Source organism: Clavibacter nebraskensis NCPPB 2581, from assembly GCF_000355695.1.
Lineage (GTDB): Bacteria > Actinomycetota > Actinomycetes > Actinomycetales > Microbacteriaceae > Clavibacter > Clavibacter nebraskensis.
Map to the genome: position 1 here is coordinate 2606345 of NC_020891.1, position 114827 is coordinate 2721171.

The following is a 114827-nucleotide window of genomic DNA, read 5'->3' on the forward strand; positions in this document are numbered from 1 at the left end:
GTACTGCGTGAGCCTGTCCAGGACGGTACCTGTCGGCGCGACCGGCGAGTCGAAGCTCGCCGCTCGTGCGTCGACCGTCGAAGGTGACACGTACACCGGAGGACGGTCACCGCTGTGAACGACACCGATGACGGCGACGACCGACATGACAGACAGGGCGACCCCAGCCATGTTCATGGGAATTACAGACATGGGGAATCTCTTTTGCAAGCGAACCTCCTGGAGACACACCCATCGAGGCGCGACGCCGAGAATCCGCGTCGCGCATCCGATGATATGAAGAGATGCTCTACCTCGCGACGAGTTGCGTGCTCGTTCCGAAGACGCTAGGAGCCCGTCGCGCGGATCCCCCAGCTCAGCGTCCACTCCTCGCCGGGCGCCAGGCGGCGGACGCCCACGCCCGAGTTGAAGGCGTCCGCGGGCGCGGTCATCGGCTCGATCGCGACGGCCTGGCCGCCGTGGGTCGGGAACTCGCGCGGCGTGTAGACCTGCAGGAACCGGAAGGACCCGTCCGCCCACAGCTCGACGCCGCGGCCGTCCGGCGCGGTGAGGCCGTGGCGGCTCGTGCCGCCCTCCACGTGCACATCGCCGTATCCCGTGTTGAGGTCGAGCTCGCCGACGACGCGGCCCTGGCGGAGGTCCTCGTCGGCGCCGTCGACGGGGTGGTCGGCGATCGGGATGAGCGCATCGTCGACCTCGGACCAGGTGTCCGCCCGGACCGTGAGGGTGAGCTCCGACGAGGGCACGCCGCCGATCGCGAGATACGGGTGGGCGCCGACCGCGACGGGCGCCGCGCGGTCCGCGTCGTTGCGGATGCGGTGCGTGACGACGAGGCCGTCGTCCGTGAGCCGGTAGGTGACCGAGGTGTCGAGGAGGAACGGGTAGCCGTGCTGCGGGAAGACGGTCGCGGAGAGGGTCACGCGGTCGTCGGCGCGGTCGGAGGCCGTGTAGCCGGTGTTGCGGAGGAGGCCGTGGGACGCGTTGCCGAGCGAGGGCTCGGAGACGTCGAGCGCCTGGGACTTCCCGTCGAGCTCGTAGCGGGCGCCGCGGATCCGGTTCGGCCAGGGCACGAGGACCATGCCGGCGCCCATCGGCGCCACGACGTCGTCGCCGTAGGGCTCGACGAGGTCGACGCCGTCGAGGGTCAGGCCGCGGATCGCGGCCGCGAGCTGCACGACGGTGGCGCGGAGCTCGCCCGTCGGGCCGGCGTGGACGAGGTGGTGCTGCTCTCCGGTGACGGGTCTCATGGGATCCACGTTACGGCCGCCCGGCGCCGGGCGGCCCTCCCGCCGCGACGACGCGCAGGCCGGCGTCGCGCAGGCGGCCCACCTCGTGCGGGTCGGCGCCGGGGTCGGTGAGCAGCGTGTCGACCAGGTCGAGCGGCGCGACGGATCCGAGGTGGGTGCGGCCGAGCTTCGCGCCGTCCGCGACGACCACCGTGCGGGCGCTCGCGGCGACCATCCGCCGCTTCACCTCGGCCTCGGGAAGGTTCACGTTGGTGATCCCCCGCTCCACGTCGACGCCGTTGCAGCCGATGATCGCGAGGTCCGGGTGCAGGCGGTCGAGCACGACGGTGGCGAGCGGATCCACCAGGCTGTGCTGCAGCGCCCGGAGCGTGCCTCCCGTGACGACCACGGTGAAGCGCGGCATGGCCCGCTCGAGCTCGAGCGCCAGCGTGAGCCCGTTCGTGATGACCGTGACGTCGACGAGGTCCTCGCGCGCGACCAGCGCCCGCGCCACCTGGAGCGTCGTGCTGCCCACGTCGAGCAGCACGCTCTGCCCGCTCTCCACGAGGTCGGCGGCGGCGCGGCCGATGGCGCGCTTGGCGTCGGCGGCCGACTCGAGCGTCACCTCGAGGCTCTGCTCGCGCGCGGCGAGGCCGGAGCGGAGGACCGCGCCGCCGTGCACGCGCTGGACGGCGGCGGAGTCGGCGAGCGCGTCGAGGTCGGCGCGGATGGTGACGGCGGAGACGCCCGCGTCGGCCGCCAGCTCGGCGACGGTCGCGAAGCCGCGGTCGCCGAGCCGTTCGAGGATGCGCGACCGGCGGGTCGCCGCGGGGACGGATGCGCAGTCGTCGGCCATGCGGCGAGCCTCCCGCACGCGGTTGCCGGAACGCAAGCCGGCGCTTTCGCGAGCGCAGATCCGGTGCCCGGGAGCCCGTAGGATCGGGGCATCATGCATGCCGACCAGACCGTCACGACGTCGCCGTCCGGGATCACGCAGCGCCGCACGCGGCTGTCCGACGGCCGCGAGCTCGTCTACTTCGACGACGCCGACACGACCCTCCCGCCCGAGCGCGCCGCCGATGCGCGCCCCGCCGCGCCCCGCCCGCCCACCGCGACGATGCGGCAGGACGTGCTCACGGGCGAGTGGGTCTCCATCGCGGCCGCGCGCCAGAACCGGGCGCACCTCCCCCCGGCGGAGCTGGATCCCCTCGCCCCCGCGAGCCCGACCAACCCGTCCGAGATCCCGAGCATGTACGACGTCGCGGTCTTCGAGAACAAGTCGCCGTCCTTCGGCCCCGCGCTCGCCGACGCGGACGGCGTGGACGCGCCCGCCGACGACGACGACCTCACCTCCATCGGCCTGGAGCGCACCCGCACCTCGGTCGGCCGCTGCGAGGTCGTCTGCTTCAGCCCCGCGCACACCGGCTCGTTCAGCGGCCTCACGCCGTCGCGCGCCCGCACGGTCGTCGAGGCGTGGGCCGAGCGCACGCGCGCGCTCTCGGCGATGCCCGGGATCCGCCAGGTGTTCCCGTTCGAGAACCGCGGCGAGGCCATCGGCGTGACGCTGCACCACCCGCACGGGCAGATCTACTCGTACCCCTACGTCACGCCGCGCACGCGCCGCCTCGTCGAGTCGATCGAGCGGTTCGGGCCGGGCCTGTTCCAGCGGATCCTGGAGACCGAGCAGGCGTCCGAGCGCGTCGTGCTCCGCGGCGAGCACTTCACCGCGTTCGTGCCGTTCGCGGCCCGCTGGCCCGTGGAGATCCACCTGCTCCCCCACCGCCACGTGCCCGACCTCGGGGAGACGACCGAGGCCGAGCGCGACGAGCTGGCGACGATGTACCTGCGGCTCCTCAAGGGGATGGACCGGCTGTACGACACCCCGACGCCGTACATCGCCGCCTGGCACCAGGCGCCCGTGGACGCGCACCGCGACGAGATCCGGCTGATGCTGCAGATCACGTCGCCGCGCCGCGCGGCCGACAAGCTCAAGTTCCTGGCCGGATCCGAGGCGGCCATGGGCGCCTGGATCGGCGACGTGCCGCCGGAGAAGGCGGCCGAGATGATCCGGAAGGCAGTGGAGGACGCATGACCGACATCCGAGACGACGTGCGCGAGGGATTCCGCGCCCGATTCGGCCGCGAGCCGCACGGCGTGTGGTCGTCGCCCGGGCGTGTGAACCTCATCGGCGAGCACACCGACTACAACGAGGGCTTCGTGTTCCCGTTCGCGATCGACCGCCGCACGGTCATCGCGCTCGCGCCGCGGGACGACGATCGGATCCGCCTCACCAGCTCCTTCTCCGAGGAGGTCGTGGAGGCGCGCCTCGCCGACCTCACCGGCGAGCGCATCGAGGGCTGGCAGGCCTACCCGCTGGGTGTCGCGTGGGCGCTCGGCCAGCGCGGCGCCGACCTCGCCGCCGTCCCCGGCTTCGACGTGTTCATCGACAGCGACGTACCCGTGGGCGCGGGGCTGTCCTCGTCGGCCGCGCTCGAGGGATCCGTCGCCCTCGCGCTCGACGACATCTGGCGCCTGGGCCTCGACCGGCCGACGCTCGCCGCCGTCGGCCAGCTCGCCGAGAACGAGATCGTGGGCGCGCCGACCGGGATCATGGACCAGTCCGCGAGCCTCCTCGGGCAGGCCGACGCGGGCGTGTTCCTCGACTGCCGCTCGCTCGACGCGGAGGTCATCCCGCTCGGGCTCGAGGCGGCCGGCCTCACCATCGCCGTGATCGACACCCACGTCGCGCACGCGCACGCCGACGGCGGCTACCGCGCGCGCCGCGAGTCGTGCGAGACCGGCGCCCGCCTCATGGGCGTGTCGTCGCTGCGCGAGCTGACGGTCGACGACCTGGTCCGCGCCCGCGAGGTGCTCGACGACGAGACGTTCCGCCGCGTGCGCCACATCGTCACGGAGAACCAGCGCGTGCTCGACACCGTGCGCGCGCTCCGCGAGGAGGGCCCGCGCGCCATCGGCGAGCTGCTGGACGCGAGCCACCGCTCGATGCGCGACGACTTCGAGATCAGCGTCCCGGAGCTCGACCTCGCGGTCGAGGTCGCGCAGAACGAGGGCGCGATCGGCGCGCGCATGACGGGCGGCGGGTTCGGCGGATCGGCCATCGCGCTCATCGACGTCGACTCCCTGTCGCGGCTGCAGGTCGCGATCGACGGCGCGTTCGCGGAGCACGGGTACACCGGGCCGACGGTCTTCACCGTCACGCCGTCGGACGGGGCGAAGGCCGAGCGGTAGGGTGCGGCCTACCCTGGCGGCATGACCGTCGATCCCCAGGCCACCGTCCGCGCGCTCCCCGGATCGCCCGCGCCCGACATCGCGCCCGACGCCCTGGTGGCGGCGGGTGCGCGCGTCGTCGGGCGGGTGACGCTCGCCGCGGGATCCAGCGTGTGGTTCAACGCCGTGCTGCGCGCCGAGGCCGCGGACATCGCGATCGGCGCGCGCTCCAACCTGCAGGACAACGTGAGCTGCCACGTCGACGCGGGCTTCCCGCTCACCGTCGGCACCGGCGTGAGCGTCGGCCACAACGCGGTGCTGCACGGCTGCACGATCGAGGACGACTGCATCGTGGGCATGTCCGCCACCGTGATGAACGGCGCGCACGTCGGCCGCGAGTCGCTCCTCGCGGGCGGCACCGTCGTGCTCGAGGGGCAGGTGATCCCGCCCCGCTCGCTCGTCGCCGGGGTGCCCGGCAAGGTGCGGCGCGAGCTCACGGACGAGGAGGTCGCGGGCCTCCGCGCCAACGCGGACCACTACGTGGAGAACGCGCGCCTGCACGCGGGCGCGATCCCGACGCCGGCCGTCCTGCTGAGCGCGGACCCCGGACGGGAGGAGGGGACGGCCTGACCGGCCGCCCCCTCGTGCACCCTGATCTCCTTGCACGCCAGTAGACACTTCGCTCGGGCTCCGGCGCGAGTGTCCGCGTGAACTAGTCGATCGGAACGGTAGTGCGGGTGAACGTGCTCGACACGCCAGCCGCTGCGAAGGCGACCGCGGCTGCGGCGATGAGGGTGGCAGCGATCACCGCGATGGCACTCCAGAGAACCACCGCCTCCCGCCGAGGGGGCCGTCGTGCAAGCCGGTTCACCGCGATCGCGACCACCACCACCTGCACAGCCAGCGACCATGCGGTCCCGAGTAGGAGCACGGACGAGACGACTGCCGCCAACAGCAGCCACCAGTGCGTTGAGCTCGTTCGCGGACGATCTGTCATGGTCGTCATGGTGCTATACGTTCCTGATCGAACCGGTCCCACGGGTCGGGTCCCCCACGACCGTGCTGACGGTGTGCAGCTTCGTGAACGACAAAGGCGCTCCCGTGAATGCGTAGCTCATGGTGTGGCGCGCGCTGCACGTCCCACGACCTTTGCTGACGTAGTCCGACGAGCTGGTGGATCCCGCCAAACCGAAACCGCTGAATGATCCGACGCACTCCAGATTGCGCTTCACGGCCCCAGCCGTCGCCTCGAACGTGTAGCTCGATGTGAAGTTGCCCACTTCGACGCCGAAGACGCGGACCGCCTGCTTGTCCACGACTTGCCGGGTCCTCACAGCCGCTGCCATCGTGGAGAAGTGCGGCGTCGTCGACGGGGTGGAGGTCGCGACCACGACAGGTCCGAACGTGAAGAGCGAGTTCGGGTCCGCGAGGTAGGAGTCCTGGACATCGTCCGGCAACTCGGCGAACTTCGCCTCGAGAGCCGATGCCGTTCCCGGTGAGACGCCGAAGTCGGAGATGAATTCGGAGAAAGTCACGACGTTGTCCGAAGCGGATGCCGCTGCCTGGGCCTGGTCAGGCAGCCCGACAGCGAAGAGGGACGCCACCGCGATTCCTGCAGCGAGAATCGAGATTCGAACAGATTCCACGAGATGCCCTTTCGTGGCACGAGATCACACGCGCAGCCGGCGCAACGTGCGTTAGCGCCGAGACTAGGGGGAAGTCCGTCTGCGAACCAGCATGTGCGTCATTCCAGATGAGCCTTGCTTCAGCCTCACACACGCGATATCTTCGGCTTATATTTCTAGACCAAAGAAATAGCCTCTCATGGCCGCCATCTCGTAGGGCCTCGTGGCCGTCGGTCACGTTCGCTCACGAAAATCCCTCCCGCCCGGAAACGAGCGAAGAGGCGCCTCCGCTCAGCTGACCCACGGAGGCGAGCGCCGTCAGCCGCGCAGCTCGGCGGCCAGGCGCGCGTCGCGCTCGGCGGCCAGCACCACGTTCACCAGCAGCATCGCCCGGGTCATCGGCCCGACGCCGCGCGGGTTCGGGGACAGGTGCCCGGCGACCTCCGCGACGGCCGGGTCGACGTCGCCCGTGAGCCGCGCCTTGCCGGTCTCGGGATCCACGACGCGCGTGATCCCGACGTCGAGCACCGCCGCGCCCGGCTTCACCCATTCCGGCTGGATGAGGTGCGCGACGCCGACGGCCGCGACCACGACGTCCGCCCGGCGGACCTCCTGCTCGAGGTCGCGCGTGCGCGAGTGCGTGAGCGTGACGGTGGCGTCGAGGCCCTTGCGCGTGAGCAGCAGGCCGAGCGGCCGGCCCACCGTGAGGCCGCGGCCGACGACGACCACGTGCTGGCCGGCGATCGGCACCTCGTAGCGCTCGAGCATCTCGACGATGCCCGCGGGCGTGCACGGCAGCGGCGAGGTGAGCTCGCCCTGCACGCCGAGCACGAGGCGACCGAGGTTGGTCGGGTGCAGGCCGTCCGCGTCCTTCGACGGGTCGATGAGCTCGAGCATCGCGTTCTCGTCGATGCCCGCGGGGAGCGGCAGCTGCACGATGTAGCCCGTGACGGCCGGATCCGAGTTGAGGCGCTCGATCGCGGTGCGCACGTCGGCCTCGGTGGCGTCGGCCGGGAGGTCGACGCGGATGGACTCGATGCCCACCTCGGCGCAGTCGCGGTGCTTGCCGGCGACGTACGAGCGGGAACCCGGGTCGTCGCCCACGAGGAGCGTGCCCAGGCCGGGGACGAGACCCTGCTCGCGGAGGGCGCGGATCCGCACGGCGAGCTCGGACTTGACGGCCGACGCGGTCGCGACGCCGTCGAGCACGACCGCGGTCACTGGGCGAGGCCCTCGTAGAGCGGGAAGCCGTCGGTGAGCGTGAGCACGCGCGCACGCAGGGCGGCGAGGTCGCTGCCCGGCTTCAGGGTCTCGGCGATGATGTCCGCCACCTCGGTGAACTCGGCCTCGCCGAAGCCGCGGGTCGCGAGCGCCGACGTGCCGATGCGGACGCCGGAGGTGACCATCGGCGGGCGCGGGTCGAACGGCACCGAGTTGCGGTTGACCGTGATGCCGACCTCGTGCAGCGCATCCTCCGCCTGCTTGCCGTCGATCTCGGAGTGGCGGAGGTCGGCGAGCACGAGGTGCACGTCGGTGCCGCCCGTGAGCACCGAGACGCCGGCCTCAGTGGAGTCGGCCGCGACGAGGCGCTCGGCGAGGATCTGCGCACCCTGGATGGTGCGGCGCTGCCGGTCGGCGAACTCCTCGGTGGCCGCGATCTTGAACGCCGTGGCCTTGGCCGCGATGACGTGCATGAGCGGCCCGCCCTGCTGGCCCGGGAACACGGCCGAGTTGAGCTTCTTGGCGAGCGCGGTGTCGCGGCTGAGGATCACGCCGGACCGGGGGCCCGCGAGGGTCTTGTGCACGGTGGAGGAGACGACGTCCGCGTACGGCACGGGCGAGGGGTGGACGCCCGCGGCGACGAGGCCCGCGAAGTGCGCCATGTCGACCCAGAGCTTGGCGCCGACCTCGTCGGCGATGGCGCGGAACGCGGCGAAGTCGAGGTGGCGGGGGTACGCCGACCAGCCAGCGATGATGACCTGCGGGCGGTGCTCGAGCGCCTTCTCGCGCACGACGTCCATGTCGATGAGGAAGGTGTCGGGATCCACGCCGTACGCGGCCGCGTCGTAGAGCTTGCCGGAGAAGTTGAGCTTCATGCCGTGCGTGAGGTGGCCGCCGTGCGCGAGCTCGAGGCCGAGGATCGTGTCGCCCGGCTGCGCGATGGCGGCGAGGACGGCGGCGTTCGCGGTGGCGCCCGAGTGCGGCTGGACGTTGGCGAACTCGGCGCCGAAGAGGCTCTTCGCGCGGTCGATGGCGAGCTGCTCGGCGACGTCGACGAACTCGCAGCCGCCGTAGTAGCGGCGGCCCGGGTAGCCCTCGGCGTACTTGTTGGTGAGCACGGATCCCTGCGACTGCAGCACGGCGCGCGGCACGAAGTTCTCGCTGGCGATCATCTCGAGGGTGCCTCGCTGGCGGCCGAGCTCCTGCTCGAGGACGGCCGCGATCTCCGGATCGACCTCGGAGAGGGGGGCGTTGAAGGACTGGTCGACGGGCATGGGACTCCTTGTGCACGGTGGACGAGCGGATGCGTCGTGGCCCAGGCGTACGGCCACCAACCGTGTGAGTCGCTCCCCGATGGTGACCCATCCGAACGCCAGTCGCGACGGGTCCGATCCTACCCGGGCGGGCGCGCGCCCGCGAGGCGCGCAGCCGCGCATGACGCACGGGCGCCTGGCCGTCGAGCGAGGTGATACAAAGTGCACGAAGGGTTCGTGGCGTCTCGCGCCCCGCCGTAGGATCAGGGGGTCGGGCGACGTTGCCCGCCGGATGCGGAGGAAGGACCGAGCATGGGGAGCGCAGCGCTCACGACCGATCCCGCGGCAGGCGGACACGACCGCGACGGCGCGCGCGCCGACGACCGGGCCGCCCGCGACGACCGCGCCCCCGCCGACGCACCCGCCGCGCCCCCGATCGACCGCGACGCGCTCGCCGCCGACCTCCGCCCGCTCGTGGGCGACGACGCCGACGACCTCGCCGACGCGCTGGCCGCGGACCTCCGCGACGTGCGCGCCCGCCGCGCCCCGGCCGCCGCATCCCCCGCCGACCTCCACCTCGACCTCCGCACGGGCGGCGTCTGCTACGTCGACCGCTACGCCGACGACCTCCGGGGCCTGGCCGCGCGGATCCCCGCCCTCCGCGACCTCGGGCTCACGCACCTGCAGATCACGCCCGTCGCCGAGCCCGCGGACGGGGACGCCGACGACGCCGCGCTCCTCGCGCCGGGCGTGCGCGTGCGCGCCGGCCTCGGATCCGCGGCCGACCTCGGCGCCCTCGTCGACGCCCTCCACGACGCGGGCCTCACGCTCGCGGTCGACCTCTCCGCCGCGGACGCCGACGCGCCCCTCGCCGACCGGATCCGCGGCGCCGCCCGCGAGGCCGTCGCCCTCGCCGCCGCGGGGGTCGACGTGGTGCGCGTGGATCCCGCCGCCGCCATCGCCGAGCGGCCCGCCCTCCTCCGCGCGATCGCCGCCCTCGGCCGCCGCGTCTCCCCCGCGCTCGCGCTGGCCGTCGCCGCCGACGCCGATCCCCGCGGATCCGCCGAACTCCTCGACGGCGACGCCGTGCGCCTCGCCGACGACCCCGCGCTCTCCGCGCTCGTCTGGGAGGCGCTCGCCACCCGGTCCGCCGCCCTCCTCTCCCGCGCCCTCGAGCGCCGCGGCGACGCGCCCGCCGGCTCGATGCGCACCGCGCGCGTCCGCAGCCACGACGCCCTCCGCTTCCCCTTCGAGGACGACGACGCGCGCGCCCTCGGCATCGACCCCGACGAGCACCGCCGCTTCCTCGCCGAGTACCACGCGGGCGGCTTCCCCGGCAGCCACGCGCGCGGCATCCGGCACCGGGACGGCGCGGTCGCCGGCACCACAGCGTCCCTCGCGGGCCTCGAGCAGGACGACCCGGGCGCGGTCGAGCGGATCCTCCTCGCCCACTCCATCGCCCTCAGCACGGGCGGCCTGCCGCTGATCGTGCTCGGCGACGAGGTCGGCCAGCTCAACGACTACGGCTACGACGACGTCCCGGCCCACGCCGACGACAGCAGGTGGGTGAACCGCCCGCTCTACCCGTTCGACCGCTACGACCAGCGCGACGACCGCACCACGAGCACGGGCGTCGTCCACGCCGGGATCCGCCGGCTCATCGCGGTCCGCCGGGCCACGCCCGCGCTCGGCGGCACGCGCGTCGTCGGCTTCGACGCGAACGACCCGCACGTGCTCGGCTACCAGCGCCCGCACGCGGACGGCACGGTCCTCGTGCTCGCGAACCTCGGCGACGAGCCCGCGACCGTGTCCGCGGAGACCCTCGGCGGCGTCGCGGAGCACGCCGTGGACCTCGTGCGCGACGAGCGCCTCCGCCTCACGAAGGGCATCGTGCTCAGCCCGCGCACGTTCGTCTGGCTCCAGGCGGCTCACGACCTCGCGTGACACACTCTCAGTCACGGGCGGGTCGGCACGGAGGAACGGCATGAGCGACGAGGGACGCGAGACGGACGAGCCCCGGGAGGGGGCGGGCGCCGCATCCGGGTTCGCCTGGCCCATGTGGGTCAACATCGGCTGGATCGCGCTCGGCGCCTGGCACGTGCTCGCGCCGGTCAACGACGCGTCCGGCTGGCTGGGCCTCTTCCAGATCGGCGTGGGCGCGTTCGGCATCCTCGCCTCGCGCCGCCGCGCCCGCCGTCTCGCCGAGGCGGAGGCCGCCGCCCTGCCGCTCGCCGAGGCCACTCGGATCCCCGCCGACGTCGATGAGGAGCGCGCCCGGCTCGACGAGGCCGCCGCGGCCCACGCGGAGATGGACGCCCGTCTTCGCGCGCTCGCGATGCAGCTCGAGCAGCCGGGCGACCCGTCCGCGGATCCCGACAAGCCGGAACCGCCGCACCAGCCCACCGGCCGGGGCCGCGGCCGGAAGGGTCGTGCCCGCGAGGTCTGGCCCGACGACGACATGCCGCCCGTCGCCCGCTGGTAGCGCGCCCGCCCCTCAGCTCGCCCGCGTCACCCCGCGCGACATGATCGCCGAGCTCAGCGCCTCGATGGACGCGCGCGGCCCGGCCGGGTTGTCCATCAGCACGTAGTCCACCTCGTCGAGCTCGGGCAGGCCGAGGCGCGAGGTCACCTTCACGAGGTCCGTCGGGATCAGCGCCTGCGGCAGCACCGCGACGCCCATGCCCGCGCGCACGGCCGCGAGCACGCCGTTCACGTCGCGCGTGCTGCACGTGATCCGCCAGGTGCGACCCTCCCGCTCGAGCGCGTCCATGGCCATCTGCCTGCTGATGCTCGGGGCGCGGTACGCGATGAGCGGCACGGTCGCGCCGGGCTCCACGAGCGTGCGCTCGAGGCCCACCCACACCATGCGGTCGCGGCCCACGAGGCGCGCGCCCGGCTGCTCGTCGACCGTGGTCTTGGTGAGGATCAGGTCGAGCTGGCCCGCCAGCAGCCGCCGGTGCAGCGGCCCGCTCTGCGTCACCGTGAGCTCCAGCTCGATCTGCGGGTGCAGCTGCCGGAAGTGGCGGAGGATCCGCGGGAGCTGCGTGATCGCGAGGTCGTCCGCGGTGCCGAACCGCAGGCGGCCGCTCACCTCGGATCCGCCGAAGTAGCTCTCCGCCGCCCGGTGCGCCGCGAGGATCGTGCGCGCGAAGCCGGCCATGGCGTCGCCCGCGTCGGTGAGGCGCATCGCCCGGGTGTCGCGCGCGATGAGCGTGCGGTCGACCGCGCGCTCGAGCCGGCGCACCTGCTGGCTCACGGTCGGCTGGCTGATCCCGAGCCGCGCGGCCGCCTGCGTGAAGCTGCGGGTGTCGGCGACGGCGAGGAAGGTCGCGAGCAGGGTCGGGTCGAGCACGGGGCCTCCCGGCCATTCGAGGATGTGATGCCACTCATCATGTCGAGACGGGATCCGAATGGGAAGCCCGCGGGTAGCGTCGGACGCGGCTCGACGCCGAGCCGCATCCATGCAGAACCGACGCCACCCATACGCAACCGCCACCGCAGGAACACCGTGACCCCGCCGAACGCCTTCCCCCCGACCGCCCCGCTCCCGATCCAGACCCAGCGCCCGCCGTGGCGCCACACGCTCATCGCCCTGAGCGTGCCGAACTTCCGTCGGTTCACGGCCTCCAACGTCATCGCCATGACCTCGGGCTGGATGCAGCGCATCGCCCAGGACTGGCTCGTGCTCGAGCTCACCGGCAGCGTCACGGCGGTCGGCATCACGGTCGCGATGCAGTTCGCGCCCATGCTGCTCTTCGGCCTGCTCGGCGGCGTCATCGTCGACCGGTGCTCGAAGCGCATGCTCATGATGATCACGCAGGGCACCTACGCGCTCCTCAGCGCGCTGCTCGCCGTGCTCACGCTCTCGGGCCAGGTCGAGGCGTGGCACATCTTCGCGATCGCCTTCGCGACCGGGCTCGTGACGGTGATCGACAACCCGGCGCGCCAGGTGTTCGTCACCGAGATCGTGGGGCAGGAGCACCTGAGGAACGCCATCAGCGTCAACTCGTCGGTGTTCCAGCTCGGCGGCATGGTGGGCCCCGCGCTCAGCGGGATCCTGCTGCTCGCGGTCGGCGCCGGCTGGTCGTTCGCGATCAACGCGCTCGCGTGCGTCGTCGTGGTGCTCACGCTGTGGAGCCTGAAGACGCGCGACCTGATCCGCATCCCACCCGCTCCGCGCCGCCGCGGCCAGCTCGCGGAGGGCCTCCGGTACGCGCGCTCCAAGCCGACCATCCTGTGGCCCGTCGTGCTCGTGGCGGTGTTCAGCGTCTTCGGCCTGACGATGCCCGTGCTCCTCGCCGCGTTCGCGAGCCAGGTCTACGCCGTGGGCGCGGGCGGCTACGGCTTCTTCAACTCGATGGTCGCGATCGGCGCGCTCACGGGCGCGCTGCTCTCGACCCGCCGTGCGACCGTCCGACTGCGGACCATCGTGGTCGGCGTCGGGATCACCGGCCTGCTGCAGGCGGCCGCGGGGCTCATGCCGGGCATCGCGCCGTTCGCGGTGCTGCTCGTGACCGTCGGCATGGCGTCGCTGCTGTTCCAGACCGCGGCGAACTCGCTCGTGCAGCTGTCCAGCAACGTGGCCATCCGCGGCCGCGTGACGAGCGTCTACGTGCTCGTGCTGCTCGGCGGCCAGGCCGTCGGCGGGCCGCTCATGGGCGGGATCGTCGAGGCGTGGGGCGTGCACGTCGGCATGGTCGTCTCGGGCGGAGTGCCCGCGCTGGCGGCCGCGGTCGTCGCCGTGGTGCTCGCGCGGCGCGGCCAGCTGACCCTCGAGGTCGTGGTGCGCCGGCACGTGCCGCGGGTGCGGATCACGCCCCGGGCGCCGGGTGCCGGCCGCCCCCGCGTCGCCGGAGCGGACGAGGCGACGGCCGGCGGCGGGCTCAGCCGCGCACGTCGATCGCGCGGTGGCGCTGCTGCACGCCGGCCGGGCCGTACGGGTAGTCGGAGACCACGGGCGCGCTCACCGCGCTGAGCGACGCGATCTCGTCGGCCGTGAGTTCGAGGTCGGCCGAGGCCATGTTGTCCTCGAGCTGCTCCACGGTGCGGGCGCCGAGGATCACGCTGGTCACCGCCGGCTGCGCCTCGAGCCACGCGAGCGAGACGCGGGCGGAGCTGGATCCGTGCGCGTCGGCGACGCGGCGCACCTCGTCGAGGATCGCCCACGTGCGCTCCTGGCCGTTCCGGGGCGTGAACGCCTCCATCCCGCGCTCCGGGTCCTCGCCGAGGCGGGTGGCGCCCGTGGGCGTCTCGTCGCGCCGGTACTTGCCGGTGAGCCAACCGCCCGCGAGCGGCGACCACGGCAGCAGCCCGATTCCGGCGTCCAGCGACGCGGGCACGATCTCCGACTCGATTTCGCGCACGAGCAGCGAGTACTGCGGCTGCAGCGTCACGGGCGGCGTGCACCCGAGGGCCTTCGCGAGCCCGACCGCCTTCGTCAGCTGCCAGCCGAGGTAGTTCGAGAAGCCGTAGTACGAGATCTTGCCGGCGCGCACGGCATCGTCGAGGAAGCGCAGGGTCTCCTCGAGCGGCGTCACGGCGTCCCACGCGTGCATCTGGTACAGGTCGATCGTGTCGACGCCGAGGCGGCGCAGCGAGTCGTCGAGCGCGCGGGCGAGGTGGCGGCGCGAGGTGCCGACGTCGTTGTTCCCCTCCCCCATCGGGAAGCGGCCCTTCGTGGCGACGACGAGCTGGTCGGCCTCGGTCGGGTGCGCCGCGAGCCAGCGGCCGACGATCTCCTCCGAGACGCCCGACGTGTAGACGTCGGCCGTGTCGATGAACGTGCCGCCGCCCGCGACGTAGGCCTCGAGGATGCGTCCCGAGGTCTCCTCGTCCGCCTCCGCGCCGAAGGTCATGGTGCCGAGCGCGTAGGTCGAGACGACCGCGCCGCTGTTCCCGAGATTGCGGTAGTGCATGTGGTTCCTCCATCGGATCCGCCGCGGGCGTCCCTGCCCACGGTCCGCTCCAGCTTGCACCGCTCGGGCGGCCGGGGACCGGGCGGGGCTGCTCGGTACCATGGGCGCATGTCCGTCGACGAGCTCTCCAGCGCCGCGCAGGACTACCTCAAGCTCATCTGGACCGCCACCGAGTGGACCGACCAGCCCATGACCGTCAGCCGCCTGGCCGAGCGGCTCGGGATCCGGCCCGCCACCGCCTCCGACGGGATCCGCCGCCTCACCGCGCAGGGCCTCGTGGAGCACCGGCCGTACGGCAGCATCGAGCTCACGGACGACGGGCGGCGTCACGCGATCCAGATGGTGCGCCGCCACCGCCTGCTCGAGACGTTCCTCGTGGAGGTGCTCGGCTACGGCTGGGACGAGGTGCACGACGAGGCCGAGGTGCTCGAGCACGCGGTCTCCGACGACTTCGTGGCGCGCATCGACGCGCACCTCGGGCACCCGTCCCGGGATCCGCACGGCGACCCCATCCCCTCGGCCAACGGCGAGCCGCACCTGCCGGACGCGACGCAGCTCGCGGACGCCGTCGCCGACCGGCCCATGCGCGTGCGGCGCATCTCCGACGAGGACCCGCGCCTGCTGCGCGAGCTCGCCGAGCACGGCATCGGGCTCGACGCGACGCTCGTGCGCGCGGCCGCGGCGGGCGACGCGTCCGGCGGGGGCGCCGCCGCCGTGGTCGTGACGGTCGACGGATCCGCGCGCCGCCCGCTCACGGCCGCCGCGGCGTCCGCGGTCTGGGTCTCCGACGCCGGCTGAGCGCGCGCGTCCCGGCCGGCGCCCGGCTCAGCCCGTGACGGTCAGCACCACGAGCGCGACGTTGAGCACCACCACGAGCGACACCGCGACCCACGCCGCGACGCGCGTGAGCGGCCGGTCGACGTGGGCCCCCATCACGCGACGGTCTCCCGTGAGCCGGATGAGCGGGACGAGCGCGAACGGGATCCCGAGGCTCAGCACCACCTGGCTGACCACGAGCGCGGTCGTCGGGTCGACGCCGACCGCGAGGATCGCGAGCGCGGGGATGAGCGTCACCACGCGCCGCGCGAGCAGCGGCACCTTCACGTGCAGCAGCCCACCCATGATGGCCGCACCGGCGTAGGCGCCCACGGACGTCGACGCGAGCCCCGACGCGAGCAGCCCGACCGCGAACACCACGCCGACGACCGGCCCGAGCGACGCCGTGATGGCCGCGTGCGCGCCCTCGATCGAGTCGGTGCCGGGCACGCCGCCGAGGCTCGCGGCCGCGATGAGGAGCATGGAGATGTTGACGGCGCCGGCCACGGCGAGCGCGGTGATCACGTCCCAGCGCGTCGCGCGGAGGAGCCGCCGGAGCACGCCGTCCTCGGTCTGGACGCCGTGCCGGTCGCGGCTGAGCGACGAGTGCAGGTAGACCGCGTGCGGCATGACGGTCGCGCCGAGCATGCTCGCGGCGAGCAGCACGCTGTCCGGCCCGTCGAAGCGCGGCACGAGGCCGCCCGCGATGCCGGACGCCGAGAGCGGGCTCACGACGAGGCCCATCAGGAAGCCGACGGTGATCACGAGGAGGAGCGCGCCGATCACCAGCTCGAACGGCCGCTGCCCGTGGCGCGACTGCACGGCGAGGAGGCCGATGGAGACGAGGCCGACGATCACGCCGCCCGCGACGAGCGGGATCCCGAACAGCAGGTGCAGCGCGATCGCCCCGCCGATGACCTCCGCGAGGTCGGTGGCCGCGGCGATGAGCTCGGCCTGCACCCAGAACGCGCGGCGCCGCGTGGTCGGGAGCCGCTGACCGAGGAGCTCCGGCAGGCTGCGGCCCGTGACGAGCCCGAGCTTCGCCGACTGGTACTGCACGAGCACGGCGATGAGGTTGGCGGCGACGAGCACCCACACCAGCAGGTAGCCGTAGCGCGCTCCCGCGGTGAGGTTGGCGGCGACGTTGCCGGGATCCACGTACGCGATGGCCGCGACGAACGCCGGGCCGAGCAGGAGCACGAGCCGCGGGCCCGAGACGGGCCGACGCGCGCGCGGGCGCTCGGGGGCGGTGCGGGTCATGGCGGCCTCTCCGTCGAAGTGTTAGCCGAGGCTAACATCCGTTCGCGCACACGCGGAAGGGCCCGTCCGGATGCGGACGGGCCCTTCGGTCTCCGGCGAGCGCGGCGGGCGGCCGCGCGCGGATCGGCTCGGATCGACGGAGCGCGGCTCAGCTCGCGGCGCGCCCCGGCGCGAGGAACGCGGAGTCGTCCTCCGCCTCGCCGCGCACGATGCGCACCCACTGCGCGAGCAGCGCGGCGCCCGCCTCGTCGTGGATGAGGTCACCGGCCGTCAGCACGGGATACGGCGTCGCGGGGATCCCGTCGGCCGGCCGCACGTCGACGTGCGCGACCTCGTGGCCGTTCTCGTGCAGCCACGTCGCCATGGCGTAGTCGGTGCGCGAGTCGCCGACCGTGCGCCAGCGCAGCGGGAGCGGCCCGCTGTCGGCGAGGAGCTCCAGGGCGCGCGCGGCGCCCAGGTCCTTGCCGAGGCGGATCGACTCGACGTCGGTCGAGATGATCGTGGGATCCACGCGCACCTGCACGCGCCCCTCCGCGTCGGGCACCTCCACGCCCTCGAGCACCGAGCCGAGGCCGTGCGCGGTGAGCATCTCGACCGCGCGCGCGTCGAGGTCGGGCTGCACCCGGAGGTAGTCGGCGGAGGACACGCTCGTGAGCTGCTCGAGCGAGACCATCGCGTGCTTGGTGGTGTCGAAGAACATCCAGTCGGCGAAGCGCTCGGCGACGAGCCGCTCCATGTCGCGCATGTACGCCTCCGGCAGCGCGAGCGACCGGTCGACGTGCACCTCCCCCGCACCGTCGGGCGTGATGGAGAACCAGGAGGCGCCCTTCTCGCACACGGCGTGCACGCGCGCGCCCGCCGGGAGCCCCGCGTCGAGCAGAGGGCCGACGACCTGGTCCCGGATGAAGGCGTCCGAGCGCCCGGTGTTGAAGACGACGGGGACCCCGGCGGCCGCGAGCTCCACGAGGTCGGCGGCGATGCTCGGGATGGCGAGGGTGCGGGTGATCGGGCTGGCGATGGGGCCGTCGACGTCGAGGAGGAGGCCGAGGGGCGCGGGGGTCGTGGTCACGGCTCCCATCCTCCCGTAGGCCGGAGGGCCCCCGGTGCGACTGGGGACACCGACACCGCGGGCCTCAGCCGGCGGTGCGCGCCGCAGCCGCGCGACCCCGGGCGGCGCGGCCCGCGGATCCCACGACGAGCACGACCGACACGGCCATGACCGCGAGGAACGCCCCCGGCAGGGCGGCGATGCCGAACCCGTCGAGCAGCGCGCCGCCCACGAGCGCGCCGCCACCGATGCCGACGTTGAACGCGGTCGTGTAGAAGGAGCTGGCCGTGTCGCGGAACGACGGGTGCGCGGCGTGCAGCATGCGCGTCTGGAGCAGGGTCGGGATCGCGCCGAACGCGAGGCCCCACAGGAGGAAGCCGGGGATCGCGACGACCCAGAGGCCGGGCGCGAACGCGAGCGCGCTGACGCCCAGCGCCGCCGCCGCGAGCCCCGCGAGCACGCCCAGCTGCGGGCGGCTCGCGAACACGGTGCCCGCGACGAGCAGCCCGACCGCGCCGGCGATCCCGTAGCCGAAGAGCATGGCGCTGAGCTGCTGCTCGGGGATCCGCATGACGCGCGTGACGAACGGGTCGACGTACGTGTACAGGCCGTAGTGGCCGATCATGATGACCATCGCCGTGAGGCACACGAGCAGCACGCCGCCGAGGCCCTGCCCGGCCATGCGCTGCCGCAGGCCGACGCGACCCCCCGCGGGCACGCCGTCGGGCGCCGCCCGCTCGGGCCGCCCGACCGCGGGCAGGAACCGCCACACGAGCAGGATCCCCAGGAGCGTGAGCACGCCGATCCCCGCGAACGCCGCCCGCCAGCCGAACGCCTGCCCGGCCGCGGTGCCGACCGGCACGCCGAGCACGAACGCGAGGCTGCCGCCGCCGACCGTGAGCGCGACCGCCCGCCCGATGAGCGCGGGCGGCACGAGGTGCGCGGAGTACGCGCCGACGACCGCCCAGAACAGGCCGTGCGCGAGGCCGCCGAGCACGCGCGTCGCGGTGACGAGCTCGAAGGTGGGCGCGATCGCCGTGAGGAGGTTGCTCGTCGCGAAGACGGCCAGCACCGCGAGCAGCAGCGCGTGCCGCGGGACCCGGCGGGTGAGGGCCGCGAGCGGCGCGCTGGAGACGACCACCGCGACCGCGAACACCGAGACGAGGAGGCCGACGCGCGACTCCTCGACGCCGAGGTCGCCGCTCATCCCGCTGAGGAGGCCCGTGGGCAGCATCTCGCTCGTGACGCTGAGGAACACGCACGCGGCGAGCGTGAGGATCCCGACCCAGGGGAAGCGGAACGACGGGTCGACGCCCGGTCGCGGGCGGCGGCGGCCGGAGCGCTCGGCGCGCTCGAGGTCGGGCAGGAATATGGGGGAGGTGTTCGTCATGGAGACCCACAGGACGTCGACGGCGGGAGTGCTCCCGGTGCCGGCGGGACCCGCGCAGCCAGTCGATAGCCTAGACGGATGACCGACCAGGCCACCCCCGCGCGTCCGCCGCACCGCGTCCTCGTCTTCTCCTGCGACGACCGCCCGGGCATCGTGCACGCCATCGCGGGCGCGATCGTCGAGGCCGGCGGCGACATCACCGAGTCGCAGCAGTTCTCGAGCGCCGACACGGGCCGGTTCTTCATGCGGCTGCAGATCCAGAGCGCCGCCGACGACGACCGGCTGGCCGACGCGCTCGCCGCGGTCGTCGAGCGCTACGACGCGACGTGGCACCTCGACGAGGTGGGCCGGCCGCTGCGCACGCTCGTCCTGGGATCCACCGCCGAGCACTGCGTGAACGACCTCCTGTTCCGGCAGCGCGCGGGCCAGCTGCCCGTCGACATCCCGCTCGTGCTCAGCAACCACGGCAAGCTGGCGGACCTCGCGGGCTTCTACGGCGTGCCGTTCGAGCACGTGCCCGTCACGGACGACGCGTCCAAGCGGGCGTTCGAGGAGCGCGTGATCCGCGCGGTCGAGGAGCACGACATCGAGCTGGTGGTGCTCGCGCGCTACATGCAGATCCTCTCCCCCGAGCTCTGCGCGCGGCACAGCGGCCGGATCATCAACATCCACCACTCCTTCCTGCCCGGCTTCAAGGGCGCGAACCCCTACAAGCAGGCGCACGCGCGCGGCGTGAAGCTCATCGGCGCGACCGCCCACTTCGTCACCAGCGATCTCGACGAGGGCCCGATCGTGGAGCAGAACGTCGTGCGCGTCGACCACTCGCGCAGCGCCCGCGAGCTCATGGCGATCGGCCAGGACGAGGAGTCGCGCACCCTCACGCAGGCCGTGCGCTGGTTCGCGGAGCACCGCGTGCTGCTCGACGGCGCGCGCACGATCATCTTCCGCTGACGCGCGCGCCGGGACGCCCGGCGCCGGCGCGCGACCGCCGACCGCGCCGGGCACGGACGCCGAGAGGGGCGGGTGCCTGCCGGCACCCGCCCCTCCGCGGTCGTCCGGTACGTCAACCGGATCAGCGGCTCACGTAGAGGTACTTCGGCGCGCTGGTCTTGGCTGCGTTCGCCGTGTCGCCCGCGTACGTCGCGGTGACCGCGTAGCGGCCCTTCGCGTACGCCGGCAGCTCGACGCGTCCGGTGCCGGACGCATCCAGCGTGACCTCGAACGAGTCGGCGCCGACCTTGACGGTGACGGTGCCCGTGGGCGCCGCCTTCGCCGCGCTGTCGACCTTCACCGTGACGACGGCCTTCTGCGCGCTGGTCAGCACGGCGGGCTTCACGCTCACCGTGATCGTGCTGGCCAGCTTGATCACGACGGGCTCGCTCGTCGCGGTGCCCGTGGGGCCCTCGGTCGGCTTCGCCGTCACGACGACGGTGATCGCCTTGCCCGCGACCGACGGCGAGACCTTGTAGGTCGCGCGCGTCTGGCCGGGGAGCGCCTTGCCGTCCGCGAACCACTGGTAGGAGTACTTCAGGCCCTCCTGGTCCCACGTGCCGGGCGACGCCGTGAGCGTCTGGCCGGCCACGGGCGTCCCGGTGATCACGGGCGGCGCGGTGGCCGCGGGCGCCGGGATGGCGCCGGACTCGACGCGGACGTAGGTCGTGGACGCGGAACCCGAGTAGGCCACGCGGCCCAGGTACGCGGTCTCGGGCTCGAGGTCGCTCCACGAGGCGGTGTAGGTGGCCGGCCGGCTCTGCACCGCGTCGATCGGGTTCGGGGACACCGTGAAGGCGCCCTCGTCCGTCGTCGTGGACAGGTCGAAGTGCGTGACCGTGTACGCCGCCGTGGTCGCGCCCGCCGGGATCGAGAACACGTCGACCGTGACCACGTAGGCGCCGGGATCCGGCGTCTCGATGGTCACGGACTCGTCGGCCGACGCGGTGGCCGACGTGTACGTCGTCGTCCTCCCGTCGGCGACGTGCGTCACCGTGAGGTCGAGGTCGGCGGCGTCGTCCGCGGAGTCGAGGTCGATCCGCGTGGCCAGCTGCCCCTCCGGCACGGTGACCGTGTAGGTCGCCTTCGCCTTCGCGGGGCCGGAGCCGGTGTACGGCGACGAGGCGTCCTTCGGGTCCGGGATCACGACGCCGCGGGCGAGGCCCTCGGCGGTGAGCGCGATGGGCCCGGTGGTGCCGGGCGTCACCGTGACGTCCACGGATCCGTCGATCCCGGTGCCCTGCACCTCGGCCGGGGCCGCGATGGAGACGGGGTTGACGGCGACGGGGCTGCGCACGACGTGGTCGGCGCTCGTCCAGGTGAGCGAGCCCGTGGCGTACTCGTCGACGGTCGCCGTGGTGCGCGTGAACGCGACCTCGAACGACTTGGTCTGACCCGCCTCGGTGAACTCGAGCGTGGAGGGCGACACGTCCGCCCGCACTCCGGCCAGGCCCTGCACGCTGGCCGTGTAGGTGCCGGGGCCCGTGGAGGTGACCTCGCGCGTCACTGTCTCGGAGCCCGTGAGGGTGCCGATCGCGATGCTCGCCAGGTTCAGCTCGGAGGGGTCGACGGGGTCGACGCCCGTCGCGTAGCCGAGGGCCACGAGGTACGCGCCCCAGTCGCTGCGGTCGTTGAGGTAGAGCAGGCCGGGGTCGAGGTAGCGGCGCGGGTCGACGTGACCGGCGCCCTGGGTGAACGGATCCGTGACCTTCGCGCCGTCCGCGTCCACCGTGTCGTACGCGGTGGTCATGAGGGCCGACTTGATCTCGGCGGGCGTCGCCTTCGGCTTCTCGCCGAGGTACAGCAGCGCGAGGCCGGCCACGTGCGGGGCCGCCATCGAGGTGCCGGACAGGAGCGCGAAGGTCGGCTCGCCGCCCTCGGCGTTGTTCGTCGCCGCGATGATCGAGACGCCGGGCGCCGTGACGTCGGGCTTCAGGATGTCGCTGCCGTCCGCGAGCACCGGGCCGCGCGAGCTGAAGCCGGCGACCTGCGGGGTCGGGGCGGAGACGCCCGTCGTGTTGTCGGGCACCAGCGTGACGGTCGCGCCGGGCGTGGCCGCGTACGCGGAGACCGCGGCGTAGACGTCCGCGTCGAGGTGGACGGTCGGCACGGAGTGCGTGTCGGCGTCGATCGAGTTGGGCGTCGGGTTCACGAGGACCATGCCGATGCCGCCCGCGCGCTCGACCTCGGCCGACTTCGCGACCCGGTCGAACGTGCCGCGCTCGCACAGGACGATCTTCCCCGCGGTCTTCGCGGGATCCAGCACGCCGGGCCCGCAGAGGGCCGGCGTGACCGCACCGGCCACGGCGACGGAGGCCGCCGTGACGAACGCGCCCGAGACCGGCTCGGTGACGGTGATGGACGAGCCCGCGAACTGCTGCCCGTCGCCGAGCTTCGCGGTGGCCTCGAAGTTGCCGGCGACCGTGCTCGCGCCGACCGTGGTGATCCACGGCGACGCGTTGTCGAGCGTGGAGGCGCCGGGGCCGGAGTTGCCCGCGGAGGCGGAGACGAAGATGCCCGCGCTGGCGGCACCGAGGAACGCCGCGTCGGTCGCGGAGAACGTGGTCTCCGCGGATCCGCCGCCGATGGAGTAGTTGATGACGTCGACGCCGTCCTCGGTCGCCTGCTCGATGGCGGCGACGAGGTCGGCACCCGCGCAGCCGTCGTCGGTCTGCACGGAGCCGTCGGGGCCCGACCAGCAGACCTTGTACGCGGCGATCTTGGACGCGGGCGCGACGCCCGAGATCTCGCCGAGCGGGTTGCCGTCGATGGTGGCCTCCACGCCGGCCTCGCCCGCCGCGGTGGACGCGGTGTGCGAGCCGTGTCCGTCGCCGTCGCGCGGGGAGACGTACTCGCCCGTGCTCGCGTTCCCGATGTTCGCCTTGCCGAAGCCGTCCACGAAGTAGCGGGCGCCGACGATCTTGGTGCTGCAGTCGTCCGCGGTGAACTGCTCGCCGGTCTGGCAGACGCCGGTGAACTGCGTGCCGTCGCCCTTGTCGAAGCGGATCGTCGATCCGTCCCGGTAGGGCTCGTCGCCCGCCGCGGTCCCGAGCGGCTCGCCCGCGAAGGACGGGTTCTCGGGCGCGATGCCCGTGTCGATGACGCCGATGACGGCGCCCTCGCCCGCGTCCTCCTGGCCGCCCGTCTTCGCCCAGACGCCGTCCGGGCCGGTGAGCCCGAGGAAGTCGGCCGCGGGGGTGGAGGTGGGGTGGTAGATCCGGTCGGGCTCGACGCTCAGGACCTTCCGGTCGCTCGTGAGCGCCGACGCCTGCTCGGCGGTGAGGTCGGCCGAGAAGCCGTTGACCGTGAGGGAGTACGAGTAGTCGATGTCGGCGCCGACGCTGGCGGCGACATCCTCCTGCTGGCCCTCGAGGTAGTCCGTGTACTCCGAGACGGGAGCGGACCGCGCGTCGAGCTGCGTGCCCGGGCGGGCCTCGGTGGCGGGGAGTCCGGAGACCCCGCCCTGATAGGTCACTGCGGCCTCGTCGGCGAGGGTCACGATGTAGCGGCCGTCCTGCAGGTCGGACGCCGGCGTCGCGACGTGCGGGGCCGAGGCGGCGAAAGCGCCGCCCGCTCCGAACGTGACGAGGCCGGCGGCGACGAGGGCGGTGGCGGCGACGGAGGCCGTCGCCCTGCGCAGGGATGATGCGCGGTCGGACTCCGAGCGGAGCCGGGGGGAGCGTGGGATCACGAACACGTCCTTCGAGAGGGGATGAGTGGCCAGCGCGTACCCCGTGCGACACGCGCGAATCCTCAACATACCCCGGGTATTCACCCTGAGACCGGCCGGGTGTTACCGCCGTGTAACAGTTGCCCACCGCCCCAGAAGCCCGTCATGACGGCGCTCTCGCCCGATCGCGCGTCGCCGGAGCCGGATGGCGATCCCCTGCAGAGTGGCTGCCTTTCAGGAACCACCGTTCCCTCTCGTGTACGGGCGGGGTGCCGCGCGCACGACGGAGGGCGGGTGCCAGCCGGCACCCGCCCTCCGCTCGCCTCTCGCGACGATCAGCGCACGACGATCCTCTGCGCGCGGCTCGTGCCCCCGCCGACGAGGTGGTCGCCCGCGTAGGAGGCCTGCACCGTGCGCGTCCCCGGTGCGATGCCGGTGAGGTCCGTGCACCCGTTCCCGGAGCCGTCGAGGGGCACGTCGTGCTCCACGCCGTCGACGGTCACGCGCACCACGCCCGTGGCGGCCTGCTCCGCGGCCGAGGTCACCGACACCTGCACGTGCACGGTGCCGCTCGCCGCACCCCGCGGTTGCGTCGCCTGCAGGTGCACCGTCGCGACGTCCCGCGCGGTGATGGTCGGGCTCGTGGCGACCCCCGTCTGCCCGTCCGACGCGGTGGCCGTCACCTGGACGGCGAGCGCCGAGCCCGCGACCGCGGGGGTCACGCGGAACGTGGATCCCGTCGCCCCGGCGATCGGCGTGCCGTTCGACAGCCACTGCGTGACGAGCGTGACGCCCGCCGGGGTCCACGTGCCGGTCGACGCCGTCAGCGTCTGCCCGACGTCGGGCGTGCCGGCGATGGCGGGCGGCGCGCTCGCCACGGGTGCGGCCGCGGCGGCCAACGTCGTGACGTCGACCAGCGTGGTGGCGCCGGATCCGGAGTACGACACGAGCCCGAGGTATCGGGATCCCGCGGCGAGCCCGGACCACGACGCGGTGTACGTCGCCTTCCGGCCCTGGGCCACCGGGAGCTGCGCCGGGGTCACCGCGAAGGACCCCTGCCCGCCCGAGGCCCTGACGTCGAAGCGGGTCAGGTCGACGTCGGCCTTCGCGGCGGAGCCCGCGACCGTCTCGGCCTCCACCCCGATGACGTACGACCCGGCCGGGGGCGCCGTCACCACGACGCGCTCGGACGGCGAGGAGGTGACCTCCGTGTCCACCACCGTCCTCGTGCCGTCCGCCTCGACGCGCTCCAGCTGCATGGACAGGGCCGAGGCGCCGTCGCGCGGGATCGCGTCGAGCACCAGCGTCTTCTCGCCCGCGGCGACCGTCAGCGGGATCTCGAACTGCTCGCCCACCGCCAGGGACCCGCTCGGTCCCGTCGGCGATCCGGACGCGTCGTGGAGCACCTTCCCGGGTGCGAGCCCGGAGGCGGTGAGCCCGATCCGCCCGGTGACACCCGAGGTCACGGGCACGGCCACCTTGCCGGCGGTCCCGCTGCCCGTGACCGACGTCGGCGCGTCGAGCTCCTGCGGACGCACCGCGACGGGGCTGCGGACGGTGCCGCCCGGACCCGTCCACGTGAGCGACCCTGTCGTCCAGGCACCGGTGGCCGCTCCGGCCTTCGCCGTGATGCGCACCCGGAAGGACTTCGTCTGTCCCGGCGCCGTGAAGGTGAGCTTCGCCGGGCTGACCGTGACGTCGGCCCCGGCCACGCCCTGGACGGACGCGGTCCAGGTGCCCGCGGCCTGCGAGGTGACGCTGCGGGTGACGGTCGAGCTGCCGATGAGCTTCCCGACCGCGATGCTCGGCAGGTTCAGCTGCGACACCGGCACGGCCGCCGCGGGATGCGGCAGGTCGAGCCCGGTCTGGGCGGCGTACCCCGCCCAGTCCTTCGGGCCGCTCCGGTACACGAGGCCCGGGTGCAGGTAGCGCGCCGGCGCGATCTGCCCGGCTCCCTGGGCGAAGGGATCCGCGGTGGCCTTCCCCTGCGCGTCGAGGGTGTCCGTCGCGGTCGTCATCATCGCGGACTTGATCTCCGACGGCGTCGCCTTCGGGTTCACCCCGAGGTAGACGAGCGCGAAGCCGGCGATGTGCGGGGAGGACATCGAGGTCCCCGACTCGACGGCGAAGCCCGGCTTCCCGTCGATGTCCGCGTATGCGGCGGGGATGTCGACGCCCGGCGCCGTGAGGTCGGGCTTGATGATGTCGGCGCCGTCCGCGGTGTCGGGCCCGCGGGAGCTGAACCCCGCGACCTGGGGCGCCGGCGTGCGGACTCCGGTGGTGTTCCCCGGGGTCAGCGTCGCCGTGGCGCCGGCCTTGGCGGCGTACGCGACGATCGCTGGCCGGGCGTCCACGTCGACGTGCGCGGTCGGCACGGTGTGGGCGTCGAGGTCCTGCGAGTTCGCGTTCACGTTCGTGAGGACCATCCCGATCCCCCCGGCGCGCAGCACCTCGGCGCTCTTGTCGACGCGGGCCGAGACCCCGCGGTCGCACTGCACGATGCGGCCCTTCACCTTGGCCGGATCGAGCGTGCCCTTGCCGCACAGCTCGGGCTTGTCGGCACCCGCGACGCCGACGTCCGCGCCGCGGACCAGCGGGCCGGAGACGGGCGTGCGCACCGTGATCGACGCCGCCAGGAGCTTCTCGCCGGTGCCGAGCGTCAGCGTCGCCGAGTAGTTGTCGGGGACGCTGCTCGCGGCGACCGTGGTGACCCACGGCTCCAGGTTCGTCACGGAGCCCGCGCCGGGGCCGCTGTTCCCGGCGGACGCGGCGACGAAGATGCCCGCGGACGCCGCCCCGAGCAGAGCGCGCTGCTCCTCGTCGGCGGACTGTCCGGTCCCGCCCAGCGACATGTTGATGACGTCGACGCCGTCGGCCGTCGCCTGCTCGATCCCCGCGACGATGTCCGAGAGCTGGCAGCCGTCGTCCGTCTCGACGGTGGGATCGGGTCCCGACCAGCACACCTTGTAGGCGGCGATCCTGGCGGCGGGAGCCACGCCGGCGATGGCGTCCAGGGGGTGGCCCTGGATCTGCGCCGTCACGCCCGCGTCGCCCGCGGCCGTGCTGGCCGTGTGCGATCCGTGTCCCTCGGTGTCGAGGGGCGACCGCTTCTCCTGCGACCCCAGCGGGCTGCCCGCCGCGTCCCACCCGGCGATGAAGGAGCGTGCCCCGACGATCTTCGTCGAGCAGTCGGACGCGGCGAAGCCGTCCCCGGTCTCGCACTTCCCGTGGAAGACGCTCCCGTCGCCCTTGCGGAACGCGATGCCCGAGCCGTCGAGGTAGGGCTCGCTCCCGGGTGCGGACCCGAGCGGGGATCCCGCGAACGACGGGTTGTCCGGGGCGATGCCCGTGTCGAGGTCGGCGATGACCGTGCCCGCGCCCGCGTGGTCGGATCCGCCCACCGCGTCCCAGAGCCCCCCGCGCCCCTCGAGCCCGAGGAAGCGCGAGTCGGGGTTCGACTGCGTGTGCATGGTCTGGTCGGGCTCGACGCTCAGCACGTCGGCGTCGTGCGCGAGGGCCTTCACCTGGGCGGCGGTGAGCGAGGCCGAGAACCCGTTCGTCGTGAGGGAGTACTCGTGCGTGGGCGTCACGCCGATCGAGTCGGCGACGCTGTGCTGGGCCTTCGCGAGGTGGTCGGCGTAGCGCTGGACGGCGTCCGACTGCGCGTCGAGGCGCGCCCCGGCGTCGACCTTCGTGCGGGCGAGCCCATCGAGGGTCCCGTCGTAGGTCGCCGCGGGCTGGTCCCTGAGCGTGACGAGGTAGTGGCCGTCGGTGGCGTCGAGCGGCACGGCGGCCTGCGGGAGGACGGCGGCGCCGGCCGCGGTGCTCCCCGCGGCCACGAGCGCCAAAGCGACGACGCAGGCGGCGAGCGGACGGCCCGCGCGCAGGCGCCGCCTCCGATCGGGCCGGAGCGGGTCTCGGTGGATGGGCATGGCTGTTCCCTCCTGTCGCCGGCGTCGGCCGGCTCGTGGATCCGCGGAGCCCGACATGCGCAGGACGGCACGGGCCCCCGTCGCGGTGTCACGTCGTCGACGCGATGGCGAGAACCGTAGGGAGGAATCCACGGCCCCCGTTGACCCTCTGCACACGTGAGGTTCATGCGAGCATGCGAGAGGCCCCGCCCCTGGAACGGGTGCGGGGCCTCTCGGCGTGCGGCGGCGTCGGGTCGACGCCCGCGGGATCAGGCCAGGCGCGTCTGCAGGTTCTCCGCGAGCGACGCGAGGAACTCCTCGGTCGTCTGGTACGGCTGGTCCGGGCCGACGAGGAGCGCGAGGTCCTTCGTCATCTTGCCGCTCTCGACCGTCGTGATGACGACGTCCTCGAGGGTGTCCGCGAACGTCCTCAGCGCGTCGTTGCCGTCGAGCTTGGCGCGGTGCGCGAGACCCCGGGTCCAGGCGTAGATGGACGCGATGGGGTTCGTCGAGGTGGGCTTGCCCTGCTGGTGCTGGCGGTAGTGGCGCGTGACGGTGCCGTGCGCGGCCTCCGCCTCGACGACCTTGCCGTCGGGCGTGGTGAGCACGCTCGTCATGAGGCCGAGCGAGCCGAAGCCCTGCGCGACGGTGTCGGACTGCACGTCCCCGTCGTAGTTCTTGCACGCCCAGACGTAGCCGCCCTCCCACTTGAGCGAGGCGGCGACCATGTCGTCGATGAGCCGGTGCTCGTACGTGAGGCCGGCGGCGTCGAACTGCTCCTTGTACTCGGCCTCGAAGACCTCCTGGAACAGGTCCTTGAAACGGCCGTCGTAGGCCTTGAGGATCGTGTTCTTGGTGGAGAGGTAGACGGGGTAGTTGCGGGCGAGGCCGTACGAGAGCGACGCGCGCGCGAAGTCGCGGATCGAGTCGTCGAGGTTGTACATGCCCATCGCGACGCCGGATCCGGGGCTCTGGAACACCTCGAACTGCTGCGGCTCGGAGCCGTCCTTCGGCGTGAAGGTCATCGTGAGCGTGCCCTCGCCCTCGAAGCGGAAGTCGGTGGCGCGGTACTGGTCGCCGAACGCGTGGCGGCCGACGATGATCGGCTTGTTCCAGCCGGGCACGAGGCGCGGGATGTTGCTGATGATGATGGGCTCGCGGAAGATCGTGCCGCCCAGGATGTTGCGGATGGTGCCGTTCGGCGAGCGCCACATCCTCTTCAGGCCGAACTCCTCGACGCGCGCCTCGTCGGGCGTGATCGTCGCGCACTTGACGCCGACGCCGTGCTTCTTGATGGCGTTGGCCGCGTCGATCGTGATCTGGTCGTCGGTCTCGTCGCGCTTCTCGATGCCCAGGTCGTAGTACTCGAGGTCGATGTCGAGGTACGGGTGGATGAGCGTGTCCTTGATGGACTGCCAGATGATGCGCGTCATCTCGTCGCCGTCGAGCTCGACGACGGTCCCCTCTACCTTGATCTTCTCCACGAAGTCCTCCTCATGCTCGTCGGTCGCCTCCGTGCGCGTCTCCGTCGGCGCGCGCCGGGTCCGGCTCGTCGCCGGTGGATCCGTGGGCCAGCCTACCCGGCGGCCCCGCTCTCTCGACATCGAGACATCGGCGGGTCAGGGCCGGATCCGCGCCCGGGCGCCGCCTCCCGGCCCGGCATCCTGACCGGGCCTGCGGCACCTGGCCCGACGGAGGCCCGCCCGATACCCTGTGCCCATGAGCGACATGACCCTCGAAGAGCTGAGCGCCCGCACGATCGTGGCGGCCAACACGCTGACGCTCAAGCCGGGGCAGGAGAACTACGTCGCCCCCGTGTCGCACTCCATCGCCGAGGCCTACGTCAATCCCACCACCGCCTGGCCGCGCGTGGTCGTGGAGGACGGCGAGGTCGTCGGGTTCATCATGGGCAACTTCGACCCCGAGGCCCACGAGGAGATCTTCCGCAGCTGCATCTGGCGCATCAACGTCGACGCCGACGCGCAGGGCCACGGCGTGGGCCGGTTCGCGGTCCTCGCGCTCGCGGACGAGGCGCGCTCGCGCGGCTTCGACCGCCTCACGGTCGTGTGGGAGCCGGGCGAGGACGGCCCGGAGGAGTTCTTCACCCACGTCGGCTTCGAGGTCATCGGCGAGACCCAGTACGGCGAGGCCATCGGCGCCCTGGCGCTCTAGCGCGTGGCCGTCTTCGCCACCCCGGGCGAGTACACCGACCGGGTGCTCGAGGTCGTCGCCGAGATCCCCTCGGGTCGCGTCATGACCTACGGCGACGTCGCCGCCGTGTTCGGCCGCCGCGGCGCCCGGGCGGTGGGCATGGTGCTGCACTACCACGGCGCGGGGCTGCCCTGGTGGCGCGTGCTCCGGGCGGGCGGGCACCCGCCGACCGGGCTCGCCCGCGAGGCGCGCTCCCGCTACGAGGCCGAGGGCACGCCGCTCCTCGAGGCCCCGACGGACGCGGGCTACCGCGTCGACCTCACGGCGGCCCGCTGGTTCCCGTGATCCGCTGACGCACGACCACCGGCAGTCCGCCGACCGCCGTCCGCCTGGCGGCCGAGCACGGGTCATGCTCCGGGACCACGGTCGGGGCCTCGCGGCCGATGCGGGGAGCACGCCGCTCCGCTGGACTGGGAGCATGCCCCGCACCCGGTCCGTCCGCGCCCTCGCCGCCGCTCCCCTCGCGATCGCGATCGCGCTGCCCCTCGCCGGCTGCGGTGCGGCGAGCGCCGTCGGCGGGATGACCACGCCGGCGGACGCGCGCGTCTACGCCACCGCGGCCGACGCCGACGGCCGGATCCCGGCGTGGATCCCCGCGGACGCGACGGACGTCCGCATCAAGACGTCGCTCCGCGGCGAGGGCGCGATCCTCGAGTTCCGCTCCGCGACGCCGGCCGACCGGATGGGCTGCGCCGCCGCACCCGCCGACGCTCCCGCGCCGGCCGTGCAGGACACCTGGTGGCCGGATCCCTCCCCCGCCGCGGCCATGACGTGCGGCGACGGCTGGCTGGCCGCCGCGGACGGCGACGCCGTGCACGCGTGGCTCCCGAAGGGATCCCCCGCGCTCGACCTCTGATCGCGCGGGGCCCGGAGGCGACGCGGTCCGGGTGCCCCCCATGGGGACGCCCGGGCCGCGACCACGCGCCGGCGCTAGACCAGCGACTCCCGCCAGGCCGCGTGCAGCTGCGAGAAGCGGCCCGTGCCCTGGATGAGCGCGTCCGGCGTCCCGTCCTCGACGATGCGGCCCTGCTCCATGACGAGCACGCGGTCCGCGATCGCGACGGTCGAGAGCCGGTGGGCGATGATGATCGCCGTGCGGTCCGCGAGCAGCGTCGTGAGGCCCTGCTGCACGAGCCGCTCGCTCGGGATGTCGAGCGAGCTCGTCGCCTCGTCGAGGATCAGCACCGCCGGGTCCGCGAGGAACGCCCGCGCGAAGGAGATCAGCTGGCGCTGCCCCGCCGAGACCCGGCCGCCGCGCTTGTTCACGTCCGTGTCGTACCCGTCCGGCAGCGACTCGATGAACGTGTGCGCCCCCACGGCCTCGGCCGCCGCCTGGATCTCGCCCCGGGTCGCGTCGGGCTTGCCGATCGCGATGTTGTCGGCCACGGACCCGGAGAAGAGGTACGCCTCCTGCGTCACCATCACGATGGCGCGGCGCAGGTCCTTCGGATGCAGGTCGCGGAGGTCGATCCCGTCGAGCGCCACGCGCCCGTCGGACGGGTCGTAGAACCGCGAGATGAGCTTCGCGAGCGTGGTCTTGCCCGCGCCGGTGGATCCGACGAGCGCGATGGTCTGCCCCGCCGGCATGTCGAGGTCGAAGCGCGGCAGGATCGTCTTCCCCTTGCCGTAGCCGAACTCGACGCCCTCGAAGGAGACGTGGCCCGTGGACTCCCACAGGTCGACCGGCTGCACGGGATCTGGCACGCTCGGCTCCTCCTCGAGCACGCCCGAGACCTTCTCGAGCGCGGCCGACGCGGACTGGTAGCTGTTGTAGAACATCGCCATGTCCTGCGCCGGCCCGAAGAACTGGCGCGTGTAGAGCACGACCGCGAGCAGCGCGCCGATGCCGAGCTGCCCGTCCGCGACGCGCAGACCGCCGACCAGCAGCACCACGGCGACCGTGATGTTGCCGATGAGGATGAGGCCCGGGTCGAAGATGCCGAACACCTGGATCACGCGCATGTTGGTGTCGCGGTAGCCCTCCACGTGCTCGGAGAACTCCTCCGCGTTGCGCTTCTCCTTGCGGAAGGCCTTCACCGCGCGGATGCCCGTCATGGTCTCGACGAAGTGCACGATCAGCCGCGCGGACTTCACGCGCGTCTGGCGGAACAGCGCCTGCGACTTCACGGCGAACCAGAGGCTCAGGAAGAACAGCGGCACGAGCGCCGCGAGCAGCACGAGGCCCGACACCCAGTCGAAGGAGAACAGCGCGATCGCGGTGAACGCCATGTAGAGCGCGCCCTGCACGAGTTGGTTGATGCCGCCGTTCAGCAGCTCCCGGATCGAGTCGAGGTCGCTCGTCTGGCGGGAGATGATCCGGCCGGACGTGTACGTCTCGTGGAACTCCAGGCTCAGCTTCTGCGTGTGCAGGAACATGCGCTTGCGGAGGTCGATGAGGATCTCCTGCGCGATGCGGGCCGACATGACCTGGTACTTGGCCACCAGCACGGCGCCCGTGACCGCGACCAGGACGTACGCGCCGATGACGAGCGCGAGCAGCGTGGGATCGCCCGTGCGCACGAGCGACGGCAGCGCACGGTCGAGGCCGATGCCGATGAGGGCGGGGCCGGCGACGTTCGCGGCCGTGGCCACGAGGATCGTCGCGGCCGTGAGGATCAGCGTCCGCTTGACCGGCTGGACGGTGCTGACGAGCAGCCTGGTCGACCGACGGCGGATCTGCTTGCTCTCGGCGCGGGAGAAGTCGTCCCTCTCCTCGCCGGTGACTCCGGTGACGCTCATGCTGAGGCCTCGTCGCGCACGGTGTTCCCTTCCACGTCCAGGCTCGAGATGACGAACCGGTAGTGCTCGCTCGTGGCGAGCAGGTCGGAGTGCCGGCCGACCGCGGTGATGCGGCCGTCCTGCATGAGCGCCACCCGGTCCGCGAGCATCACGGTCGAGGGGCGGTGCGCCACGATCAGCGCGGTGGTGGAGGCCAGCACGCGGCGCAGCGCCGCCTCGACGAGCGCCTCCGTGTCGACGTCGAGCGCCGAGAGCGGGTCGTCGAGGACGAGCACGTCGGGTGCCGCCGCCACGGCCCGCGCGAGCGCGAGCCGCTGCCGCTGACCGCCGGAGAGGCTCAGCCCCTCCTCGCCCACGGTCGTCTCGACGCCGTCGGGCAGGTCGTGCACGAAGCCGGCCTGCGCGATGTCGAGCGCCTCCTGGAGCACGCGGTCCGCCTCGGGCCCGCCGTCCGCGAGGTCCGGCCGGCCGAGCAGCACGTTGTCGCGGACGCTCGAGGAGAACAGCGTCGCGTCCTCGAAGGCCATGGCGATGCGGCGGCGGAGCTCCTCGAGCCCGAGGTCGCGGATGTCCACGCCGTCGAGCTCGATGCTGCCGCCCGTCACGTCGTAGAGCCGGGTCGTGAGCGCCGTGAGCGTGGACTTGCCGCAGCCGGTGACGCCCACGAGCGCCATGGTCTCGCCCGGCTGGAGGTCGAGGTCGACCCCGTCGATCAGGTCGGGCTGGCCCGCGACGGCGTCCTGGTAGCGGAAGCGCGCGCCGCGGAAGACGAGGTGACCGCGGGGCTCCTGGATGCGCACGGGCGTCGCGAGATCCGTGATCACGTCGTCCTCGTCCATCACCTCGAAGTAGCGGTCGATGGCCGTGCGCGCGTCGAAGGTCATCGACAGGAGGAAGCCCACCGACTCGATCGGCCAGCGCAGCACCGCGGCGGTCGCGAAGAACGCCACCAGGTCGCCCACCGAGATCTGCCCGCCCGCCGCGAGCAGCACGCCGCCGAGCAACGCCAGCGCGAAGGTCAGGTCCGGCACCAGCAGCAGCCAGAGCCAGATGCCGGCGATGGCCTTCGCCTTCGTGATCTCCGTGCCGCGCAGCTCCTCCGCCTGCTCGGCGAACGCGTCGTGCATGTGCTTTCCGCGGCCGAACGCCTTGAGCACGCGGATCCCGTGGACGGACTGCTCGACGCTCGTGGCGAGGTCGCCGGACTGGTCCTGGCTGAGCCGCGCCACCGAGGAGTACTTCTGCTCGAAGAGGTAGCCGTAGACCCAGAGCGGGATGGAGCAGACGAGGAAGCCGAGGCCCAGTCGCCAGTCGATAGAGACCAGGAACCCGATGCCCACGAGGATCGTCAGGATGTTGACGATGAACAGCACCAGGCCGAACGCCATCCAGCGGCGGATGAGGTTGAGGTCGCTGACCATGCGCGACAGGAGCTGGCCGCTCTGCCACCGGTCGTGGAACGCGACCGGGAGCCGCTGCAGCTTCCGGTAGAAGGCGTTCCGCATGTCCGCCTCCATGAGCGTGCCGGGCTTCAGCACGAACCAGCGGCGGAGGGCGATCATGGCGGCCTCGAGGATCCCGAGCCCGAGGATCAGCAGCACCGCGGGCACCACGGCCGCGGAGTCGCCGTCGCCGAGCGGCCCGTCGACCAGCCCGCGGAGGACCTGCGGGATGACGAGCGACAGCAGCGAGCCGACGAGCGCCACCACCATGCCCGCGATGATGCTGGGCATGGCGGGCCGGGCGAACGGCAGCAGCCGCATCAGCACGGCGACGGTGCCGGGCCGGGGGCCGTGTCGCTCGGACGGCGCCTGGTCGTGCGATGCGGGCGGTGAGGTGGACACGTGTCATTCCTTCTAGTAGTCGTCCGAAGCGCGGCCGGACGTGGGGGAGGGCGCGCGCGTCAGGACGCGTGCGGCGGAGGATCGGAGGCGGGTGGATCTCGGGGAGCGAGCGGGGGTCCGCCGGGCGACCGGGGCGGGTTCGGTGGGGTGGACACGGGATCCGTGCAGCCGCGGCACGTGACCGCCGCCGCGCCGAGACGCCGACGCTACGGGAGGAGGGGCAGCGCGGCCGGCCCGACCGTGGAGATCGGCGGACGCGCACGCGACGCCGGGGCGTCGGGTGGGACCGGCAGCTAGCCGAGCGGGCCGCGGGACGCCGGGGCCACGGCAGCGGCCGGCGCGCCCATCGGGCTCGAGGTCGTGCGTGCGTCTGTCGTCGATGTCGTGGTCATGACACCCTCCCTGGCTGCGTATGCGATTCACGTGTGGGCCACACCGTCGGACCACGTGAGTGGCAGCTCCAGGCAGCCTTCCAGGATATGGACGGGGGGGACGCGCGCACAAGAGCCCGGCCCGCATCCGAGGATGCGGGCCGGGCTCAGATCGTGCGACGCGGACGTCGGGATATGCGGCCGACGGGCTATGCGGCCGCCCGGGCGATCGCGGTCAGCCGATGCGCACCGACAGGCAGGTGACGCAGCCCTCGAGCTTCTCGAACTCGCTGATGTCCACGGCGACGACCTCGTACCCCAGGTTGCGGAGCAGGTCGGCCGTGCGGGGTGCCGCGGCCGAGAGGAGGAGGGTGTCGTCGTCGAGTGCGACGACGGCCGTCCCCTCCGCCTCGGGCACGGGGAGGAACGACGGGAACAGACGCGTCTCGTCGACCAGCGGCTCGTACCCGATCACGGTGCCGTCCGGCAGCGCGGTGACCTGGGACTTGAGGTGGAGGGTCCTGGTGACCGGGACGCCCACCACGGCGTATCCGAGCGGCGCCGCGATCTCACGCAGGCGCTGGATCCCCGCGGCGTTGGTCCGGCTGCTCGCCCCGACGTAGAGCGTGCGCCCGACCTCGAGCACGTCTCCCCCGTCGATGGTCGCGGGCAGGTCGATCGACGTCACCTCGAGGTCCAGGTCCTCGAGCGCCCGCTCCACGCCGGTGCGCTCACCACGGCGCGAGTCGGCCCCGGAGGTGAGCAGCACGGCAGTGGTGCCGAGGACCAGCACCGCGTCCTCCACGAAGACCGAGTCGGGGTGGTCGTCGGCCGGCGGCACCTCGCGGGTGGACCACCCGCCCTCCTCGAGCGCGAGCACGTAGCGCTCCCACTGCTGGTCCGCGAGCTCCGAGTCGATGGGACGGCGGTCCAGGTGCGTCACCTCGCCCTCCGCGAGCCGCGAGGAGGGGATGCGCACGAGCGCGACGCCCTCCCGGGCGACCGCGTCACCCCCGGTTCCCCCGAGCCGGACCCACAGACGTCGACCCAGGAGGACGGACGCGAGCGAGACCCCGAGCACGAACATGAGGTTGAGGCCGAGGAGCGTCTCCAGCAGCGGGCCGACGATGTCGCCGGTGATGGTGGCGCCCTGGCCCATGGCGCCGACGAGGCTGCCGATCAGCGCGCCGGCGACCGCAGCGACGACGGAGCCGAGGATCGACGTCCACAGCCGGCGGTGCATCCCGACGCCCGCGAGGGCGGCGAGGAGCACGAACGCCACGAGCGTGTGGACGGTCCAGTAGTCGAGCAGGGTCACCAACACGGCGGCGCCCGGCTGGTTGGCGCTGAAGAGCGTCAGGACGCTGAAGAGGAGACCGAGGATCGCGGAGACGCCCGCGGAGACGAGGGCGGCGGACAACGCTCTGCCGAGCGGGACGCCGCCGCCCGCCCGCGCGGATCTCGCGTCGGGCTTCCGCGTGATCGCGGGAGTGCTGGAAGCGTCCCCCACCGCGGGGTCTCGGGGCTGGCCGGGCGTGCGGTCGTTCTCGCGGGATTCGGTCACGAACGACGACGATAACGGCACCTGTTATGACCGCCATGTGAGGGGCCTGACAGGTACAAAGCGATGGACGGCGGAACTGCACGGCGGTGAGCGCTGACCGCCGTGAGAGCGCCCGCCTTCCGGGGGCAGGAGCGAAGATGACGCGGAGATTCGCGTGCACAGAGCCAGCGAGCGTCGCGGGGCTGTCGTCGGCACGCCCGCCTCCGCTCGCACTGCCGCTCGCACTGCCCGTCGACGCGGAAATGCCCGCCGCACGATGTGCGACGGGCCTCCCCGATCATTCTCAAGTTAAGTCCGGCGGTGTCCTACTCTCCCACAGGGTCCCCCCTGCAGTACCATCGGCGCTGAGAGTCTTAGCTTCCGGGTTCGGAATGTGACCGGGCGTTTCCCTCTCGCTATGGCCGCCGAAACACCTCACACACACCCCGAAGGGGCATGAAATCTGTGATGAATCGACCAGTCAAGCTGGTTGTTCAATTAGTAGCCGACCGTATATCGGGAACCACATAGTGGACGCAAGCAAAGTGTTTTCAAAATATCGGCTTATTAGTACAGGTCAGCTCCACGAGTCTTTAGTCCTCGCTTCCACATCCTGCCTATCAACCCGGTAGTCTAGCCGGGAGCCTTCACCCTGAAAGGGATGGAAATCTCATCTCGAAGCCGGCTTCCCGCTTAGATGCTTTCAGCGGTTATCCGTTCCGAACGTAGCTAATCAGCGGTGCTCCTGGCGGAACAACTGACACACCAGAGGTTCGTCCATCCCGGTCCTCTCGTACTAGGGATAGATCTTCTCAAATTTCCTACGCGCGCAGCGGATAGGGACCGAACTGTCTCACGACGTTCTAAACCCAGCTCGCGTACCGCTTTAATGGGCGAACAGCCCAACCCTTGGGACCTACTCCAGCCCCAGGATGCGACGAGCCGACATCGAGGTGCCAAACCATGCCGTCGATATGGACTCTTGGGCAAGATCAGCCTGTTATCCCCGAGGTACCTTTTATCCGTTGAGCGACAGCGCTTCCACAAGCCACTGCCGGATCACTAGTCCCGACTTTCGTCCCTGCTCGACTTGTCAGTCTCACAGTCAAGCTCCCTTGTGCACTTACACTCGACACCTGATTACCAACCAGGTTGAGGGAACCTTTGGGCGCCTCCGTTACTCTTTAGGAGGCAACCGCCCCAGTTAAACTACCCACCAGGCACTGTCCCTGAACCGGATTACGGTTCGAAGTTAGATATCCAGAGTGACCAGAGTGGTATTTCAACAATGACTCCACCCGAACTAGCGTCCGAGCTTCACAGTCTCCCACCTATCCTACACAAGCCACACCGAACACCAATACCAAGCTGTAGTAAAGGTCACGGGGTCTTTCCGTCCTGCTGCGCGTAACGAGCATCTTTACTCGTAGTGCAATTTCGCCGAGTTCGCGGTTGAGACAGCTGGGAAGTCGTTACGCCATTCGTGCAGGTCGGAACTTACCCGACAAGGAATTTCGCTACCTTAGGATGGTTATAGTTACCACCGCCGTTTACTGGGGCTTAAATTCTCAGCTTCGCACTTACGTGCTAACCGTTCCTCTTAACCTTCCAGCACCGGGCAGGCGTCAGTCCGTATACATCGTCTTGCGACTTAGCACGGACCTGTGTTTTTAGTAAACAGTCGCTTCCCACTGGTCTCTGCGGCCTTCAAACGCTTCAGGAGTAAATCCCTACACGCCTCAGGCCCCCCTTCTCCCGAAGTTACGGGGGCATTTTGCCGAGTTCCTTAACCACGATTCTCTCGATCTCCTTAGTATTCTCTACCTGACCACCTGAGTCGGTTTGGGGTACGGGCGATTGGAACCTCGCGTCGATGCTTTTCTCGGCAGCATAGGATTACTGATTTCGTCCGTGAGGACTACCCATCGGGTCTCAGGCTACATAGAAGACGGATTTGCCTATCTTCTGCCCTACATCCTTAGACCGGGACAACCATCGCCCGGCTCAGCTACCTTCCTGCGTCACACCTGTTAATACGCTAAACGCCCCAGCGTAGGGTCGTGTGCTAGGCCAAGACCGTCACCCCGAAGGGATCGAATCAAGGATTCAGACACTTAGCATTACTGGCTTGTCTTGGGCGGTTCTTCATCGGTACGGGAATATCAACCCGTTGTCCATCGACTACGCCTGTCGGCCTCGCCTTAGGTCCCGACTTACCCAGGGCGGATTAGCCTGGCCCTGGAACCCTTGGTCTTTCGGAGGACGGGTTTCTCACCCGTCTTTCGCTACTCATGCCTGCATTCTCACTCGTGTGGCCTCCACGGCTGGTTCACACCGCCGCTTCGCTGGCCACACGACGCTCTCCTACCCATCCATACGGCTGGACCACGAAGGCCTGCCTATAATATAAATGCCACAACTTCGGTGGCGTGCTTGAGCCCCGTTACATTGTCGGCGCGGAATCACTTGACCAGTGAGCTATTACGCACTCTTTCAAGGGTGGCTGCTTCTAAGCCAACCTCCTGGTTGTCTATGCAACTCCACATCCTTTCCCACTTAGCACGCGCTTAGGGACCTTAGATGGTGGTCTGGGTTGTTTCCCTCTCGACGATGAAGCTTATCCCCCACCGTCTCACTGCTGCGCTCTCACTTACCGGCATTCGGAGTTTGGCTGAAGTCAGTAACCTTTTGGGGCCCATCGTCCATCCAGTAGCTCTACCTCCGGCAAGAAACACGCAACGCTGCACCTAAATGCATTTCGGAGAGAACCAGCTATCACGAAGTTTGATTGGCCTTTCACCCCTATCCACAGCTCATCCCCTCCATTTTCAACTGAAGTGGGTTCGGTCCTCCACGACGTCTTACCGTCGCTTCAACCTGGCCATGGATAGATCACTTCGCTTCGGGTCTAGAACATGCGACTCATACGCCCTATTAAGACTCGCTTTCGCTACGGCTGCCCCTCACGGGTTAACCTCGCCACATATCACTAACTCGCAGGCTCATTCTTCAAAAGGCACGCTGTCACACCAACAAGGGTGCTCCAACGGTTTGTAAGCAAACGGTTTCAGGTACTATTTCACTCCCCTCCCGGGGTACTTTTCACCTTTCCCTCACGGTACTTGTCCGCTATCGGTCATCTGGGAGTATTTAGGCTTATCAGGTGGTCCTGACAGATTCACACGGGATTTCTCGGGCCCCGTGCTACTTGGGATACTCTCCGGACAGGCGACGACATTTCGACTACGGGGTTCGCACCCTCTATGACTGGCCTTTCAAGACCATTCGCCTATATCGCGCTCATTGCCCTCACAGCTCGGTAGAACTGTACGGAAAGTCCCGCAACCCCGACCATGCAACTCCTACCGGATATCACACATGATCGGTTTGGCCTCTTCCGGTTTCGCTCGCCACTACTAACGGAATCGCTTTTGCTTTCTCTTCCTGTGGGTACTGAGATGTTTCACTTCCCCACGTTCCCTCTACCCACCCTATATATTCAGGCGGGAGTCACCAGGTCACCCAAAGGGCCTGGCGGGGTTTCCCCATTCGGAGATCCTCGGATCACAGCTCTATTATCAGCTCCCCGAGGCTTATCGCAGATTTATACGTCCTTCTTCGGCTCCAGATGCCAAGGCATCCACCGTTTGCTCTTAGAATCTTGAAATCACATGAGATTGAATCGTTTCGCCTCCCCTAGAGGAGACAGAATTGACCAATGATCTATAAATAGATCTTTGTGATCCACCGGAAAACCGGTGAATCTAAGATGCTCGCGTCCACTGTGTAGTTCTCAATATACGGGCGGTACCCCACCACCATCCACGAAAGGACGACGGAAAGGGTCCGACAAGAAACCAGACACACCCGAAGGTGCGGCCCGGTCCCTCAGGACCCAACAGCGTGCAACATGCCCTCGACACACCAGACCGCGTTCCCACCCCACAAGGAGGCGTACTAGCAGCCCGACACATCAGCCGGCATCAATGTCAATGTTCCACCCATGAGCGCCACCACCAGGACATACGCCTGACGCGTGACTTGGCACCGTGATCTCCCTGTATACAGAGGAGAGGTGCACATGCTCCTTAGAAAGGAGGTGATCCAGCCGCACCTTCCGGTACGGCTACCTTGTTACGACTTAGTCCTAATCACCGATCCCACCTTCGACAGCTCCTCCCTTGCGGTTAGGCCACTGGCTTCGGGTGTTACCGACTTTCATGACTTGACGGGCGGTGTGTACAAGGCCCGGGAACGTATTCACCGCAGCGTTGCTGATCTGCGATTACTAGCGACTCCGACTTCATGAGGTCGAGTTGCAGACCTCAATCCGAACTGAGACCGGCTTTTTGGGATTCGCTCCACCTTACGGTATCGCAGCCCTTTGTACCGGCCATTGTAGCATGCGTGAAGCCCAAGACATAAGGGGCATGATGATTTGACGTCATCCCCACCTTCCTCCGAGTTGACCCCGGCAGTCTCCTATGAGTTCCCACCATGACGTGCTGGCAACATAGAACGAGGGTTGCGCTCGTTGCGGGACTTAACCCAACATCTCACGACACGAGCTGACGACAACCATGCACCACCTGTATACCGACCTTGCGGGGCACACATCTCTGCATGTTTCCGGTATATGTCAAGCCTTGGTAAGGTTCTTCGCGTTGCATCGAATTAATCCGCATGCTCCGCCGCTTGTGCGGGCCCCCGTCAATTCCTTTGAGTTTTAGCCTTGCGGCCGTACTCCCCAGGCGGGGAACTTAATGCGTTAGCTGCGACACGGAGACCGTGGAATGGCCCCCACATCTAGTTCCCAACGTTTACGGCATGGACTACCAGGGTATCTAATCCTGTTCGCTCCCCATGCTTTCGCTCCTCAGCGTCAGTTACGGCCCAGAGATCTGCCTTCGCCATCGGTGTTCCTCCTGATATCTGCGCATTCCACCGCTACACCAGGAATTCCAATCTCCCCTACCGCACTCTAGTCTGCCCGTACCCACTGCAGACCCGAGGTTGAGCCTCGGGATTTCACAGCAGACGCGACAAACCGCCTACGAGCTCTTTACGCCCAATAATTCCGGACAACGCTTGCACCCTACGTATTACCGCGGCTGCTGGCACGTAGTTAGCCGGTGCTTTTTCTGCAGGTACCGTCACTTTCGCTTCTTCCCTACTAAAAGAGGTTTACAACCCGAAGGCCGTCATCCCTCACGCGGCGTTGCTGCATCAGGCTTGCGCCCATTGTGCAATATTCCCCACTGCTGCCTCCCGTAGGAGTCTGGGCCGTGTCTCAGTCCCAGTGTGGCCGGTCACCCTCTCAGGCCGGCTACCCGTCGTAGGCTTGGTGAGCCATTACCTCACCAACAACCTGATAGGCCGCGAGTCCATCCCCAACCGAAATTCTTTCCACGACCAGACCATGCGGCCAGTCGTCATATCCGGTATTAGCTACCATTTCTAGCAGTTATCCCAGAGTCGGGGGCAGGTTACTCACGTGTTACTCACCCGTTCGCCACTGATCCGCCAGAGCAAGCTCTGACATCACCGTTCGACTTGCATGTGTTAAGCACGCCGCCAGCGTTCGTCCTGAGCCAGGATCAAACTCTCCATAAATGCTTAAACGCACGACCACCCGAAAGCGATCGGCACATCTAAAGCCGGACGTGAACGGGAATCGAACACGAACCAGCAAGTTTGAAACCGACAGAACAAATCATTACTGACTTGCTTGTTTGTTTTAAATGTATTCCAAAGGAATCCGAAACGAGCATCCGAAGGACACCCGCAACGGGTATTTGGCATTTGACATTGTGCACGCTGTTGAGTTCTCAAGGAACGGACGCTCCCGACACCGACCATCACAGCCAGCCATCGGAGCTCACACTCCACCGCTCCCCGTGGGAGTGATCCAGACCAGAAGGCCCAGCACTCACGTCGGAAGCAGAATCAGACCCTAGCTCAGTTGATGGTAAACACGCAACCCTCAAGGCCACGGCAACTTCTGTTTCACCAGGATCATCACCCACCAGAACAGCTCCGGAAGCCTTCCAGCTCCCCGCCCGTTCCGGCGACAAGAGGAGACATTACGCGGACCACCCCACCCCCGCAAAACAACCCGCATCCCGGGCGTGTCGCAACCGCCTCCCGCGGGCGGCGCGGCGGCGGCCCCGTGGGACCGCCGCCCGCGGGCATCAGTGGAAGAAGTGCCGCTCGCCCGTGAAGTACATGGCGACGCCGGCGGCGCGGGCGGCCTCGACGACCTCCTCGTCGCGCACGGATCCCCCGGGCTGGACCACCGCGCGGACTCCGGCGTCGAGCAGTACCTGGAGACCGTCGGCGAACGGGAAGAACGCGTCGGACGCGGCCACCGATCCGGACGCCCGGTCTCCCGCGCGCTGTACGGCGAGCTGGCAGGAGTCGACCCGGTTGACCTGGCCCATGCCGACCCCCACGGACGCACCGTGGTGGGCGAGCAGGATCGCGTTCGACTTCACCGCGCGGCAGGCCTTCCACGCGAACTCCAGGTCCGCAAGCGTCTGCTCGTCGACGGCGTCCCCGGTGGCGAGGGTCCACGACGCCGACAGGCGCGTGCCGTCCACGGGGAACACGTCCCCGGACTGCACGAGGTGGCCGCCCGAGATCTGCCGGGCTTCGAGGTCCTCGCGGTGGTACCCCTCCGGGAGCTTGAGCAGGCGCAGGTTCTTCTTCGTCTTCAGCAGCGTGAGCGCGTCGTCGTCGAACCCGGGAGCGACGAGCACCTCGGTGAAGATCTCCTTCACCATCTCGGCCATGCCCAGGGTGACGGTGCGGTTGGCCGCGATCACTCCCCCGAACGCCGAGACGGGATCGCAGTCGTGCGCGCTGCGGTGCGCGGCGGCGATCGCGTCCACCGCGCGGGGCGCAGCGACGGCGATGCCGCACGGGTTCGCGTGCTTGATGATGGCGACCGCCGGCTCCGCGAAGTCGTAGGCGGCCCGGACGGCTGCATCCGCGTCGACGAAGTTGTTGTAGGACATCTCCTTGCCGTGGAGCTGCACCGCCTGGGCGATGCCGGCGCCGTCCGATCGTCGGTAGAGGGCCGCGTCCTGGTGGGAGTTCTCGCCGTACCGGAGCACCTGGGCGAGCTCGCCCCCGACATCCCAGCTCGCGGGCCACCCGGTGCCGGGCTCCCCCGACGCATCGGGGCCGACGACCGTCGACCGGAAGTAGTCCGCGACGGCGCGGTCGTAGTCGGCCGTGTGCGCGAAGGCCGCGGCCGCCAGGCGACGCCGCAGCTCGAGGGTGGTCCCCCCGGCGCGCACGGCCTGGATCACCTCGTCGTAGCTCGACGGGGACACGACGATCGCCACGTTCGCGTGGTTCTTGGCGGACGCGCGCACCATCGCCGGCCCGCCGATGTCGATCTGCTCGATCACGTCCGACGCGGGGGCGCCCGACGCGACCGTCTCGACGAACGGGTAGAGGTTCACGACCACGAGCTGGAACGGGGAGATGCCGAGCTCGGCGAGCTGCACCTCGTGCGACTCGAGCCGGAGGTCGGCGAGGAGGCCCGCGTGCACCGCGGGGTGCAGCGTCTTGACGCGGCCGTCGAGCGACTCCGGGAAGCCCGTCACGTCCTGCACCTGCGTGACCGGGAAGCCCGCCTCGGCGATGGTGCTGGCCGTCGATCCGGTGGAGACGATCTCGACCCCGGCCTCCGCGAGCACCCGGGCCAGCTCGAGCAGCCCGGTCTTGTCGCTGACGGAGACGAGGGCGCGAGCCACCTCGATGCCGTCTCGATCGCGGAACAGGGATGGGTCGTGACGGGGACCGCTCATGCCGGGGACAGCTCCTTGAGGTCGATGGTGCCGAGGGAGATCGCGCGCACCGTGTCGACGAGGAGCCTGCGCTCCACGACCTTGATGCGCTCGTGCAGGGTGTGCTCGGTGTCGTCCGGTCGCACCGGCACGCGCTCCTGCGCGAGCACCGGCCCGGTGTCGACCCCGGTGTCGACGACGATGATGGACGCTCCGGAGCTCGTGGCCCCGGCGGCGATGGCGTCCCGGACGGCGTGGGCCCCCGGGAACTCCGGCAGGTACGCCGGGTGCGTGTTGACGATTCGGGGCGCGAACGCCGCGACGGCGCGGGGCGGGAGGAGCCGCATGAAGCCGCTGAGGACGACGAGGTCGGGTTCCCAGCCCGCGATGGCCGCCGCGAGCTCGTCCCCCCATGCCGCGCGGTCGGGGAAGCTCGCGAACGGGACCGTGAAGGTGGGGATGCCGCGCTCCTCGGCGAAGAGGAGGCCGTCGGCGTCGCGATCGGCTCCGACCGCGATCACCCGAGCCGGGTAGTCCGCGTGGTCGGCCGCCTCGAGGAGGGCGTGGAGGTTGGTCCCGCTGCCGGAGATGAGGACGACCACGTTGAGCACGCGCACAGCCTATCCGCGTCCCTCGGGGTTGCGCCGGACGAGGGGGGCCATCAGGCCGGAGACGAACATGCCCGCCACGGACGCGACGCCGATCTCGAGGAACGCGACGAGGAGGATCCACCCGGCCCCCGGGCCCACGTCGGCCAGCCGCCCCGGCCCGGCGGCGCCGCCGGAGAGGATCGCGAGCAGGGCGAGCACGATGGCGCCGACGAGGCCCATGCCGAGACCCGCGACGAGGAACCACGGCCAGCGCCGCGCCTCGGGCTCGGGGATCCGCGCGACCCGCGGTGAGAGCGCGACCGCGGCGACGAAGGACACGACGACCGGGACGAGGATGCCGAGGTAACCCAGGTCGAAGGCCCCCTGCGGCAGGACCCCCAGGACCGGCACGGACGGGATCGGGCCGACGGTCGTGCCGAGCGGCGAGATGGACGACCCGGTGCCCAGGGCGAAGCCGGGGCCGATGAGCCAGGACGCCGCCCACATCACGAGGTTCGGCAGGAGCGCGATCTGCGCCAGCGTGAGCGCGACGCCGCCGACGATCCCCGTCTGCAGCGTCTCGTAGAGGGTGATGACGGTCGCGTACTGGAGGCCCAGCAGCACCGCGACGACCACGGCGGAGATCGCCACGACGCCGAACGCCGCGGCCGCTCCCCCGCGGACGGCCGTGGCGGCGACGGATGCCGCGCCCTCCGGCAGGCGGTCGAACGCGTCGCGGGCGCTCCGGATGGCGCCGGCCGCGCGGCCGGACGATAGGGACCCCCACCACCGGCGGGCCCTCGCCCGATCGGCGCGCGCGATCCCGCCGATGAGGAGACCGAGTGCGAGGACCAGCGTCGGCAGGATCGCCCCGCGCCCGACGGCCGGGGAGACGCCCTCGTGCTGCGCCGAGAGCGCGAGGCCGAGGGACAGCACGGCGGTGGTGGCCACCGCGGAGACGGCGCCGACGCCGGGGTGGTCGGTCTCGACGATGCGGCGGCCGGCGCGGATGCCGAGGAGGAGCGTGAGGAGCGCGAAGCCCAGGGGCGCGAGCGTGAGCGCGAACGGGGCGTCGACGCCCGGGAGGCCGAGGGACGAGGCGAGCGCCGGATCCAGCGACGCCGTGAGCGGCACTCCGTGCCCGAGGAGCCACAGGTCCACCGCGGTGCGCGCGAAGACGCCCCAGTCGATCTGCAGGTCGTACTGCCCGGCCCACAGAGCCGTGAGCGGCACGAGGGGCAGGGCGACGCCGACCCCCACCACCAGGAGCGCCTCGAGTGCCGCGAACAGGGCGGTTGCGTGTCGGTTCATGCCTCGACGACCCTACCGGCCGGGCCATGCGCGACCCGTCCGGCGACGGGCGCGCCGGAGCATCTGCAGGCCGATCCGCATGTGGAGGACCCGGGCAGCACGACGGCCCGCATCCACCGGGGATGCGGGCCGTCGTGGTGCGCTCGCGAGCGCATCGGCGCTACAGGGCCGCGAAGACCTCGCGGAGGAGGTTGGCCGTCTCGGTCGGCGTCTTGCCGACCTTGACGCCGGAGGCCTCGAGGGCCTCCTTCTTGCCCTGCGCCGTACCGCTGCCGCCGGAGACGATGGCGCCGGCGTGGCCCATGGTCTTGCCCTCGGGAGCCGTGAAGCCCGCGACGTACGCGACGACCGGCTTGGTGACGTGCGCCTTGATGTACTCGGCCGCGCGCTCCTCGGCGTCGCCGCCGATCTCGCCGATCATGACGATGGCGCGCGTCTCCGGGTCGGCCTCGAACGCCTCGAGGGCGTCGATGTGCGTGGTGCCGATGATCGGGTCGCCACCGATGCCGATGGCGGTCGAGATGCCGAGGTCGCGCAGCTCGAACATCATCTGGTACGTGAGCGTGCCCGACTTCGACACGAGGCCGATGGGGCCGGCTTCCGTGATGGTGGCGGGGATGATGCCGGCGTTCGACTTGCCGGGGCTGATGATTCCGGGGCAGTTCGGGCCGACGATGCGGGTCTTCCCGCCTGTGCTCTTGGCGTGCGACCAGAACTCCGCGGAGTCCTTGACCGGGATGCCCTCGGTGATGACGACCGCGAGCGGGATGGCGGCGTCGATCGCCTCCACCACGGCGCTCTTCGCGAAGGCCGGGGGGACGAAGATGACCGACACGTCGGCACCCGTCTCCGCCATGGCCTCGGCGACCGAGCCGAAGATCGGGAGCTCGACGCCCTCGATGGTGACCGTGCTGCCCGCCTTGCGCGGGTTGACGCCGCCGACGACCTTGCTGCCGGACGCGAGCATGCGGCCCGCGTGCTTGGTGCCCTCGGAGCCCGTGAGGCCCTGGACGATGATCCTGCTGTTCTCGTCGAGAAGAATCGACATCTATCTGTTCCTGTTCTCTCGGGAGTTAGGCGGCGGCCAGCTCGGCGGCCTTGTCGGCCGCCTCGTCCATGGTGCCGACGACGGTGACGAGGGGGTGGGCGCGCTCCTCGAGGATGCGGCGACCCTCCTCGACGTTGTTGCCGTCGAGGCGGACGACGAGCGGCTTGGTGGCGGCGTCGCCCAGCTTGTCGAGCGCGCCGACGATGCCGTTCGCGACCGCGTCGCACGACGTGATGCCGCCGAAGACGTTGACGAAGACGCTGGTGACCTGCTCGTCGCCGAGGATGACGTCGAGGCCTGCGGCCATGACCTCGGCCGACGCTCCGCCGCCGATGTCGAGGAAGTTCGCCGGGCGCACGCCGCCGTGCTTCTCGCCGGCGTAGCTGACGACGTCGAGCGTCGACATGACGAGACCCGCGCCATTGCCGATGATGCCGACCTGGCCGTCGAGCTTGACGTAGTTGAGGTCGGACTCCTTGGCCTTCGCCTCGAGCGGATCCGCGGCGGCCGCGTCCTCGAGGGCCGCGTGGCCCTCGTGGCGGAAGCCGGCGTTCTCGTCCAGCGTGACCTTGCCGTCGAGGGCGATGATGTCGCCCGACTCCGTGAGGACGAGCGGGTTGACCTCGACGAGCGTCGCGTCCTCGTCGCGGTACACCCACCAGAGGCGCTCGAAGACGGGCGCGACCTTGGCGATGAGCTCCTCCGGGAACGAGGCGGCGCGGGCGATCTCCTCGGCCTTGGCGGCGTCGATGCCGGCGACCGGGTCGATCTCGATGCGGGCGAGCGCCTCGGGGCGCGTGACCGCGAGCTCCTCGATCTCCATGCCGCCCTCGTAGCTGGCGAGGCACAGGTAGGAGCGCTCGGCGCGGTCGAGGAGGATCGAGAAGTAGAACTCCTGCGCGATGCGGGCTCCGGCCGCGACCATCACGCGGTGCACGGTGTGGCCCTTGATGTCGAGCCCGAGGATGGACTGCGCCGCCTCGTGGGCCGCGTCGGCGCTCTGGGCGACCTTGACGCCGCCGGCCTTGCCGCGGCCTCCGGTCTTCACCTGCGCCTTCACGACGACGGTGCCGCCCAGCTTCTCGGCCGCGGCGCGCACCTCCTCGGCGGTGTCGGCGACGATCCCCGGCAGGACCGGGACGCCGTAGGACTCGAAGAGGTCCCTGGCCTGGTATTCGAAAAGATCCACGCGTGTCATCCCATCCGCACCCGCGCTCGGCGGTTACGTGCGTCGTTCGAGGCTGCGGTGCCACGACCGTCTGGTGGCGGCACCCGGTGTGTTGCGGCTGGTCGACGCGTCCGCCGCCCACCTGCGTAGGCCGGACCGCCGCGTCGACGACCGTGGAGAGCCTATCGGGTCGCGGGTGGACCGGTCCGGGTGCGCCGGGACCGTTCGCCGACGCGCGATCGGCGGCCTGGGGAGGGACACTGGGCGGATGAGGCCGAGGACGCATCCCGCGCTCCTGCCTGACGGATCCATCCGGGACATCGCGGGCGAGGGGATCCTCCTGGCGGCGGGAGCGCGGGCGATCCTGCTCCAGGTCGCGGACCCGGCCGTGGCCCGGGGCGTGGCCGAGCACAGCGACTTCGCGTCGCGGCCGCTCGACCGGCTCGAGGGCACGCTCGGCTACATCTACGCCGTCGTGTTCGGATCCCCCGCCGAGGTCGCGCGCGCCCGGCGGATCGTCGGGCGGGCGCATGCACCGGTCCGGTCGACGGACGCGGCGGCGGACAGCTCGGCGCCGGCCTACTCCGCCTACGACCCGGAGCTGCAGCTCTGGGTGGCGGCGACGGTCTACCAGTCGGCCATCACGATGTTCGAGCTCTGCTTCGGGCCGCTGCCCGAGGAGGCCGCCGACAGGATCCACCGGCAGTACGCCGTCCTCGGCACGGCGCTGCAGGTGCCGGAGGGGATGTGGCCCGGGGACCGCCGGGCGTTCCGCGCCTACTGGGACGAGCGGATCGCGAGGCTCGAGCCGACGGCGGACGCCCGTCGCATCGCGCGGACGCTGCTCGACGGGCGGGCCGCGCCGCCGGCGGTCCGCGCGGTCATGCCCCTCGTGGCGCTCGTGACGGCGGGGCTCCTGCCGCCGCGGATCCGGGCGGGCTTCGGGATGCGGTGGGACGCGCGGCACGAGCGGCGCTGCGCCCGCCTCCTCGCGCCCGTCCTCGCCGTCTACCGGGTGCTGCCGCGTGTCGTCCGAGAGGCGCCGCGCTCGGTCATCACGCGCAGGTACCGCCGCCGCGCCGTCGGATAGGGCGCGTCCGGGCCGCTCCTGCACAGGCAGGTGGTCGCAGGAGCAGTCCCCGGCCCTCCGCACGGGCGACGCGACCGATGCACTCGAGCCGCACTGTGCGGCCATGACATGGAACCCCTCGACCACCCGCTCCTCCTCCCCTCGGCGCGACCGCCCGGCACGGCGGCCGCGCACCGCCCGGCTCGTGTCGGCGATCGTGGGCGTCGGCCTCGCGCTCGGGTCCGCGACGAGCGCCGTGCCTCCCGCGCTGGCGCTGGGCGCGGTCTCCCACGGCGTCGGCTACGCGGCGGGGTCGGACGGCCGCTGGTTGGGCTCGTACCGCATGGACGACGGCCGCCTCGGCTTCTGCATCGACGTCGGGCTCGCTGCGCCGCCCGGTCACGCGTACTCCCCGGTGGACGACGCGGGCGCGACGCCCGACGACCGCGCCCGGCTCGCCTACATATCGCGGCGCTGGGCGGGCTCCGCGGATCCCGAGACCGCGGCCGCGGGGCAGCTCGCGACGTGGAGCATCACCGGCCTCGGCGCGCACGACCTCTCCTGGTACGCGGCCCGCGCCGGCGATCACGCGGGGGCGGTCGAGTCCCGTGCGCGCGACATGCTCGCGGAGGCGGGATCCGGCGCATCGCGCTCGGTGACCGCCGCCGCGACCGTGGCGCTCGGGGACGACGGACGCGGGACCGTGCGCGTCGACCTGCGCGCCGACCTCGTCGCGACCGGGCCGTCGGACGTGCCGGCCGGCTCCCAGACGGGGACCGTCACGCTCGACGGCGCCGTGTTCGACGACGGGAGCACGACCGCGCAGGTGGCGAACGGCACCGCGGTGTCGCTCCGGGCGACGGGATCCTCTGCGACGCTCCACGTCACGGCGAGCGCCGCCTTCTCCTCCCTCCCCTACGGCGACGCCCTCGACGCGGTGGGCGACGGCGGTGCGTCGCAGCGGATGATCCTCGCCCGGCCCGCGGACGCCCGGGCCGAGGCGCACGCCGACGCGCAGTCGCCGAGCCCGCTCCCCTTCGCCCCGCGCGTCGTCACGCGGACGTCGCGCACCGTGGCGTCGATGGGCGACGAGCTCGCCGACGCGCTCCGGGTGTCCGCCGATCCCGCCACCCCCGCCGACCACGGGAGGCCGGCGACGTCCGACGGCTGGGGGCTGACCCGCCGGGGCGACGGGAGCCTGGCACCCGTGCCGGTCACCGTCCGGAGCAGGCTCCTCGGGCCGTTCCCGGAGCAGGTCGGGCCCGAGCGCGACGAAGCCCCTGCCGGCGCCCCGCAGGTGTGCGAGGTCGTGACGCGCATCGACCGCGGGCCGGGCGACTACGCCTCGCCCGCCTGCCGTCTCCCCGCCGGGGGCTTCTACACCTGGGTCGAGTCCATCTCGCCCGATGACACCGCCGTCGCGGACGGGCGCGCACGGGTGCTGCCCTGGCGGTCGACCTTCGGCGCCGCCACCGAGACGACGCAGGTGCCGCAGCCGCCGCGGATCACGACGACCATCGGATCCTCGGAGATTACGACGGGCGGATGCCAGACCGACACGCTGCACGTGACGTCGTTCGTCGGGGTCGGGTCCATCCCCGTGCACGTCCGTCTCGCGGGTCCCTTCGCGACCGCGCCCGCCGAGGGCGAGCAGGTGCTCGTCGGTGATGCCAGCGGCTCCGGCGGCCCCGCGGCCGACATCGCGCTCGACGACGACGGCGACGTGATCACGCCCTGCATTCGCGTCACCTCGCCCGGCTGGTACGTCGCCGTCCTCGACAGCCCGGGCCGCCCCGCGGGGGACGCGGACGGAGCCGCCATCGCGCCGTTCGCCGATCACGTGGCGCACGCGGGCGAGACCTTCCACGCGGGTCCGCCGCCCGCCGCCGAGGTCGCCGCACCGCCCGCCCACGCGCAGCTCGCGACGACGGGCGGAGCACCGGGGATCGACGTGCCGGGATCCGGTGGCACGCACCGGATGGGCGCGCAGCAGCTCGCGTGCGCAGCCACGGCCCTCGGCGCTCTCGGTGCCGTCGGCATCGGCGCGCGAAGAGCAGGCCGGCGCCGACCCCCGGCTAGAGCTTCTCGATGGGCGCGATCTTGATGAGCAGGCGCTTGCGGCCCGCCGGTCCGTCGAACTGCACCTCGGCGATGCGCTTGCGCCCCTCGCCCGTGATGCCCGTGACGCGGCCCTCGCCGAAGTCGGTGTGGCGGATGCGGTCGCCGAACGCGAGCTCGAGGTCGCCGTTGTCGCGCACCTGGCCGGTGACCGTGTTGGCCCACTGGGTCTTGGGGCGCGGAGGCGGCGGCAGGGCCGGATCCTCGAACCCGCTCGAGGACCGGGAGCGACCGCCGTACCCCCCTCCCTCGCGTCGGGCGTTGAGAGCGCGCGGTTGAGTGCCTCCGCGCGACGTGGCCATGCCGGGCGACTGCTTCCAGTCGATGAGCTCGGCCGGGATCTCCTGCAGGTACCGGCTGGGCATCGCGACGTTCACCTCGCCGAACTGGGCCCGGGTCATCGCCAGGGAGATGAACAGGCGCCGGCGGGCGCGCGTGATGCCGACGTAGAACAGGCGGCGCTCCTCCGCCGGGCCGCCGGGCTCGTTCGCCGACATGCGGTGGGGCAGCAGGTCCTCCTCCACGCCGGTGAGGAAGACCGAGTCGTACTCGAGCCCCTTCGCGGTGTGGAGGGTCATGAGGGACACGGTGCCGCTCGAGTCGTCGAGCTCGTCCGCCGCGGCGACGAGCGACACCTCCGTGAGGAAGTCGACCAGCTGGCCCTCGGGGTTGTTGCGCGAGAACTCCTTCGTGACGGCGACGAGCTCCTCGACGTTCTCGGCGCGTGCTTCGTCCTGCGCGTCCTTGCTCGCCCGCAGCGCCTGCACCAGGCCGCTCTTCTCGAGCAGCGTGGTCACCAGGTCGCCCACGGAGGTCCGCCCCTCCGGGCGGTCGGGGTCCAGCAGCAACGCCACCTCGTCGAGCATGCGCGAGAGCGTGAGGATCGCCTGCGTCACCTTGGGCCCGAGCCCCAGCTCGGACGCGCGGCGCATGGCCTCGCGGAAGGTCACGCCGTGCGACTCCGCGAAGTTGGCCAGAGCCGTCTCCGTGGCGGGGCCGATGCCCCGCTTCGGGGTGTTGAGGATGCGGCGCAGGGCCAGCACGTCCGCGGGGTTCGCCACGGCGACGAGGTACGCCATGGCGTCCTTGATCTCGGCCCGCTCGTAGAACTTCGTCCCGCCCATGATCCGGTAGGGAACGGCCGAGCGGATGAGGATCTCCTCGAGCGCGCGCGTCTGCGCGTTGGTGCGGTAGAAGACGGCGATCTCGGAGTAGGCGGTGCCCTCATCGTGGAGCTTCTGGATCTCGTCGGCGACGAACTGCGCCTCGTCGTGGCCCGAGTACCCGGTGAAGCCGATGATCTTGTCGCCGTCGCCGATGGACGTCCACAGCTTCTTGTCCTTGCGGTCGAAGTTGTTCGAGATGACGGCGTTGGCGGCGGTGAGGATGTTCTGGGTCGACCGGTAGTTCTGCTCGAGGAGCACGACCTTCGACTGCGGGAAGTCGCGCTCGAACTCGGTGATGTTGCGGATGTCAGCGCCGCGGAACGCGTAGATGGACTGGTCGCTGTCGCCCACCACGGTGAGCGACGCCCCGTCGATCCCGCCCATGCCGTTCGTGGACATGCGCGTGTCGACGGGCACGTCCTCCGGGGCGACCGCGCGCGTCAGCTCCCGGATGAGCGAGTACTGGGCGTGGTTCGTGTCCTGGTACTCGTCCACCAGCACGTGCCGGAAGCGCCGCTGGTAGAGCGCCGCGACCTTGGGGAACGCGCGGAAGAGGTAGACGGTCTGCCCGATGAGGTCGTCGAAGTCGAACGCGTTGGCGGAGGCGAGCGAGCGCGTGTACTGCCGGAAGATCTCCACGAACATGGCCTCGACCGGGTCGTTGAAGTTGGCCGTACGCGCGAACGTGTCCGCATCCGACAGTTCGTTCTTGAGCTTCGAGATGCGACCGGACACCGAGGAGACGGTGAAGCCGAGCGTGTCCGCGTCGAGCTGCTTGATGATCCGCTTGATGAGCACGCGGCTGTCCGCGGAGTCGTAGATGGTGAAGTTCTGCGTGAAGCCGAACGCCTCCGCCTCGCGTCGGAGGATGCGCACGCACGCGGAGTGGAACGTCGAGATCCACATACCCTCGGATGCCTGCCCGAGCAGCGACTCGACGCGCTCGCGCATCTCGGCGGCGGCCTTGTTCGTGAAGGTGATGGCGAGGATCTGGCTCGGCCACGCCTCCCGGGACTCGATGAGGCTCGCGATGCGGTGCGTCAGCACGCGCGTCTTACCGGATCCGGCGCCCGCGACGATGAGCAGGGCGGGACCCCGGTACACGACGGCCTCGCGCTGCTCCGGGTTGAGACCCTCGAGCAGCGGATCCTCCGGGGCTCCCGGCCCGCCGTCGGCGCCCGACCGGCCGTCGAGGATGATCGGCGTGCTGGAGGGGCGAAGGGCGGCGGGGTCGGCACTCATGTCGGCATCGATCCTAGGCGCTGCCCCCGACGCACGACCGGGCGCCCAGGCGAGGCAGGCCGGGCTGGATGGCCATCGGCCGCGCAGGCTGCGTGGGCCGCGCGTCCCGCGAGGCCCGCACCTCGCGCGCTACCGCCCCACCGCCGCCACCCGCTCCTCCACGAGCCGGACCGCGAGATCCGGGTGGTCGGCGAACACGCCGTCGACGCCCGCGTCGAGGAGCCGCCCCCAGTGCGTACGGAAGTCGCCGTGCGCGGACTTGGGACCGGGGCCGCGGAGGGGCCGGGGCAGGAACGCGTTCTCGGGACGGAGCGTCCAGGTGAAGACCGAGAGCCCGGCGTCGTGCGCGCGGCGGACCAGGTCGGAGACGGGAGCCGCCCCTCCATCGGAGCCAGACCCGGAGCCGGCGCCAGACCCGGCGCCGGAGCCGGAGCCGAAGCCCGCGACAGGGCAGATCCGCTCGAGGCCCACGCTGATGCCGTCCACCTCGGCGGCCAGCGCCGCGAGCCCCGCGTCGGTCAGCTGCTCGTCGAAGGTGATGGCCGAGTCGCCGTGACGCGCCACCTCGTCGATCGCCGCACCGCACCCCTCGAGGAGGTACACCAGCCGTGCCGCGACGCCGCGCGCCCGGACGGCCAGGAGCGCTGTCCGCTCGAAGGACTCGATCGTGAGGCGCGAGGCGTCGTCCCCCCAGCCGTGCTCCCGGAGGTCCCGGGCGAGCAGCTCGTCGAGCGGCATGCCGAGCGCGGCGAAGTGCGTGGCGTGCTTGATCTCCGCGACCATGCCGAGCGGGCGGCCGTGGCGTGCCGACTCCTGGTCGATGATCCGCAGCAGGTCGGGCAGGGAGAGCACGGTCTCCTGGTCGTCGTGGGTCGCGCTGTCGGGCCGGGCCGCGGGGATCCGCTCCCGGCAGCGCAGCGTGCGGATCTCGGCCCACGTCATGTCCTCCGTGAACCAGCCCGTGCGCTCGACGCCGTCGACGACGCGCGTGGCACGGCGGTCGGCGAACTCGGGCCGGTCGGCCACGTCGGTCGTGCCGGACAGCTCGTTCTCGTGCCGGATGACGAGCACCCCGTCGGACGAGGCGACGAGGTCGGGTTCGACGGCGTCCGCGCCCTGCGCGAAGCCCAGCCGCACGGCGGCGGCGGAGTGCTCGGGGCGGTAGCCGCTGGCTCCGCGATGGGCGATGACGAGGGGGCGAGGGCGAGGGGCGTGATCCACGCCGCGCACGCTACAGGCGCCGGGTGGACGGCGAGCGCGTACTCATCTGAGGAAATACACGGCCCACGCGAGTGGTCTCCCAGCCTGGCCAGCTAAATTGGTCGTCAATCACGTTCAACCACCATTGAGAGTAGAAGGACCATGGCCAACCCCACGTTCTCCAACAACCCGGTCTTCAACGGCCGGGGTGCGACGCCCACGAGGGATGTGACCCCGGAGAGCCTCGACGAGCTCTACAACCGCCCGTCGGCGACGCCGCTCGAGACCGACCGCATGTCCTTCGAGGACACGACCGTCAAGACGGTCAGCCTGCTCGCGATCGTCGTCGTCCTCGGCGCCGTCGCGTGGCTCTCGGGCCCGCTCGCCCTCCCCCTCGCGATGCTCGGCGCCATCGGCGGCCTCGTGCTCGGCCTCGTCAACTCCTTCAAGAAGGAGCCGTCCGTCCCGCTCATCGTCGCGTACGCCGCATTCGAGGGGCTGCTCGTCGGAGGTCTCTCGTACTTCATCGACGCCCAGTTCCCCGGCGTGGCCACGCAGGCAGTCCTCGGCACGGCGGCGGTCTTCGTCACCGTCCTGCTGCTGTTCCGCAGTGGCAAGATCCGCGCTTCCGCCAAGGCGACCAAGATCTTCCTGATCGCGATGGTCGGCTACGCGCTGTTCTCGGTCGCCAACTTCTTCATGATGATCTTCGGCGCCACGGACAACCCCTGGGGTATGCGCGGCTACGAGGTCTTCGGCATCCCGCTCGGCTTCCTGATGGGGATCCTCGCCGTCTTCCTCGCGTCGTACTCGCTGGTCCTCGACTTCGACTTCATCCAGCGCGGCGTCCGCGCCGGCGCTCCCCGCAAGTACGGCTGGACCGCGGCGTTCGGCCTCGTCGTCACCATCGTGTGGCTGTACGTCGAGCTGCTCCGCCTCTTCGCGATCCTGCGCGGCAACAACTAGCACCACAGCAGGTCCCTGGCCCAGCACCGCGGGCCGGCAGCACGACGAAGGCCGCTCCCCGAGGGGAGCGGCCTTCGTCATCGAGCACCGGCGTCAGGGCCGGCGCGGGAGGATCACTCCCACTCGATGGTTCCCGGCGGCTTCGACGTGACGTCGAGCACGACGCGGTTCACGCCGTCGACCTCGTTCGTGATGCGGTTCGAGATGCGCGCGAGCACGTCGTACGGGAGGCGGGTCCAGTCGGCGGTCATGGCGTCCTCGCTGGAGACGGGGCGCAGCACGATGGGGTGGCCGTAGGTGCGGCCGTCGCCCTGCACGCCGACCGAGCGGACGTCCGCGAGGAGCACGACCGGGCACTGCCAGATCTCGCCGTCGAGGCCCGCTGCGGTGAGCTCGGCGCGCGCGATGGCGTCGGCCTTGCGCAGCAGCTCGAGGCGCTCGGCCGTGACCTCGCCGACGATGCGGATCCCGAGGCCGGGGCCGGGGAACGGCTGGCGCCCCACGATGACCTCGGGCAGGCCGAGCTCGCGGCCGATGGCGCGCACCTCGTCCTTGAACAGCGTGCGGAGCGGCTCGACGAGCTCGAACTTCAGGTCCTCGGGGAGGCCGCCGACGTTGTGGTGGCTCTTGATGTTCGCGGTGCCCGTGCCACCGCCGGACTCGACCACGTCCGGGTAGAGCGTGCCCTGCACGAGGAAGCGGATCGGCTCGCCGTCGGCCTTCGCCTCCAGCACGAGCGCCTCGGCGGCGCCCTCGAACGACCGGATGAACTCGCGGCCGATGATCTTGCGCTTGGCCTCGGGATCCGTGACGCCCGCGAGGCCGTCGAGGAACTGCTCGGCCGCGTCGACCGTGACGAGGCGGACGCCCGTGGCGGCCACGTAGTCCTCCTCGACCTGACGGCGCTCGTCCTGGCGGAGGAGGCCGTGGTCGACGAAGACGCAGGTGAGCTGGTCGCCGACCGCGCGGTGCACGATGGCCGCGGCGACCGCGGAGTCGACGCCGCCGGAGAGGCCGCAGATGACGCGGGCGTCGCCGACCTGGGCGCGGATCCGCTCGACCTGCTCGGCGATGACGTTGCCGCTGTTCCAGTCGCCGGGGATGCCCGCGGCGCGGTGCAGGAAGTTCTCGAGCACGGCCTGCCCGTGGGCGGAGTGCTTGACCTCGGGGTGCCACTGCACGCCGTAGAGGCGGCGCTCGTCGCTCGCGAACGCGGCGACCGGCGTGGACGCGCTGGACGCGAGCACCTCGAAGCCCGCGGGAGCCTTCGACACGGAGTCGCCGTGGCTCATCCACACGGTCTGGTCGTCGGGCTGGCCGTCGAGCAGGGTGCTGCCGGGCGTGAGCGTGACCGCGGTCGATCCGTACTCGCGGGCTCCGGTGTGCGCGACCTCGCCGCCGAGCGCGCGAGCCATGACCTGGAAGCCGTAGCAGATGCCGAGCACGGGGACGCCCAGGTCGAGGATCCCCTCGTCGAGGCCGGGCGAGCCCTCCTCGTAGACGCTCGACGGGCCGCCGCTTAGGACGATGCCGGACGGGTCCTTCGCGCGGATCTCCTCGGCCGTGATCGTGGACGGCACGATCTCCGAGTAGACGTTGGCCTCGCGGACGCGGCGGGCGATCAGCTGCGCGTACTGGGCGCCGAAGTCGACGACGAGGACGGGGCGCTGGTTCGTGGGGTTGTCGACGCTCAAGTGGTGGCCTCCGTAGTGGTGGTCGGGTCGATGGGTCGGGGATCCGCGTCATCGCGGTCGTCGGCGGCGGGGGCCTTCCGGCGGGGCGCCTCGAGTTCCGCGATGGTCTCCCGTACCCGGCGGGCGATGCGCGCCTCGACGATGAAGGAGAGGAACGGCACGACGCCGCCCGCGGCGATGAGGATGAAGCGGGTGAACGACCAGCGCATCTTCTGCCAGAGCAGGAAGTCGCTGATGAGGTAGACCACGTAGATGTTGCCGTGGACGATCTGGATCAGGAGGCTCACGTTCGTGCCCGTGAGCGTGTCCGCGGGCGAGAGCGCGAGGAACCCGGACGGGCCGTTCAGCTCGAGCTCGTAGCCGGCGCCGGCGAGGTACTGCAGCGATCCGTCGACGAACTGGAAGCCGGGCAGGTACTTGATGCCCATCTCCACGACGAGGAGGAGCAGGAACGCGCCGGTGATGAACGCCATGACGCGGTAGAAGCCGAGGACCCTCCGGATCTGCGGGACGTCGGAGCGCTTGAGTCCGTAGGCCATGCGTGGATCCTACCGGTCGGCGTCTGCGCGGCTCCCGCGCCGGGGAGCGCCGACGGCCTCGTCGCGACCCCCGTCGGGGAGCGGGTCGTCACCGTCCTCGTCGCCGTCCTCGTCCTCGTCCTCGTCCTCGCGGTAGCCGGGCTGCTCGCGGGTCCAGGTGTCGCGGACGGTGCGGTACCAGATGACGATCGCGAAGACCGCGAAGACCGCCCACTCGGCCGCGTAGAAGATGTTGAGCCAGTTGAGCTGCACGGCCTCGCTCGGCGGAGGCGAGTCGATCGCCGTGAGGCCGGCGATCGGGGTCGACGCGACGATGAAGCCGTTGTAGACGTCGCCCGCGTCGCCCGGCCAGAGGTTGACGAGCGCCGCCGTGCTGAGCCGGGTCATGCGCTGGGGGTCCTGGCCCTCGCCCGGGGGCTCGGGCTGCTCGCTCGGGAGGAAGCGGCCGACGATCTCCTGGACCCCCGTCGGGGATCCGTCGCCCGCGTCCAGCTGCGTCGCGACGGCCGCCGCCTCGTCGTCGGTCGCGGTCCAGCCGAGCGCGACCGGCACGCTGGCGGGCAGCGCGTCGGGCGCCGGATCCGCGGAGCCGTCGTCCGTGATCGAGAGGTGGCCGACGACCCAGGCGCCGGTGCGGCCGGCGTTGAGGCGGTCGGAGACGACGACGAAGTCGCCGGGGACGAGCGAGCCCTGGACGGTGACCATGTGCCCGGCGGACGTGTCGGTGACGTAGCCCTGCGGCTGGGCGAGCGTGCCGAGCGGCAGCGCCGTCTCGGTGTCGCGCTCGATGACGACGCCCGACTCGACCGCGCGCGCGAGCTGCCACTGCCCGAGCGCGGCGAAGCCCGCGGCGATGACGAGCGCGAGCGCCAGCAGCGCGAGGGAGCGCGGGCGGCGGGCGACCTGGCCGACGGTGGGGCCGGCGGCGCCGGATCCGCCCGGACCGGATACCGCGGTCGCGGCGTCGGGACGCGGTGCGGCGTCGGAGCGGGGGTCGGGTGCGTGGGTCATCAGTAGTCGGGTTCCCGTTCGCGGGTGGGTGGGGTCCAGGTGTCGTGGTCGGACTGCTGGCCGGCCTGCTCGGCGCGGCGGTCGGGGGCGGGCCACGGGGCTCCCGCATCGTCGGTGGCATCCTCGTCGGCGCCCCTCCGAGCGGCGACGGCGCCCTCGGCCTCGGGGCCGGTGCCCGGCGTCGTGCCGCGCGCCGCGGTGCCCGGCCGCGGCGTCGCCACCGCGAGGCCGTCGCCGGGCACCTGCGCGCCGCGCTCCGCCGCCTCGAACAGGGCGAGCGCACCCGCCCGCTCCGCGTCGCGCTCGGCCTTCTCGGCGGCGCGCTTCGTGGCGGAGCGGTACCGCGTGGGCAGCACGGCCGTGCCGATGCGCACCGAGTTCGCGGCGAGGAGCGGCCCCATGATCGCCATCACCAGCACGTAGAGGCCCGCGAACGGCTGGATCCGCTCGTCGAGCCCCGCCGACAGCGAGAGAGTCGCGAGGATGAGCGCGAACTCGCCGCGGTTCTGCAGGATGAAGGCCGTGTTGATGCCGGCCTGCGCGCCGTGCCCGTTCAGCCACGCGACGAACTGCCCGGCGATGATGTTGAGCACGACCGTCATGAGCACGGCGAGGAGCACCGGGACGACGACGGTGGGGAACTCGCCGGGATCCAGCGCCAGGCCGAAGTTGAGGAAGAAGAACGCGCCGAAGACGTCGCGCAGCGGGATGGCGATCTGCTCGATGCGGTTGCGCACGCGCGTCGCGCCGAGCACGAGGCCGATGAGGAAGGCGCCGATCGCGTCGGTGACGCCGAGCACCTCGCCGATGCCGCCGAAGAGGATCGCGAGGCCGAAGAACAGGACGGTGAACAGCTCGACGTCGCGCGTGCGCATGAACCGCGACAGGAACGCGCCGCCCTTGCGCGCGACCGTGAACATCACCACGAGGAAGGCGAACGACACCGCGAGCTGGCCGACCACCGCCCACGGCTCGGTCTCGCCGCTCAGCACGACCGACACGATGGCGAGGTAGACGGCGATGAAGATGTCCTCGACCACGGTGACGCCCAGGATCATGGGCGTCTCGTCGTTGGCCAGGCGGTTCAGCTCGATGAGCAGCTTCGTCACGATGGCGCTCGACGACGTCGCCGTCATGCCCGCGATGATGAGCGCCTCGCGCGTGCCCCAGCCGAGCGCGAACCCGAACGCGAACCCGACGCCCATGTTGATGAGCACGTACGAGCCGCCCGAGATGATGAGCTTGCCAGCGTTGCCGAAGAACTCGTCCTGGTCGAACTCCAGCCCCAGGTTGAACAGCAGCAGGATGAGGCCGAAGACGGCGATCAGCTCGATGTCGCCCGAGGCGAAGTCGAGCGGGAACCAGTCGACGCTCGGGCTCGCGAGGAGCCCGACGAGCATGTAGATGGGGATCGCGGGCAGGCCGATGCGCTTGCCGAGCTGGCCGAACGCGTAGGCGAGGACGAACAGCAGGCCGAGGACGATGAGGTCGAGGCCGTGGTGCACCCGCTACCCTCCGTCCGGCGCGGAGCCGGGCGCGGGGCGGTGCGGGAACTCGCCCGTCCGGTAGAACGCGAAGGCCTTGGCGACCTTCTCGGGGGATCCGGCCACGACGAGCGTGTCGCCCGGGTAGACGGTGAAGTCGTCGGAGGGCGCGGGGTTGGCCGACTCGCCGCGCACGACCGCGACGACCGTGAGGCCCACGACGCCGCGCGAGGCGAGGTTGCCGAGGGCCTGGCCGGCGATGTGGTCGTCGTAGTCGACCGTGAACCAGTCGATGCTGAGGCCCGGGATCTGGTCGAGCTTGTCGAGGGACTCGGTGATCCGCGTGCCGCCCAGCAGCTCGGCGAGCGTGTGCGCCTCGTCCTCGCTGAGGCGGAGCGACACCTTCTGCGTGTCGGGCCCGTCCTGCTCCTCGGAGAAGGTGATCAGGTCGCTGTGGCCGGAGCGGTGCGCGATGACGCCGACCTTGCCCCCGTCGTCCGTGATGAAGGTGTGCAGCACGCCGACACCCGGCAGCTTGACGCGACGGACCTCCGCCATGCGCGCACCTCCCTCTTCCTCTGGTTCACAACGCGGGCCGCGCCCCGCATGTTCCCTGTCCGCTCGGCGCGGGACGGGCCCGGCCGGGTGGCCGGCGCGGACTACTTGCCGTACGGCGCGACGACGACCTCGACGCGCTGGAACTCCTTCAGGTCGGAGTAGCCGGTGGTGGCCATGGCACGGCGCAGGGCGCCGACCAGGTTGGCGCTGCCGTCGGCCGTGGTGGACGGGCCGTAGAGGATCTGCTCGAGCGGCGCGACCTGGTCGACCCGCACGCGGTGACCGCGCGGCAGCTCGGAGTGATGCGCCTCGGCGCCCCAGTGGAAGCCCTGCCCGGGCGCGTCGGTGGCGCGCGCGAGCGTGGAGCCGAGCATGACCGCGTCGGCGCCGACCGCGATGGCCTTGACGATGTCGCCCGAGCTGCCGAGGCCGCCGTCGGCGATGACATGCACGTAGCGGCCGCCGGACTCGTCCATGTAGTCGCGGCGAGCGCCCGCGACGTCGGAGAGCGCGGTCGCCATGGGCGCGTGGATCCCGAGGGTCGAGCGCGTCGTGGACGCCGCACCTCCGCCGAAGCCGACGAGCACGCCGGCCGCGCCCGTGCGCATGAGGTGGAGGGCCGCGGTGTAGGTGGCCGCTCCGCCGACGATGACGGGGACGTCGAGCTCGTAGATGAACTTCTTGAGGTTGAGGGGGGCCGCGCCCTTCGAGACGTGCTCGGCGGACACCGTGGTGCCGCGGATGACGAAGAGGTCGACGCCGGCCGCGACCACGGTCTCGTAGTGGTCGGCGGTGCGCTGGGGCGAGAGCGCCGCGGCGACGACGACGCCGGCCGCGCGGATCTCCGCGATGCGCGCCGTGATGAGCTCCGGCTTGATCGGCTCGGAGTAGATCTGCTGCATGCGCGCGGTGGCCGACTCGGGCGGCAGCGACCGGATCTCCTCGAGCAGGCGCTCGGGGTGCTCGTACCGGGTCCAGAGGCCCTCGAGGTCGAGGACGCCGAGGCCGCCGAAGCGCCCCATCGCGATGGCCGTCGCCGGGGAGACGACCGAGTCCATGGGCGCGGCGAGGAACGGGATCTCGAACTGGTATGCGTCGATGGACCACGAGACCGACACGTCCTGCGGGTCGCGCGTGCGACGGGACGGGACGATGGCGATGTCGTCGAACGCGTACACACGGCGGGCCCGCTTGGCGCGGCCGATCTCTACATCACTCACCCGCCCAGCCTAGCGGCGGGCTCCTGCGCGACCGGCCGCCGCCCGGATCCGCGGTCACCCCCGGGCGGCACGCGCCGCGCGCCGCTCGGGCTCGAGGCCCGCGTGCAGCAGGAGTGCGCGGAGCCGCCCCGCGCCCAGCACGTCCCCCTCCCCCGCGACCACCACGCGCCAGCGGCCGACCTCCCGCTGCCCCGCGTGGCCGGCGTCGGCATCGGCCCCGGGCGCGACGCGACCCGCGCACCCCCTCCCGACGATCCGCAGCCCCACCCGCTGGGCCGCCCAGGCCAGCGCGAGCCGCCCGTGGCCGCCGACCGCGACTCCCACGGCGGGCGGGGCGAGCCCGACCTCGTGCGCGACGCCGCGCGCGACCGACTCCAGCGGGCAGCATGCGGCGCCGTCCGCCGCCCGGACGAGCAGCTCCGCGCGTCGGCTCCACGGACCCGAACCGCGCATCCCCCACTCCCGATCGAGGTCGGCGCGCGTCACCGGCGACCTGCGCGTCGGCGCGAGCGCGTGGTCGAGCGCGACCAGACCGTGCGCGTACCACCCCGGGCCGCGCGGCGCGGTTCCGCGCACCGCCGCCATCGCCGCCTCGTGCGATGCGGCGAGTGCCGTCGCCGCGAGCCCCGGCAGCCGAACGGCCTCCGCCCCCAGCACGAGACGCGACCGCCCGTGCGCGGGATCGCGGACGACGCGCGTGCCCGCGGGGCGACCGCGCCGGAGCCCCGGCGCCTCGAGCAGCGTCACGAGCGCGGGCCACGGGGCGAGGCGCGGCAGCCCGTGCACGGCGGCCGCCGACGCCCCGCCCAGCACGACCGGGTCGAGCGCGACGCGGGCGAGCGCGCGGATGCGCAGCAGGTGCCGTCCGCGCGCCGACACCGCCTCCCACTCGGTGCGCCGCACGTGCACGCCCGCGCGCAGCCGCAGCAGCTCGCCGCGCGCCTCCGCCCGGGCGACGACCGCAGCGTCGGCCCGCTCCTCCTCGGCGACAGGACGCGCGGCGGAGGGACGCGAGACCCCCGACAGGATCAGCGCCACCCCGGGCGGCCCGAGCGACACCGCCTCGAACGGAGGGGCGGCGGGTGGCGGGACGGCGGACGGCGGCGGGGTCGGTGTCATGCGGGCAGTGTCGCGGGCCGCGGGCGCCGAGGACGCGGCCCGCCGCGACCCGCCGGGCGTGCGTCCGGATCCGCGCCCTGTGAGGGAGCGCCCGCGCGCGCGAGGGGCCGGTGCGCCAGGCACCGGCCCCTCGTCGTGACCGCGCGGGGGACGCGCGGGTCAGCGCATCAGCGCCGGTAGTTGGGTGCCTCGACGACCATCTGCACGTCGTGCGGGTGCGACTCCTTGAGCCCGGCCGCCGTGATGCGCACGAAGCGCCCGCGGTCCTTGAGCTCACCGACCGTGCGCGCGCCCACGTAGAACATCGACTGCCGGAGGCCGCCGGTGAGCTGGTACACGACGTTCGCGAGGGATCCGCGGTAGGGCACCTGGCCCTCGATGCCCTCGGGGATGAGCTTGTCGTCGCTCGGGACGTCCGACTGGAAGTAGCGGTCCTTCGAGTAGGAGGTCTTCGAGCCGCGGGTCTGCAGGGCGCCGAGCGACCCCATCCCCCGGTAGCTCTTGAACTGCTTGCCGCCCACGAACATGAGGTCGCCGGGGCTCTCGTCGCAGCCGGCCAGGAGGCTGCCGAGCATGACCGTGTCGGCGCCGGCGACGAGCGCCTTCGAGATGTCGCCCGAGTACTGGAGGCCGCCGTCGGCGATGACGGGGATGCCGGCGGCGCGCGCGGCCAGCGACGCCTCGTAGACCGCGGTGACCTGCGGCACGCCGACGCCGGCGACGACGCGCGTGGTGCAGATGGACCCGGGGCCCACGCCGACCTTGATGGCGTCCGCGCCCGCGTCGATGAGCGCCTGCGCGCCCGAGCGGGTGGCGACATTGCCGCCGATGACGTCGACGTGCGAGGTCGCGGGGTCGGACTTCAGGCGGCGGATGATGTCGAGCACGCCCTGGCTGTCGCCGTTGGCCGTGTCGACGACGATGACGTCGACGCCGGCGTCGACGAGCGCGAGCGCGCGCTGCCAGGCGTCGCCGAAGAACCCGATGGCCGCGCCGACGCGGAGGCGCCCCTCGGCGTCCTTCGTGGCGTCCGGGTACTGCTCCGACTTGTCGAAGTCCTTGACGGTGATGAGGCCGCGCAGCTTGCCCGCCTCGTCCACCAGCGGGAGCTTCTCGATCTTGTGCTCCGCGAAGATCGCGATCGCGTGGTCGGGGTCGATGCCGACGCGACCGGTGATGAGCGGGGTGCGCGTCATCACGTCGCGCACGAGCGTGGTGGCGGCCTGCACGGGCGACACGAAGCGCATGTCGCGGTTCGTGATGATGCCGACGAGCGTGCCGTCCTGCTCGACCACCGGGAGGCCGGAGACGCGGAACTGGCCGCAGAGCGCGTCCACCTCGGCCACGGTCGCGTCGGGTCGCGTGGTGACCGGGTTCGTGATCATGCCCGACTCGCTGCGCTTCACCTTGTCGACGAACGCGGCCTGGTCCTCGATGGAGAGGTTGCGGTGGATCACCCCGAGCCCGCCCTGGCGCGCCATGGCGATGGCCATGCGCGCCTCGGTGACGGTGTCCATGGCGGAGGAGAGGAGCGGAGCGGCGACGCTGATGTTGCGCGTGAGGCGGGACGTGGTGTCCGCCTCGCTCGGGATGACGTCGGTGTGCCCCGGCAGGAGCATGACGTCGTCGTAGGTGAGGCCGATGACGCCGAACGGGTCGGACTGGTCCAAGTTCCCTCCAGGGGGATGAGAGGCGGATGGGGTACCCGGGGGACCGCGTCGGCAACCGGTGTCTCAATGTTAACGGGACGCGCCGACCGGCATTCCCGGCGTATCACGCCTCCACGCCGTACACGCCCGAAACATCCAGGACATAATCAGCACGTACTGTCAACCAACGTCGTCCTGACGGTAGTCGCGGTGCCTGTGCGGACTTACCCCTCGCACGGCTCCCCCTATGGAGGTCTAGTGATAGCCACTGGTTCGGCCGGAGCACGCGCGCAGCGCATGTGGGCCCTGATTCTCGCGGTGGCGTTCGCCTGCACCGCACTTCTCCTCTCGGCCCCGTCGGCTGCGCACGCGGATCCCCGCGCGGCGCCGCAGGCGGTCGACCCGGCGTCCGCCGAGCAGTCCCTGCTCGTGTGGGTCCGGGCGGACGCCGACAAGACCGGCATCGCCGGGGTCACCGTGAAGGTCTCGGGCGGCGGCGTCGAGGCCACCGGCACGACCGGCGCGGACGGCAAGGCCGAGGTCGGCCTCAGCGCGCCGGGCTCCTTTACGGTCGAGGTCGACGCGTCGACGATCCCCGAGGGCGCGGGCGTCCCCCGCGCGGGCTCGAGCCCTCGCGAGATCGACGTGGCCGCCGGCAACAAGAACGTGCCCGCCTTCTTCTTCCTCTCGCCCGACGGCGCGGCGGCGGGCTCCGCCGGGTCGACCCCGGCACCGAGCGCCAGCGCAGGTGCCGGCACGGGGACGTCCACCGCCGGCGAGACCGCCGCACCGGACACCGAGACCGGCGCGGTCTCCGGCACCGCGGAGCCCGTCACCCAGAACAACTTCTGGAAGATCTTCTGGCCCAAGGTGGTGACGGGCCTCATCTTCGGCCTGCTGCTCGCCCTCGCGGCCATCGGCCTTTCGCTCATCTACGGCACGACGGGCCTCAACAACTTCGCGCACGGCGAGCTGGTCACCTTCGGCGCGCTCATGGCGTACCTGTTCAGCAACGTGCTCGGCCTGAACCCGGTGCTCGCGATCGTCATCACGGTGATCCTCGGCGGGGCGTTCGGGTTCGCGCAGGACGCGGCGCTCTGGAAGCCCCTGCGGAAGCGGCGCCTCGGGCTGGTGCCGCTGATGATCGTCACCATCGGCCTGTCCCTCGCCCTGCGCTACCTCTTCCAGTTCATCTTCGGCGCCGACCGCCTGACGCTCCCCAACAGCCCGGCCCCGTTCCTGGTCGTCGGGCCGGTGAGCCTCAAGTTCACCGATGTCGCCGGCGCGGTCGTCTCGGTCGTGCTCCTCCTGGCGGTCGCGTACGTGCTGCTCTACACGAAGATCGGCAAGGCCACGCGCGCCGTCTCCGACAACCGCTCGCTCGCCGCGGCGTCGGGCATCGACGTCGAGGGCGTGATCCGCGTGGTCTGGATCGGCGGCGCCGCGCTGGCCGCCCTGTCCGGCGTCTTCATCGCCTACTACCAGTCGCTGCGCTGGGACACGGGCGCGTCCATCCTGCTGCTCGTCTTCTCGGCCGTCGTCCTCGGCGGGCTCGGCACGGCGTTCGGCGCGCTCATCGGCTCGATCGTGATCGGCGTCTTCATCAACGTCAGCACCATGGTCCTGCCCGAGAACATGAAGTACGTGGCCGCGCTCGTGGTCATGATCGTCATCCTGCTCATCAGGCCCCAGGGAATCCTGGGTCGGAAAGATCGGATCGGTTAGCCGCGCATGAACTCCAACTTCATCTTCCTGGCGCTCGGCGAGATCTTCTCGCCGACCACCGCGGCGTACGCGCTCGCGACCGTCGGCCTCGTGATCCACTTCGGCTTCACGGGCCTGCTCAACTTCGGCCAGGCCGGCTTCATGGCCATCGGCGGCTACGCGTTCGCCATCACGGCGGTCATGTACGACTGGTCCGTCTGGGCGTCGCTCCTCGCGGCGATCGTCGCGTCCACCGTGTTCGCGCTGATCCTGGGCATCCCGACCCTCCGTTTGAGGGCGGACTACCTGAGCATCGTCACCATCGCTGCGGCCGAGATCATCCGGCTGAGCGTCAAGACGCCCGAGTTCTCCGCCGTCACGGGCGGCTCCGAGGGCATCAACGGCGCGGCGGCCGGCTTCAACGACCTCAACCCGCTGCCCGAGGGCCGCTTCGGCTTCGGCGTGCTCACCTACTCGGCCGACCAGTGGTGGATCCGCATCGTCGGATGGGGCCTCGTCGGCATCGCCTGCCTCCTCGTGTTCCTCCTCATGCGCAGCCCCTGGGGCCGCGTGCTGAAGGGCGTGCGCGAGGACGAGGACGCGGTCCGCGCGCTCGGCAAGAACGTCTACTCCTACAAGATGCAGGCGCTCGTGCTCGGCGGCGTGTTCGGCGGGCTCGCGGGCGTGGTCTTCATCCTCCCGAGGTCGCTGCAGCCCGACAACTACGGCACGCAGCTCACGTTCTTCCTGTACACGATCATGCTGCTGGGAGGCGCGGCCACGATCTTCGGGCCGGTCATCGGCTCGATCATCTTCTGGGTCACGTTGTCGCTCTCGGACGGCCTGCTCAGCCTCGCGGTGTCGAACGGCTGGCTGCCCATCTCGAGCACCCAGCAGGGCCCGATCCGCTTCATCATCGTGGGCGTCGCGCTCATGCTGCTCGTGATCTTCCGACCACAGGGCATCTTCGGGAAGAAGAAGGAGACGCACTTTGCCTGACAAGACCCCGGTCTCGGCCATCCTCGACGGCGACGCCGGTCCGGGCTGCGCCAAGAAGGACCCCATCATCGTCGCGCACGGCGTCAGCCGGCAGTTCGGCGGCCTGAAGGCCGTCGACGTCGACCACCTCGAGATCCCCCGCGGCTCCATCACGGCCCTCATCGGCCCGAACGGCGCCGGCAAGACCACGTTCTTCAACCTGCTGACCGGCTTCGACAAGCCGAACACCGGCACGTGGGAGTTCTCGGGGAAGAACCTCGCCGGCATGAGCGCCTTCCGCGTCGCCCGCCTCGGCATGGTGCGCACCTTCCAGCTCACGAAGGCGCTCGGCGGCATGACGGTGCTGGAGAACATGCGCCTCGGCGCCACGGGCCAGGGCGGCGAGAATTTCTTCTCCGCGCTGATCCGCCCCCTCTGGCGCAAGAAGGAGGACGAGATCACGGACCGCGCGCGCGGGCTGCTGAAGAAGTTCAAGCTCGACGCCAAGGAGGAGGACTACGCGGACAGCCTCTCCGGCGGTCAGCGCAAGCTCCTCGAGATGGCGCGCGCGCTCATGACGAAGCCTGATCTCGTGATGCTCGACGAGCCGATGGCCGGCGTCAACCCGGCGCTGACGCAGTCGCTGCTGCACCACATCCTCGACCTCAAGACCGAGGGCATGACGGTGCTGTTCGTCGAGCACGACATGCACATGGTCAACGAGATCGCCGACTGGGTGGTCGTGATGGCCGAGGGCCGCATCGTCGCCGAGGGCCCGCCCTCGACCGTGATGAGCGACCCGGCCGTCATCGACGCCTACCTCGGCGCCCACCACGACACCGACCTCGGCACCCTCACGGGCCAGCGCGAGGTGGCGAAGGACATGGACTCCGACCTCGTGAAGAGCGAGATCGAGAAGGAAGCGGCAGACAAGTGACGGCAGAGCGGGTCCTCCAGACCACCGACCTCCACGCGGGCTACCTGCCCGGGGTCAACATCCTCAACGGATGCAACGTGCACGTCGACAAGGGCGAGCTCGTGGGCATCATCGGCCCGAACGGCGCCGGGAAGTCGACGCTGCTGAAGGCGATCTTCGGCCAGGTGAACGTGCGCGGCGGCAGCATCGAGCTGAACGGCCAGGACATCACCGGGCTCAAGGCCGACAAGCTCGTCTCCCGCGGAGTGGGCATGGTGCCGCAGAACAACAACGTGTTCCCGACGCTCACGATCGACGAGAACCTGCAGATGGGCGCGTACCAGAAGCCCAAGATGTACAAGGAGCGGCTGGCGTTCGTCACCGACCTGTTCCCGGAGCTCGGCAAGCGGCTCAAGCAGCGCGCCGGATCCCTCTCCGGCGGCGAGCGCCAGATGGTCGCCATGTCGCGCGCGCTCATGATGGACCCGACGGTGCTGCTCCTCGATGAGCCGAGCGCCGGTCTCTCCCCCGTGCGCCAGGACGAGACGTTCATCAACGTCGCGCAGATCAACCGCGCGGGCGTCTCCGTGATGATCGTGGAGCAGAACGCCCGGCGCGCGCTGCAGATCTGCGACCGCGGCTACGTGCTCGACCAGGGCAAGGACGCGTACGAGGGCCGCGGGCGCGAGCTCATGAACGACCCGAAGGTCATCGAGCTGTACCTCGGCACGCTCGCGGCCGACCAGGAGAAGGCCAAGGCGGCGCCCCAGCCCTGATCCTCACCCACGCACGACACGGCGCGGCATCCCTCCGGGGGTGCCGCGTCGTTGTGTGCGGGGGGGGGGGCGCGGGCGTCCGCCCCACGGACCGCGACCGTGCGCGTCCCGCCGTCGTGACGGCGCGCTGGCCCCCTGCGGGACGGCGCTCCGCCGGCGCGTGACCGCCCGGCCGCCGACGCGGGAGGACGGCACGCGACGCCAGCCGGCCGCGGCCGCACCGCGCGCACCCGGGCACGCCGAAGGGCCCGGTCCATGCGGACCGGGCCCTCAGCCGTGCGTGGTGCGGGTGCTAGTCGAGCTTGCCGTAGACCTGCTCCTCGAAGGTCGTGGTGTTGCCCGTGCCGTACTTGTAGACGGAGACGTACGCCTCGGTCGGGTCGCCGTTCTCATCGAACGTGATCGGGCCGGAGAGGCCGTCGTAGTCGATGTCGGTGCCGTCCGCAATGAGCTTGGCGCAGTCCGCGAAGGTCGTGCACTTCTCGCCGCCCTCGGAGACGGACTGGAGGTTCTCCTTCAGCGTCGCGCCGTCGGTCGCCTTGCCCTGGAGCGCGGCGAGCGCGAGGAGCACGGTGCCGTCGTACGACTCGGCGGAGTAGCTGAACACCGTGAGGGCGGGCTCGCCCTCGGCCTTCACCATGTCCTGCAGGCGCGTCTGGAAGTCCTCCTTGGCCTCGACGCCGGGGTTCGTGAACTGCGCCCCCGCGATGTCGACGTTGGTGTCGGTCTCCTTGATGACGCCGTAGTTCCCGTCCGTGCCGTAGAACTTCGAGAAGTCGAAGCCCTTCGACGCCAGCTGGTCGGCGATGGTCTTGATCTCGTCGAACGAGATGACGACGAGCGCGTCCGGGTTCGGGGCGAGCACGGAGGTGATCGCGCTGTTGAAGTCCGTCGCGGAGGGCTCGAAGACCTGCTCGGCGGCGATGGTGGCGCCGCCGGCCTCGAGCGTCTTCTTGATGTTCTCCTCGAGGCCCGTGCCGTAGGCATCGTTCATGTAGAGGATCGAGACGTTGGTCTTGCCGTCCTGCAGGATCTTGTTGCCGAGGATGCGACCCTGGAGCACGTCCGAGGGGGCGGTGCGCCAGTAGTAGCCGTCGTCCGCGTAGGTCGTGAAGTCCGGCGAGGTGTTCGCCGGCGAGAGCTGCACGACGCCGGCCTGGGTGACCTGGTCGATGAAGGTCTTCGAGACGCCCGAGGACGCGGCGCCGATGATGGCGGTGTTGCCGTCCGCGATGAGCGAGGTGGCCGACTGGCTGGCGATGTCGGTCGTGGTGTCGCCCGAGTCCTTGGCCGTGTTGGTCACCGTGATGCCGGCCTTGGCGTCGTTGATGTCCTTCACGGCGAGGTCCACGCCCGCGAACTCGGGCGGGCCGAGGACCGCGAGGGACCCCGTCTGCGGGAGGATCGTGCCGATCTTGAGGTCCAGGCCGCCGTCGGCCGTGGTGCCTCCCGTGCCACCGCCGCCGCCGGAGCAGCCGGCGAGGACGAGGGCGCCGGCCACCGCGATGGTGACGGCGCTGAGGGCGGTGCGGGCGGATCGTGAGCGGGAGGCCGAAGCCCTGCCGAATGCGCTCATGGTGCTCCTTATGGATGTGTGTGGTGATGCTCGGGAATGTGGTGCATGAGGCACGCGAATGCGTGCCTCGCCTGGTGCGACCCTAGGGCGCGGATGAGACGGGCACAATGCATCGGCATTTCCGTCGTGTAACGCGACCCGATCGTTACCTGTCGCGAAATGCGCGACGGGATCCGAATCAGATGCCCTCGACGACCGCCGGATCCCTCCGCGCAGGCACCGCGACGGGCAGGGATCGGTGGGACGCGCGGACCATGTCGATCGTGAGCAGCACGAGCGCCGCCCAGACGATCGCGAATCCCGCCCACCGCTCGGGCGGCATGGCCTCGTACATCACGAAGACGCCGAACGCGAATTGCAGCAGCGGAGCGAGGTACTGCGTGAGCCCGATCACCGAGAGGGGCAGGCGGCCGGCGGCGAACCCGAAGAGCAGGAGCGGGCCGGCGGTCACGACGCCGGTGCTGACGAGGAGGAGCGTGTGCCCGAGGGACACCGTCCCGATGGTGAGGCCGGCGCCGGCACCCGTGATCACGAGCATCGTCGTGGCGGCCGGCACCAGCCACGCCGTCTCGAGCGCGAGGCCGGAGAGCGCGTCCGCTCCGCCGCTCACGCGCTTCTTCACGAGCCCGTAGAGCCCGAACGAGCCGGCGAGCGCGAGCGACACCCACGGCAGCTGCCCGTAGCCGACGGCGATGACCGCCACCGCGAGCGCCGACAGGCCCACGGCGGTCCACTGCAGCGGGCGCAGGCGCTCGCGCAGGAGGAGCACGCCGAGCAGCACCGTGACGATCGGGTTGATGAAGTAGCCGAGCGCGGTCTCGACCACGTGGCCGGAGAGCGTGCCGTACACGTACACGGTCCAGTTGACGAGGATCAGGTGGCCCGCGAGGCCGAGGCCGAGGAGGATGCGCGGCCGGCGCACGATGGCCACCACGCGCCCCCAGCGCCGCGCAGCCGTGATGACGACGGCGCAGAAGACGAGCGAGAAGAGGATCCGCCAGCCGACGATCTCGAACGCCCCGGCCGGCACGAGCAGGAGGAAGAAGACGGGGAGGACGCCCCAGAGGCCGTAGGCGCCGACGGCGGCGATCAGGCCGGTGCGGGTCGAGGTCTCCGGGGTGGGGCGCGTCACCTCACGAGGCTAGCGCCGCGGACGCACGAGAGCCCGGCCGAACGTGTCGGCCGGGCTCCCGGGTGGTGCGGTGCTGCGGTGTCGCTGGTGCGGAGCGTCAGCGCTCGATGACGGCGAGCACGTCGCGCGCGGAGAGGACGAGGAGGTCCTGGCCGTCGTACTTGACCTCGGTTCCGCCGTACTTGGAGTAGATGACCTTGTCGCCGACGGCGACGTCGAGCGGGACGCGGTTGCCGTTGTCGTCGATGCGGCCGGGGCCCACGGCCACGACCTCTCCCTCCTGGGGCTTCTCCTTGGCGGTGTCGGGGATGACCAGACCAGACGCGGTGGTCTGCTCGGCTTCGACCTGCTGGATGACGATGCGATCCTCGAGCGGCTTGATGGAGACCGACACGGTTGACCTCTTCCTTCGTGACTAAGGGACAAGACTGATTGGCAATCTCCCGGGGAGAGTGCCAGGTGAGATTCTACGGGCCGCGCTTGCACTCGCGCAACGCGAGTGCCAATCGGTGCAGAGGCGCCCGGGTACGGTGGGCGGATGGATCAGACCGACCTCCGCGAGGTGCTCTCGCTCGAGGGGCTCCGCCTGCTCGACTCCCTTCCCGCGCCGGCGCCGGGGGACGACATGGTGCGGATGGTGAGCGCGCTCCGCGGCGAGGGGCACTCCCCCGCGCTCGTGTCCGCCGTCCTCACGCAGTCGCGCCTGCGCGCCAGGGCGCGGGGCAAGTTCGGCGAGTTCGCCGCGCGCATGCTCTTCACGGAGGCCGGGCTCGAGCAGGCCACGCGGCTGCCGGTCGCCGCGCAGCACGCCGGGCGCTTCCAGCAGGCCGGCGTCGCGCACGTGGCGGACCTCGGCTGCGGCATCGGCGGGGACGCGATGGCGATGGCGGCCATCGGGATCCGCGTCACGGCCGTCGAGCGCGACGAGGTGACCGCCGCGGTCGCCGGCTGGAACCTCGCGCCGTTCCCCGAGGCCGAGGTCGAGCAGGGCACGGCTGAGGCGTTCGACACCGGCCGCGTCGACGGCGTCTACCTGGATCCCGCGCGGCGCACGGACGGGCACTCGTCGACCCGCCGCATCTCGGATCCGGACGCCTACTCCCCCACCCTCTCCGCCGCCTTCGAGCTGGCGGCGGGACGGGCCGCGGGCATCAAGCTCGGACCGGGCCTCGACCGCGACCTCATCCCCGCGGAGGCGGAGGCGCAGTGGGTCTCGGTCGACGGGCAGGCCGTGGAGATGGGCCTCTGGTTCGGGCCGACGCGGCGCGACGGCGTGCGGCGGGCGGCGCTCGTCATCAGCGGCGGGTCGCAGGCGGAGCTCACGGCGGAGGCCGACAGCGAGGACGCCGAGCTCGGCGAGCTGGGCGCGCACCTCTACGAGCCCGACGGCGCCGTGATCCGCGCCCGCCTCATCGGCGACCTCGCGCGCTCCCTCGACGGGCGGATGGTCGGCGAGGGCATCGCGTGGATCACGTCCGAGCGCGAGCAGGCGACGCCGTTCGCGCGCGGCTTCCGGGTGCGCGAGGTGCTGCCGCTCGACGAGCAGCGGCTGAAGCGCGAGCTGCGGGCGCGCGGGATCGGCACGCTGGAGATCAAGAAGCGCGGGGTCGACGTCGATCCGGCGCGGCTGCGCACCCGGCTGCAGCTCAAGGGCGACGGGTCGGCGACGCTCATCGCGACGCGGGTCGGCGGGCGGCGCGTGGCGATCCTCGCGGACCGGCACGGGGTCGACGCGGGCTGACGCCCGACCGCCGCCCCCCGCCCGGACACGACGACGCGGCCGCCCCCGAGGGGACGGCCGCGTCGTGTCGTGCGGGTGACGCTACTGCGTGGTGTAGCCCTGCTCCTGCAGCGCGGCCAGCGCGATGAAGCCGAGGATCGCGAGGCCGACGGCGAGCACGAGGCCGACGATGCCGGTGATGATGCCGGTGAGCCAGAAGCCCTTCGCGTCCGGGTTGCGCTTCTTGCCGAGGACGCCCGTGATGATCGCGGCGATGCCGAGGGGCGCGGAGAGGAACCAGAAGAGGATCGTCACCACGGACACGATGCCGAGGACCATCGACGTGATGCTCAGCCCCTTGGAGACGGGCGCACCGCCCTGGCCGGGCTGGTAGGGCGCCGCGTAAGGCGAGTCGGAGCCTGCGGCGGGAGCGGCCGGGTAGGCGGGCTGGCTCGGCGCGGGCGGGAAGCCGTCGTTGGAGCGGTCCGGGTTCTGCGGATCGGTCATTGTCGTTCCTTTCGTCCCTGGGAACATACCGTGATGCGTGCCCCGGGATTCTCGCGTCAGGTAAATAAACCCGAAAGGACCCCGATCGGGGGGCGTCGGGCGGTCAGCCGACCTGGACGACGGTGACGGGCAGCGTCGAGTCCGCGCCGAACGCGAGCCCCGACGGCGCGCGGCCCGACTCGATGAGCCGCGCGCCGAGCGCCGCGATCATGGCGCCGTTGTCGGTGCACAGCGACAGGGGCGGGATCCGCAGCTCGATGCCCGCGGCCCGGCACCGCTCCGCCGCCAGCTCCCGCACGCGCGCGTTCGCGACGACGCCGCCGCCCAGCAGCAGGCGCGGGATCCCGTGGTCGACGCACGCGGCGACGGCCTTCGTGAGCAGCACGTCGACGACGGCCTCGCGGAAGCTCGCCGCGACGTCCGCGACGGGCACGGGCTCGCCGGCGTCCTGGCGCTTCTCGACCCAGCGGGCCACCGCGGTCTTGAGGCCCGAGAAGGAGAAGTCGTAGCGGTGGCGCTCCATGTCCTTCGGCAGAGAGAGGCCGCGGGGGAAGCGGATCGCCCTCGGGTCCCCGTCGGCCGCGACCCGGTCGATGTGCGGGCCGCCGGGGTACGGCAGGCCGAGCACGCGCGCGACCTTGTCGAAGGCCTCGCCCGCGGCGTCGTCGATGGTCTCGCCGAGGAGCTCGACGTCGTCCACGAGGTCGCGCACGAGGAGCAGCGAGGTGTGGCCGCCGGAGACGAGCAGCGCGATGCTCGGGGTCTCGAGCGGGACGCCGGGGCCGCCGTCGGTGCTGAGGAGGTCCGCGCCCACGTGTCCGACGAGGTGGTTGACGCCGTGCAGCGGGATGTCGAGGGCCACGGCGAGCGCCTTCGCCGCGCCGACGCCGACCATGAGCGCGCCGGAGAGGCCGGGGCCCGCGGTGACGGCGATCGCGTCGAGCTCGCGGAGGGTGACGTCCGCCTCGAGGAGGGCCGCGTCGATGGCGGGGGTCAGCGCCTCGAGGTGCGCGCGGGCGGCCACCTCCGGCACCACGCCGCCGTAGCGCGCGTGCTCGTCCATGGAGCTGGAGATGACGTTGGCGAGGAGCGTCTGGCCGCGGACGATGCCGATGCCGGTCTCGTCGCACGAGGTCTCGATGCCGAGGACGAGGGGGCCGGCGTCGTCCGCGGCGGTCTCGTGCGGGTCCGCCTCCGTGCCCGCGGCGCCGGATGCGGCGGGCTGGACGCGCTCGGCGGGTGCGTCCCGCGGCTCCGCGACCTCGGGCGGCGTCGCGGCGAGGGCGACGCGCATCACGACGGCGTCGACGTCGTCCGGCTGGTAGTAGTGCGGGCGGACGGCGATGGCCTCGAATCCGAGCGACGAGTAGAGGGACTGGGCGACCGGGTTGTCGGCGCGCACCTCCAGCAGCACCTCGCGGGCGCCGCGGGAGTGCGCCTCGGCGACGAGCCGGGTGAGGAGGGCGCGGCCGATGCCGCGGCCGCGGCTGCCGTCGGCGACGGCGATGGTCTGGACGTCGGCGGCGTGCGCGCCGCGCGGGCAGGAGAGGCCGGCGTAGCCGAGGATCCTGCCGCCGTCCGTGTCCGCGGCCACGACGTACCAGCCGTGCCGGGCCGTGAGCTCGCCGCGCATCGCGTCGGCCGACCAGGCGTCGGAGACGAACGTGGTGGTCTCGAGGTGCATCAGCGCGGGGAGGTCAGCGACCTCCGCGGTGCGGAACAGGACGCTCACGAGGTGACCCGCTTCGGGCCGGCGGAGACCGTGACGTCGGGCGAGCGGAGGTAGAGCGCCTCGTCGGGCGCTAAGGGCAGGTCGAGCTCGTCCATCCGGCGGGCGACCTGCGCGAGGGAGGCCGCGCGGACGCCGGCGGCGTCGATCCGGTGATCCGCGGCGGGCACGTCGTCCGGCTTGCTGAGGCCGGGGCCCGCGGTGCGCTCGGCGACGCCGCCGGGCGCGGGCTCGCGGTAGACGGACCAGTACAGCTCACGGCGGCGCGCGTCGGTGACGACGACGAGGGATCCGGTGCCGCCCGCCGCGTAGTGGTCGTGCGCGACGGCGTCGTGGCTGACCACGGGGATCACGCGCACGTCCAGGCCGGTTGCCAGCATCCGGGCCGCCGCGATGCCGACGCGGAGGCCGGTGAAGGGGCCGGGGCCCATGCCCGCGACGACCGCGCGGACGTCGCAGCGCTCGATGCCGGACGCGGTGAGGCACTCGTCGAGCAGCGTGCCGATGACCTCGGCGTGCCGCATGGTGTCGGCCTCCTGGCGCTCGGCGAGCACGCGGCCGTCGGGGTCGATGACGGCGACGCCCGTGCCGGCGGAGGTGTCGATCGCGAGGAGCACTGGACGAGTCTAGGCGCGGGGCCGCGCGCGGAGCCGTCGGATGCGGACGGTGCGGGGCTCCTCGGGAGCGGCGTCGGGATCCGCGTCGGCGTCGGGATCCGCGTCGGCGTCGCCCGCGCCCGTGGGCCGCGCGATCCGCAGGTCCCACCACTCTTCCGCGACGCCGTCGAGCTTGCCCTCGCCCCACTCGACCACCACGACCGAGCGCGCGAAGTCGATGTCGAGGTCGTCGAGCTCGCGGGCGTCGGCCAGGCGGTAGGCGTCGACGTGCACGAGCGGCGGGCCGTCGACGAGGCTCGGGTGCGTGCGCGCGAGCACGAACGTGGGGCTCGTGACGGGGCCACGGACGCCGAGGCCGTCGCCGAGCCCGCGCGTGAACGTGGTCTTGCCCGCGCCGAGCGGGCCGGAGAGGACGACGAGGTCGCCCGCGCCCAGCTCGCGCGCGACGGCGCGGCCGACCTCCTCCATGTCGTCCGTGGTCGCGACGGGGACGAGCACGTCGGAGAGGAGCTCGGCGGCCGGCGCCTCCGCGTCGGCGGCCGCCCGCTCGTGCAGGTGCACGCGGTCGACGCGGGGGCCGACGCGGGTCACGATCTCGTCGCCGATGGTCTCGGCCCAGCCGGCCCACTCCTCGGCGGTGGGCTCGCCGCGGTGGCCGGGGCCGAGGATCACGGCGGTGTCCCCCACCTCGACGGGCAGGTCGCCGACGTCGAGCACGAGCTGGTCCATGGCGATGCGGCCGGCGATCGGGAAGCGGCGGCCGTTCAGCAGCACGGAGGCGTGCGGGGCGGCGATGCGCGGGATCCCGTCGGCGTACCCGAGCGGCACGAGCACGAGCGTCGACGGCCCCGCGGTGCGGTGGTCGAGGCCGTACGAGACGCCGTGCCCCGCCGGGACGCGCTTGACGGAGACGACGTCGGCCTCGAGCGTCATCGCGGGGACGAGGCCGAGGTCGCGACCGGAGCGGTCGTCGAACGGCGAGATGCCGTAGACGGCGATGCCGAAGCGCACCATGTCGAAGCGGGCGGCGGGCAGGCGGATCCCCGCGGAGCTGGCGGCCAGGTGCTTCTCGACCGGCCGCGCGCCCAGCTCCTCGGCCACGCGGACGGCCTCACGGAAGCGGGCGAGCGCGGCGTCGTCGTCCTCGGGCGAGGCGTCGGCGAGGTGCGACCAGAGCGCGTGCAGCGTCAGCTCGCCCGCGGCATCGGCGGCGACGGCCGCGCGCACCAGGTCGGGCCACGCTTCCGGGGTGGCGCCGTTGCGGCTGAGGCCCGTGTCGGCCTTGAGGTGCACGCGGGCGCGCATCCCCGTGGCGCGTCCCGCGGCCGCGATGCGCTCCAGCTCCCACAGCGCCGAGACGCCCAGGTCGATGCCGTGCTCGACCGCGACGCGGAAGTCGGTGTCGACGCCGTGCAGCCAGGCGAGGAGACGCGCGTCGATCCCGGCGCGGCGGAGCTCGACGGCGGAGGCCACGTCGAGCACGGCGAGGCTCTCGGCGCCCGCCTCGAGGGCGGCGCGCGCGACCTGCAGGGCGCCGTGTCCGTACGCGTCGGCCTTCACGGCGATCATCGTGCGCGCGGGGGCGGCGAGCGCGGCGAGCGTGCGGACGTTGTGGCGGATCGCGTCGAGGTCGATCACGGCACGACGGCCGGGCGCGACGGGGCCGGCCGGGACGGGCGCGGGGACGGCGTCGCTCATGCGGAGTACCTCCGGGTGACGCGGCCGGCGACGCGCGCGACGATCTCGTAGCCGATGGTGCCCGTCGCCTCGGCCCACTCCTCCACGGAGGGGGCGCCCGTGGCGGGATCCCCGAACAGCACGGCGTCGTCGCCCACGACCACGGGGCGGTCGTCGACGACGCCGTCGCCCACGTCGACCACGAACTGGTCCATGGCGATCCGGCCGCTCACGCGGAAGCGCGCGCCGTGGATCGCGACGGGCGCGCGGTTGCTCGCGAGCCGCGGGACGCCGTCGGCGAACCCGAGCGAGACGAGCGCGAGGGTCGTGGCCCGCGTGGTGCGGTACGTGTAGCCGTAGGAGACGCCCGTGTCGGCGGGCACGCGCTTCACCGCGACGACGCTGCCGACGAGGGTCATGGCGGGCACGAGGCCGAGGTCGGCGGACGTGACGCCGTCGAGCGGCGAGATGCCGTAGATCCCGATGCCGAGGCGCACCATGTCGAGGCGGGCCTCGGGCACGCGCAGGGCGCCCGCGGTGGCGGCGAGGTGGCGGATCCCGGGCTCCAGCCCCGCGGCCCGCACCACGTCGACCGCCTCGTGGAACGCGCGGACCTGCGCCCGGTCCTCCTCCTCGCCCGCGTTGGCGAGGTGGCTGAAGACGCCGCCGAGGTGGATCCTGCCCTCGGCGACGAGCGCCGCGACCTCGGCGACGACGGCCGGCCACTCCGCCGGCGTCACGCCGTTGCGGCCGAGCCCCGTGTCGACCTTGAGGTGCACGTCCGCGGCGCGGCCGACGCGGCGGGCGGCGTCCGCGACCTCGCGCACCTGGCGCAGGCTGTTGAGCCCCAGGTCGACGCCGGCCTCGAGGCCGGTGGCGAAGTCGGCGCCGGGCGCGTGCATCCACGTGAGGATCGGCGCCTCGATCCCGGCCGCCCGCAGCGCGAGCGCCTCGCGGATGTCGACCACGCCGAGCCGGTCGGCCCCGCCCGCGAGCGCCGCGCGCGCCGATGCGACAGCGCCGTGCCCGTAGCCGTCGGCCTTGACCACGGCCATCACGAGCGGCGCGCCCGTGGTGGCCCGCAGCGTGCGCACGTTCACGGAGATCGCGCCCGTGTCGATGCGCGCCTCCCGCCGGAGGGCGGCCGGCGCCTGGAGCGTCGCCTCGTCGGTCACGGTACGTCCCCCTCGGTCACCACGAACGCCGTGGCGAGGCCGGCGTCGTGGCTCATGCTCAGGTGGATCCGCGTCACGCCCCGCGCGGCCGCGACCTGCGCGACGACGCCGGCCACGCGGAACGACGGGTCTCCGTGCTCGTCGCGGACGACCTCCATGTCCTGCCAGCTGATCCCGCCGGGGCCGCCGAGCGCCTTGATCAGCGCCTCCTTCGCCGCGAACCTGGCCGCGAGCGACCGCGCGGGCAGGGACCGCTCGGCGGGCGCGAACAGGCGCGGCACGAGACCCGGAGTGCGCCCGGCGCTCCGGGCGAACCGCGCCACGTCGACCACGTCGACGCCGATGCCCCTGATCACGCCGCCGCGGTCACTCGACGGTGACGGACTTCGCGAGGTTGCGCGGCTGGTCGACGTCGAGGCCCTTGGCCGCCGCGAGCTCCATGGCGAAGATCTGCAGCGGCGTGACGGCCAGGAGCGGCTCGAACAGCGGCGCGGCGAGCGGGATCGGGATGACCTCGTCGGCGTGCGGCAGCACGAACGCGTCGCCCTGCTCGGCGATCGCGATGACGCGGGCGCCGCGCGCGCGGATCTCCTCGATGTTGGAGATGACCTTCTTGTGCAGCGCGAGCTGGTGGACGGGGCTCGGAACGATGACGAACACGGGCTGCCCCGGCTCGATGAGCGCGATGGGCCCGTGCTTGAGCTCGCCGGCCGCGAAGCCCTCCGCGTGGATGTACGCGAGCTCCTTGAGCTTCAGCGCGCCCTCGAGCGCGACCGGGAAGCCGACGTTGCGGCCGAGGAAGAGCACGGCCCGGGTGTCGGCCATCCACTTCGCGAGCTGGCTGATCTTCTCGCCCTGCTCCACGACGGTGGCGAGCTTCTCCGGCACGGCCAGGAGCTCCTCGGTGTTGGCGACGATCTCGTCGGCCGACAGCGTGCCGCGGATGCGCGCGAGGTGCAGCCCGAACAGGTACAGCGCGGCGACCTGGGCGACGAACGCCTTCGTGGACGCGACCGCGACCTCGGGACCCGCGTGCGTGTAGACGACGGCCTCGGACTCGCGCGGGATCGTGGCGCCCTGCGTGTTGCAGATGGAGAGGACGCGCGCGCCGGCCTCGCGGGCGTAGCGGACGGCGAGGAGCGTGTCCATGGTCTCGCCGGACTGGCTGATGGAGATGACGAGCGTGGTGGCGTCGAGCACGGGGTCGCGGTAGCGGAACTCGTGCGCGAGCTCGACCTCCACGGGGACGCGGGCCCACTTCTCGATGGCGTACTTGCCGAGGATGCCGGAGTACGCGGCGGTGCCGCACGCGACGATGACGATGCGCGAGATGTCGGCGAGGTCGACCTCGCCGATCGCGTCGAGGTCGGGCAGCACGACGACGCCGTCGACGATGCGGCCGCGGAGGGTGTTCGCGACGGCATCCGGGCCCTCGCTGATCTCCTTCGCCATGAAGCTCGACCAGCCGCCCTTCTCGGATGCGGAGGCGTCCCACGCGATCTCGAACTCGTGCGTCTCGACGGGGGCGCCGTGGAAGTCGGTGACCGTGACGGAGTCGGGGCGGATGGCGACCATCTGGTCCTGCCCGATGGCGACCGCGCGGCGCGTGAACTCCACGAACGCCGCGACGTCGGATCCGAGGAAGTTCTCGCCCTCGCCCAGCCCGATGACGAGCGGCGAGTTGCGGCGGGCGCCGACCACGAGGCCGGGCTGGTCGCGGTGCACAGCGAGGAGCGTGAACGCCCCCTCGAGCCGGCTCACCGTGTTGCGGAACGCCTGCTCCAGGTCGTGCGTGACGCCGTACTCGCGGCCGAGCAGCTGCGCCGCGACCTCGGTGTCGGTGTCGCTGTGAAACGTGTAGCCGTCCGCGAGGAGGTCGTCCTTGAGCTCCGCGAAGTTCTCGATGATGCCGTTGTGGATGAGCGCGAGCTTGCCGTCGTCGCCCAGGTGCGGGTGCGCGTTGCGGTCGGTGGGGCCGCCGTGCGTCGCCCAGCGGGTGTGGCCGATGCCGGTGGATCCGTTCGGCAGCGGCGACGCCTCCAGGTCCTCCAGCAGGCGGTCGAGCTTGCCCGCGCGCTTGCGGACGCCGAGCGTGCCGTCCTCGTCGAGCACCGCGACGCCCGCGGAGTCGTAGCCCCGGTACTCGAGCCTCCGCAGCCCCCCGAGGAGCACCTCGAGGCTCTTGGACTCACCGACGTATCCCACGATTCCGCACATGGGGCACCACTTTAGCCGTCCGCGTCGGGGTTCCCCTGCGCGGCCGGGCGTCGCGGCGTGCCCCGGGCCCGGAGGCGCCTGGGGAGGGGCCGTCGGCCGGCGTACGCGCGCTCCGGGCGCCCGCCGACCCCGCCGTAGGATGGGGACGCCATGCCAGACACCGCGACGGGATCCCCGACGAGCCATGGGCACGTCTCCCCGTTCGTGGAGATCGCCCGCGCCGACTGGGCGGCCCTCGCGCCCGCGACGCACCTCCCGCTCCGGGAGACCGAGCTGGTGCAGCTACGCGGCATCGGCGACCGGCTCGACATGCGCGAGGTCGAGGCCGTCTACCTCCCGCTCAGCCGCCTGCTCAACCTCTACGTCACGGGCACGAAGAAGCTGCACCGCGACACGAGCGCGTTCCTCGGCGAGCGCGCCAAGAGCACCCCGTTCATCATCGGCGTCGCGGGATCCGTGGCCGTCGGCAAGTCGACCGTCGCGCGCCTCCTGCGCGAGATGCTGGCGCGCTGGGAGGACACCCCGCGCGTCGAGCTCGTGACCACCGACGGCTTCCTGCACCCGAACGCGGAGCTCGAGCGCCGCGGCCTCATGGAGCGGAAGGGCTTCCCCGAGTCGTACGACCGGCGGGCGCTGCTGCGGTTCGTCACGCAGGTCAAGAGCGGGGTGGCCGAGGTGCGCGCGCCGTTCTACTCGCACCTCGCGTACGACATCGTGCCGGGCGCCGAGGTGGTCGTGCGGCAGCCGGACGTGCTCATCATCGAGGGCCTCAACGTGCTGCAGCCGGCGGCGTCCGGCGCGAAGCTCGCCGTGAGCGACCTCTTCGACTTCTCCATCTACGTGGACGCCCGCACCCATGACATCGCGCAGTGGTACGAGGACCGCTTCCTCAGCCTCCAGCGCGGGGCCTTCAGCAACCCGCGCTCCTACTTCCACCGGTACGCGGAGCTCAGCCCGGCCGAGGCCGTGGAGCGGGCGCGGCGGATCTGGTCGACCATCAACGAGCCGAACCTCGAGCAGAACGTCCGCCCGACCCGCTCGCGCGCCACGCTCGTGCTGCGCAAGGACGCGGACCACTCGGTCGCGAACGTCCTGCTCCGCAAGCTCTGACCGCGTGCCCGATGACGCCGGTCGGCGGCAGGCCTAGATCGCGAGGCGCTCCGTCACGAGGGCGGCCAGCTCCTGCGCGTGCCGCTCCGCGGTCGCCTGGTCGGCGGCCTCGACCATCACGCGGATCATCGGCTCGGTGCCCGAGGCGCGCATGAGGATCCGGCCGGTGTCGCCGAGCTCGGCCTCGGCCCGCGCGACAGCCGCGTTGAGCTCGGCGTCGTCGCCCACGCGCTCGCGGTCGACGCCGCGCACGTTGATCATCACCTGCGGGTAGACGGTCATCACCGAGGCGAGCTCGCGCAGGCTCTTGCCCGTGGCCGCCATCTCGCCGAGCAGCTGGATCCCCGTGAGGATCCCGTCGCCGGTCGTCGCGTGCTCCGCGATCACGAGGTGACCCGACTGCTCGCCGCCGAGGGAGTAGCCGCCCTCGTTCATGGCCTCGAGCACGTAGCGGTCGCCGACGCGCGTCTGCAGCACGGTGACGTCGTTCTCGGCCATCGCGATGCGGAGGCCGAGGTTGCTCATGACGGTCGCCACGAGCGTGCGCTCCGCGAGCAGGCCGCGGCGGGCCATGGACAGCGCGAGCACGGCCATGATCTGGTCGCCGTCGATGATCGCGCCCGTGTGGTCGACCGCGAGGCAGCGGTCGGCGTCGCCGTCGTGCGCGATGCCCACGTCGGCGCCGTGCGCGAGGACGGCCTCGGCCAGCAGGTCGAGGTGCGTGGACCCGACCCGGTCGTTGATGTTCATGCCGTCGGGGTCGTTGCCGATGACGGTGACGCGCGCGCCCGCGTCCGTGAAGACCTCGGGGCTGATGCCCGCGGCGGCGCCGTGCGCGCAGTCGAGGACCACGTGGATCCCGTCAAGCCGGTGCTGCAGCGTGCCGAGCAGGTGGAGGACGTAGCGGTCCTCGGCATCCGCGAAGCGGCGGATGCGGCCGACGTCGGCTCCCGTGGGGAGCAGGACGGGCTGGCTCAGCTGCGCCTCGATGCGGTCCTCGAGCTCGTCGGCGAGCTTCCGTCCGCCGGCGGCGAAGAACTTGATCCCGTTGTCGGGAGCGGGGTTGTGCGACGCGGAGATCATCACGCCGAAGTCGGCGTCGAAGTCCGCGATGAGGTACGCCGTGGCCGGCGTCGGGATGACCCCGGCGTCGAACACGTCGACGCCGGAGCTCGCGAGGCCGGCGGCCACGGCCGCCGCGATGAACTCGCCGGAGACCCGGGGATCCCGGGCGACGACCGCGACGGGTCGTCGTCCGGCATCCCGGGCGTCCTGGCCGAGCACGTGCGCGGCGGCCTGGGCCAGGCGCAGGGCGAGGTCCGCAGTGATGGTCTCGCCGTTGGCGAGTCCGCGGACGCCGTCCGTGCCGAAGAGCCGGGGCATGAGTGCCGGGGTACCCGAGCGCCTTAGCGCTTCGAGAACTGGGGCGCCTTGCGGGCCTTCTTGAGTCCGGCCTTCTTGCGCTCCTTGACGCGCGCGTCGCGGCTGAGGAAGCCGTTCTTCTTCAGCACGGCGCGGTTGTTCTCCTCGTCGATCTCGTTGAGGGCGCGTGCGATGCCGAGGCGCAGGGCGCCGGCCTGGCCGGAGGGGCCACCGCCGGAGATGCGCGCGACGACGTCGTAGCTGCCGAGGAGGTCCAGCACCTTGAACGGGTCGTTGACGAGCTGCTGGTGCAGCTTGTTGGGGAAGTAGTCCGCGAACTCACGGCCGTTGACCGTGATCGAGCCGGAGCCGGGGACGAGGCGCACGCGGGCGATGGCCTGCTTGCGTCGTCCGACGGCGCCGCCGGACACGTTGAGGACCGCGCGGGGGGCCTTGGGGGCCTCCTCGTTCGGGGTCTCGGTCGAGAAGCTCTCGGGAGCCACGTCGAGGGAGTCTGAGATCTGAGCCACTGGGTTCGATTCCTTCTGAGGTCTTTGGTCGTCGCTGTCGGCAGCCGGAGCTACTGAGCGACCTGGCCGAGGGTGTACGGGGTGGGCTGCTGAGCAGCGTGGGGGTGCTCGGGGCCCGCGTAGACCTTGAGCTTCTTCAGCTGCGCCGCACCCAGCGAGTTCTTCGGCAGCATGCCGCGGATGGCCTTCTCGACCGCGCGCGTGGGGTGCTTCTCGAGCATCTCGACGTAGGTGGTGGCCGTGAGGCCGCCCGGGTAGCCGGAGTGGCGGTAGGCCAGCTTCTTCTCGAGCTTCTGGCCCGTGAGCGCCACCTTCTCGGCGTTGACGATGATCACGAAGTCGCCCATGTCCATGTGGGGGGCGAACGTGGCCTTGTGCTTGCCGCGCAGGAGCGCGGCGGCGTGGCTGGCGAGACGGCCGAGGACGATGTCCGTGGCGTCGATGACGACCCAGTCATGCTGGACCTCACTGGCCTTGGGGGAATAGGTGCGCGTCATTGATCTGACTGCCTTCTTTTCGAGGTGAGATGGTCGTGAATCCCGCTCCGTGGGCGTTCTGACGAGAACGCATCCGGTGGAGGGCTCAACCTTGTACGTCGCCGCACGCAGGCGTGCGGACAACCGGTTCAGAGTACGCGATCCGGAGCGATCAGGCAATCCCGGGCGTGTCGCGGAGGCGGGCGAGGTCGCGCGCGGCCGCGGCGGCACCCTCGGCGATCGTGTCCACCTCATGCGACGCCCGCCGGTTCCGGGTGACCTCGGTGCGCGCCGCGAGCTCCGCGTCGGGCGGGTAGCCCACCCGCTCGAGCACGAGGCCGCGCGCGGGCATCACGGTGAACTCGCTCGTCCGCTCGCGCAGCTCCAGCAGCTCGCGGAGCCGCGCGACGTCGACGCGTCCGGACGCCGCCGCGACGCACGCGCCGATGAGCGCGCGCACCATGCTGTGGCAGAAGGCATCCGCCCGCACCGCGGCCTCGAGCGCGCCGTCGGCCGCGCGCGCCCAGGTCAGGTCCTGCAGCGTGCGGATGGTCGACGCCCCCTCGCGCGGCTTGCAGTACGCGGCGAAGTCGTGGAGGCCCAGGAGCGCGTCGGCCGCCTGCTGCAGCACGGCCGCGTCGAGCGCGACCGGGACCTCGACGGTGCGGTGCCGCTGGAGGGGGTCGCGGGGGCCGGAGGCGTCGGAGATCCGGTAGCGGTACGCCCGCCAGGTCGCGGAGAAGCGGGCGTCGAAGCCGTCGGGCGCGGGCGCGCAGGAGAGCACGACGACGTCGGACCTGGCGCCGAGGACGCCGTTCATCCGGCGTGCGAGGGCCCCGGCGGCGCGCTCGGCGGAAGCAGCGTGCGGCCCCTCCCCCGCGGCCGCGTCGGCGGCGCGGCCCCGCGGCGGCCGGTCGAGCGACGCGATCTGCGCGTCCGTGAGGTCGAGGTGCGCGACCTGCCCCGTCGCGTGCACGCCCGCGTCGGTCCGCCCGGCGACGACGAGCGTCGGCGCAGGCGGCGTGCGGGCGAGCAGCTGCGCGAGCGCGTCCTCGAGCGCGCCCTGCACCGTGCGGAGACCGGGCTGCTTGGCCCAGCCGGCGAAGCCCGTGCCGTCGTACGCGATGTCGAGGCGGAGGCGCGTGCCCGCGTGTCTCGCTCCGGCATCCGCGCTCATCGGGCGGCGGATCCCCGCGGCGGCGTCATGCCGACCTCGCGCTCGTACACGGCCGAGCGGCTGGCCTGCGTGAAGCCGAGGTGCTCGTACAGGTCGAGCGCGCCCGTGGGGCTGTCGGAGTCGACGTCGAGCACGGCGCGCTGGACGCCCTCCGCCCGGGACCCCGCGAGCGCGGTGGACAGGAGCGCCTGCGCGAGACGGCGGCCGCGGTACTCGCGCCGGACGCCGACGAGGGCGATGTAGGTGGACGTGTAGCCGGCCCGCTCCCAGTTCTCCGGCGTGACCTCGGCCATGGCGAAACCGGCGACGACGGCATCCTCGCCATCGCCCGTGACGGCGATGACGGAGAGGTCGTCCCGCGCGGTCGGCAGCGAGAGGAAGGCCTCCCAGCGCTCGACGCTGACGGGCTCGGACCCCCAGTGGTCGCGGAACACCTCGTTCTTGGCGAGCCGGGTGCGCTCCCACCACTCGCGCGTGACGGGGATCAGGCGGAGGCCCTCGGGCGCCGGCACGTCGGGCAGCTCCGACTGGAGGTCGCGGTGCATCTCGATGAAGTAGCGGCTGAGGGTGAACCCGCGCGACTCGAGGAGGGCGATGGCCCCCGCGGAGTCGACCTGCACGTCCGCCCCCATGCTCGTCGGCACCGGCTCCTCGACGTGCGGGGCGGGCTGGGCGACGGCCAGGGACCGCGTCGCCCGCGCGATCTGCCAGTCGAGCAGCCGACCGCCGATGCCGCGGCGGCGGAAGCCGGGGTGCACGGAGCCCGAGATGTTCGCGCGGACGACGGTCTCGTCGTCCGGCTTGACGACGGCGACGCCCTCCGCCGCGAGGCGTCCGTCGGCGTCGACGGCCACGATCGTGTCGCGCGCGAGGTCGACGAAGGAGAACCCCTGCGCCATCACGATCTCGTCGCGGGTGGCGCGGTGGTCCGGATGGTCGGCGTCGGCCACGTCGCTCATGAGCTCGACGAGCGCGTCGACGTCGTCCGGGGAGATGGGCCGCCACGTGATCCCGTCGGGCCCCTCGGGGAGCGGGACGGCAGAGGTGGAGGAGGGATCGTCCGGCAGGGCCGTGCTCGTGTCGGTCATCCGTCCAGGGTACCGGGGCACGCGCGGCCGCCCCAGGGCGCCCGGACGCCCGAGAGCCCCCGACGCGCAGGGCGGCGGGGGCTCTCGGGATGGTGCGGGTGCTACTTGTCGGACTTCTCCGCGGCGTCGGCCTCGACCTCGGCGGCGGCCTCGTCGGTCGTCTCCGCGGGGGTCGCGTCGGTGTGCTCGACGGCGTCGGTCTCCTCGACGGGGACCTCCGCCTCCTCCGCGGGCGCCTCGGCGACCGGGGCCGCGGCGGCCGGAGCCGTCGCGGTGGACGTGCGCGAGGAGCGGACCTTCGGGGTCACGGGCTCGAGCACGAGCTCGATCTGCACCATGGGGGCGTTGTCGCCCTTGCGGAAGCCGAGCTTCGTGATGCGGGTGTAGCCGCCGTCGCGCTCGGCGACGAGGGGCGCGATCTCGGTGAAGAGCTCGTGCACGACGCTCTTCGAAGGGATGATCCCCATGACGCGGCGGCGGGCGTGCAGGTCGCCGCGCTTGGCGAACGTCACGAGGCGCTCCGCGACGGGACGCAGGCGCTTGGCCTTCGTCTCGGTCGTCTTGATGGACTTGTGCTCGAAGAGGCTCTGGGCCAGGTTCGCGAGCATGAGGCGCTCGTGCGCCGGGCCGCCTCCGAGGCGGGGACCCTTGGTGGGCTTGGGCATGGTCTTGTCTCCGTAAGTGTCGAAAGAAGGCGTACGGCCGAGGCCGGACGGATCAGTTGGTGGTGGTCTCGTCCTCGTCGTAGCTGTAGTAGTGCGCGCCGTCGAAGCCGGGGACGGCGTCCTTCAGCGACAGACCGAGCTCGACCAGCTTGTCCTTGACCTCATCCACCGACTTCTGTCCGAAGTTGCGGATGTTCATGAGCTGCGTCTCCGAGAGGGCGACGAGCTCGCTGACGTTGTTGATGCCCTCGCGCTTGAGGCAGTTGTACGACCGGACCGAGAGGTCGAGGTCCTCGATGGGCATCGACAGCTCGGAGCTGAGGACGGCGTCGACCGGCGCGGGGCCGATCTCGATGCCCTCGGCGGCCGAGTTGAGCTCGCGCGCCAGGCCGAACAGCTCGGTGAGCGTGCGACCGGCGGACGCGATGGCGTCGCGCGGCGTGATGGCCGACTTGGTCTCGACGTCGACCACGAGGCGGTCGAAGTCGGTGCGCTCGCCGGCGCGGGTGGCCTCGACGCGGTAGGTGACCTTGAGCACGGGCGAGTAGATCGAGTCGACCGGGATCTGGCCTGCCTCGCTGAACTCGCTGCGGTTCTGGGTCGCCGAGACGTAGCCGCGGCCGCGCTCGATCGTCAGCTCCAGCTCGAACTTCGCCTTCTCGTTGAGCGTGGCGATGACGAGCTCGGGGTTGTGGATCTCGACGCCGGCCGGGGCCGAGATGTCGGCGGCCGTGACCTGGCCCGCACCCTGCTTGCGCAGGTACGCGGTGATCGGCTCGTCGTGCTCGCTGGAGACGACGAGGCCCTTGATGTTGAGGATGATCTCGGTCACGTCCTCCTTCACGCCGGGGACGGTGCTGAACTCGTGCAGCACGCCGTCGATCCGGATGCTGGTGACGGCCGCGCCGGGGATGGACGAGAGGAGCGTGCGGCGGAGCGAGTTGCCGAGCGTGTAGCCGAAGCCGGGCTCGAGCGGCTCGATGACGAACCGCGAGCGGAACTCCGAGATGGACTCCTCGGTGAGGGTGGGGCGCTGCGCAATGAGCACTGTGTTGTTTCCTTTCGGCGAGGCGTCCGCTATATGACGCCTGCGATGCCCCCCGGGTGGCGGCCCGGGCGGGTAGTGAATTGGTCGATCGGACACACGGCGGATCGGCCGACGCCGTCCCCTCCTGGTGGAGCGGAACGGCAGCGGCCGATCAGCGCGAGCTAGACGCGGCGGCGCTTGGGCGGGCGGCAGCCGTTGTGCGCCTGCGGGGTGACGTCGTTGATCGAGCCCACCTCGAGGCCGGCGGCCTGGAGCGAGCGGATCGCGGTCTCACGGCCGGAGCCGGGTCCCTTGACGAACACGTCGACCTTCTTCATGCCGTGCTCCTGCGCCTGGCGGGCGGCCGACTCGGCGGCGAGCTGCGCGGCGAACGGCGTCGACTTGCGCGAGCCGTTGTAGCCGACGACGCCCGAGGACGCCCAGCTGATGACGGCACCGGTGGGGTCCGTGATCGAGACGATGGTGTTGTTGAAGGTGCTCTTGATGTGGGCCTGGCCCACGGCGATGTTCTTCTTGTCCTTGCGGCGCGGCTTGCGAACGGCCGACTTGGGTGCTGCCATGGAATTCTCCTGTGTCTACGGGTGGCGAGGCGCGGGCCGAGGGCCTAGCGCGCCTTCTTCTTGCCGGCTACGGTGCGCTTCGGTCCCTTGCGGGTACGAGCGTTGGTCTTCGTGCGCTGCCCGTGGACAGGGAGGCCGCGGCGGTGGCGGATGCCCTCGTAGCTGCCGATCTCGACCTTGCGTCGGATGTCGGCGGCCACCTCGCGGCGGAGGTCGCCCTCCACCTTGAAGTTCCCGTCGATGTAGTCGCGGAGGGCGATGAGCTGGTCGTCGCTCAGGTCCTTGACGCGGATGTTCTTGTCGATGCCGGTGTCCTCGAGGGTCTTGACGCTCGAGGTGCGGCCGACGCCGTAGATGTACGTGAGTGCGATCTCGACGCGCTTGTCGCGCGGGAGGTCGACGCCTGCTAGACGTGCCATTGAGGCTTCTCCTGGTGATGGGTGGAGGTCTGCAGCAGAGCCTGTGCATCGGCCTCCGACCGATGGTGTCCCCCGGATCCCTCAGGATCCCGGCTTCCGGCGCTGCTGTCGTTCTTCTCTGGGTGGTGCGGGTGGTGCCGTGCGGTCGTGCTGACTAGCCCTGGACCTGCTTGTGGCGCGGGTTGTCGCAGATGACGCGCACGCGGCCGTTGCGTCGGATGACCTTGCACTTCTCGCAGATCCTCTTGACGCTGGGGTTGACCTTCATGATGCTTCCTTGCTTTCGTTCTCGCTGGCCTCGTGCCGCCGCGGATGCGGGGCCGTTCCTTGTGCAGCAGGCCTACTTGTAGCGGTAGACGATCCGGCCGCGGGTGAGGTCGTACGGGCTCAGCTCCACGATCACGCGGTCCTCGGGGAGGATGCGGATGTAGTGCTGACGCATCTTGCCCGAGATGTGGGCGAGGACCTTGTGCCCGTTGCTCAGCTCAACGCGGAACATCGCGTTCGGCAGAGCTTCGACAACTCCGCCTTCGATCTCGATGACGCCGTCTTTCTTGGCCATATACTCACTGTCGCTAGAGGTGGTGTCTGCTGTTCGTGCGGATGCGCATCATGGTGAGACGCAGGTGCTGGTGGCACGCCGGGAGGCGGCCGAGCACCAAGGGTCGAGAGTACGGCATCCCCGGGCGTGTCGCAATTCTCCCCGCGTGTCGCGTGCGGATCCGCGGATCCTGCGCTAGCGGACGCACGATGGGCCGGACGGTCGCCCGTCCGGCCCGTGCTCGTGGTGCCGGTGCTGGTGCTGCCGCTCGGGCTACGCGCGGTGGCGCGGCGCGCTGCGGCGGTCGGCCTGCGCGGCGTCGACGACGGCGACGAGGTCGGCCGTCAGCGGGTGCTGGTCGTCCAGGCCCGTGACGCGGCGGACGAGGTCGGCCGCCGCGTCCGTCGCGAGGAGCCCCTGCAGCTCGAGCGCCTGCGGGTCGCCCGCGGGGTCGAAGCGGAGCGCCTGCCCCATCGCGCGCACGAGCGCGTCGTGCGGGAGCCCGCGCTCGGCGAGCTGCGCGGCGGGGCCCACGAAGCGCTCCTCGCGGGAGAGCTTGCGCAGCGGCTGGCGGCCGACGCGCTCGACGGTGTCGGCGAGCGCCGTGTTGCCGAAGCGCACGAGGTTCTTCTCGCGGTACGCCGCCTGCTCGGCCGCGTCGAGGCCGTGCTTGGCGACGAGCAGCGCGCTGGTCTCCTCGAGCACCCGGCGGACCTCGTCGGCGACCTCGGGGATCGCCATCGCGTCCGACTGGCTCACGGCGCCGCACGCGTAGCCGTGGTAGGCGACGGTCGCGTGGCCCGTGTTCACCGTGAAGAGCTTGCGCTCGATGTACGGCGCCAGGTCGTCGACGAACGTGGCGCCCGGGATCTCGGGCACGGCGTCGCCGAACGGCCCGCGCTCCACGACCCACTCCGAGAAGTCCTCGACGGTGACGTCGAGGCCCGCGGCGGGATCCTGGTTCGGCACGATGCGGTCGACGGCCGTGTTGGCGAACAGCGCGCGCCCGAGGGCGTCGGGCTCCTCCGTGAGGGCCTTCACGATCTCGGCGCGGAGGGCGTCCGTCGCGTTGATGGCGTTCTCGCACCCCATGACGGCGACGGGTCCGAGGTCGGCGGAGCGCGCCCGGAGGCCCGCGGCGATCGCCGGCGCCACGAAGCGGAGGATGTTCGGGCCCACCGCGGTGGTCACGACGTCGGCGGTCGCGATCTCCCGGATGAGCGCCTCGCCGTCCGCCGCGCTGTCGATCGCCCGGAACCCGGTGACCGTCCAGTCGCGCGCGTGCGGGCCGACCTCGGTGACGCGGTAGGACTCGGCGGCGTCGAGGTGCCCGATGAGCTCGGCGTTGACGTCGGCGAACACGACCTCGTAGCCAGCCTCGTGCAGGATCAGCCCGACGAAGCCGCGCCCGATGTTGCCGGCGCCGAAGTGGACGGCCTTCACGCCTCGTTCACCTCGGCCAGGAGGGCGTAGAGCGCCTCGGCGTCGGGGGCGTCGACAAGCTTCTGCACCTCGTCGTCATCGCTGAAGATGATGGCGATCTTGCTGAGGATGTCGAGGTGGCCGTTGTCCTTGCCGGCGATGCCGACGACGAAGCGCACCTCGTTGCCCGCCCAGTCGATGGGGGCGTCGTAGCGGACGAAGGAGAGCGCCGAGTCGAGGATCGTGTCCTTGCCCTCGTTGGTGCCGTGCGGGATGGCGAGGAGGTTGCCCATGTACGTCGAGACGCTCTTCTCGCGCTCGATCATGAAGCCCTGGTACTCGGGGGTGACGGCGCCCGCGGCGACGAGGATGCCCGCCGCCTCGGCGATGGCCTCCTCCACGCTCGACGCGGTGCCGCCGACGCGGATCTGGGCGGGTTCGAGGACGTTCGACATGGTGCTCCTGACGTGTGTGCGTGGTGCGGGGGCCGGGCTGCGCCTTCCAGCATGGCCCGGCCCCGCGAGTGCGGTGGTGCGGGGGTCCGCCGCGGGGCGGACCCGGTCGATCAGCTGTCCGAGCGCTGCTTCCGGACCAGCTCCACGATCTCGTCGTAGCGCGGCGAGTTCATGAAGTTGTCGACGGAGACGTGCTCCGAGGACGGGCTCTTCTGGCGGGCGCGGTCGGTGAGCTCGCGCTGCGTGATCACGAGGTCGGCCGTGCCGTCGAGGGCGGCGATCGCCTTGTTGACGACCGTGACGTCGGTGAGGCCGGCCTTCTTCATCTTGTTGCGGAGCACCGAGGCGCCCATGGCGGACGAGCCCATGCCGGCGTCGCAGGCGAACACGATGTCCTGGATGCGCGTGGCCGTGGCCGTGCCGCCGTCCGTGCCCGTGCTGGTCGTGCCGTCGGCGAGGCCGCCGACCGTGCCCGCGGTACCGGTCTCGGCGCCGAGCCCGGAGAGGATCGAGGACTCCTTGCCCTTGTTGGCCTGCGTCGCGGCGACCGCGGCGCCGAAGTCGCCCTCGGTCTTCTTGCCGGTGCGGAGGATGACCGCCGCGACGACGAAGGTGACCGCGGCCGAGATGATGACCGAGAGGATCACGCCGGGGAAGCTGTCGCTGGCCGTCTGGCCGAGCACGGCGATGATGCTGCCGGGCGAGGCGGGTGCGCGGAGGCCCGAGCCGAACGCGACGTTGGTCGCGACGCCCGAGGCGCCACCCGCGATGACCGCGAGGAACAGGAGCGGCTTGGAGAGCACGTAGGGGAAGTAGATCTCGTGGATGCCGCCGACGAACTGGATGAGGATCGCGCCGGGGGCGGTGGAGCGGGCGGCACCCGCGCCGAAGATCGCGAACGCGAGGAGCACGCCGAGGCCGGGGCCGGGGTTCGCCTCGAGCAGGAACAGGATGCTCTTGCCCTTCTCGAGCGACTCGGCGGTGCCGAGCGGCGTGAGGATGCCCTGGTTGATGGCGTTGTTGAGGAACAGCACCTTCGCGGGCTCGATCACGATGCTCGTGAGCGGCAGCAGGTTGTTGTCGACGAGGAAGCCGACGCCGCCGCCCAGGACCGACGTGATCGCGCGGATCACCGGGGTGAGGCCGAAGAAGGCGCCGATCGCGAAGACCGCGCCGAGGATCCCGGCGGAGAAGTTGTTGACGAGCATCTCGAAGCCGGGGCGGATGCGGTCGATCCAGAGCCGCTCGATGACCTTGAGCAGGTACGCCGCGAGCGGGCCCGTGATCATGGCGCCGAGGAACATCGGGCTGCCGCCGTCGTAGTAGGGGTCGCCGATGGTGCCGGCGATGACGCCCATGGTCGCGATGGTCGCGACCACGCCGCCGCGCGCGTCGTAGACCATGCGGCCGCCGGTGTTCGCGATGAGCAGCGGCAGGAGGAAGAACAGGATCGGGCTGATCAGCTGGGCGATGTCCGCGTTCGGCAGGTAGCCGTCCGGGATGAACAGGGCCGTGAGCAGGCCCCAGGCGATGAACGCCGCGATGTTCGGCATGATCATGCCGCTGAGGAACGTGCCGAACTTCTGCACGCCGAGCCGCACGGACTGTCCCGTGCTGCGGGTGGGTGACGTCGTCGTCATGGGGGTGGTGCTCCTGTTCGTGGTGATGGCGGGCCTGCTGCGGCCCGCCGTGCTGCGGTGAGGGGAATGTGCGGTGGTGCGGTGGAGAGGGCCGTGCGGGTCGGTGGTGCGGGTCAGACGGTGACGGGCGCCGACGCCGCGGTGACCGCGGCGCGCGCCTCGACGGCGCTGTCGGCGGCGAGGGCGACGGCGGCCAGGGCCTCCGCCTCCTCGCGCGTGTGGAGGGCGAGCTCGGCGCGCACGTCGGCGAGGGCCGCGGGCGACATCGAGAGGGTGGTGGCGCCGAGGCCGACGAGCACGACGGCGAGCAGCGGGTCGGCCGCCGCCTCGCCGCAGATGCCCACGGGCTTGCCGAGCGCGCGGCCCGCGGTGCCGACCTCCTGCACGAGGCGGAGGACGGCGGGGTGCCACGGGTCCTGGAACGCGGCCACGGATCCCAGCAGCCGGTCGGCCGCGAGCGTGTACTGCGTCAGGTCGTTGGTGCCGATGCTCGCGAAGTCGGCATTGGCGAGGATCCGGTCGGCGAGGAGCGCGGAGGACGGGACCTCCACCATCACGCCGACCGTCGTCAGGCCGAGCTCGCGGCCGAGCGCCGTGAAGTAGCGCGCCTCCTCGACGGTCGAGACCATGGGTGCCATGACCCAGAGGTCGGCCTCGGTGGCGGCGTCGGCCTGCGCCAGCGCGGTGAGCTGGTCGCGGAGGATCTGCTCGTTGGCCCGCAGCGCGCGGAGGCCGCGGAGCCCGAGGGCGGGGTTCTCCTCGTCGGCGTCGTTGAGGAAGGCCAGCGGCTTGTCGGCGCCGGCGTCGAGCGCGCGGACGACGACCTTCTGCCCGGGGAACGCCTCGAGCAGGCGCGTGTAGTGCTCCCGCTGCTCGTCCACCGTCGGCGCGCTCGTGGCGTCGAGGAAGAGGAACTCGGTGCGGAAGAGGCCGACGCCCTCGGCGCCCTTCTCGACCGCGTCGGACGCGCCGTCGGCGGATCCGAGGTTGGCGAGGAGCGGGATCGCGGTGCCGTCGGCGAGCGCCCCCGGTCCGGTGGGGACGGCGACGCGCGCCTTCCGGGCGGCGATGGCGTCACGCGCGGCGGACTCCTCCTCGGCGCTCGGGTCGACGGTGACGGCGCCCGTGAGCGCGTCGACCACGACGGTCTCGCCGTCGGCGAGGTCGGCGGCCTCGGCGACGCCGACGACCGCGACGATCGCCTTCTCGCGGGCGAGGATCGCCGTGTGCGAGGTGGGCCCGCCGTCGGTCGTGATGAGCGCGAGGACCTTGTCGAGGTCGAGGAGCGCGGTGTCGGCGGGCGCGAGGTCGCGGGCCACCAGCACGAACGCGTGGTCGGGATCCGGCACGCCGGGCGCCGAAACGCCCTGCAGGTGCGCGACGACGCGCTGCGAGACGTCGTCGAGGTCGGTCGCGCGCTCCCCCATGTAGCCGCCCATGCTGAGCAGCAGGTCGCGGAAGCCGGCGAACGCCTCGTGCACGGCGCGCTCGGCGGTGCGGCCCGTCGCGAGGCGCGCGGTGATGTCGTCGACGAGCGTCGGGTCCTCGGCCATGAAGGCCTGCGCCTCGAGCACGTCCTTCGCGGCGCCGCCGGCCTTCTCCCCGCGGATGCGGATGTCGGCGGCCGTCGCGGCGAGCGACGCGCTCACGCGGATGCGCTCCTCGTCGGCGGTCAGGGTGCTCGGGGTGTCGACGGGCTCGGGGAGCGGGTCGGGCATCCGGATGACGGGGCCGACGGCGGATCCCCGGCCGATGCCGATGCCGTTCAGGGTGCGGGAGCTCATGCGGCGTCCAGGTCGGACTCGAGGAGCGTGGCGAGGTCGGTGACGACCTGCTCGGCGTTCTCGCCCTCGGCGGAGACGACGACCTCGTCGCCCGTGTCGACGCCCAGGGAGATCACGCCGAGGATGCTCGCGGCGTTGACGCTGCGGTCGCCCTTGGCGAGCTGCACGGGGATACCGGCCTTCGCGGCGGCCTGCGTGAACAGCGAGGCGGGGCGGGCGTGCAGCCCGTGCGACGAGGCGATGGTGACGGTGCGTTCTGCCATGGTGGCTCCTTCGGTCGGCCCCGTCGTCGGGGCCCTGGTGGGCGGGCGTCGTGCTGGTCGTGCGGTGTCGGCGCGGGGCCGGTGGTCAGGCGACGGGCGGGGATCCCCCGAGGGGACGGCCGTGCAGCCCCGGCGCGAGGCGGAGCGAGCGGGCGCCCTGGCGCATGGCGGCGACGGCCCGGTCGAGCGCGGCGCGCGCGCCCTCGGGCCGCGCGGCGTCGGCGTCGAGGAGCACCGCGGTCGCGCCCTCGTCGGCGGCGGCCTCGCGCACGGCGTCGAGCCGGTCGGCGAGGTGGGCGCCCAGCAGGACGACGTCCATGCCGGCGGCGTCGAGGCGCACCTGGGCGAGGGACCCGGCGACGGCCTCGATCTCGAGCCCGTCCTCCTCGGCGAGCGCGCGGAGGCGCTGGGCGAGGAAGGTGCTGGATGCGCCGGAGCCGCAGACGACGAGGATCCTCCCGGTCATGCTGTGCCTCCTCGCGTCGTCGCTGGTCGTCTCATCGTGCTCCGCGGGAGGTCGCCGGTGCCAGCAGATCCGCTTCCGCGGGGTAGGAAGACGAGGCCGGCGGGTGCTCCCGCGGGCTTCCCGGGCGGGAGCGGATGGTTGACTCGTCTCCGAGAGCGGCACGCTCGGTCCGCCGCCCGGGGACGCGAGCCGCCGCGCAGGGAGACGACCATGCTGAGCGAGAACCAGGAGAGGCTGCTGGACTACCTGTCCACCGCCGACCGCTGGGTCGAGGCCGGCGAGCTCGCGGACCGCCTCGGCGTCACCACGCGCAGCGTCCGGAACTACGTCTCGGCGGTGCGCGAGCGCTCGACCGTGGGCGTGGCCTCCTCCCCCGACGGCTACCGGATCGACGCCGGGAGCTACGCGCGCCACCTCGCCACGCGCTCGGGCGGTGACCCTCAGGGCACTCCCCGCGACCGTCTCCACGCGCTTGTACGCCGCCTCGGCGACGCCCCCGACGGCCTCGACGTCTTCGCGCTCGCGGACGAGCTGCACGTGAGCGAGTCCACGGTCGAGGCGGATCTCCGCAAGGTGCGCACGCTCGTCGAGGACGCCGGCCTCGCCCTCCGCCGAGCGGGATCCACGGTCGTGCTCGAGGGCTCGGAGCGCGACTTCCGCCGGCTGCTGTCGCGCATGTTCCGCGATGAGAGCGCGCAGGGCTTCCTGCCGCTCGAGACCGTCCAGCGGGAGTTCGCCTCCGACTCGCTCCGGGCGTTCAAGACGGACCTCGTCCGCGAGCTGACCCAGGGCGGCTTCTTCGTCAACGAGTACGGCGTCGACAACGTGCTGCTGCACGTGGCCATCGCGGTCGACCGGCTGGCGCGGGCGCCGCGGCGGACGGGCGCGGACGCGGATCCCGCAGCGGACGCCATGCACGACGCCTCGTCGCCCGTGCCCTCCGTCGACCCCACCGCCCTCGCGATCCGGACGGTGCTGGCCCGCCTCCTCGCCGCCCACTTCGACGCGCCGGTGCCCGCGGGCGACGTGGCCTACCTCGCGCTCCTCGTCCGCACGCGCGTCGTCACCCCCGGCAACGAGCAGGCGCTGGCCACCGTGATGCGCGAGCACGTCGTGGAGAGCGACCTCGACGTGGTGCGCGCCATCGTGCGCCGCGTGAAGCAGGAGTACCTCGTGGACCTCGAGGACGAGGACTTCACCGTCCGCTTCTCGCTGCACCTCGGCAACCTGGTGGCGCGCGCCGCCGACCGGTCGTTCTCCCGCAACCCGCTGGCGCGCTCCATCAAGACCTCGTACCCGATGACCTACGAGATCGCCGTCTTCATCGCGAGCGAGGTGCAGCGGCGGCGCGGCATCGCGATCAACGACGACGAGATCGCGTACATCGCCCTGCACGTGGGCTCGCACCGGGAGCGCGTCGCCCGCCGCGACGACCGTGTGGCGTGCGCGCTCGTGTGCCCGAACTACTACGACCTGCATCAGATCATGCGCCAGCGCATCGAGCAGGCCCTCGGCGCGGACATCAGCGTGGACGCCGTGGTGACGCGCACCGACGTCGACGCGGACGCCCTCGGCGTGCAGCTCGTGATCGACGCCACCGGCACGCGTCCGCCCGGCGACGACGTCGTGGTCGTCCAGCCGCTGCCGACGCCCGACGACATCGAGGCGATCCGCCGCGCCGTCGCCCGCGTCCGCCGCCACGCGCGCCGCAGCTCCATGAAGCACGACCTGCTGCGGTTCCTCGACGAGTCGCTGTTCTTCCGCGACCTGCACGCGCCCGACGAGGAGGCGATGATCCGCCTGCTCGGCCAGCGGATGGTGGAGCAGGGCATCATCGAGCCCGAGTACATCGACGGCGCCATCGAGCGCGAGCGCCTGTCGTCGACGGCGTTCACCGACACGCTCGCGGTGCCGCACTCGCTGGCCATGACGGCGCACCGCACGGCCATCGCGATCGTCGTCAACGACGAGGCGATGCAGTGGGGCGGCAACCGCGTGCACGTGGTCGCGCTCGTCGCCTTCAGCGCGAGCGGCCGCACGAGCTTCCAGCACGTGTTCGACCAGTTCGTCGAGGTCTTCTCCGACCACCGCGACGTGCAGGCGATCATGCGGGCGTCGGGATCCCACGGCTCCTTCATCGAGGAGCTCGTGCACGTCATGGACACCTGACCGGCCGACCCGCGCACGGGTCCGGTCGGGTCAGGCGGGCGCGGAGATCAGGGCGCGACGGGCGTGACGCCGAGCGGCACGAGGCGCGAGGCGCCGCCATCGGCGAGGGTGAGCACCCAGATGCCGCGCGCGTGCACCGCGACGGAGTGCTCCCAGTGCGACGCCATGCTGCCGTCGACCGTGGCGACGGTCCAGTCGTCGTCGAGGACGCGCGTCTCCGCCTCGCCGTCGGTGATCATCGGCTCGATCGCGACCACGAGCCCGGGCGTCACCGCGGGGCCCTTGCCGCGCACGCGGTAGTTGAAGACCGGCGGGTCCTCGTGCATGCTCCGGCCGATGCCGTGGCCCGTGTAGTCCATGACGATGCCGAAGGCGCCGGCCGCCTCGACGCTCTCCTCCACGGCCTCGCCGACCTCGTTGAGGTGCGACGCGGTCGCGAGCCGGGCGATGCCGGCCCACAGCGAGTCCTCGGTGACGCGGGACAGGCGCTCGCGGGCCTCGACGACGTCGGGGCGCGCGGGATCCGGCACCACGACGGTCATGGCCGAGTCGCCGTTCCAGCCGTCGATCTCCGCGCCGCTGTCGACCGAGACGATATCGCCCGGCTGCAGCACGCGGTCGCCGGGGATGCCGTGCACGACCTCGTCGTTGACGGAGACGCACACGGTGTGGCGGTAGCCCGGCACGAGCTGGAAGTTGGAGTGGCCGCCGAGCGCGCGGATGGCGGCGGCGGCCGCCGCGTCGAGCTCGCCCGTCGTGACGCCGGGGGCGATGAGCTCGCGGACGGCGTCGAGCGACGCGGCGGTCGCGAGGCCGGGCGCGACCATGCGGCGGATCTCGTCCGGGGTCTTGTAGATCCCCGGCGTGCGGCGGAGCGCGCCCACGTCGCTACGCGCGGCCGGCGTCGGAGGAGGGACGGACGCCGCGGCCCGCGAGGGCCGCGCGGATGCGCGCGGCGACCTCGTCGACCTCGCCCAGCCCGTCGACCTCGACGAGCAGCCCGCGGTCGCGGTATACGTCGATGAGCGGGCTCGTCTCGCGGACGTAGACCTCCTGGCGGTGGCGGATCTCGTCCTCGCCGTCGTCGGCGCGCCCCTGCTCGGCCGCGCGGCGGGTCAGCCGGGCGACGACCTCCTCCTCGTCGGCGACGAGCTGGATGACGGCGTCGAGCTCCTGGCCCCAGCCCTGCAGCAGCTCCTCGAGGTACGCGACCTGGTCGAGAGTGCGCGGGTACCCGTCGAGCAGGAAGCCACCCTGCGCGTCCTCCTCCTGGAGGCGCGCGGTGACCAGGCTGTTGGTGAGCTCGTCGGGGACGTAGTTGCCCGCGTCCACGAGGGCCTGCACCTGCTGGCCGAGCTCGGTGCCGTCCTTGATGTTCTGGCGGAAGATGTCGCCGGTCGAGATGTCGGGGATGCCGTGCTCGGCGGCGATGCGCTTCGCCTGCGTGCCCTTGCCCGCGCCGGGAGGGCCGACGATCAGGAGCCGGGTCACTTGAGCAGCCCCTCGTAGTGGCGCTGCTGCAGCTGCGAGTCGATCTGCTTCACCGTCTCGAGGCCGACGCCCACCACGATAAGGATGCTCGCGCCGCCGAACGGGAAGTTCTGGTTCGCGCCGACGAGCGAGAGCGCGATGAGCGGCAGGAGCGCGATGAGCCCGAGGTACAGCGAGCCCGGCAGCGTGATGCGCGTGAGCACGTAGTCGAGGTACTCGGCCGTGGGGCGTCCCGCGCGGATCCCGGGGATGAAGCCGCCGTACTTCTTCATGTTGTCGGCGACCTCCTCCGGGTTGAAGGTGATGGCGACGTAGAAGTACGTGAAGCCGACGATGAGCAGGAAGTACATCGCCATGTAGAGCGGGTGGTCTCCCGTCGTGAGGTTGTCGGTGATCCACTGCACCCACGGCGCCGGCGCCTGGCCGACGGCAGGCTGGTTGAACTGCGCGACCAGGGCCGGCAGGTACAGCAGCGACGACGCGAAGATGACGGGCACGACGCCGGCCATGTTCACCTTGATCGGGATGTAGGTGTTGTTGCCGCCGTAGGTGCGGCGTCCGACCATGCGCTTGGCGTACTGCACGGGGATGCGGCGCTGCGACTGCTCGACGTAGACGACGGCGGCGACGACCAGGAGCCCGACGGCGATGACCAGGAGGAAGACCTCCCAGCCGCGGCTCTGCTGGATCGCGATGAGCGAGGTCGGGAACGCGGCGGCGACCGACGTGAAGATGAGGAGCGACATGCCGTTGCCGATGCCGCGCTCGGTGATGAGCTCGCCCATCCACATGATGAGGCCGGTGCCGGCGGTCATGGTGATGACCATGAGCATGATCGCGTACCAGGCGTCGTTCGTGACGAGCTGGGTGCAGGCGCTGACGTTGGTCTGGCCGAAGAGCGCTCCGCTGCGCGCGACCGTGATGAGCGTCGTGGACTGGAGCACCGCGAGGGCGATCGTGAGGTAGCGCGTGTACTGCGTGAGCTTGGCCTGGCCGGACTGGCCCTCCTTGTAGAGGGTGTCGAAGTGCGGGATGACCACGCGGAGCAGCTGGACGATGATCGACGCCGTGATGTACGGCATGATGCCCAGCGCGAAGATGGAGAGCTTCAGCAGCGCGCCGCCGCTGAAGAGGTTGACGAGCTCGTAGAGGCCCGAGGTGCCCTGGTTGGCCGCGAGGCACGACTGCACGTTGGCGAAGTCGACGAACGGCGCCGGGATGAAGGATCCGAGGCGGAAGAGGGCGATGATGCCCAGCGTGAACCCGATCTTGCGACGCAGATCGGGGGTGCGGAAGATCCTGACGACGGCGCTCAACACGGAGGGTGTCCTGCTTTCTGTGGGAGGTCCGCCGGGAGGCGGGGGTCGGGCCGACCCGATGCGGCCCCAGGTGCCGGTAGGGGCGGTCGGTTACCCGACCGCCCCTGCCGTTGCGTCCTGAAGTGCTACTTGACGGAGCCGCCTGCTGCGACGATCTTCTCCGCAGCGGAGCCGGAGACCTTGTCGACAGCAACCGTCAGCTTAACCGAGATGTCGCCGTCCCCGAGGACTTTGACCTTCTCGTTCTTGCGCACGGCACCCTTCGCGACCAGGTCGCTCGTGGTGACGTCGCCGCCGTCGGGGTAGAGCACGGCGAGCTTCTCCAGGTTCACGACCTGGTACTCGACGCGGAACGGGTTCTTGAACCCGCGGAGCTTCGGGGTGCGCATGTGCAGCGGCATCTGCCCACCCTCGAAGCCGACGCGGACCGTGTAGCGGGCCTTCGTGCCCTTGGTGCCACGACCCGCGGTCTTGCCCTTCGAGCCCTCACCGCGGCCGACACGCTGGCGTGCCTTCTTGGCCCCGGCGGCGGGACGGAGGTGGTGGACCTTGAGGACCTGCTCGCGCTTGACCGTCTCCGTCTGGCCGACCGTGGTCGTCTCAGCGGAAGCGGCGGCGGCAGCAGGGGCCTTCGCGGTCTTCTTCGGTGCGGCCTTGGGCGCCTTCACGGGCGTCTCGGCCGACTCGTTCTTCTCAGCCATCAGTCGATCTCCTCCACCTTGACCAGGTGCGCCACGGTGTTCACGTACCCGCGGTTCTGGGCGTTGTCCTCACGGACCACCACGGCACCGATGCGACGGAGCCCGAGGCTCCGCAGGGTGTCGCGCTGGTTCTGCTTCTCGCTGATCTTGGACTTGATCTGCGTCACTCGGAGCTGAGCCATCAGACACCTGCCTTCGCGTCGGCCTCGGCGCGCTGGGCGCGGAGGATGCGGGCCGGGACGACCTGCTCCAGCTCGAGCCCACGACGGGCCGCGACGGCGCGCGGCTCCTCGAGCTGCTTGAGCGCCTCGACCGTGGCGTGCACGATGTTGATCGTGTTCGACGAGCCGAGCGACTTGCTCAGCACGTCGTGGATGCCGGCGCACTCGAGCACCGCGCGGACGGGGCCACCGGCGATGACGCCGGTACCCGCGGACGCGGGGCGCAGGAGGACGACTCCGGCGGAGGCCTCACCCTGCACGGCGTGCGGGATGGTCAGGCCGATGCGGGGGACGCGGAAAAAGTTCTTCTTCGCCTCCTCGACGCCCTTGGAGATGGCGGTCGGGACCTCGCGGGCCTTGCCGTAGCCGACGCCCACCAGCCCGTTGCCGTCTCCGACGATCACGAGGGCGGTGAAGCTGAAGCGACGACCGCCCTTGACGACCTTGGACACGCGGTTGATGGTGACGACGCGCTCCAGGAACTGGCTCTTGTCGGCATCACGGCCACCGCGGCTGTCGCGGCCGCCCTGGTTCCGGTCGCGTCCGCCACGACGGCCCTCGCGGCCCTCGTTCTGCGCGGGTGCGGTGGACGCCGCGGTCTCGACGGGCGTCTCCGCCACGGCCACGACCTCGGGCTCCTTGTTGTTGTTCTCGGCTGCGCTCACAGGCTCAGACCACCCTCTCGAGCTCCTTCGGCGATGGCCGCGACGCGTCCTGCGTAGCGGTTGCCACCACGATCGAATACGACGCTCTCCACGCCGGCCGCCTTGGCGCGCTCGGCGACGAGCTCGCCGACCTTGCGCGACTTGGCGGTCTTGTCGCCGTCGAACGCGCGCATGTCGGCCTCGAGGGTCGACGCGGACGCGACGGTGTGACCACGGCTGTCATCGACGACCTGCACGAAGACGTGGCGGGCCGAACGGGTGACGACCAGGCGCGGACGCAGCTCGGTGCCCTCGACCTTCTTGCGCAGGCGTGCGTGCCTGCGGCCGCGGGCGGCGGACTTGCTTTTTCCTCTAACTCCGAGAGCCATGATCACTTACCACTCTTTCCGGCCTTGCGGCGAACGTTCTCGCCGGCGTAGCGGACGCCCTTGCCCTTGTAGGGCTCGGGCTTGCGAATCTTGCGGATGTTGGCGGCCGTCTCGCCGACGAGCTGCTTGTCGATGCCGACGACGGTCATCTTGTTGACGCCCTCGACGGTGAAGCTGATGCCCGCGGGCGCCTCGACGTACACCGGGTGGGAGAAGCCGAGCGCGAACTCGACGCCCTTGTCCTTGAGCGCGACGCGGTAACCCGTGCCGACGATCTCGAGTCCCTTGGTGTAGCCGGTGGTGACGCCGACGATGTTGTTCGCGATGAGGCTGCGCGTCAGGCCGTGGAGCGAACGCGACTCGCGCTCGTCGTCCGGGCGGGTGACGAGCACCTGCCCGTCCTGGACCTCGGCGCGGATGGGCTGCGCGACGGTGAGGCTGAGCTCGCCCTTCGGGCCCTTCACCGTGACGAGCTGGCCGTCCACGGCGACGTCGACCCCTGCGGGGACGTCGATGGGGAGTCTTCCGATACGTGACATGGCGTTACCACACGTAGGCGAGGACTTCCCCACCCACGCCCTTCTTCGCAGCCTGGCGGTCCGTGAGGAGACCCGAGGAGGTGGACAGGATGGCGACCCCGAGGCCACCGAGGACCTGGGGGATCTCCGCGGACTTCGCGTACACGCGCAGTCCGGGCTTCGACACGCGCTTGATGCCCCGGATGGAGCGCTCGCGGTCGGGACCGAACTTGAGGCTGAGCGTCAGCGTCTGGCCGACGCGGGCGTCCGCGACGTCCCAGCCGGCGATGAAGCCCTCGGACTTGAGGATGTCGGCGATGTGCGACTTGAGCTTGGAGTGCGGCATGGAGACCGTGTCGTGGTGCGCGGAGTTCGCGTTCCGGAGTCGGGTCAGCATGTCAGCGACCGGGTCGGTCATTGTCATATCTGGTGGTGCCTCTCTCGCCTGGTTTCGTTCATCCGGACACGGATGACGACCTGTGGTGGTGGCGGCGCCGGGCGGAGGTGCCCGGCGCCGATCGTACGGTGGTGCTGGTCGTGCGGGTGATGCGGGTGGAGCTGGTTACGGCGTGTTCTCGGGCGTCTGGAACGGGAAGCCGAGCGCCTTGAGCAGCGCGCGTCCCTCGTCGTCCGTCCGAGCGGTCGTGACGACCGTGATGTCCATGCCGCGGACCCGGTCGATGCGGTCCTGGTCGATCTCGTGGAACATGGACTGCTCGTTGAGGCCGAACGTGTAGTTGCCGTTGCCGTCGAACTGCTTCGGGCTGAGCCCGCGGAAGTCGCGGATGCGGGGCAGGGAGAGGGACAGCAGGCGGTCGAGGAACTCCCACATGCGGTCGCCGCGGAGCGTCACGTGGGTGCCGATGGCCTGGCCCTCACGCAGCTTGAACTGGGCGATCGACTTGCGGGCCTTCGTGACCTGCGGCTTCTGGCCCGTGATCTTGGTGAGGTCGGCGACCGCGCCGTCGATGATCTTGCCGTCGCGAGCCGCGTCGCCGACGCCCATGTTCACGACGATCTTCGTGAGCCCGGGCACCTGGTGCACGTTCGTGAAGCCGAGATCAGCGGTCAGCTGGCTGACGATCTCGGTGCGGTACTTCTGCTTCAGGCGCGGGAGCGTGGTGCCCTCGGCCGTGCCAGCGGTTGCGGTGTCGGTCATTGCTAGAGGTCCTTACCTGACTTCTTGGCGTAGCGGACGCGGACGGTCTTGGAGACCCCGTCCTTCTCGACCTGCTCGGTCCGGAAGCCGACTCGCGTGGGCTTCTTGGACTCGGGGTCGACGAGCGCGACGTTGGAGATGTGGATGGGCGCCTCGACGGTCTCGATGCCGCCGGTCTTGGAGCCGCGCTGCGTCTGGCCGACGCGGACGTGCTTCGTGACGAAGTTCACGCCCTCGACGACGACGCGGTTGCGCTCGACCAGGACGGACAGGACGCGGCCCTGCTTGCCCCGGTCGCCGCCCTTGGCCTGCGTGCGACCCGTGATGACCTGCACGAGGTCACCCTTCTTGATGTTCGCCATGACTAAATGACCTCCGGTGCCAGCGAGATGATCTTCATGAACTTCTTGTCCCGGAGCTCGCGGCCCACCGGTCCGAAGATGCGGGTGCCGCGGGGCTCCCCGTTGCTGTTCAGGATGACGGCGGCGTTCTCGTCGAACTTGATGTACGAGCCGTCGGGACGGCGCGTCTCCTTCTTGGTGCGGACGATGACCGCCTTGACGACCTCGCCCTTCTTGACGTTTCCGCCGGGGATCGCGTCCTTGACGGTCGCGACGATGACGTCACCGAGACCGGCGTAGCGACGACCCGAGCCACCGAGCACGCGGATGGTCAAGATCTCCTTGGCACCCGTGTTGTCCGCGATCTTGAGGCGGGATTCCTGCTGAATCACTGTTGCTCCTTATCCAAGCAGCCGGGGCTACTTGGCCTTCTCGAGGATCTCGACCAGGCGCCAGCGCTTGGAGGCGCTGAGGGGACGGGTCTCGTTGATCAGGACCAGGTCGCCGATGCCGGCGGTGTTCGCCTCGTCGTGCGCCTTGACCTTGGAGGTGCGGCGGATGACCTTGCCGTACAGCGGGTGCTTCACGCGGTCCTCGACCTCGACGACGATGGTCTTGTCCATCTTGTCGCTGGTGACGTAGCCACGACGGGACTTGCGGTAGCCGCGGTCGGCCGTCGCGGTGTCAGCCGTGTTCTTCTCTTCGGCGTTCGCCATGATCAAGCCTCCTCAGCCTTCTCGGTGACGGCGGCGTCGTCGGCCGTCGCGGCCTTCTTCGTCGCCTTCTTCTTCTCGGCCTTCTCGGGGACCTCGACGGGGGCGGGCGTGGCACGGATGCCCAGCTCGCGCTCGCGGATGACCGTGTAGATCCGAGCGATGTCGCGCTTGACCGCGCGGAGGCGGCCGTGGCTGTCGAGCTGACCGGTGGCCGACTGGAAGCGCAGGTTGAACAGCTCCTCCTTGGCCTTCTTCAGCTCTTCGACGAGTCGCTCGTCCTCGAAAGTGTCCAGCTCGACGGGGGCGAGCTCCTTGGAACCGATCGCCATTATGCGTCGCCTTCCTCGCGCTTGATGATGCGTGCCTTGAGGGGCAGCTTGTGGATGGCCCGGGTGAGCGCCTCGCGCGCCGTGGCCTCGTCGACGCCGGAGAGCTCGAAGAGCACGCGACCCGGCTTGACGTTGGCGACCCACCACTCGACCGAGCCCTTTCCGGAACCCATGCGGGTCTCGGCGGGCTTCTTGGTGAGCGGGCGGTCCGGGAAGATGTTGATGTACACGTTCCCGCCGCGCTTCACGTGACGCGTCATGGCGATTCGAGCGGACTCGATCTGGCGGTTGGTGACGTAGGCGGGCGTGAGGGCCTGGATGCCGTACTCGCCGAACGAGACGACGGTGCCGCCGGTCGCGTGGCCGGTACGACCCGGGTGGTGCTGCTTGCGGTGCTTGACCTTGCGGGGGATCAACATGGTTACGCCTCAACTCCTGCTGCGGCGACCGGCGCTGCCTCGGCGGCCGGCGCGGTGCGCGGCGCGTTGGTGCGGCGATCTCCGGTTCGACCGTCGGAACGGTCGTTACGACGCTCCGGGCGCGACGACTTCTGGTTCGCCTGCTCCCGAGCGAGATCCTTGTTCGTGATGTCGCCCTTGTAGACCCAGACCTTCACGCCGATGCGGCCGAAGGAGGTGCGGGCCTCGTAGAAGCCGTAGTCGATGTTCGCGCGGAGGGTGTGCAGCGGCACGCGGCCCTCGCGGTAGAACTCCGAGCGGCTCATCTCGGCACCGCCGAGGCGGCCGGAGACCTGGATGCGGACGCCCTTGGCGCCGGCGCGCTGGGCGCCCTGCAGGCCCTTGCGCATCGCGCGGCGGAACGCCACACGACCCGCGAGCTGCTCGGCGATGCCCTGGGCGACCAGCTGCGCCTCGGCCTCGGGGTTCTTCACCTCGAGGATGTTCAGCTGGATCTGCTTGCCCGTGAGCTTCTCGAGGTCGGCGCGGATGCGCTCGGCCTCGACGCCGCGGCGGCCGATGACGATGCCGGGACGCGCCGTGTAGATGTCCACGCGGACACGGTCACGGGTGCGCTCGATCTCGATGCGCGCCACACCGGCGCGGTCGAGGCTCGTCTTGAGCATGGTGCGGATGCGCACGTCCTCGGCGACGTAGTCGCTGTAACGCTGCCCCTTCTTCGTGCTGTCCGAGAACCAACGCGACACGTGGTCGGTCGTGATCCCGAGACGGAACCCGTACGGGTTGACCTTCTGTCCCATTACTTGCTCGCCTTCTTCGTGGTCGTCGCCACGTCCACCTCATCCGGCGTCGCGAGGACGACCGTGATGTGGCTGGTGCGCTTGTTGATACGGAATGCGCGACCCTGTGCGCGGGGCTGGAACCGCTTGAGGGTGGTGCCCTCGTCCACGAACGCCTTGGCGATGTAGAGGTCCTGCTCCGCGAGGAAGCTGTTGGACGCGTCGGCCTTGACCCGCGCGTTCGCCATGGCCGAGGCCACCAGCTTGTAGATCGGCTCGCTCGCGCCCTGCGGCGCGAACTTCAGGATGGCCAGGGCCTCCTCGGCCTGCTTGCCACGGATCATGTCCACGACGCGACGGGCCTTCTGGGGGGTGACGCGGATGTGACGCACGCGTGCGATCGACTCCACCATTTCTCTCCTCCTTCTCGTCGCCGCGTTAGCGGCGACGACCCTTCTTGTCGTCCTTCACGTGGCCGCGGAAGGTGCGCGTGAGCGCGAACTCGCCGAGCTTGTGGCCGACCATGGACTCCGTGACGAACACGGGGACGTGCTTGCGACCGTCGTGCACCGCGATGGTGTGACCCAGCATCGCCGGGATGATCATCGAGCGGCGCGACCAGGTCTTGATCACGTTCTTGCTGCTGGCCTCGTTCGCCGAGATCACCTTGCGGAGCAGGTGGTCGTCGACGAAGGGGCCCTTCTTCAGACTGCGTGGCATCTTCTACAACTCCTACTTGCGCTTCTTGCCGGCGTTGCGGCGGCGAACGATGAGCTTGTCGCTGGGCTTGTTGATGTGGCGCGTGCGGCCTTCCTTCTGGCCCCACGGGCTGACCGGGTGGCGACCACCGGAGGTCTTGCCCTCACCACCACCGTGCGGGTGGTCGACCGGGTTCATCGCGACACCGCGGACGGTCGGGCGGACGCCCTTCCAGCGCATGCGGCCGGCCTTGCCCCAGTTGATGTTCGACTGCTCGGCGTTGCCGACCTCGCCGATGGTCGCGCGGCAGCGCGCATCGACGTTGCGGATCTCGCCGGAGGGCAGGCGCAGCTGGGCGTAGGGGCCGTCCTTCGCCACGAGGCGCACGGATGCGCCGGCGGAGCGGCCCATCTTCGCGCCGCCGCCGGGGCGGAGCTCGATGGCGTGGATGACGGTACCGGTGGGGATGTTGCGCAGCGGCAGGTTGTTGCCCGGCTTGATGTCGGCCTGCGGGCCCGACTCGACCTTGTCGCCCTGCTTCAGCTTGTTCGGCGCGATGATGTAGCGCTTCGAGCCGTCGATGAAGTGCAGGAGCGCGATGCGCGCCGTGCGGTTGGGGTCGTACTCGATGTGCGCGACGGTGGCGAGGACGCCGTCCTTGTCGTTGCGCTTGAAGTCGATGACGCGGTACTGGCGCTTGTGCCCACCGCCGATGTGGCGGGTGGTGATGCGACCGGCGTTGTTGCGACCACCGTGCTTGGGAAGGGGGCGCAGCAGCGACTTCTCGGGCGTCGAACGCGTGATCTCCGCGAAGTCGGCGACGGACGAACCGCGACGACCCGGGGTCGTGGGCTTGTACTTGCGAATGGCCATTGGTGTTTTCCTAGTCCCGGTCTCAGCCGACAGTCGTGAAGATGTCGATGGAGCCCGACTTGAGGGAGACGATGGCGCGCTTGGTGTCCTTGCGCTTGCCCATCCCGAACTTGGTCCGGCGGGTCTTGCCCTGCTTGTTGAGCGTGTTGACCGACGCGACCTGCACGCCGAAGATCTTCTCGATGGCGAGCTTGATCTCGGTCTTGTTCGAGCGGGGGTCCACGATGAACGTGTACTTGCCCTGGTCGATCAGGCCGTAGCTCTTCTCGGAGACGACCGGCGCGATGATGATGTCGCGGGGATCCTTCTGGGTGGCGCTCATGCGGCAACCTCTTCCTTGGCCGTCTTCGACTCGACGAACGCGTCGTACGCGCCCTTCGTGAAGACGATGTCGTCGCTCACGAGCACGTCGTACGCGTTGAGCTGGTCGTAGGACAGCACGTGGACCGTCGGGATGTTGCGCACGCTGCGGAGGCTGACCTCGTCGGTGCGCTCCAGGACGATGAGGACGTGCTTGCTCGTGGCGATGCCCTCGAGCAGCGCGACCACGGTCTTCGTCGAGGGGACGTCTCCGGCGGAGAGGCTCTCGATGACGTGGAGGCGGGCGCCGCGCGCGCGGTCGGAGAGGGCGCCGAGCAGAGCCGCGGCGATCATCTTCTTGGGGGTGCGCTGCGAGTAGTTGCGGGGCGTGGGTCCGTGGACGATGCCACCGCCGGTCATCTGGGGGGCGCGGATCGAGCCCTGACGAGCGCGACCGGTCCCCTTCTGCTTGAACGGCTTGCGGCCGGCGCCGGAGACCTCGCCGCGGCCCTTGGTCTTGTGCGTTCCCTGGCGCGCCGCGGCGAGCTGGGCGACGACGACCTGGTGGATGAGCGGGACGTTGGTCTGCACGTCGAAGAGCGACGCGGGCAGGTCGACGGAGCCGGTGACTGCACCGGTCGCGTCGAGGACGTCGAGCTGGGTGTCGGTAGCCATGACTACTTCCCCTTCACTGCGTTGCGGACGAAGACGATGCGGCCACGCGCGCCGGGCACTGCGCCCTTGACGAGCAGGAGGCCCTTCTCGGCGTCCACGCTATGGACGACGAGGTTCAGCACGGTGACGCGCTCGCCGCCCATGCGACCGGCCATGCGCATGCCCTTGAAGACACGGCTGGGGGTCGAGGAGGCGCCGATGGAACCGGGCTTGCGGTGGTTGCGGTGCGAACCGTGCGAGGCCGAGACGCCCTTGAAGTTGTGGCGCTTCATGACGCCGGCGAAGCCCTTGCCCTTGCTGGTGCCGACGACGTCGACCTTGGAGCCGGGCTCGAACGCGCCGACGGTGATCTCCTGGCCGAGCGTGTACTCGGCGAAGTCGGCCGTGCGGACCTCGGTGAGGTGGCGGCGCGGCGTGACGCCGGCCTTCTCGAAGTGGCCGGTGCTCGGCTTGTCGGCCTTGCGGGGGTCGATCTGGCCGTAGGCGATCTGGATGGCGCCGTAGCCGTCGACCTCGGGCGTGCGCACCTGGGTGACGACGTTCGGGGTGATCTGCACGACGGTCACGGGGATGAGCTTGTTGTTCTCGTCCCACACCTGCGTCATGCCCAGCTTCGTGCCGAGCAGACCGGTGAAAGTCCTGTTAGCGGTAGACATGGGTTCCCTTAGAGCTTGATCTCGATGTTGACGTCGGCCGGGAGGTCGAGTCGCATGAGCGAGTCGACCGCCTTCGGCGTCGGGTCGACGATGTCGATCAGACGCTTGTGCGTGCGCATCTCGAAGTGCTCGCGGCTGTCCTTGTACTTGTGGGGGGAACGGATCACGCAGATCACGTTCTTCTCCGTGGGCAGCGGCACCGGGCCGACGACCGTGGCGCCCGCGCGGGTCACCGTGTCGACGATCTTCCGGGCCGAGGAGTCGATGACCGAGTGGTCGTACGACTTAAGTCGGATGCGGATCTTCTGTCCCGCCATGTGTGACTCTCTCTCTTTCGTGCGTCATGCGGCCTCGGACCGTATTGGACGCGTGTGTCCCTCGCTCGGATGGCCCGGCCTCGTGGCGCGCCCCATCCGTCGTGCACCCGGGCACGCATCGTGGGACGCGGCCTCGGGCAGCTCGTGCACCCGCCCGCATGCGGACGCGGACGAGCGCTGCTCATCCGGTGGGTGTCGTGTGCTTCTGCTCTGCTGCCCGCGGCCTAACCTGCCCAGGGAGCGACGAGCGCTCCGGGCGGCTATGCACTGCCTGGCAGTGATCCGACGTCTCGCGCGCAGGGCGGCGTGCGTCGGAATGTTGAACTAGACGAGTTTGTCATAGTCCGGCCACGCGTGCAACCCGGGCGTGTCGCGCCCACTCCTCCGTGATCCCGGGGCTCGCGGCGCCTCGAGCCTGCGGCGTCGAGGCGCCGTCGCGGTCACCGGAACAGCAGGTTCCGCAGCTCCGTCTCCCCCGACGCGAGGCGCTGCGGATCGATCGTGCGGCCGTGGACGTACTCGTCGACGAGCCGCGGGTCCACATAGCTGTTCTTCGCGATGGTCGGGGTGTTGCTGAGCACCTCGGCGGCGTCGCGGTACGCTTGCGCGAGCGCCCGCTGCCGCTTGCCCTTGGTCGCCTCGGGTCCGTGCTTCGCCAGGCTGATCGCCGCGGCGACCGTGCCGTGCAGGGTGCGGAAGTCCTTCGCGGTGAACTCGCCGCCCGTCCGCTCCCGCACGTAGTCGTTGATGTCGGCCGCACCGAGCGGGTGCCACTCGCCGTCGACCTCGTAGGCCAGCAGCCGGGCGTTCGGGCCCCGCTCCTGAAGCCCGCCCACGACCTGCACCAGGTCGTGGTCGCGGATGTCGCTCGACCACTCCTGCCCGCTCTTCGCGGGGAACTCGAGGTGCACGGTGTCCTCGTGCACGGTGACGTGGGAGCACAGCAGCGTCGACAGCCCGTGGCTGCCGTTCGACTCGGTGTACCGCTCGCTGCCGACGCGGAGGCTGCCCGTGTCGAGCATGCGGAACCCGGCGGCCAGCGCGCGCTCGCGCGTGAAGCCGTCCTGCCGGAGGTGGATGGTGACCTGGCGGCGCGCGGACGGCAGCGACTCGGCGAGCTGCAGCGACCGGTCGAACTTGATCCGGTCCTTCTGCTCGCGCCAGGTCGGGTGGTAGATGTACTGGCGGCGCCCGGCGCTGTCCATGCCCGTCGCCTGCACGTGCCCGTTCTCGTACGGCGCGATCCAGACGTCGGTCCACGCCGGCGGGATCCCGAGGTGCTCCATGCGGGCGCGCAGCGCCCTGTCCGTGACCCGGTTCCCGTCGGCGTCGAGGTAGGTCCAGCCCTTCCCGGCCCTCTTGCGGGTGTAGCCCTTGCCGGTGGCGTCGCTGCGCCGGAGTCTGACCATTGATCGAACCTACCCGCTGTCCCGCCATCGGTTAGGGCACGATGCGAAGGCTCCCGGCCAGCCGTGACACCTCGCGACCCGTCAACGGCCGACAGGGCCGGGCCATGACGGCCCGACCCTGTCGGAGGTGGTGCTGGTGGAGCTGGGTGCTACTTGACGATCTTCGTGACCGTGCCGGCGCCGACGGTGCGGCCACCCTCGCGGATGGCGAAGCCGAGGCCCTCCTCCATGGCGATCGGCTGGATCAGCGCGACGTTCATGTCGGTGGTGTCGCCGGGCATGACCATCTCGGTGCCCTCGGGCAGCGTGATGACGCCGGTGACGTCGGTGGTGCGGAAGTAGAACTGCGGACGGTAGTTCGCGTAGAACGGGTTGTGACGCCCGCCCTCCTCCTTGGAGAGGATGTACGCGGTGCCCTCGAAGTCCGTGTGCGGCGTGACCGAACCCGGCTTGACGATGACCTGGCCGCGCTCGACGTCCTCGCGCTTGGTGCCACGGAGCAGGAGCCCGCAGTTCTCGCCGGCCCAGGCCTCGTCGAGCTGCTTGTGGAACATCTCGATGCCCGTGACGGTGGTCTTGACGGTGGGACGGATGCCCACGATCTCGACGTCCGAATTGATGGCGAGGGTGCCGCGCTCGGCGCGACCCGTGACGACGGTCCCACGACCGGTGATCGTGAAGACGTCCTCGACGGGCATGAGGAACGGCTTGTCCTTGTCGCGGACGGGCTCCGGGATGGAGTCGTCGACCGCGTCCATGAGCTTGACGATCTGCTCGACCCACTTCTCGTCGCCCTCGAGCGCCTTGAGGCCGGAGACCTTGACGACGGGGGCGTTGTCGCCGTCGAAGTCCTGGCTGGACAGCAGCTCGCGGACCTCGAGCTCGACGAGCTCGAGGATCTCCTCGTCGTCGACCATGTCGGACTTGTTGAGCGCGACGAGCAGGTACGGCACGCCGACCTGCTTCGCGAGCAGCACGTGCTCGCGCGTCTGCGCCATGGGGCCGTCGGTGGCGGCGACCACGAGGATCGCGCCGTCCATCTGGGCGGCGCCCGTGATCATGTTCTTGATGTAGTCAGCGTGACCCGGGGCGTCGACGTGAGCGTAGTGACGCTTGGGCGTCTCGTACTCGACGTGCGAGATGTTGATCGTGATGCCGCGCTGGCGCTCCTCGGGAGCGGAGTCGATGGACGCGAAGTCGCGCTGCACGTTGGTCGCCGACGGGTACTTGTCCGCCAGGACCTTGGAGATCGCTGCCGTCAGCGTCGTCTTGCCGTGGTCGACGTGACCGATCGTTCCGATGTTGACGTGCGGCTTGGTCCGCTCGAACTTGGCCTTACCCACTGTGGGTCCTCCTCAGGACTCGGTTGCGGAGCGTCCGGTTGTTCCCGGACGCCCTGCGTGTTGGAGATCTTGCTTATGGTACTGAAACGGCGGATGCCGCTCGAACTGGAGGGCTACTCGCCCTTGTTCTTCTGGACGATCTCGTCGGCGACAGCCTTCGGGACCTCGGCGTAGCTGCCGAAGCTCATCGAGTACACCGCGCGGCCCGAGGTCTTGCTCCTCAGGTCGCCGACGTAGCCGAACATCTCCGACAGGGGGACGTTCGCGGTGATGACCTTCACGCCGCTCGCGTCCTCCATGGCCTGGATCTGGCCGCGACGGGAGTTCAGGTCGCCGATGACGTCGCCCATGTACTCCTCGGGCGTGCGGACCTCGACGGCCATGAGCGGCTCGAGCAGAACGGGCTTCGCCTTGCGCGCGG

107 protein-coding genes, 3 rRNA genes and 1 riboswitch (2 of these 111 running past the window's edge) are annotated in these 114827 nt (G+C 71.2%); of the genes, 21 read left to right on the plus strand and 89 right to left on the minus strand.

All coding sequences use genetic code 11. From position 1 onward, the window contains the following. The 3 genes from CMN_RS12205 to CMN_RS12215 form a co-directional block, all read right to left on the minus strand. Positions 1 to 147: the 5' portion of a hypothetical protein gene (locus CMN_RS12205; RefSeq protein WP_231853754.1), read on the minus strand. Its footprint begins 570 nt before the window's first position; 147 of the gene's 717 nt are visible here — the first part of the coding sequence; it begins with the start codon at positions 145 to 147; its stop codon lies beyond the left edge, outside the window. Between the two features lie 179 nt (positions 148 to 326). After that, complete coding sequence (locus CMN_RS12210) at positions 327 to 1247, minus strand: aldose 1-epimerase family protein (RefSeq protein WP_015491112.1); 921 nt, start codon at positions 1245 to 1247, stop codon at positions 327 to 329. A gap of 10 nt (positions 1248 to 1257) precedes the next feature. Continuing rightward, the gene (locus tag CMN_RS12215; RefSeq protein ID WP_015491113.1) at positions 1258 to 2082 is read right to left on the minus strand and encodes a DeoR/GlpR family DNA-binding transcription regulator; all 825 of its coding nucleotides are present in this window, start codon (positions 2080 to 2082) and stop codon (positions 1258 to 1260) included. A 93-nt stretch (positions 2083 to 2175) separates the two neighbouring features. On the opposite strand from CMN_RS12215, the gene galT reads away from it, so the two are divergent. From galT to CMN_RS12230, 3 genes are read left to right on the plus strand one after another with little or no spacing between them, the layout of a single operon-like run. After that, on the plus strand, positions 2176 to 3318 hold the full coding sequence (gene galT, locus CMN_RS12220; RefSeq protein WP_015491114.1) for a galactose-1-phosphate uridylyltransferase: 1143 nt from the start codon (positions 2176 to 2178) through the stop codon (positions 3316 to 3318). Then, entirely contained in the window at positions 3315 to 4475 is a 1161-nt protein-coding gene (galK, locus tag CMN_RS12225; protein WP_015491115.1) for a galactokinase, read from the plus strand. The genes galT and galK overlap by 4 nt, the downstream gene beginning before the upstream one ends. Before the next feature lie 21 nt (positions 4476 to 4496). Continuing rightward, entirely contained in the window at positions 4497 to 5084 is a 588-nt protein-coding gene (locus tag CMN_RS12230; RefSeq protein ID WP_015491116.1) for a gamma carbonic anhydrase family protein, read from the plus strand. A gap of 82 nt (positions 5085 to 5166) precedes the next feature. Here CMN_RS12230 and CMN_RS12235 read toward each other — a convergent pair whose 3' ends face one another. From CMN_RS12235 to glyA, 4 genes are all read right to left on the minus strand, one after another. Continuing rightward, complete coding sequence (locus tag CMN_RS12235) at positions 5167 to 5451, minus strand: hypothetical protein (RefSeq protein WP_155119033.1); 285 nt, start codon at positions 5449 to 5451, stop codon at positions 5167 to 5169. A 13-nt stretch (positions 5452 to 5464) separates the two neighbouring features. After that, complete coding sequence (locus CMN_RS12240) at positions 5465 to 6058, minus strand: hypothetical protein (RefSeq protein ID WP_041465304.1); 594 nt, start codon at positions 6056 to 6058, stop codon at positions 5465 to 5467. 339 nt (positions 6059 to 6397) lie between these two features. After that, complete coding sequence (locus tag CMN_RS12245) at positions 6398 to 7300, minus strand: bifunctional methylenetetrahydrofolate dehydrogenase/methenyltetrahydrofolate cyclohydrolase (RefSeq protein ID WP_015491119.1); 903 nt, start codon at positions 7298 to 7300, stop codon at positions 6398 to 6400. Further along, entirely contained in the window at positions 7297 to 8574 is a 1278-nt protein-coding gene (glyA, locus tag CMN_RS12250; protein WP_015491120.1) for a serine hydroxymethyltransferase, read from the minus strand. Before glyA ends, CMN_RS12245 begins: the two co-directional genes overlap by 4 nt. 32 nt (positions 8575 to 8606) lie before the next feature. Beyond that, positions 8607 to 8690, minus strand: a riboswitch (ZMP/ZTP riboswitch). 175 nt (positions 8691 to 8865) lie between these two features. Here glyA and CMN_RS12255 point away from each other — a divergent pair. Together CMN_RS12255 and CMN_RS12260 are read left to right on the plus strand one after the other, a co-directional pair. After that, positions 8866 to 10497: an alpha-amylase family glycosyl hydrolase gene (locus tag CMN_RS12255; RefSeq protein WP_015491121.1), complete on the plus strand. Its 1632-nt coding sequence runs from the start codon at positions 8866 to 8868 to the stop codon at positions 10495 to 10497. Between the two features lie 40 nt (positions 10498 to 10537). Next, complete coding sequence (locus CMN_RS12260; protein ID WP_015491122.1) at positions 10538 to 11035, plus strand: hypothetical protein; 498 nt, start codon at positions 10538 to 10540, stop codon at positions 11033 to 11035. Between the two features lie 12 nt (positions 11036 to 11047). Here the strand turns inward: CMN_RS12260 and CMN_RS12265 are convergent, their stop codons facing one another. After that, entirely contained in the window at positions 11048 to 11905 is an 858-nt protein-coding gene (locus CMN_RS12265; RefSeq protein WP_041465305.1) for a LysR substrate-binding domain-containing protein, read from the minus strand. 156 nt (positions 11906 to 12061) lie between these two features. Here CMN_RS12265 and CMN_RS12270 point away from each other — a divergent pair, with 156 nt between their 5' ends. Then, positions 12062 to 13528 (plus strand): MFS transporter, encoded by a 1467-nt coding sequence (locus tag CMN_RS12270; protein ID WP_015491123.1) that lies wholly within the window; start codon positions 12062 to 12064, stop codon positions 13526 to 13528. Here CMN_RS12270 and CMN_RS14865 read toward each other — a convergent pair. Then, positions 13437 to 14468 carry an aldo/keto reductase gene (locus CMN_RS14865; RefSeq protein WP_015491124.1) on the minus strand — a complete coding sequence of 344 codons (1032 nt, stop codon included), beginning with the start codon at positions 14466 to 14468 and terminating at the stop codon, positions 13437 to 13439. The genes CMN_RS12270 and CMN_RS14865 overlap by 92 nt on opposite strands. A 108-nt stretch (positions 14469 to 14576) precedes the next feature. Here CMN_RS14865 and CMN_RS12285 point away from each other — a divergent pair, with 108 nt between their 5' ends. Further along, positions 14577 to 15266 (plus strand): metal-dependent transcriptional regulator, encoded by a 690-nt coding sequence (locus tag CMN_RS12285; RefSeq protein WP_015491125.1) that lies wholly within the window; start codon positions 14577 to 14579, stop codon positions 15264 to 15266. Between the two features lie 27 nt (positions 15267 to 15293). On the opposite strand, the gene CMN_RS12290 is transcribed toward CMN_RS12285, so the two are convergent. The 3 genes from CMN_RS12290 to CMN_RS12300 all read right to left on the minus strand — a co-directional run bounded on the left by CMN_RS12290 (position 15294) and on the right by CMN_RS12300 (position 18982). Further along, positions 15294 to 16544, minus strand: a complete 1251-nt coding sequence (locus tag CMN_RS12290) for an Nramp family divalent metal transporter (protein WP_015491126.1) — start codon at positions 16542 to 16544, stop codon at positions 15294 to 15296. Between the two features lie 148 nt (positions 16545 to 16692). Then, positions 16693 to 17622 (minus strand): Cof-type HAD-IIB family hydrolase, encoded by a 930-nt coding sequence (locus CMN_RS12295; protein ID WP_041465308.1) that lies wholly within the window; start codon positions 17620 to 17622, stop codon positions 16693 to 16695. A gap of 55 nt (positions 17623 to 17677) precedes the next feature. After that, complete coding sequence (locus tag CMN_RS12300) at positions 17678 to 18982, minus strand: MFS transporter (RefSeq protein ID WP_015491128.1); 1305 nt, start codon at positions 18980 to 18982, stop codon at positions 17678 to 17680. Between the two features lie 78 nt (positions 18983 to 19060). Between CMN_RS12300 and purU the strand changes: the two genes are divergently transcribed. Next, a complete protein-coding gene (gene purU / locus CMN_RS12305; protein WP_015491129.1) occupies positions 19061 to 19933 on the plus strand; it encodes a formyltetrahydrofolate deformylase in 873 nt (290 codons plus the stop codon). Between the two features lie 121 nt (positions 19934 to 20054). Here the strand turns inward: purU and CMN_RS12310 are convergent, their stop codons facing one another. The 3 genes from CMN_RS12310 to CMN_RS12320 form a co-directional block, all read right to left on the minus strand. Next, on the minus strand, positions 20055 to 23669 hold the full coding sequence (locus tag CMN_RS12310; RefSeq protein ID WP_015491130.1) for a S8 family serine peptidase: 3615 nt from the start codon (positions 23667 to 23669) through the stop codon (positions 20055 to 20057). Positions 23670 to 23977: 308 nt separating this feature from the next. Continuing rightward, entirely contained in the window at positions 23978 to 27574 is a 3597-nt protein-coding gene (locus CMN_RS12315) for a S8 family serine peptidase (protein ID WP_015491131.1), read from the minus strand. Between the two features lie 248 nt (positions 27575 to 27822). Beyond that, positions 27823 to 29037 (minus strand): NADP-dependent isocitrate dehydrogenase, encoded by a 1215-nt coding sequence (locus CMN_RS12320; RefSeq protein ID WP_015491132.1) that lies wholly within the window; start codon positions 29035 to 29037, stop codon positions 27823 to 27825. Between the two features lie 235 nt (positions 29038 to 29272). Between CMN_RS12320 and CMN_RS12325 the strand changes: the two genes are divergently transcribed. From CMN_RS12325 to CMN_RS12335, 3 genes are all read left to right on the plus strand, one after another. After that, positions 29273 to 29725, plus strand: coding sequence for a GNAT family N-acetyltransferase (locus CMN_RS12325; protein WP_015491133.1), 453 nt, complete (start codon positions 29273 to 29275; stop codon positions 29723 to 29725). 3 nt (positions 29726 to 29728) lie between these two features. After that, a complete protein-coding gene (locus CMN_RS12330) occupies positions 29729 to 30049 on the plus strand; it encodes an MGMT family protein (RefSeq protein ID WP_015491134.1) in 321 nt (106 codons plus the stop codon). 133 nt (positions 30050 to 30182) lie between these two features. Continuing rightward, a complete protein-coding gene (locus CMN_RS12335; RefSeq protein WP_227077689.1) occupies positions 30183 to 30620 on the plus strand; it encodes a hypothetical protein in 438 nt (145 codons plus the stop codon). Between the two features lie 74 nt (positions 30621 to 30694). Here the strand turns inward: CMN_RS12335 and CMN_RS12340 are convergent, their stop codons facing one another. The 11 genes from CMN_RS12340 to sucC form a co-directional block, all read right to left on the minus strand. After that, positions 30695 to 32503 (minus strand): ABC transporter ATP-binding protein, encoded by a 1809-nt coding sequence (locus CMN_RS12340; RefSeq protein ID WP_015491136.1) that lies wholly within the window; start codon positions 32501 to 32503, stop codon positions 30695 to 30697. Further along, positions 32500 to 34266: an ABC transporter ATP-binding protein gene (locus CMN_RS12345; RefSeq protein WP_165583297.1), complete on the minus strand. Its 1767-nt coding sequence runs from the start codon at positions 34264 to 34266 to the stop codon at positions 32500 to 32502. Before CMN_RS12345 ends, CMN_RS12340 begins: the two co-directional genes overlap by 4 nt. A 687-nt stretch (positions 34267 to 34953) precedes the next feature. Then, complete coding sequence (gene ddaH / locus CMN_RS15445) at positions 34954 to 36282, minus strand: dimethylargininase (protein ID WP_269446368.1); 1329 nt, start codon at positions 36280 to 36282, stop codon at positions 34954 to 34956. Between the two features lie 292 nt (positions 36283 to 36574). Further along, positions 36575 to 36691: ribosomal RNA gene (rrf, locus tag CMN_RS12355) — 5S ribosomal RNA — on the minus strand. A gap of 117 nt (positions 36692 to 36808) precedes the next feature. Beyond that, positions 36809 to 39928 (minus strand): 23S ribosomal RNA (locus CMN_RS12360). A 425-nt stretch (positions 39929 to 40353) separates the two neighbouring features. Further along, positions 40354 to 41874 (minus strand): 16S ribosomal RNA (locus tag CMN_RS12365). The 16S, 23S and 5S rRNA genes sit together here, the layout of an rRNA operon. A gap of 578 nt (positions 41875 to 42452) precedes the next feature. Continuing rightward, positions 42453 to 44078, minus strand: coding sequence for a bifunctional phosphoribosylaminoimidazolecarboxamide formyltransferase/IMP cyclohydrolase (gene purH / locus CMN_RS12370; RefSeq protein WP_015491139.1), 1626 nt, complete (start codon positions 44076 to 44078; stop codon positions 42453 to 42455). After that, complete coding sequence (gene purN, locus CMN_RS12375; protein ID WP_041465566.1) at positions 44075 to 44668, minus strand: phosphoribosylglycinamide formyltransferase; 594 nt, start codon at positions 44666 to 44668, stop codon at positions 44075 to 44077. The genes purH and purN overlap by 4 nt, the downstream gene beginning before the upstream one ends. A 9-nt stretch (positions 44669 to 44677) precedes the next feature. Continuing rightward, positions 44678 to 45958 (minus strand): cell division protein PerM, encoded by a 1281-nt coding sequence (locus tag CMN_RS12380; protein ID WP_015491141.1) that lies wholly within the window; start codon positions 45956 to 45958, stop codon positions 44678 to 44680. A gap of 160 nt (positions 45959 to 46118) precedes the next feature. Further along, positions 46119 to 47006 carry a succinate--CoA ligase subunit alpha gene (gene sucD, locus CMN_RS12385; RefSeq protein ID WP_012039236.1) on the minus strand — a complete coding sequence of 296 codons (888 nt, stop codon included), beginning with the start codon at positions 47004 to 47006 and terminating at the stop codon, positions 46119 to 46121. A gap of 25 nt (positions 47007 to 47031) precedes the next feature. After that, positions 47032 to 48195 (minus strand): ADP-forming succinate--CoA ligase subunit beta, encoded by a 1164-nt coding sequence (sucC, locus tag CMN_RS12390; RefSeq protein ID WP_015491142.1) that lies wholly within the window; start codon positions 48193 to 48195, stop codon positions 47032 to 47034. A gap of 247 nt (positions 48196 to 48442) precedes the next feature. Here sucC and CMN_RS12395 point away from each other — a divergent pair, with 247 nt between their 5' ends. Together CMN_RS12395 and CMN_RS12400 are read left to right on the plus strand one after the other, a co-directional pair. Beyond that, positions 48443 to 49264 (plus strand): oxygenase MpaB family protein, encoded by an 822-nt coding sequence (locus CMN_RS12395; RefSeq protein ID WP_015491143.1) that lies wholly within the window; start codon positions 48443 to 48445, stop codon positions 49262 to 49264. A gap of 103 nt (positions 49265 to 49367) precedes the next feature. Further along, entirely contained in the window at positions 49368 to 51347 is a 1980-nt protein-coding gene (locus tag CMN_RS12400) for a hypothetical protein (RefSeq protein ID WP_015491144.1), read from the plus strand. On the opposite strand, the gene CMN_RS12405 is transcribed toward CMN_RS12400, so the two are convergent. Further along, positions 51319 to 53769, minus strand: a complete 2451-nt coding sequence (locus CMN_RS12405) for an ATP-dependent helicase (RefSeq protein WP_015491145.1) — start codon at positions 53767 to 53769, stop codon at positions 51319 to 51321. The two genes, CMN_RS12400 and CMN_RS12405, sit on opposite strands and share 29 nt — an antisense overlap. A gap of 129 nt (positions 53770 to 53898) precedes the next feature. Then, entirely contained in the window at positions 53899 to 54999 is a 1101-nt protein-coding gene (locus CMN_RS12410) for a glycerophosphodiester phosphodiesterase family protein (RefSeq protein WP_015491146.1), read from the minus strand. A gap of 132 nt (positions 55000 to 55131) precedes the next feature. Here CMN_RS12410 and CMN_RS12415 point away from each other — a divergent pair, with 132 nt between their 5' ends. Next, a complete protein-coding gene (locus CMN_RS12415; RefSeq protein WP_015491147.1) occupies positions 55132 to 55935 on the plus strand; it encodes a Bax inhibitor-1/YccA family protein in 804 nt (267 codons plus the stop codon). Positions 55936 to 56048: 113 nt separating this feature from the next. On the opposite strand, the gene guaA is transcribed toward CMN_RS12415, so the two are convergent. From guaA to guaB, 8 genes are all read right to left on the minus strand, one after another. Continuing rightward, positions 56049 to 57629 carry a glutamine-hydrolyzing GMP synthase gene (guaA, locus tag CMN_RS12420; RefSeq protein WP_015491148.1) on the minus strand — a complete coding sequence of 527 codons (1581 nt, stop codon included), beginning with the start codon at positions 57627 to 57629 and terminating at the stop codon, positions 56049 to 56051. Next, positions 57626 to 58168, minus strand: coding sequence for a DUF3817 domain-containing protein (locus CMN_RS12425; RefSeq protein ID WP_015491149.1), 543 nt, complete (start codon positions 58166 to 58168; stop codon positions 57626 to 57628). The genes guaA and CMN_RS12425 overlap by 4 nt, the downstream gene beginning before the upstream one ends. A gap of 9 nt (positions 58169 to 58177) precedes the next feature. After that, on the minus strand, positions 58178 to 59179 hold the full coding sequence (locus tag CMN_RS12430; RefSeq protein WP_015491150.1) for an SURF1 family cytochrome oxidase biogenesis protein: 1002 nt from the start codon (positions 59177 to 59179) through the stop codon (positions 58178 to 58180). Then, positions 59179 to 60684, minus strand: coding sequence for a cation:proton antiporter (locus tag CMN_RS12435; protein WP_015491151.1), 1506 nt, complete (start codon positions 60682 to 60684; stop codon positions 59179 to 59181). Before CMN_RS12435 ends, CMN_RS12430 begins: the two co-directional genes overlap by 1 nt. Before the next feature lie 3 nt (positions 60685 to 60687). Further along, positions 60688 to 61221, minus strand: coding sequence for a cation:proton antiporter regulatory subunit (locus tag CMN_RS12440; RefSeq protein ID WP_012039247.1), 534 nt, complete (start codon positions 61219 to 61221; stop codon positions 60688 to 60690). A 101-nt stretch (positions 61222 to 61322) separates the two neighbouring features. Then, a complete protein-coding gene (locus CMN_RS12445; protein WP_012297979.1) occupies positions 61323 to 62441 on the minus strand; it encodes a GuaB3 family IMP dehydrogenase-related protein in 1119 nt (372 codons plus the stop codon). A 54-nt stretch (positions 62442 to 62495) separates the two neighbouring features. Then, positions 62496 to 63560 carry a hypothetical protein gene (locus tag CMN_RS12450; protein ID WP_015491152.1) on the minus strand — a complete coding sequence of 355 codons (1065 nt, stop codon included), beginning with the start codon at positions 63558 to 63560 and terminating at the stop codon, positions 62496 to 62498. Between the two features lie 167 nt (positions 63561 to 63727). After that, complete coding sequence (gene guaB / locus CMN_RS12455) at positions 63728 to 65230, minus strand: IMP dehydrogenase (protein WP_015491153.1); 1503 nt, start codon at positions 65228 to 65230, stop codon at positions 63728 to 63730. Positions 65231 to 65506: 276 nt separating this feature from the next. Between guaB and CMN_RS12460 the strand changes: the two genes are divergently transcribed. The 4 genes from CMN_RS12460 to CMN_RS12475 are packed head-to-tail and all read left to right on the plus strand — an operon-like array spanning position 65507 to position 69583. Then, positions 65507 to 66934: an ABC transporter permease subunit gene (locus CMN_RS12460; protein ID WP_015491154.1), complete on the plus strand. Its 1428-nt coding sequence runs from the start codon at positions 65507 to 65509 to the stop codon at positions 66932 to 66934. Positions 66935 to 66940: 6 nt separating this feature from the next. Beyond that, positions 66941 to 67912: a branched-chain amino acid ABC transporter permease gene (locus CMN_RS12465; RefSeq protein ID WP_015491155.1), complete on the plus strand. Its 972-nt coding sequence runs from the start codon at positions 66941 to 66943 to the stop codon at positions 67910 to 67912. Beyond that, on the plus strand, positions 67905 to 68828 hold the full coding sequence (locus CMN_RS12470; protein WP_015491156.1) for an ABC transporter ATP-binding protein: 924 nt from the start codon (positions 67905 to 67907) through the stop codon (positions 68826 to 68828). Before CMN_RS12465 ends, CMN_RS12470 begins: the two co-directional genes overlap by 8 nt. Next, on the plus strand, positions 68825 to 69583 hold the full coding sequence (locus CMN_RS12475; RefSeq protein ID WP_012039254.1) for an ABC transporter ATP-binding protein: 759 nt from the start codon (positions 68825 to 68827) through the stop codon (positions 69581 to 69583). The genes CMN_RS12470 and CMN_RS12475 overlap by 4 nt, the downstream gene beginning before the upstream one ends. Before the next feature lie 292 nt (positions 69584 to 69875). Here CMN_RS12475 and CMN_RS12480 read toward each other — a convergent pair whose 3' ends face one another. The 3 genes from CMN_RS12480 to groES all read right to left on the minus strand — a co-directional run bounded on the left by CMN_RS12480 (position 69876) and on the right by groES (position 72685). After that, a complete protein-coding gene (locus CMN_RS12480) occupies positions 69876 to 71159 on the minus strand; it encodes an ABC transporter substrate-binding protein (RefSeq protein WP_015491157.1) in 1284 nt (427 codons plus the stop codon). Between the two features lie 178 nt (positions 71160 to 71337). Next, the gene (gene rarD, locus CMN_RS12485) at positions 71338 to 72291 is read right to left on the minus strand and encodes an EamA family transporter RarD (RefSeq protein ID WP_015491158.1); all 954 of its coding nucleotides are present in this window, start codon (positions 72289 to 72291) and stop codon (positions 71338 to 71340) included. A gap of 97 nt (positions 72292 to 72388) precedes the next feature. After that, positions 72389 to 72685, minus strand: coding sequence for a co-chaperone GroES (groES, locus tag CMN_RS12490; protein WP_012039257.1), 297 nt, complete (start codon positions 72683 to 72685; stop codon positions 72389 to 72391). A gap of 144 nt (positions 72686 to 72829) precedes the next feature. On the opposite strand from groES, the gene CMN_RS12495 reads away from it, so the two are divergent. Further along, positions 72830 to 74032, plus strand: coding sequence for a class I SAM-dependent methyltransferase (locus CMN_RS12495; protein ID WP_015491159.1), 1203 nt, complete (start codon positions 72830 to 72832; stop codon positions 74030 to 74032). A gap of 81 nt (positions 74033 to 74113) precedes the next feature. On the opposite strand, the gene CMN_RS12500 is transcribed toward CMN_RS12495, so the two are convergent. The 7 genes from CMN_RS12500 to glmS form a co-directional block, all read right to left on the minus strand. After that, on the minus strand, positions 74114 to 74518 hold the full coding sequence (locus CMN_RS12500; RefSeq protein ID WP_015491160.1) for a DUF4190 domain-containing protein: 405 nt from the start codon (positions 74516 to 74518) through the stop codon (positions 74114 to 74116). Between the two features lie 103 nt (positions 74519 to 74621). Continuing rightward, on the minus strand, positions 74622 to 76250 hold the full coding sequence (tsaD, locus tag CMN_RS12505) for a tRNA (adenosine(37)-N6)-threonylcarbamoyltransferase complex transferase subunit TsaD (RefSeq protein WP_015491161.1): 1629 nt from the start codon (positions 76248 to 76250) through the stop codon (positions 74622 to 74624). Beyond that, positions 76247 to 76864, minus strand: coding sequence for a tRNA (adenosine(37)-N6)-threonylcarbamoyltransferase complex dimerization subunit type 1 TsaB (tsaB, locus tag CMN_RS12510; protein ID WP_015491162.1), 618 nt, complete (start codon positions 76862 to 76864; stop codon positions 76247 to 76249). Before tsaB ends, tsaD begins: the two co-directional genes overlap by 4 nt. 9 nt (positions 76865 to 76873) lie before the next feature. Beyond that, positions 76874 to 78562: an alanine racemase gene (gene alr / locus CMN_RS12515; protein ID WP_015491163.1), complete on the minus strand. Its 1689-nt coding sequence runs from the start codon at positions 78560 to 78562 to the stop codon at positions 76874 to 76876. Beyond that, positions 78559 to 79716, minus strand: a complete 1158-nt coding sequence (gene alr / locus CMN_RS12520) for an alanine racemase (RefSeq protein ID WP_015491164.1) — start codon at positions 79714 to 79716, stop codon at positions 78559 to 78561. The genes alr (CMN_RS12515) and alr (CMN_RS12520) overlap by 4 nt, the downstream gene beginning before the upstream one ends. After that, positions 79713 to 80072, minus strand: coding sequence for a holo-ACP synthase (locus CMN_RS12525; protein ID WP_015491165.1), 360 nt, complete (start codon positions 80070 to 80072; stop codon positions 79713 to 79715). The genes alr (CMN_RS12520) and CMN_RS12525 overlap by 4 nt, the downstream gene beginning before the upstream one ends. 10 nt (positions 80073 to 80082) lie before the next feature. Beyond that, entirely contained in the window at positions 80083 to 81933 is a 1851-nt protein-coding gene (glmS, locus tag CMN_RS12530) for a glutamine--fructose-6-phosphate transaminase (isomerizing) (RefSeq protein ID WP_015491166.1), read from the minus strand. 150 nt (positions 81934 to 82083) lie between these two features. Between glmS and coaA the strand changes: the two genes are divergently transcribed. Further along, positions 82084 to 83043: a type I pantothenate kinase gene (gene coaA, locus CMN_RS12535; RefSeq protein WP_015491167.1), complete on the plus strand. Its 960-nt coding sequence runs from the start codon at positions 82084 to 82086 to the stop codon at positions 83041 to 83043. A gap of 33 nt (positions 83044 to 83076) precedes the next feature. Here coaA and glmM read toward each other — a convergent pair whose 3' ends face one another. The 17 genes from glmM to CMN_RS12620 form a co-directional block, all read right to left on the minus strand. After that, on the minus strand, positions 83077 to 84426 hold the full coding sequence (glmM, locus tag CMN_RS12540; RefSeq protein WP_015491168.1) for a phosphoglucosamine mutase: 1350 nt from the start codon (positions 84424 to 84426) through the stop codon (positions 83077 to 83079). Positions 84427 to 84449: 23 nt separating this feature from the next. Then, positions 84450 to 84935 carry a 30S ribosomal protein S9 gene (gene rpsI / locus CMN_RS12545; RefSeq protein ID WP_012039268.1) on the minus strand — a complete coding sequence of 162 codons (486 nt, stop codon included), beginning with the start codon at positions 84933 to 84935 and terminating at the stop codon, positions 84450 to 84452. Between the two features lie 50 nt (positions 84936 to 84985). Continuing rightward, positions 84986 to 85432: a 50S ribosomal protein L13 gene (gene rplM, locus CMN_RS12550; protein WP_012039269.1), complete on the minus strand. Its 447-nt coding sequence runs from the start codon at positions 85430 to 85432 to the stop codon at positions 84986 to 84988. A gap of 151 nt (positions 85433 to 85583) precedes the next feature. After that, positions 85584 to 86588 (minus strand): tRNA pseudouridine(38-40) synthase TruA, encoded by a 1005-nt coding sequence (gene truA, locus CMN_RS12555; protein WP_015491169.1) that lies wholly within the window; start codon positions 86586 to 86588, stop codon positions 85584 to 85586. Continuing rightward, entirely contained in the window at positions 86585 to 87676 is a 1092-nt protein-coding gene (locus tag CMN_RS12560) for a GNAT family N-acetyltransferase (protein WP_015491170.1), read from the minus strand. Before CMN_RS12560 ends, truA begins: the two co-directional genes overlap by 4 nt. A gap of 101 nt (positions 87677 to 87777) precedes the next feature. After that, on the minus strand, positions 87778 to 88341 hold the full coding sequence (gene rplQ / locus CMN_RS12565; RefSeq protein ID WP_015491171.1) for a 50S ribosomal protein L17: 564 nt from the start codon (positions 88339 to 88341) through the stop codon (positions 87778 to 87780). 52 nt (positions 88342 to 88393) lie between these two features. Further along, positions 88394 to 89389, minus strand: coding sequence for a DNA-directed RNA polymerase subunit alpha (locus tag CMN_RS12570; RefSeq protein WP_012039273.1), 996 nt, complete (start codon positions 89387 to 89389; stop codon positions 88394 to 88396). Positions 89390 to 89550: 161 nt separating this feature from the next. After that, complete coding sequence (gene rpsK, locus CMN_RS12575; protein ID WP_012039274.1) at positions 89551 to 89949, minus strand: 30S ribosomal protein S11; 399 nt, start codon at positions 89947 to 89949, stop codon at positions 89551 to 89553. A gap of 44 nt (positions 89950 to 89993) precedes the next feature. Continuing rightward, entirely contained in the window at positions 89994 to 90368 is a 375-nt protein-coding gene (gene rpsM / locus CMN_RS12580; protein ID WP_015491172.1) for a 30S ribosomal protein S13, read from the minus strand. Between the two features lie 154 nt (positions 90369 to 90522). Then, the gene (gene rpmJ, locus CMN_RS12585) at positions 90523 to 90636 is read right to left on the minus strand and encodes a 50S ribosomal protein L36 (RefSeq protein WP_012039276.1); all 114 of its coding nucleotides are present in this window, start codon (positions 90634 to 90636) and stop codon (positions 90523 to 90525) included. A 72-nt stretch (positions 90637 to 90708) separates the two neighbouring features. Next, complete coding sequence (gene infA / locus CMN_RS12590; RefSeq protein WP_012039277.1) at positions 90709 to 90930, minus strand: translation initiation factor IF-1; 222 nt, start codon at positions 90928 to 90930, stop codon at positions 90709 to 90711. 252 nt (positions 90931 to 91182) lie between these two features. Beyond that, positions 91183 to 92352, minus strand: coding sequence for a mannitol-1-phosphate 5-dehydrogenase (locus CMN_RS12595; RefSeq protein WP_015491173.1), 1170 nt, complete (start codon positions 92350 to 92352; stop codon positions 91183 to 91185). Further along, positions 92349 to 92786, minus strand: coding sequence for a PTS mannitol transporter subunit IIA (locus CMN_RS12600; protein ID WP_015491174.1), 438 nt, complete (start codon positions 92784 to 92786; stop codon positions 92349 to 92351). The genes CMN_RS12595 and CMN_RS12600 overlap by 4 nt, the downstream gene beginning before the upstream one ends. Positions 92787 to 92896: 110 nt before the next feature. Then, positions 92897 to 94426: a PTS mannitol transporter subunit IIBC gene (locus CMN_RS12605; protein ID WP_015491175.1), complete on the minus strand. Its 1530-nt coding sequence runs from the start codon at positions 94424 to 94426 to the stop codon at positions 92897 to 92899. A 113-nt stretch (positions 94427 to 94539) separates the two neighbouring features. After that, positions 94540 to 96210 carry a phosphoenolpyruvate--protein phosphotransferase gene (gene ptsP / locus CMN_RS12610; RefSeq protein WP_015491176.1) on the minus strand — a complete coding sequence of 557 codons (1671 nt, stop codon included), beginning with the start codon at positions 96208 to 96210 and terminating at the stop codon, positions 94540 to 94542. After that, positions 96207 to 96473, minus strand: a complete 267-nt coding sequence (locus CMN_RS12615; RefSeq protein ID WP_012039282.1) for an HPr family phosphocarrier protein — start codon at positions 96471 to 96473, stop codon at positions 96207 to 96209. The genes ptsP and CMN_RS12615 overlap by 4 nt, the downstream gene beginning before the upstream one ends. 85 nt (positions 96474 to 96558) lie before the next feature. Continuing rightward, the gene (locus CMN_RS12620; RefSeq protein WP_015491177.1) at positions 96559 to 96939 is read right to left on the minus strand and encodes a PTS sugar transporter subunit IIB; all 381 of its coding nucleotides are present in this window, start codon (positions 96937 to 96939) and stop codon (positions 96559 to 96561) included. A gap of 210 nt (positions 96940 to 97149) precedes the next feature. On the opposite strand from CMN_RS12620, the gene CMN_RS12625 reads away from it, so the two are divergent. Continuing rightward, entirely contained in the window at positions 97150 to 99108 is a 1959-nt protein-coding gene (locus CMN_RS12625; RefSeq protein WP_015491178.1) for a BglG family transcription antiterminator, read from the plus strand. Between the two features lie 47 nt (positions 99109 to 99155). Here the strand turns inward: CMN_RS12625 and map are convergent, their stop codons facing one another. The 26 genes from map to fusA form a co-directional block, all read right to left on the minus strand. Continuing rightward, a complete protein-coding gene (map, locus tag CMN_RS12630; RefSeq protein ID WP_015491179.1) occupies positions 99156 to 99992 on the minus strand; it encodes a type I methionyl aminopeptidase in 837 nt (278 codons plus the stop codon). 4 nt (positions 99993 to 99996) lie between these two features. Continuing rightward, a complete protein-coding gene (locus tag CMN_RS12635) occupies positions 99997 to 100599 on the minus strand; it encodes an adenylate kinase (RefSeq protein WP_015491180.1) in 603 nt (200 codons plus the stop codon). Next, entirely contained in the window at positions 100596 to 101918 is a 1323-nt protein-coding gene (secY, locus tag CMN_RS12640) for a preprotein translocase subunit SecY (RefSeq protein WP_015491181.1), read from the minus strand. Before secY ends, CMN_RS12635 begins: the two co-directional genes overlap by 4 nt. Positions 101919 to 102043: 125 nt before the next feature. Continuing rightward, positions 102044 to 102619: a 50S ribosomal protein L15 gene (rplO, locus tag CMN_RS12645; protein ID WP_015491182.1), complete on the minus strand. Its 576-nt coding sequence runs from the start codon at positions 102617 to 102619 to the stop codon at positions 102044 to 102046. Further along, positions 102619 to 102801 (minus strand): 50S ribosomal protein L30, encoded by a 183-nt coding sequence (gene rpmD / locus CMN_RS12650; RefSeq protein ID WP_012039289.1) that lies wholly within the window; start codon positions 102799 to 102801, stop codon positions 102619 to 102621. The genes rplO and rpmD overlap by 1 nt, the downstream gene beginning before the upstream one ends. Further along, the gene (gene rpsE / locus CMN_RS12655; RefSeq protein ID WP_012039290.1) at positions 102801 to 103466 is read right to left on the minus strand and encodes a 30S ribosomal protein S5; all 666 of its coding nucleotides are present in this window, start codon (positions 103464 to 103466) and stop codon (positions 102801 to 102803) included. Before rpsE ends, rpmD begins: the two co-directional genes overlap by 1 nt. Before the next feature lie 35 nt (positions 103467 to 103501). Then, complete coding sequence (gene rplR / locus CMN_RS12660; RefSeq protein ID WP_015491183.1) at positions 103502 to 103873, minus strand: 50S ribosomal protein L18; 372 nt, start codon at positions 103871 to 103873, stop codon at positions 103502 to 103504. A gap of 2 nt (positions 103874 to 103875) precedes the next feature. Beyond that, entirely contained in the window at positions 103876 to 104412 is a 537-nt protein-coding gene (gene rplF / locus CMN_RS12665) for a 50S ribosomal protein L6 (RefSeq protein WP_015491184.1), read from the minus strand. Between the two features lie 4 nt (positions 104413 to 104416). Continuing rightward, the gene (gene rpsH / locus CMN_RS12670) at positions 104417 to 104815 is read right to left on the minus strand and encodes a 30S ribosomal protein S8 (RefSeq protein ID WP_012039293.1); all 399 of its coding nucleotides are present in this window, start codon (positions 104813 to 104815) and stop codon (positions 104417 to 104419) included. 138 nt (positions 104816 to 104953) lie between these two features. Continuing rightward, positions 104954 to 105550 carry a 50S ribosomal protein L5 gene (gene rplE / locus CMN_RS12675; RefSeq protein WP_015491185.1) on the minus strand — a complete coding sequence of 199 codons (597 nt, stop codon included), beginning with the start codon at positions 105548 to 105550 and terminating at the stop codon, positions 104954 to 104956. Positions 105551 to 105552: 2 nt separating this feature from the next. Then, positions 105553 to 105912 (minus strand): 50S ribosomal protein L24, encoded by a 360-nt coding sequence (gene rplX, locus CMN_RS12680; RefSeq protein ID WP_015491186.1) that lies wholly within the window; start codon positions 105910 to 105912, stop codon positions 105553 to 105555. A gap of 2 nt (positions 105913 to 105914) precedes the next feature. Further along, positions 105915 to 106283, minus strand: coding sequence for a 50S ribosomal protein L14 (gene rplN / locus CMN_RS12685; RefSeq protein WP_012039296.1), 369 nt, complete (start codon positions 106281 to 106283; stop codon positions 105915 to 105917). A 27-nt stretch (positions 106284 to 106310) separates the two neighbouring features. Then, on the minus strand, positions 106311 to 106607 hold the full coding sequence (rpsQ, locus tag CMN_RS12690; protein ID WP_012039297.1) for a 30S ribosomal protein S17: 297 nt from the start codon (positions 106605 to 106607) through the stop codon (positions 106311 to 106313). A 2-nt stretch (positions 106608 to 106609) separates the two neighbouring features. Next, on the minus strand, positions 106610 to 106936 hold the full coding sequence (gene rpmC, locus CMN_RS12695; protein ID WP_015491187.1) for a 50S ribosomal protein L29: 327 nt from the start codon (positions 106934 to 106936) through the stop codon (positions 106610 to 106612). After that, entirely contained in the window at positions 106936 to 107355 is a 420-nt protein-coding gene (gene rplP / locus CMN_RS12700) for a 50S ribosomal protein L16 (RefSeq protein WP_012039299.1), read from the minus strand. The genes rpmC and rplP overlap by 1 nt, the downstream gene beginning before the upstream one ends. 2 nt (positions 107356 to 107357) lie before the next feature. Next, on the minus strand, positions 107358 to 108155 hold the full coding sequence (gene rpsC, locus CMN_RS12705) for a 30S ribosomal protein S3 (RefSeq protein ID WP_012039300.1): 798 nt from the start codon (positions 108153 to 108155) through the stop codon (positions 107358 to 107360). After that, entirely contained in the window at positions 108155 to 108547 is a 393-nt protein-coding gene (gene rplV, locus CMN_RS12710; protein ID WP_015491188.1) for a 50S ribosomal protein L22, read from the minus strand. Before rplV ends, rpsC begins: the two co-directional genes overlap by 1 nt. A gap of 25 nt (positions 108548 to 108572) precedes the next feature. Then, on the minus strand, positions 108573 to 108854 hold the full coding sequence (gene rpsS / locus CMN_RS12715; protein WP_012039302.1) for a 30S ribosomal protein S19: 282 nt from the start codon (positions 108852 to 108854) through the stop codon (positions 108573 to 108575). Positions 108855 to 108866: 12 nt separating this feature from the next. Further along, positions 108867 to 109706, minus strand: coding sequence for a 50S ribosomal protein L2 (rplB, locus tag CMN_RS12720; RefSeq protein ID WP_015491189.1), 840 nt, complete (start codon positions 109704 to 109706; stop codon positions 108867 to 108869). 22 nt (positions 109707 to 109728) lie between these two features. After that, the gene (gene rplW / locus CMN_RS12725) at positions 109729 to 110028 is read right to left on the minus strand and encodes a 50S ribosomal protein L23 (protein ID WP_012039304.1); all 300 of its coding nucleotides are present in this window, start codon (positions 110026 to 110028) and stop codon (positions 109729 to 109731) included. After that, a complete protein-coding gene (gene rplD, locus CMN_RS12730) occupies positions 110025 to 110681 on the minus strand; it encodes a 50S ribosomal protein L4 (RefSeq protein ID WP_015491190.1) in 657 nt (218 codons plus the stop codon). Before rplD ends, rplW begins: the two co-directional genes overlap by 4 nt. Positions 110682 to 110683: 2 nt before the next feature. After that, on the minus strand, positions 110684 to 111337 hold the full coding sequence (gene rplC / locus CMN_RS12735) for a 50S ribosomal protein L3 (protein ID WP_015491191.1): 654 nt from the start codon (positions 111335 to 111337) through the stop codon (positions 110684 to 110686). Between the two features lie 8 nt (positions 111338 to 111345). Next, the gene (gene rpsJ / locus CMN_RS12740; protein ID WP_012039307.1) at positions 111346 to 111654 is read right to left on the minus strand and encodes a 30S ribosomal protein S10; all 309 of its coding nucleotides are present in this window, start codon (positions 111652 to 111654) and stop codon (positions 111346 to 111348) included. A gap of 440 nt (positions 111655 to 112094) precedes the next feature. Next, positions 112095 to 113063 carry a DNA topoisomerase IB gene (locus CMN_RS12745; protein ID WP_015491192.1) on the minus strand — a complete coding sequence of 323 codons (969 nt, stop codon included), beginning with the start codon at positions 113061 to 113063 and terminating at the stop codon, positions 112095 to 112097. A 149-nt stretch (positions 113064 to 113212) separates the two neighbouring features. After that, entirely contained in the window at positions 113213 to 114406 is a 1194-nt protein-coding gene (gene tuf / locus CMN_RS12750) for an elongation factor Tu (RefSeq protein WP_015491193.1), read from the minus strand. Positions 114407 to 114519: 113 nt separating this feature from the next. Beyond that, positions 114520 to 114827, minus strand: partial view of an elongation factor G gene (fusA, locus tag CMN_RS12755; protein WP_015491194.1) — the end only. Its footprint extends 1807 nt past the window's final position; 308 of the gene's 2115 nt are visible here — the last part of the coding sequence; its start codon lies off the right edge, out of view — the gene reads right to left on this strand; it ends in the stop codon at positions 114520 to 114522.

Coding starts and splice junctions, on each gene's coding strand:
- CMN_RS12210 (WP_015491112.1), bottom strand. CDS start 1,247: ATGAGACCCGTCACCGGAGAGCAGCACCACCTCGTCCACGCCGGCCCG.
- CMN_RS12215 (WP_015491113.1), bottom strand. CDS start 2,082: ATGGCCGACGACTGCGCATCCGTCCCCGCGGCGACCCGCCGGTCGCGC.
- galT (WP_015491114.1), top strand. CDS start 2,176: ATGCATGCCGACCAGACCGTCACGACGTCGCCGTCCGGGATCACGCAG.
- galK (WP_015491115.1), top strand. CDS start 3,315: ATGACCGACATCCGAGACGACGTGCGCGAGGGATTCCGCGCCCGATTC.
- CMN_RS12230 (WP_015491116.1), top strand. CDS start 4,497: ATGACCGTCGATCCCCAGGCCACCGTCCGCGCGCTCCCCGGATCGCCC.
- CMN_RS12235 (WP_155119033.1), bottom strand. CDS start 5,451: ATGACAGATCGTCCGCGAACGAGCTCAACGCACTGGTGGCTGCTGTTG.
- glyA (WP_015491120.1), bottom strand. CDS start 8,574: ATGCCCGTCGACCAGTCCTTCAACGCCCCCCTCTCCGAGGTCGATCCG.
- CMN_RS12255 (WP_015491121.1), top strand. CDS start 8,866: ATGGGGAGCGCAGCGCTCACGACCGATCCCGCGGCAGGCGGACACGAC.
- CMN_RS12260 (WP_015491122.1), top strand. CDS start 10,538: ATGAGCGACGAGGGACGCGAGACGGACGAGCCCCGGGAGGGGGCGGGC.
- CMN_RS14865 (WP_015491124.1), bottom strand. CDS start 14,468: ATGCACTACCGCAATCTCGGGAACAGCGGCGCGGTCGTCTCGACCTAC.
- CMN_RS12285 (WP_015491125.1), top strand. CDS start 14,577: ATGTCCGTCGACGAGCTCTCCAGCGCCGCGCAGGACTACCTCAAGCTC.
- CMN_RS12290 (WP_015491126.1), bottom strand. CDS start 16,544: ATGACCCGCACCGCCCCCGAGCGCCCGCGCGCGCGTCGGCCCGTCTCG.
- CMN_RS12295 (WP_041465308.1), bottom strand. CDS start 17,622: ATGGGAGCCGTGACCACGACCCCCGCGCCCCTCGGCCTCCTCCTCGAC.
- CMN_RS12300 (WP_015491128.1), bottom strand. CDS start 18,982: ATGACGAACACCTCCCCCATATTCCTGCCCGACCTCGAGCGCGCCGAG.
- purU (WP_015491129.1), top strand. CDS start 19,061: ATGACCGACCAGGCCACCCCCGCGCGTCCGCCGCACCGCGTCCTCGTC.
- CMN_RS12315 (WP_015491131.1), bottom strand. CDS start 27,574: ATGCCCATCCACCGAGACCCGCTCCGGCCCGATCGGAGGCGGCGCCTG.
- CMN_RS12325 (WP_015491133.1), top strand. CDS start 29,273: ATGAGCGACATGACCCTCGAAGAGCTGAGCGCCCGCACGATCGTGGCG.
- CMN_RS12335 (WP_227077689.1), top strand. CDS start 30,183: ATGCCCCGCACCCGGTCCGTCCGCGCCCTCGCCGCCGCTCCCCTCGCG.
- CMN_RS12340 (WP_015491136.1), bottom strand. CDS start 32,503: ATGAGCGTCACCGGAGTCACCGGCGAGGAGAGGGACGACTTCTCCCGC.
- CMN_RS12345 (WP_165583297.1), bottom strand. CDS start 34,266: ATGCGGCTGCTGCCGTTCGCCCGGCCCGCCATGCCCAGCATCATCGCG.
- purH (WP_015491139.1), bottom strand. CDS start 44,078: ATGAGCGGTCCCCGTCACGACCCATCCCTGTTCCGCGATCGAGACGGC.
- CMN_RS12380 (WP_015491141.1), bottom strand. CDS start 45,958: ATGAACCGACACGCAACCGCCCTGTTCGCGGCACTCGAGGCGCTCCTG.
- sucD (WP_012039236.1), bottom strand. CDS start 47,006: ATGTCGATTCTTCTCGACGAGAACAGCAGGATCATCGTCCAGGGCCTC.
- CMN_RS12395 (WP_015491143.1), top strand. CDS start 48,443: ATGAGGCCGAGGACGCATCCCGCGCTCCTGCCTGACGGATCCATCCGG.
- CMN_RS12400 (WP_015491144.1), top strand. CDS start 49,368: ATGACATGGAACCCCTCGACCACCCGCTCCTCCTCCCCTCGGCGCGAC.
- CMN_RS12405 (WP_015491145.1), bottom strand. CDS start 53,769: ATGAGTGCCGACCCCGCCGCCCTTCGCCCCTCCAGCACGCCGATCATC.
- CMN_RS12415 (WP_015491147.1), top strand. CDS start 55,132: ATGGCCAACCCCACGTTCTCCAACAACCCGGTCTTCAACGGCCGGGGT.
- CMN_RS12425 (WP_015491149.1), bottom strand. CDS start 58,168: ATGGCCTACGGACTCAAGCGCTCCGACGTCCCGCAGATCCGGAGGGTC.
- CMN_RS12430 (WP_015491150.1), bottom strand. CDS start 59,179: ATGACCCACGCACCCGACCCCCGCTCCGACGCCGCACCGCGTCCCGAC.
- CMN_RS12440 (WP_012039247.1), bottom strand. CDS start 61,221: ATGGCGGAGGTCCGTCGCGTCAAGCTGCCGGGTGTCGGCGTGCTGCAC.
- CMN_RS12450 (WP_015491152.1), bottom strand. CDS start 63,560: ATGACACCGACCCCGCCGCCGTCCGCCGTCCCGCCACCCGCCGCCCCT.
- CMN_RS12460 (WP_015491154.1), top strand. CDS start 65,507: ATGTGGGCCCTGATTCTCGCGGTGGCGTTCGCCTGCACCGCACTTCTC.
- CMN_RS12465 (WP_015491155.1), top strand. CDS start 66,941: ATGAACTCCAACTTCATCTTCCTGGCGCTCGGCGAGATCTTCTCGCCG.
- CMN_RS12480 (WP_015491157.1), bottom strand. CDS start 71,159: ATGAGCGCATTCGGCAGGGCTTCGGCCTCCCGCTCACGATCCGCCCGC.
- CMN_RS12495 (WP_015491159.1), top strand. CDS start 72,830: ATGGATCAGACCGACCTCCGCGAGGTGCTCTCGCTCGAGGGGCTCCGC.
- CMN_RS12500 (WP_015491160.1), bottom strand. CDS start 74,518: ATGACCGATCCGCAGAACCCGGACCGCTCCAACGACGGCTTCCCGCCC.
- alr (WP_015491163.1), bottom strand. CDS start 78,562: ATGAGCGACGCCGTCCCCGCGCCCGTCCCGGCCGGCCCCGTCGCGCCC.
- glmS (WP_015491166.1), bottom strand. CDS start 81,933: ATGTGCGGAATCGTGGGATACGTCGGTGAGTCCAAGAGCCTCGAGGTG.
- coaA (WP_015491167.1), top strand. CDS start 82,084: ATGCCAGACACCGCGACGGGATCCCCGACGAGCCATGGGCACGTCTCC.
- glmM (WP_015491168.1), bottom strand. CDS start 84,426: ATGCCCCGGCTCTTCGGCACGGACGGCGTCCGCGGACTCGCCAACGGC.
- rplM (WP_012039269.1), bottom strand. CDS start 85,432: ATGACGCGCACCTATTCCCCCAAGGCCAGTGAGGTCCAGCATGACTGG.
- truA (WP_015491169.1), bottom strand. CDS start 86,588: ATGAGCGCGGATGCCGGAGCGAGACACGCGGGCACGCGCCTCCGCCTC.
- CMN_RS12560 (WP_015491170.1), bottom strand. CDS start 87,676: ATGACCGACACGAGCACGGCCCTGCCGGACGATCCCTCCTCCACCTCT.
- rplQ (WP_015491171.1), bottom strand. CDS start 88,341: ATGCCCAAGCCCACCAAGGGTCCCCGCCTCGGAGGCGGCCCGGCGCAC.
- rpsK (WP_012039274.1), bottom strand. CDS start 89,949: ATGGCAGCACCCAAGTCGGCCGTTCGCAAGCCGCGCCGCAAGGACAAG.
- rpsM (WP_015491172.1), bottom strand. CDS start 90,368: ATGGCACGTCTAGCAGGCGTCGACCTCCCGCGCGACAAGCGCGTCGAG.
- rpmJ (WP_012039276.1), bottom strand. CDS start 90,636: ATGAAGGTCAACCCCAGCGTCAAGAGGATCTGCGAGAAGTGCAAGGTC.
- infA (WP_012039277.1), bottom strand. CDS start 90,930: ATGGCCAAGAAAGACGGCGTCATCGAGATCGAAGGCGGAGTTGTCGAA.
- CMN_RS12600 (WP_015491174.1), bottom strand. CDS start 92,786: ATGTCGAACGTCCTCGAACCCGCCCAGATCCGCGTCGGCGGCACCGCG.
- CMN_RS12605 (WP_015491175.1), bottom strand. CDS start 94,426: ATGACGACGACGTCACCCACCCGCAGCACGGGACAGTCCGTGCGGCTC.
- ptsP (WP_015491176.1), bottom strand. CDS start 96,210: ATGAGCTCCCGCACCCTGAACGGCATCGGCATCGGCCGGGGATCCGCC.
- CMN_RS12615 (WP_012039282.1), bottom strand. CDS start 96,473: ATGGCAGAACGCACCGTCACCATCGCCTCGTCGCACGGGCTGCACGCC.
- CMN_RS12620 (WP_015491177.1), bottom strand. CDS start 96,939: ATGACCGGGAGGATCCTCGTCGTCTGCGGCTCCGGCGCATCCAGCACC.
- CMN_RS12625 (WP_015491178.1), top strand. CDS start 97,150: ATGCTGAGCGAGAACCAGGAGAGGCTGCTGGACTACCTGTCCACCGCC.
- rplO (WP_015491182.1), bottom strand. CDS start 102,619: ATGGCTGAGAAGAACGAGTCGGCCGAGACGCCCGTGAAGGCGCCCAAG.
- rpmD (WP_012039289.1), bottom strand. CDS start 102,801: ATGGCTCAGCTCCGAGTGACGCAGATCAAGTCCAAGATCAGCGAGAAG.
- rplR (WP_015491183.1), bottom strand. CDS start 103,873: ATGGCTCTCGGAGTTAGAGGAAAAAGCAAGTCCGCCGCCCGCGGCCGC.
- rplF (WP_015491184.1), bottom strand. CDS start 104,412: ATGTCACGTATCGGAAGACTCCCCATCGACGTCCCCGCAGGGGTCGAC.
- rpsH (WP_012039293.1), bottom strand. CDS start 104,815: ATGACAATGACCGACCCGGTCGCTGACATGCTGACCCGACTCCGGAAC.
- rplE (WP_015491185.1), bottom strand. CDS start 105,550: ATGACCGACACCGCAACCGCTGGCACGGCCGAGGGCACCACGCTCCCG.
- rplX (WP_015491186.1), bottom strand. CDS start 105,912: ATGGCGAACATCAAGAAGGGTGACCTCGTGCAGGTCATCACGGGTCGC.
- rpsQ (WP_012039297.1), bottom strand. CDS start 106,607: ATGGCGAACGCCGAAGAGAAGAACACGGCTGACACCGCGACGGCCGAC.
- rpmC (WP_015491187.1), bottom strand. CDS start 106,936: ATGGCGATCGGTTCCAAGGAGCTCGCCCCCGTCGAGCTGGACACTTTC.
- rplP (WP_012039299.1), bottom strand. CDS start 107,355: ATGTTGATCCCCCGCAAGGTCAAGCACCGCAAGCAGCACCACCCGGGT.
- rpsC (WP_012039300.1), bottom strand. CDS start 108,155: ATGGGACAGAAGGTCAACCCGTACGGGTTCCGTCTCGGGATCACGACC.
- rplV (WP_015491188.1), bottom strand. CDS start 108,547: ATGGTGGAGTCGATCGCACGCGTGCGTCACATCCGCGTCACCCCCCAG.
- rpsS (WP_012039302.1), bottom strand. CDS start 108,854: ATGCCACGCAGTCTGAAGAAGGGCCCCTTCGTCGACGACCACCTGCTC.
- rplB (WP_015491189.1), bottom strand. CDS start 109,706: ATGGCCATTCGCAAGTACAAGCCCACGACCCCGGGTCGTCGCGGTTCG.
- rplW (WP_012039304.1), bottom strand. CDS start 110,028: ATGAGCGCCACCCAGAAGGATCCCCGCGACATCATCATCGCGCCGGTC.
- rplD (WP_015491190.1), bottom strand. CDS start 110,681: ATGGCTACCGACACCCAGCTCGACGTCCTCGACGCGACCGGTGCAGTC.
- rplC (WP_015491191.1), bottom strand. CDS start 111,337: ATGTCTACCGCTAACAGGACTTTCACCGGTCTGCTCGGCACGAAGCTG.
- rpsJ (WP_012039307.1), bottom strand. CDS start 111,654: ATGGCGGGACAGAAGATCCGCATCCGACTTAAGTCGTACGACCACTCG.
- CMN_RS12745 (WP_015491192.1), bottom strand. CDS start 113,063: ATGGTCAGACTCCGGCGCAGCGACGCCACCGGCAAGGGCTACACCCGC.